Source organism: Sphingomonas edaphi, from assembly GCF_003583725.1.
Taxonomy (GTDB): domain Bacteria; phylum Pseudomonadota; class Alphaproteobacteria; order Sphingomonadales; family Sphingomonadaceae; genus Sphingomicrobium; species Sphingomicrobium edaphi.
In genome coordinates this window covers 501,976-614,486 of sequence record NZ_QXTF01000001.1, presented here as the reverse complement: position 1 = coordinate 614,486, position 112,511 = coordinate 501,976, and the positions used below count along the sequence as shown (strand labels likewise).

General features: G+C 62.2%; 114 protein-coding genes, 3 tRNA genes and 2 pseudogenes (2 of these 119 only partly in view). 67 read left to right on the top strand and 52 right to left on the bottom strand.

Going from position 1 to position 112,511, the window contains the following annotated elements; translation table 11 throughout:
* The 3 genes from D3M59_RS03160 to D3M59_RS03150 all read left to right on the top strand — a co-directional run.
* Positions 1–609: the 3' portion of a thymidylate synthase gene (locus D3M59_RS03160; RefSeq protein ID WP_119531509.1), read on the top strand. It extends 186 nt beyond the left edge of the window; the window shows 609 of its 795 coding nt (coding positions 187–795); the start codon falls outside the window, past its left edge; its stop codon occupies positions 607–609.
* Positions 610–683: 74 nt separating this feature from the next.
* Positions 684–809 carry an entericidin EcnA/B family protein gene (locus tag D3M59_RS03155; RefSeq protein WP_119531507.1) on the top strand — a complete coding sequence of 42 codons (126 nt, stop codon included), beginning with the start codon at positions 684–686 and terminating at the stop codon, positions 807–809.
* A gap of 46 nt (positions 810–855) precedes the next feature.
* On the top strand, positions 856–996 hold the full coding sequence (locus D3M59_RS03150) for an entericidin EcnA/B family protein (RefSeq protein WP_119531505.1): 141 nt from the start codon (positions 856–858) through the stop codon (positions 994–996).
* A gap of 97 nt (positions 997–1,093) precedes the next feature.
* Here D3M59_RS03150 and rpoC read toward each other — a convergent pair whose 3' ends face one another.
* Together rpoC and rpoB are read right to left on the bottom strand one after the other, a co-directional pair.
* Positions 1,094–5,359 (bottom strand): DNA-directed RNA polymerase subunit beta', encoded by a 4,266-nt coding sequence (rpoC, locus tag D3M59_RS03145; RefSeq protein WP_119532843.1) that lies wholly within the window; start codon positions 5,357–5,359, stop codon positions 1,094–1,096.
* Between the two features lie 56 nt (positions 5,360–5,415).
* Entirely contained in the window at positions 5,416–9,579 is a 4,164-nt protein-coding gene (rpoB, locus tag D3M59_RS03140; protein WP_119531503.1) for a DNA-directed RNA polymerase subunit beta, read from the bottom strand.
* A 285-nt stretch (positions 9,580–9,864) separates the two neighbouring features.
* Between rpoB and D3M59_RS03135 the strand changes: the two genes are divergently transcribed.
* Entirely contained in the window at positions 9,865–10,194 is a 330-nt protein-coding gene (locus D3M59_RS03135) for a DOPA 4,5-dioxygenase family protein (protein WP_119531501.1), read from the top strand.
* Here the strand turns inward: D3M59_RS03135 and D3M59_RS03130 are convergent.
* Positions 10,191–11,078, bottom strand: a complete 888-nt coding sequence (locus tag D3M59_RS03130) for a hypothetical protein (RefSeq protein ID WP_119531499.1) — start codon at positions 11,076–11,078, stop codon at positions 10,191–10,193. The two genes, D3M59_RS03135 and D3M59_RS03130, sit on opposite strands and share 4 nt — an antisense overlap.
* Here D3M59_RS03130 and D3M59_RS03125 point away from each other — a divergent pair.
* Both D3M59_RS03125 and D3M59_RS03120 read left to right on the top strand, forming a co-directional pair.
* The gene (locus D3M59_RS03125) at positions 11,064–12,374 is read left to right on the top strand and encodes an SLC13 family permease (protein ID WP_119531497.1); all 1,311 of its coding nucleotides are present in this window, start codon (positions 11,064–11,066) and stop codon (positions 12,372–12,374) included. The genes D3M59_RS03130 and D3M59_RS03125 overlap by 15 nt on opposite strands.
* 59 nt (positions 12,375–12,433) lie before the next feature.
* A complete protein-coding gene (locus tag D3M59_RS03120) occupies positions 12,434–13,255 on the top strand; it encodes a hypothetical protein (RefSeq protein ID WP_119531495.1) in 822 nt (273 codons plus the stop codon).
* On the opposite strand, the gene D3M59_RS03115 is transcribed toward D3M59_RS03120, so the two are convergent.
* The 4 genes from D3M59_RS03115 to D3M59_RS03100 all read right to left on the bottom strand — a co-directional run bounded on the left by D3M59_RS03115 (position 13,252) and on the right by D3M59_RS03100 (position 15,765).
* Positions 13,252–14,067, bottom strand: a complete 816-nt coding sequence (locus D3M59_RS03115; protein ID WP_119531493.1) for an acyl-CoA thioesterase — start codon at positions 14,065–14,067, stop codon at positions 13,252–13,254. The genes D3M59_RS03120 and D3M59_RS03115 overlap by 4 nt on opposite strands.
* A gap of 107 nt (positions 14,068–14,174) precedes the next feature.
* On the bottom strand, positions 14,175–14,546 hold the full coding sequence (gene rplL / locus D3M59_RS03110) for a 50S ribosomal protein L7/L12 (RefSeq protein WP_119531491.1): 372 nt from the start codon (positions 14,544–14,546) through the stop codon (positions 14,175–14,177).
* Positions 14,547–14,597: 51 nt separating this feature from the next.
* Positions 14,598–15,104 carry a 50S ribosomal protein L10 gene (gene rplJ, locus D3M59_RS03105; protein ID WP_119532842.1) on the bottom strand — a complete coding sequence of 169 codons (507 nt, stop codon included), beginning with the start codon at positions 15,102–15,104 and terminating at the stop codon, positions 14,598–14,600.
* A gap of 280 nt (positions 15,105–15,384) precedes the next feature.
* A complete protein-coding gene (locus D3M59_RS03100) occupies positions 15,385–15,765 on the bottom strand; it encodes a cupredoxin domain-containing protein (RefSeq protein WP_158581934.1) in 381 nt (126 codons plus the stop codon).
* 101 nt (positions 15,766–15,866) lie between these two features.
* On the opposite strand from D3M59_RS03100, the gene D3M59_RS03095 reads away from it, so the two are divergent.
* Together D3M59_RS03095 and D3M59_RS03090 are read left to right on the top strand one after the other, a co-directional pair.
* Positions 15,867–16,925, top strand: a complete 1,059-nt coding sequence (locus tag D3M59_RS03095; RefSeq protein WP_158581933.1) for a metallophosphoesterase — start codon at positions 15,867–15,869, stop codon at positions 16,923–16,925.
* 26 nt (positions 16,926–16,951) lie between these two features.
* Positions 16,952–17,983: a hypothetical protein gene (locus D3M59_RS03090; RefSeq protein ID WP_147416689.1), complete on the top strand. Its 1,032-nt coding sequence runs from the start codon at positions 16,952–16,954 to the stop codon at positions 17,981–17,983.
* Here D3M59_RS03090 and D3M59_RS03085 read toward each other — a convergent pair.
* The 5 genes from D3M59_RS03085 to D3M59_RS12155 all read right to left on the bottom strand — a co-directional run bounded on the left by D3M59_RS03085 (position 17,980) and on the right by D3M59_RS12155 (position 21,147).
* Entirely contained in the window at positions 17,980–18,684 is a 705-nt protein-coding gene (locus tag D3M59_RS03085; protein ID WP_119531485.1) for a DUF4956 domain-containing protein, read from the bottom strand. The genes D3M59_RS03090 and D3M59_RS03085 overlap by 4 nt on opposite strands.
* A gap of 71 nt (positions 18,685–18,755) precedes the next feature.
* Positions 18,756–19,544 carry a polyphosphate kinase 2 gene (gene ppk2 / locus D3M59_RS03080; protein WP_119531483.1) on the bottom strand — a complete coding sequence of 263 codons (789 nt, stop codon included), beginning with the start codon at positions 19,542–19,544 and terminating at the stop codon, positions 18,756–18,758.
* Between the two features lie 102 nt (positions 19,545–19,646).
* Positions 19,647–20,345: a 50S ribosomal protein L1 gene (gene rplA / locus D3M59_RS03075; protein WP_119531481.1), complete on the bottom strand. Its 699-nt coding sequence runs from the start codon at positions 20,343–20,345 to the stop codon at positions 19,647–19,649.
* Positions 20,346–20,349: 4 nt separating this feature from the next.
* Positions 20,350–20,781 carry a 50S ribosomal protein L11 gene (gene rplK / locus D3M59_RS03070; protein WP_119531479.1) on the bottom strand — a complete coding sequence of 144 codons (432 nt, stop codon included), beginning with the start codon at positions 20,779–20,781 and terminating at the stop codon, positions 20,350–20,352.
* 216 nt (positions 20,782–20,997) lie between these two features.
* A complete protein-coding gene (locus D3M59_RS12155) occupies positions 20,998–21,147 on the bottom strand; it encodes a hypothetical protein (protein ID WP_199662352.1) in 150 nt (49 codons plus the stop codon).
* An 11-nt stretch (positions 21,148–21,158) separates the two neighbouring features.
* On the opposite strand from D3M59_RS12155, the gene D3M59_RS03065 reads away from it, so the two are divergent.
* Positions 21,159–22,196, top strand: coding sequence for a PAS domain-containing protein (locus D3M59_RS03065; RefSeq protein ID WP_233543114.1), 1,038 nt, complete (start codon positions 21,159–21,161; stop codon positions 22,194–22,196).
* A gap of 7 nt (positions 22,197–22,203) precedes the next feature.
* Here D3M59_RS03065 and D3M59_RS03060 read toward each other — a convergent pair whose 3' ends face one another.
* The 6 genes from D3M59_RS03060 to D3M59_RS03035 all read right to left on the bottom strand — a co-directional run bounded on the left by D3M59_RS03060 (position 22,204) and on the right by D3M59_RS03035 (position 26,092).
* Positions 22,204–22,602: a response regulator gene (locus D3M59_RS03060; protein ID WP_119531475.1), complete on the bottom strand. Its 399-nt coding sequence runs from the start codon at positions 22,600–22,602 to the stop codon at positions 22,204–22,206.
* A gap of 52 nt (positions 22,603–22,654) precedes the next feature.
* Entirely contained in the window at positions 22,655–23,194 is a 540-nt protein-coding gene (nusG, locus tag D3M59_RS03055; RefSeq protein WP_119531472.1) for a transcription termination/antitermination protein NusG, read from the bottom strand.
* 18 nt (positions 23,195–23,212) lie between these two features.
* Positions 23,213–23,410 (bottom strand): preprotein translocase subunit SecE, encoded by a 198-nt coding sequence (secE, locus tag D3M59_RS03050; protein WP_119531470.1) that lies wholly within the window; start codon positions 23,408–23,410, stop codon positions 23,213–23,215.
* 286 nt (positions 23,411–23,696) lie between these two features.
* Positions 23,697–23,772: transfer RNA gene (locus D3M59_RS03045), tRNA-Trp, on the bottom strand.
* Between the two features lie 43 nt (positions 23,773–23,815).
* Positions 23,816–24,256: a two pore domain potassium channel family protein gene (locus D3M59_RS03040; RefSeq protein WP_119531468.1), complete on the bottom strand. Its 441-nt coding sequence runs from the start codon at positions 24,254–24,256 to the stop codon at positions 23,816–23,818.
* Positions 24,257–24,301: 45 nt separating this feature from the next.
* Positions 24,302–26,092 carry a fatty acyl-AMP ligase gene (locus D3M59_RS03035; protein WP_199662350.1) on the bottom strand — a complete coding sequence of 597 codons (1,791 nt, stop codon included), beginning with the start codon at positions 26,090–26,092 and terminating at the stop codon, positions 24,302–24,304.
* A 78-nt stretch (positions 26,093–26,170) separates the two neighbouring features.
* On the opposite strand from D3M59_RS03035, the gene D3M59_RS03030 reads away from it, so the two are divergent.
* The 5 genes and pseudogenes from D3M59_RS03030 to D3M59_RS03010 all read left to right on the top strand — a co-directional run.
* A complete protein-coding gene (locus D3M59_RS03030) occupies positions 26,171–26,725 on the top strand; it encodes a regulatory protein RecX (protein ID WP_233543113.1) in 555 nt (184 codons plus the stop codon).
* Between the two features lie 64 nt (positions 26,726–26,789).
* Complete coding sequence (locus D3M59_RS03025; RefSeq protein ID WP_119531466.1) at positions 26,790–27,386, top strand: cold-shock protein; 597 nt, start codon at positions 26,790–26,792, stop codon at positions 27,384–27,386.
* A 104-nt stretch (positions 27,387–27,490) separates the two neighbouring features.
* Complete coding sequence (locus tag D3M59_RS03020) at positions 27,491–27,844, top strand: DUF192 domain-containing protein (RefSeq protein WP_325048596.1); 354 nt, start codon at positions 27,491–27,493, stop codon at positions 27,842–27,844.
* A 46-nt stretch (positions 27,845–27,890) separates the two neighbouring features.
* The gene (locus D3M59_RS03015; RefSeq protein WP_119531464.1) at positions 27,891–28,280 is read left to right on the top strand and encodes an NADH:ubiquinone oxidoreductase subunit NDUFA12; all 390 of its coding nucleotides are present in this window, start codon (positions 27,891–27,893) and stop codon (positions 28,278–28,280) included.
* A 146-nt stretch (positions 28,281–28,426) separates the two neighbouring features.
* Positions 28,427–28,660, top strand: a pseudogene (locus D3M59_RS03010) (DUF2155 domain-containing protein); the annotation flags it as partial.
* Positions 28,661–28,695: 35 nt separating this feature from the next.
* On the opposite strand, the gene aat reads toward D3M59_RS03010, so the two are convergent.
* Positions 28,696–29,466 (bottom strand): leucyl/phenylalanyl-tRNA--protein transferase, encoded by a 771-nt coding sequence (gene aat, locus D3M59_RS03005; protein ID WP_119531462.1) that lies wholly within the window; start codon positions 29,464–29,466, stop codon positions 28,696–28,698.
* Between the two features lie 11 nt (positions 29,467–29,477).
* A complete protein-coding gene (gene arsC, locus D3M59_RS03000; RefSeq protein WP_325048595.1) occupies positions 29,478–29,840 on the bottom strand; it encodes an arsenate reductase (glutaredoxin) in 363 nt (120 codons plus the stop codon).
* Positions 29,841–30,033: 193 nt separating this feature from the next.
* Between arsC and D3M59_RS12150 the strand changes: the two genes are divergently transcribed.
* Together D3M59_RS12150 and D3M59_RS02990 are read left to right on the top strand one after the other, a co-directional pair.
* On the top strand, positions 30,034–30,591 hold the full coding sequence (locus D3M59_RS12150; RefSeq protein WP_199662348.1) for a glycine zipper domain-containing protein: 558 nt from the start codon (positions 30,034–30,036) through the stop codon (positions 30,589–30,591).
* The gene (locus tag D3M59_RS02990) at positions 30,591–31,928 is read left to right on the top strand and encodes a L,D-transpeptidase family protein (RefSeq protein WP_119531460.1); all 1,338 of its coding nucleotides are present in this window, start codon (positions 30,591–30,593) and stop codon (positions 31,926–31,928) included. Before D3M59_RS12150 ends, D3M59_RS02990 begins: the two co-directional genes overlap by 1 nt.
* A gap of 6 nt (positions 31,929–31,934) precedes the next feature.
* On the opposite strand, the gene D3M59_RS02985 is transcribed toward D3M59_RS02990, so the two are convergent.
* The 5 genes from D3M59_RS02985 to D3M59_RS02965 form a co-directional block, all read right to left on the bottom strand.
* Positions 31,935–32,540, bottom strand: coding sequence for a TonB family protein (locus D3M59_RS02985; protein WP_147416688.1), 606 nt, complete (start codon positions 32,538–32,540; stop codon positions 31,935–31,937).
* Positions 32,541–32,670: 130 nt separating this feature from the next.
* The gene (locus tag D3M59_RS02980; protein ID WP_158581932.1) at positions 32,671–33,045 is read right to left on the bottom strand and encodes an energy transducer TonB; all 375 of its coding nucleotides are present in this window, start codon (positions 33,043–33,045) and stop codon (positions 32,671–32,673) included.
* Positions 33,042–34,388, bottom strand: a complete 1,347-nt coding sequence (gene accC / locus D3M59_RS02975; RefSeq protein WP_119531454.1) for an acetyl-CoA carboxylase biotin carboxylase subunit — start codon at positions 34,386–34,388, stop codon at positions 33,042–33,044. Before accC ends, D3M59_RS02980 begins: the two co-directional genes overlap by 4 nt.
* Before the next feature lie 7 nt (positions 34,389–34,395).
* Positions 34,396–34,872 (bottom strand): acetyl-CoA carboxylase biotin carboxyl carrier protein, encoded by a 477-nt coding sequence (accB, locus tag D3M59_RS02970; RefSeq protein WP_119531452.1) that lies wholly within the window; start codon positions 34,870–34,872, stop codon positions 34,396–34,398.
* A gap of 37 nt (positions 34,873–34,909) precedes the next feature.
* Positions 34,910–35,350: a type II 3-dehydroquinate dehydratase gene (locus D3M59_RS02965; protein ID WP_119531450.1), complete on the bottom strand. Its 441-nt coding sequence runs from the start codon at positions 35,348–35,350 to the stop codon at positions 34,910–34,912.
* Positions 35,351–35,402: 52 nt separating this feature from the next.
* Between D3M59_RS02965 and thiS the strand changes: the two are divergent.
* Positions 35,403–36,393: pseudogene (gene thiS, locus D3M59_RS02955) on the top strand (sulfur carrier protein ThiS).
* 233 nt (positions 36,394–36,626) lie between these two features.
* Here the strand turns inward: thiS and D3M59_RS02950 are convergent.
* Both D3M59_RS02950 and D3M59_RS02945 read right to left on the bottom strand, forming a co-directional pair.
* Positions 36,627–38,279, bottom strand: a complete 1,653-nt coding sequence (locus D3M59_RS02950; protein WP_119531444.1) for a thiamine pyrophosphate-binding protein — start codon at positions 38,277–38,279, stop codon at positions 36,627–36,629.
* 84 nt (positions 38,280–38,363) lie between these two features.
* Positions 38,364–39,791 carry an NAD-dependent succinate-semialdehyde dehydrogenase gene (locus D3M59_RS02945; RefSeq protein WP_119531442.1) on the bottom strand — a complete coding sequence of 476 codons (1,428 nt, stop codon included), beginning with the start codon at positions 39,789–39,791 and terminating at the stop codon, positions 38,364–38,366.
* 72 nt (positions 39,792–39,863) lie between these two features.
* On the opposite strand from D3M59_RS02945, the gene D3M59_RS02940 reads away from it, so the two are divergent.
* The 15 genes from D3M59_RS02940 to nadA all read left to right on the top strand — a co-directional run bounded on the left by D3M59_RS02940 (position 39,864) and on the right by nadA (position 50,832).
* Positions 39,864–40,166, top strand: a complete 303-nt coding sequence (locus D3M59_RS02940; RefSeq protein WP_119531440.1) for an SCP2 sterol-binding domain-containing protein — start codon at positions 39,864–39,866, stop codon at positions 40,164–40,166.
* Positions 40,167–40,247: 81 nt separating this feature from the next.
* Positions 40,248–40,958, top strand: coding sequence for a CoA transferase subunit A (locus tag D3M59_RS02935; RefSeq protein ID WP_119531438.1), 711 nt, complete (start codon positions 40,248–40,250; stop codon positions 40,956–40,958).
* Complete coding sequence (locus tag D3M59_RS02930; protein ID WP_119531436.1) at positions 40,958–41,617, top strand: CoA transferase subunit B; 660 nt, start codon at positions 40,958–40,960, stop codon at positions 41,615–41,617. The genes D3M59_RS02935 and D3M59_RS02930 overlap by 1 nt, the downstream gene beginning before the upstream one ends.
* Entirely contained in the window at positions 41,614–41,895 is a 282-nt protein-coding gene (locus D3M59_RS02925; RefSeq protein WP_119531434.1) for a hypothetical protein, read from the top strand. Before D3M59_RS02930 ends, D3M59_RS02925 begins: the two co-directional genes overlap by 4 nt.
* 10 nt (positions 41,896–41,905) lie before the next feature.
* Positions 41,906–42,901, top strand: coding sequence for an NADPH:quinone oxidoreductase family protein (locus D3M59_RS02920; RefSeq protein ID WP_199662346.1), 996 nt, complete (start codon positions 41,906–41,908; stop codon positions 42,899–42,901).
* A gap of 97 nt (positions 42,902–42,998) precedes the next feature.
* On the top strand, positions 42,999–43,544 hold the full coding sequence (locus D3M59_RS02915; RefSeq protein ID WP_119531432.1) for a L,D-transpeptidase family protein: 546 nt from the start codon (positions 42,999–43,001) through the stop codon (positions 43,542–43,544).
* Positions 43,545–43,656: 112 nt separating this feature from the next.
* Entirely contained in the window at positions 43,657–43,983 is a 327-nt protein-coding gene (locus D3M59_RS02910) for a DUF1476 domain-containing protein (protein ID WP_119531430.1), read from the top strand.
* Positions 43,984–43,987: 4 nt separating this feature from the next.
* Positions 43,988–44,233: a BolA family protein gene (locus D3M59_RS02905; RefSeq protein WP_119531428.1), complete on the top strand. Its 246-nt coding sequence runs from the start codon at positions 43,988–43,990 to the stop codon at positions 44,231–44,233.
* Positions 44,230–44,544, top strand: a complete 315-nt coding sequence (grxD, locus tag D3M59_RS02900; protein WP_119531426.1) for a Grx4 family monothiol glutaredoxin — start codon at positions 44,230–44,232, stop codon at positions 44,542–44,544. The genes D3M59_RS02905 and grxD overlap by 4 nt, the downstream gene beginning before the upstream one ends.
* A gap of 326 nt (positions 44,545–44,870) precedes the next feature.
* Complete coding sequence (locus tag D3M59_RS02895) at positions 44,871–45,242, top strand: BlaI/MecI/CopY family transcriptional regulator (protein WP_119531424.1); 372 nt, start codon at positions 44,871–44,873, stop codon at positions 45,240–45,242.
* Entirely contained in the window at positions 45,239–46,789 is a 1,551-nt protein-coding gene (locus D3M59_RS02890) for a M56 family metallopeptidase (RefSeq protein ID WP_119531422.1), read from the top strand. The genes D3M59_RS02895 and D3M59_RS02890 overlap by 4 nt, the downstream gene beginning before the upstream one ends.
* A gap of 175 nt (positions 46,790–46,964) precedes the next feature.
* A complete protein-coding gene (locus tag D3M59_RS02885; protein ID WP_158581931.1) occupies positions 46,965–48,221 on the top strand; it encodes a glycosyltransferase in 1,257 nt (418 codons plus the stop codon).
* Positions 48,222–48,260: 39 nt separating this feature from the next.
* Positions 48,261–49,127: an MBL fold metallo-hydrolase gene (locus tag D3M59_RS02880; RefSeq protein ID WP_119531418.1), complete on the top strand. Its 867-nt coding sequence runs from the start codon at positions 48,261–48,263 to the stop codon at positions 49,125–49,127.
* Complete coding sequence (locus tag D3M59_RS02875; protein ID WP_119531416.1) at positions 49,100–49,819, top strand: DUF4230 domain-containing protein; 720 nt, start codon at positions 49,100–49,102, stop codon at positions 49,817–49,819. Before D3M59_RS02880 ends, D3M59_RS02875 begins: the two co-directional genes overlap by 28 nt.
* Positions 49,820–49,839: 20 nt before the next feature.
* Positions 49,840–50,832, top strand: a complete 993-nt coding sequence (gene nadA / locus D3M59_RS02870) for a quinolinate synthase NadA (RefSeq protein WP_119531414.1) — start codon at positions 49,840–49,842, stop codon at positions 50,830–50,832.
* Here nadA and D3M59_RS02865 read toward each other — a convergent pair.
* Together D3M59_RS02865 and D3M59_RS02860 are read right to left on the bottom strand one after the other, a co-directional pair.
* The gene (locus D3M59_RS02865) at positions 50,829–51,272 is read right to left on the bottom strand and encodes a DUF4112 domain-containing protein (protein ID WP_407695422.1); all 444 of its coding nucleotides are present in this window, start codon (positions 51,270–51,272) and stop codon (positions 50,829–50,831) included. The genes nadA and D3M59_RS02865 overlap by 4 nt on opposite strands.
* The gene (locus tag D3M59_RS02860; protein ID WP_158581930.1) at positions 51,269–52,768 is read right to left on the bottom strand and encodes an ABC transporter substrate-binding protein; all 1,500 of its coding nucleotides are present in this window, start codon (positions 52,766–52,768) and stop codon (positions 51,269–51,271) included. Before D3M59_RS02860 ends, D3M59_RS02865 begins: the two co-directional genes overlap by 4 nt.
* 121 nt (positions 52,769–52,889) lie before the next feature.
* Here D3M59_RS02860 and D3M59_RS02855 point away from each other — a divergent pair, with 121 nt between their 5' ends.
* Positions 52,890–54,905, top strand: a complete 2,016-nt coding sequence (locus tag D3M59_RS02855) for a transglycosylase domain-containing protein (protein WP_119531410.1) — start codon at positions 52,890–52,892, stop codon at positions 54,903–54,905.
* Positions 54,906–55,061: 156 nt separating this feature from the next.
* Positions 55,062–55,223 (top strand): Flp family type IVb pilin, encoded by a 162-nt coding sequence (locus D3M59_RS02850; RefSeq protein ID WP_119531408.1) that lies wholly within the window; start codon positions 55,062–55,064, stop codon positions 55,221–55,223.
* Between the two features lie 68 nt (positions 55,224–55,291).
* On the opposite strand, the gene D3M59_RS02845 is transcribed toward D3M59_RS02850, so the two are convergent.
* The 3 genes from D3M59_RS02845 to D3M59_RS02835 form a co-directional block, all read right to left on the bottom strand.
* Positions 55,292–56,167 (bottom strand): ROK family protein, encoded by an 876-nt coding sequence (locus D3M59_RS02845; RefSeq protein ID WP_119531406.1) that lies wholly within the window; start codon positions 56,165–56,167, stop codon positions 55,292–55,294.
* 206 nt (positions 56,168–56,373) lie between these two features.
* Positions 56,374–58,890 carry an AAA family ATPase gene (locus D3M59_RS02840; RefSeq protein WP_119531404.1) on the bottom strand — a complete coding sequence of 839 codons (2,517 nt, stop codon included), beginning with the start codon at positions 58,888–58,890 and terminating at the stop codon, positions 56,374–56,376.
* Positions 58,865–59,068, bottom strand: a complete 204-nt coding sequence (locus tag D3M59_RS02835) for a hypothetical protein (RefSeq protein ID WP_119531402.1) — start codon at positions 59,066–59,068, stop codon at positions 58,865–58,867. The genes D3M59_RS02840 and D3M59_RS02835 overlap by 26 nt, the downstream gene beginning before the upstream one ends.
* A gap of 990 nt (positions 59,069–60,058) precedes the next feature.
* Here D3M59_RS02835 and D3M59_RS02825 point away from each other — a divergent pair.
* Positions 60,059–60,718: a recombinase family protein gene (locus D3M59_RS02825; RefSeq protein ID WP_119531398.1), complete on the top strand. Its 660-nt coding sequence runs from the start codon at positions 60,059–60,061 to the stop codon at positions 60,716–60,718.
* A gap of 117 nt (positions 60,719–60,835) precedes the next feature.
* Here D3M59_RS02825 and D3M59_RS02820 read toward each other — a convergent pair whose 3' ends face one another.
* On the bottom strand, positions 60,836–61,933 hold the full coding sequence (locus D3M59_RS02820; protein WP_119531396.1) for a hypothetical protein: 1,098 nt from the start codon (positions 61,931–61,933) through the stop codon (positions 60,836–60,838).
* 129 nt (positions 61,934–62,062) lie between these two features.
* Here D3M59_RS02820 and D3M59_RS02815 point away from each other — a divergent pair, with 129 nt between their 5' ends.
* The 3 genes from D3M59_RS02815 (at position 62,063) to D3M59_RS02805 (ending at position 64,322) form a co-directional block, all read left to right on the top strand.
* The gene (locus tag D3M59_RS02815) at positions 62,063–62,767 is read left to right on the top strand and encodes an acyl carrier protein (protein WP_119531394.1); all 705 of its coding nucleotides are present in this window, start codon (positions 62,063–62,065) and stop codon (positions 62,765–62,767) included.
* Between the two features lie 419 nt (positions 62,768–63,186).
* Positions 63,187–63,669, top strand: coding sequence for a hypothetical protein (locus tag D3M59_RS02810; RefSeq protein WP_147416687.1), 483 nt, complete (start codon positions 63,187–63,189; stop codon positions 63,667–63,669).
* A 263-nt stretch (positions 63,670–63,932) separates the two neighbouring features.
* Positions 63,933–64,322 (top strand): hypothetical protein, encoded by a 390-nt coding sequence (locus D3M59_RS02805; RefSeq protein WP_147416686.1) that lies wholly within the window; start codon positions 63,933–63,935, stop codon positions 64,320–64,322.
* Here D3M59_RS02805 and D3M59_RS02800 read toward each other — a convergent pair.
* From D3M59_RS02800 to D3M59_RS02790, 3 genes are all read right to left on the bottom strand, one after another.
* Positions 64,287–65,831, bottom strand: a complete 1,545-nt coding sequence (locus D3M59_RS02800) for a DUF6538 domain-containing protein (RefSeq protein ID WP_119531388.1) — start codon at positions 65,829–65,831, stop codon at positions 64,287–64,289. The genes D3M59_RS02805 and D3M59_RS02800 overlap by 36 nt on opposite strands.
* A 92-nt stretch (positions 65,832–65,923) precedes the next feature.
* Positions 65,924–65,999: transfer RNA gene (locus D3M59_RS02795), tRNA-Ala, on the bottom strand.
* Between the two features lie 65 nt (positions 66,000–66,064).
* Positions 66,065–66,382, bottom strand: coding sequence for an FYDLN acid domain-containing protein (locus D3M59_RS02790; RefSeq protein ID WP_119531386.1), 318 nt, complete (start codon positions 66,380–66,382; stop codon positions 66,065–66,067).
* Between the two features lie 122 nt (positions 66,383–66,504).
* Here D3M59_RS02790 and D3M59_RS02785 point away from each other — a divergent pair, with 122 nt between their 5' ends.
* The 7 genes from D3M59_RS02785 (at position 66,505) to D3M59_RS12030 (ending at position 73,072) form a co-directional block, all read left to right on the top strand.
* Positions 66,505–67,143 carry a (d)CMP kinase gene (locus D3M59_RS02785; RefSeq protein ID WP_119532834.1) on the top strand — a complete coding sequence of 213 codons (639 nt, stop codon included), beginning with the start codon at positions 66,505–66,507 and terminating at the stop codon, positions 67,141–67,143.
* 304 nt (positions 67,144–67,447) lie between these two features.
* Complete coding sequence (rpsA, locus tag D3M59_RS02780; RefSeq protein ID WP_119531384.1) at positions 67,448–69,172, top strand: 30S ribosomal protein S1; 1,725 nt, start codon at positions 67,448–67,450, stop codon at positions 69,170–69,172.
* Positions 69,173–69,336: 164 nt separating this feature from the next.
* Positions 69,337–69,633: an integration host factor subunit beta gene (locus tag D3M59_RS02775; RefSeq protein ID WP_119531382.1), complete on the top strand. Its 297-nt coding sequence runs from the start codon at positions 69,337–69,339 to the stop codon at positions 69,631–69,633.
* Between the two features lie 41 nt (positions 69,634–69,674).
* Positions 69,675–69,760 (top strand) — tRNA-Leu (locus D3M59_RS02770).
* Between the two features lie 62 nt (positions 69,761–69,822).
* Positions 69,823–71,085, top strand: a complete 1,263-nt coding sequence (locus D3M59_RS02765) for a sugar-transfer associated ATP-grasp domain-containing protein (protein WP_233543112.1) — start codon at positions 69,823–69,825, stop codon at positions 71,083–71,085.
* A gap of 80 nt (positions 71,086–71,165) precedes the next feature.
* On the top strand, positions 71,166–72,794 hold the full coding sequence (locus tag D3M59_RS02760) for a putative bifunctional diguanylate cyclase/phosphodiesterase (RefSeq protein WP_147416685.1): 1,629 nt from the start codon (positions 71,166–71,168) through the stop codon (positions 72,792–72,794).
* 107 nt (positions 72,795–72,901) lie between these two features.
* On the top strand, positions 72,902–73,072 hold the full coding sequence (locus D3M59_RS12030; RefSeq protein WP_158581929.1) for a hypothetical protein: 171 nt from the start codon (positions 72,902–72,904) through the stop codon (positions 73,070–73,072).
* A 16-nt stretch (positions 73,073–73,088) separates the two neighbouring features.
* Here the strand turns inward: D3M59_RS12030 and D3M59_RS02755 are convergent, their stop codons facing one another.
* Positions 73,089–74,387, bottom strand: coding sequence for an MFS transporter (locus tag D3M59_RS02755; protein WP_119531376.1), 1,299 nt, complete (start codon positions 74,385–74,387; stop codon positions 73,089–73,091).
* A 98-nt stretch (positions 74,388–74,485) separates the two neighbouring features.
* Between D3M59_RS02755 and pgsA the strand changes: the two genes are divergently transcribed.
* From pgsA to D3M59_RS02740, 3 genes are all read left to right on the top strand, one after another.
* Positions 74,486–75,052 carry a CDP-diacylglycerol--glycerol-3-phosphate 3-phosphatidyltransferase gene (gene pgsA, locus D3M59_RS02750; protein WP_119532833.1) on the top strand — a complete coding sequence of 189 codons (567 nt, stop codon included), beginning with the start codon at positions 74,486–74,488 and terminating at the stop codon, positions 75,050–75,052.
* A 114-nt stretch (positions 75,053–75,166) separates the two neighbouring features.
* Entirely contained in the window at positions 75,167–77,422 is a 2,256-nt protein-coding gene (gene katG / locus D3M59_RS02745) for a catalase/peroxidase HPI (RefSeq protein ID WP_119531374.1), read from the top strand.
* Between the two features lie 65 nt (positions 77,423–77,487).
* Positions 77,488–77,772 carry a hypothetical protein gene (locus D3M59_RS02740; RefSeq protein ID WP_119531372.1) on the top strand — a complete coding sequence of 95 codons (285 nt, stop codon included), beginning with the start codon at positions 77,488–77,490 and terminating at the stop codon, positions 77,770–77,772.
* Here D3M59_RS02740 and D3M59_RS02735 read toward each other — a convergent pair.
* Entirely contained in the window at positions 77,747–78,673 is a 927-nt protein-coding gene (locus tag D3M59_RS02735) for a hydrogen peroxide-inducible genes activator (RefSeq protein WP_119531370.1), read from the bottom strand. The genes D3M59_RS02740 and D3M59_RS02735 overlap by 26 nt on opposite strands.
* A 104-nt stretch (positions 78,674–78,777) precedes the next feature.
* Between D3M59_RS02735 and D3M59_RS02730 the strand changes: the two genes are divergently transcribed.
* Together D3M59_RS02730 and D3M59_RS02725 are read left to right on the top strand one after the other, a co-directional pair.
* Positions 78,778–79,320: a peroxiredoxin gene (locus D3M59_RS02730; protein ID WP_119531368.1), complete on the top strand. Its 543-nt coding sequence runs from the start codon at positions 78,778–78,780 to the stop codon at positions 79,318–79,320.
* 137 nt (positions 79,321–79,457) lie between these two features.
* Complete coding sequence (locus tag D3M59_RS02725) at positions 79,458–79,979, top strand: carboxymuconolactone decarboxylase family protein (protein WP_119532832.1); 522 nt, start codon at positions 79,458–79,460, stop codon at positions 79,977–79,979.
* On the opposite strand, the gene D3M59_RS02720 is transcribed toward D3M59_RS02725, so the two are convergent.
* Positions 79,980–80,744 carry a sulfite exporter TauE/SafE family protein gene (locus tag D3M59_RS02720; protein WP_119531366.1) on the bottom strand — a complete coding sequence of 255 codons (765 nt, stop codon included), beginning with the start codon at positions 80,742–80,744 and terminating at the stop codon, positions 79,980–79,982.
* Positions 80,745–80,897: 153 nt separating this feature from the next.
* On the opposite strand from D3M59_RS02720, the gene cysE reads away from it, so the two are divergent.
* Both cysE and D3M59_RS02710 read left to right on the top strand, forming a co-directional pair.
* Positions 80,898–81,584, top strand: coding sequence for a serine O-acetyltransferase (cysE, locus tag D3M59_RS02715; RefSeq protein ID WP_119531364.1), 687 nt, complete (start codon positions 80,898–80,900; stop codon positions 81,582–81,584).
* Positions 81,581–81,925, top strand: a complete 345-nt coding sequence (locus D3M59_RS02710; RefSeq protein WP_119531362.1) for a DUF2794 domain-containing protein — start codon at positions 81,581–81,583, stop codon at positions 81,923–81,925. The genes cysE and D3M59_RS02710 overlap by 4 nt, the downstream gene beginning before the upstream one ends.
* Here the strand turns inward: D3M59_RS02710 and D3M59_RS02705 are convergent.
* Together D3M59_RS02705 and D3M59_RS02700 are read right to left on the bottom strand one after the other, a co-directional pair.
* Positions 81,903–83,009 (bottom strand): hypothetical protein, encoded by a 1,107-nt coding sequence (locus D3M59_RS02705; protein WP_119531360.1) that lies wholly within the window; start codon positions 83,007–83,009, stop codon positions 81,903–81,905. The genes D3M59_RS02710 and D3M59_RS02705 overlap by 23 nt on opposite strands.
* Positions 83,010–83,388: 379 nt before the next feature.
* Entirely contained in the window at positions 83,389–83,688 is a 300-nt protein-coding gene (locus D3M59_RS02700) for a glycine zipper 2TM domain-containing protein (RefSeq protein WP_119531358.1), read from the bottom strand.
* Positions 83,689–83,906: 218 nt separating this feature from the next.
* Between D3M59_RS02700 and D3M59_RS02695 the strand changes: the two genes are divergently transcribed.
* Positions 83,907–85,154 carry an SAM-dependent methyltransferase gene (locus D3M59_RS02695; RefSeq protein ID WP_119531356.1) on the top strand — a complete coding sequence of 416 codons (1,248 nt, stop codon included), beginning with the start codon at positions 83,907–83,909 and terminating at the stop codon, positions 85,152–85,154.
* Positions 85,151–86,539, top strand: coding sequence for an RNB domain-containing ribonuclease (locus D3M59_RS02690; protein WP_119531354.1), 1,389 nt, complete (start codon positions 85,151–85,153; stop codon positions 86,537–86,539). The genes D3M59_RS02695 and D3M59_RS02690 overlap by 4 nt, the downstream gene beginning before the upstream one ends.
* Here D3M59_RS02690 and map read toward each other — a convergent pair.
* The 3 genes from map to purF are packed head-to-tail and all read right to left on the bottom strand — an operon-like array spanning position 86,536 to position 89,469.
* Complete coding sequence (gene map, locus D3M59_RS02685) at positions 86,536–87,276, bottom strand: type I methionyl aminopeptidase (protein ID WP_267896938.1); 741 nt, start codon at positions 87,274–87,276, stop codon at positions 86,536–86,538. The two genes, D3M59_RS02690 and map, sit on opposite strands and share 4 nt — an antisense overlap.
* Before the next feature lie 17 nt (positions 87,277–87,293).
* Positions 87,294–88,010 (bottom strand): SDR family NAD(P)-dependent oxidoreductase, encoded by a 717-nt coding sequence (locus tag D3M59_RS02680; RefSeq protein WP_119531350.1) that lies wholly within the window; start codon positions 88,008–88,010, stop codon positions 87,294–87,296.
* A gap of 10 nt (positions 88,011–88,020) precedes the next feature.
* Positions 88,021–89,469 (bottom strand): amidophosphoribosyltransferase, encoded by a 1,449-nt coding sequence (purF, locus tag D3M59_RS02675; RefSeq protein ID WP_119532831.1) that lies wholly within the window; start codon positions 89,467–89,469, stop codon positions 88,021–88,023.
* Positions 89,470–89,561: 92 nt separating this feature from the next.
* Between purF and D3M59_RS02670 the strand changes: the two genes are divergently transcribed.
* The 3 genes from D3M59_RS02670 to D3M59_RS02660 are packed head-to-tail and all read left to right on the top strand — an operon-like array spanning position 89,562 to position 92,214.
* Positions 89,562–89,996, top strand: a complete 435-nt coding sequence (locus tag D3M59_RS02670) for a hypothetical protein (RefSeq protein ID WP_147416684.1) — start codon at positions 89,562–89,564, stop codon at positions 89,994–89,996.
* Between the two features lie 31 nt (positions 89,997–90,027).
* Entirely contained in the window at positions 90,028–90,411 is a 384-nt protein-coding gene (locus tag D3M59_RS02665; RefSeq protein ID WP_119531346.1) for a MerR family transcriptional regulator, read from the top strand.
* Positions 90,412–90,417: 6 nt separating this feature from the next.
* Complete coding sequence (locus D3M59_RS02660) at positions 90,418–92,214, top strand: acyl-CoA dehydrogenase C-terminal domain-containing protein (protein WP_119531344.1); 1,797 nt, start codon at positions 90,418–90,420, stop codon at positions 92,212–92,214.
* A gap of 4 nt (positions 92,215–92,218) precedes the next feature.
* On the opposite strand, the gene D3M59_RS02655 is transcribed toward D3M59_RS02660, so the two are convergent.
* The 4 genes from D3M59_RS02655 to D3M59_RS02640 all read right to left on the bottom strand — a co-directional run bounded on the left by D3M59_RS02655 (position 92,219) and on the right by D3M59_RS02640 (position 98,885).
* Entirely contained in the window at positions 92,219–94,909 is a 2,691-nt protein-coding gene (locus D3M59_RS02655) for an EAL domain-containing protein (protein WP_119531342.1), read from the bottom strand.
* A gap of 78 nt (positions 94,910–94,987) precedes the next feature.
* Entirely contained in the window at positions 94,988–95,917 is a 930-nt protein-coding gene (gene cysK, locus D3M59_RS02650) for a cysteine synthase A (protein ID WP_119531340.1), read from the bottom strand.
* 64 nt (positions 95,918–95,981) lie between these two features.
* On the bottom strand, positions 95,982–97,259 hold the full coding sequence (locus tag D3M59_RS02645; RefSeq protein ID WP_119531338.1) for an MFS transporter: 1,278 nt from the start codon (positions 97,257–97,259) through the stop codon (positions 95,982–95,984).
* A gap of 51 nt (positions 97,260–97,310) precedes the next feature.
* On the bottom strand, positions 97,311–98,885 hold the full coding sequence (locus D3M59_RS02640) for a toll/interleukin-1 receptor domain-containing protein (RefSeq protein ID WP_119531336.1): 1,575 nt from the start codon (positions 98,883–98,885) through the stop codon (positions 97,311–97,313).
* A 90-nt stretch (positions 98,886–98,975) separates the two neighbouring features.
* Here D3M59_RS02640 and radA point away from each other — a divergent pair, with 90 nt between their 5' ends.
* The 5 genes from radA to D3M59_RS02605 all read left to right on the top strand — a co-directional run bounded on the left by radA (position 98,976) and on the right by D3M59_RS02605 (position 105,227).
* A complete protein-coding gene (gene radA, locus D3M59_RS02635; protein ID WP_119531334.1) occupies positions 98,976–100,343 on the top strand; it encodes a DNA repair protein RadA in 1,368 nt (455 codons plus the stop codon).
* 855 nt (positions 100,344–101,198) lie between these two features.
* Positions 101,199–101,708 (top strand): CvpA family protein, encoded by a 510-nt coding sequence (locus D3M59_RS02620; protein ID WP_119531328.1) that lies wholly within the window; start codon positions 101,199–101,201, stop codon positions 101,706–101,708.
* Entirely contained in the window at positions 101,705–103,012 is a 1,308-nt protein-coding gene (gene cysS, locus D3M59_RS02615) for a cysteine--tRNA ligase (protein WP_119531326.1), read from the top strand. The genes D3M59_RS02620 and cysS overlap by 4 nt, the downstream gene beginning before the upstream one ends.
* A complete protein-coding gene (locus tag D3M59_RS02610) occupies positions 103,009–103,431 on the top strand; it encodes an iron-sulfur cluster assembly scaffold protein (protein ID WP_119531324.1) in 423 nt (140 codons plus the stop codon). The genes cysS and D3M59_RS02610 overlap by 4 nt, the downstream gene beginning before the upstream one ends.
* Entirely contained in the window at positions 103,428–105,227 is a 1,800-nt protein-coding gene (locus D3M59_RS02605; RefSeq protein ID WP_119531322.1) for a monovalent cation:proton antiporter-2 (CPA2) family protein, read from the top strand. The genes D3M59_RS02610 and D3M59_RS02605 overlap by 4 nt, the downstream gene beginning before the upstream one ends.
* Here D3M59_RS02605 and D3M59_RS02600 read toward each other — a convergent pair.
* Positions 105,224–106,300 carry a 3-dehydroquinate synthase family protein gene (locus D3M59_RS02600; RefSeq protein ID WP_119531320.1) on the bottom strand — a complete coding sequence of 359 codons (1,077 nt, stop codon included), beginning with the start codon at positions 106,298–106,300 and terminating at the stop codon, positions 105,224–105,226. The genes D3M59_RS02605 and D3M59_RS02600 overlap by 4 nt on opposite strands.
* A complete protein-coding gene (locus D3M59_RS02595; protein WP_233543109.1) occupies positions 106,297–106,839 on the bottom strand; it encodes a shikimate kinase in 543 nt (180 codons plus the stop codon). The genes D3M59_RS02600 and D3M59_RS02595 overlap by 4 nt, the downstream gene beginning before the upstream one ends.
* A 78-nt stretch (positions 106,840–106,917) precedes the next feature.
* On the opposite strand from D3M59_RS02595, the gene D3M59_RS12025 reads away from it, so the two are divergent.
* The 5 genes from D3M59_RS12025 to D3M59_RS02575 all read left to right on the top strand — a co-directional run bounded on the left by D3M59_RS12025 (position 106,918) and on the right by D3M59_RS02575 (position 112,234).
* Positions 106,918–107,055 (top strand): hypothetical protein, encoded by a 138-nt coding sequence (locus D3M59_RS12025; RefSeq protein WP_158581928.1) that lies wholly within the window; start codon positions 106,918–106,920, stop codon positions 107,053–107,055.
* Complete coding sequence (locus tag D3M59_RS02590) at positions 107,039–108,841, top strand: hypothetical protein (protein ID WP_119531318.1); 1,803 nt, start codon at positions 107,039–107,041, stop codon at positions 108,839–108,841. Before D3M59_RS12025 ends, D3M59_RS02590 begins: the two co-directional genes overlap by 17 nt.
* Positions 108,838–109,722 (top strand): tyrosine recombinase, encoded by an 885-nt coding sequence (locus D3M59_RS02585; protein WP_119531316.1) that lies wholly within the window; start codon positions 108,838–108,840, stop codon positions 109,720–109,722. Before D3M59_RS02590 ends, D3M59_RS02585 begins: the two co-directional genes overlap by 4 nt.
* A gap of 34 nt (positions 109,723–109,756) precedes the next feature.
* Positions 109,757–110,698, top strand: coding sequence for an acetyl-CoA carboxylase carboxyltransferase subunit alpha (locus D3M59_RS02580; protein WP_119531314.1), 942 nt, complete (start codon positions 109,757–109,759; stop codon positions 110,696–110,698).
* A 66-nt stretch (positions 110,699–110,764) separates the two neighbouring features.
* A complete protein-coding gene (locus tag D3M59_RS02575; RefSeq protein WP_119531312.1) occupies positions 110,765–112,234 on the top strand; it encodes a M48 family metalloprotease in 1,470 nt (489 codons plus the stop codon).
* Positions 112,235–112,237: 3 nt separating this feature from the next.
* On the opposite strand, the gene D3M59_RS02570 is transcribed toward D3M59_RS02575, so the two are convergent.
* Positions 112,238–112,420: a Flp family type IVb pilin gene (locus D3M59_RS02570; protein WP_119531310.1), complete on the bottom strand. Its 183-nt coding sequence runs from the start codon at positions 112,418–112,420 to the stop codon at positions 112,238–112,240.
* Positions 112,421–112,495: 75 nt separating this feature from the next.
* On the bottom strand, positions 112,496–112,511 hold the 3' end of the coding sequence (locus D3M59_RS02565; protein WP_119531308.1) for a class I SAM-dependent methyltransferase. It continues 776 nt past the right edge of the window; the window shows 16 of its 792 coding nt (coding positions 777–792); its start codon lies off the right edge, out of view; it ends in the stop codon at positions 112,496–112,498.

Here is a 112,511-nt window from a genome sequence, read left to right as displayed (position 1 = left end):
CTGCGCGGTGACACCAATGTGCGCTGGCTGCAGAACCGCAAGGTCAGCATCTGGGACGAGTGGGCCGACGCGAATGGTGATCTCGGCCCAATATACGGCAAGCAATGGCGGGACTGGGAGGCGGCGGATGGCCGTCACATCGACCAGATCCGCGAGCTCATCGATCTCATCAAGCGTGACCCTGGTTCGCGCCGTCAGATTGTCACCGCTTGGAATCCAGGAGAGATTGAACGAATGGCCTTGGCGCCGTGCCATTGCCTCTTTCAAACGCAGGTTGCCGCCGGAAAACTCAACCTGCAGCTTTACCAGCGCAGCGCGGACTTCTTCCTTGGCGTGCCATTCAACATCGCCTCTTATTCGTTGCTGACGCATATGCTGGCGCGGGAATGCGGGCTCGAACCGGGTACGTTCGTCTGGACAGGCGGGGACACGCATCTCTACTCCAACCATCTCGACCAAGCCCGTGAACAGCTCACGCGAGAACCTCGTTCGCTGCCCCGCTTGGTAATGAAGGATCGCGGACAGGGCATCGACGGCTACGAGCCGGATGACTTCGCGTTCGAAGCCTATGACCCGCACCCGTCCATCGCCGCGCCGATCGCCGTCTGAGAACATTTCGCCTGCGTGATGGCACCGAACGCGATTTGCCGCGTTCGTTCAGCCGCTAGACAGGAGAAAGTCTCATGCTTCGCAAGGTAATGACGATGGTTCTGATCGGTGGCAGCCTTGCCATCGCGGCTTGTAACACGGTTCGTGGTGCGGCCGCAGACGTGAACTCGGCGGCCAATGAGGTCGACAACGCGATGTGACTTCGTCCATGGTCGTTACGCTGTTTTTAAAGAGGGAGTTTCGACCATGGTTCGCAAGGTTACGACGATGCTGCTGATCGGCGGTGCGCTGGCGATTGCCGCCTGCAACACGGTTCGCGGTGCCGGTGAAGACCTCGGCTCCGCCGCCAATTGCACCGAGAACGCCATTAACGGCGGCCGCTGCTAGGTAGTAGTTCGCTAGCTGGTCAGCCAGCTAGTCGATCAAAAAAAGCCCCGCCGGATACTCTCCGGCGGGGCTATTTTTTTGTCCCAACCTAAGGCGATTAGTCGTTCAGATACTCGCCTGCGTCCGCATCGGTCCCGTTACCTGATGGCGTAACGCTTTCGAGCGGATCGCCATGGATCGCGGCCTCCGGGCCTTGGGCCAGTTCGGCGGCATGCTCCTCAGCCGCCGTTTCCGGCGCGATCAGCGCTTCCTGTAGCTTACGCTGCTGGGCGCGGAGCGCGGCGTCGCGGCTGGAGGCGGCAACCCGCATCCGGTTCATGCCCGCGCCGGTACCCGCCGGGATGAGGCGGCCGACAATGACATTTTCCTTCAGGCCGTTGAGCGTGTCGATTTTGCCCTGAACCGATGCCTCGGTGAGGACCCGGGTCGTTTCCTGGAAAGAGGCGGCCGAGATGAAGCTGCGGGTCTGCAGCGACGCCTTGGTGATGCCCAGCAGGACCGGCTTACCTTCAGCCTTCTTCTGCTTTTTGTCGAGCTTCGCGTTGATCTCGTCCATTTCCTCGCGGTCGACTTGTTCGCCGGCCAAGAGGGTGGTGTCGCCGCCATCAGTGATCTCGACTTTCTGAAGCATCTGGCGAACGATCACCTCGATGTGCTTGTCGTTAATCTTCACGCCCTGCAGTCGATAAACTTCCTGAATCTCGCTGACGAGATATTCGGCCAGCGCGACGACGCCGAGCACTTCCAGGATGTCATGCGGATCGGGCGAACCGCCGACGAGGTTGTCGCCGCGCTTGACGTAATCGCCCTCCTGCACGTCGATGACCTTCGACTTCGGCACCAGATATTCAACCGGATCCGAACCGTCGTCGGGCACGATCGCGATCTTGCGCTTCGCCTTATAGTCCTTCTTGAAGCTGACCTTGCCCGAGACCTTCGCGATAATCGCGTTTTCCTTGGGCTTTCGGGCTTCGAACAGTTCGGCGACGCGTGGTAGACCGCCGGTGATGTCGCGGGTCTTCGCGGCTTCGCGCGGCATACGTGCCAGCACTTCACCGGCTTCGACCGTCTGGTTGTCCTCGACCGAGATGACCGCGCCCGGAGCGAGGCGATATACGCCCGCTTCGGTGGCATCGGCGCCCATCAGCGTCAGGCGCGGACGCAGATCTTCCTTCTTAGACTTGGCGAGATCGTCGATCACTGCACGCTGCGAGATGCCGGTGGACTCGTCAGTTTGTTCAACCAGCGTCCGGTTCTCGATCAGGTCCTGGAACTTCACCGTACCGGCCCGCTCGGTAATGACCGGGCTGAACGACGGATCCCATTCGGCGATGCGGTCGCCGCGGCTGATGATGTGACCGCTGTCGACAAGCAGGTGCGCGCCGTACGGAATACGGTGCGTCGACAGTTCGCGGCCGTCCATGTCGAGGATCGCGATTTCACCCGAGCGTGACAGCGAGATGTGCCGGCCGCGCGGGTCGGTGATCGTCGGCATGTCACGAAGCTCGATCGTGCCGTCGACCGGCGCTTCGAGATTCGACTGCTCGTTTAGCTGCGCCGCGCCGCCAATGTGGAAGGTCCGCATCGTCAGCTGGGTACCCGGCTCACCGATCGACTGGGCGGCAATGACACCGACCGCTTCGCCGATGTTGACCGGCGTGCCGCGGGCGAGGTCACGGCCATAGCACTTGGCGCAGACGCCCTGCTTGCTGGTGCACACCAGTGGCGAGCGGATCTTGATGCCCTGCAGGCCCATTTCCTCAAGCGTGGCGACCATCGGTTCGTCAAGCAGCGTACCTTCAGCGATGACCGTGTCATTGGTCTTCGGATCGACGATGTCCTCGGCCGTGGTGCGGCCCAAGACGCGATCGGCGAGCGAAGCGATGACCGCGCCGCCCTGGACGATCGCGCGCATCTCCAGCGCGCGGTCGGTGCCGCAATCGTCTTCGATGATCACCGCGTCCTGCGACACGTCGACCAGGCGGCGTGTCAGGTAGCCCGAGTTTGCCGTCTTGAGCGCCGTATCGGCCAGGCCCTTGCGGGCGCCGTGGGTCGAGTTGAAGTACTCAAGGACGGTCAGACCTTCCTTGAAGTTCGAGATAATCGGCGTCTCGATGATCTCACCCGACGGCTTGGCCATCAGGCCGCGCATGCCCGCGAGCTGTTTGATCTGCGCCTGCGAGCCACGGGCACCGGAATGTGCCATCATATAGATCGAGTTGATGGGGACTTCGCGGCCGTCCTCGCCCTTTTTCACGGCCGAGATTTCCTTCATCATCTCGCTCGCAACGCGGTCGCCGCAGCGTGACCATGCATCGATCACCTTGTTATACTTTTCCTGCTGCGTGATCAGGCCGTCTTGATACTGCTGCTCGTAGTCCTTCACGAGGGCCTTGGTCTCTTCAACCAGGCCTTCCTTGGACGCTGGAATGACCATGTCATCCTTACCGAACGAAATGCCAGCCTTGAACGCGTGACGGAAGCCGAGGCCCATGATTGCGTCAGCGAACAGTACCGTCTCTTTCTGGCCGGTGTGGCGATAAACGGTGTCGATAACGTCGCCGATCTCCTTCTTGGTGAGCAGGCGATTGACGGTTTCGAACGGCACCTTGTGCGTCTTCGGCAGCGTCTCGCCGAGCAGCATGCGGCCCGGCGTGGTTTCGAAGCGCTTCATATACTCGTTGCCGTCCTCATCCGTCTGCGGGACGCGGCTGACGATCTTGGTGTGCAGCGTGACCGCACCGGCCGCCAAGGCCTGGTGGACTTCGGTCATGTCTGCCAGCAGCATGCCTTCGCCCGGCTCGCCTTCCTTCTCCATGGAGAGGTAGTAGAGGCCCAGCACCATGTCCTGCGACGGAACGATGATTGGCTTGCCGTTGGCAGGCGACAGGATGTTGTTGGTCGACATCATTAGGACGCGCGCTTCCAACTGAGCCTCGAGGCTCAGCGGGACGTGCACGGCCATCTGGTCGCCGTCAAAGTCGGCGTTGAAGGCGGAACAGACCAGTGGGTGAAGCTGGATCGCCTTGCCCTCGATCAGTACCGGCTCGAACGCCTGGATGCCGAGGCGGTGAAGCGTCGGTGCGCGGTTGAGGAGCACCGGATGCTCGCGGATCACCTCGTCCAGGATGTCCCAGACTTCCTTGCGTTCCTTCTCGACCCACTTCTTCGCCTGCTTGAGGGTCATCGACAGACCCTTGGCGTCAAGGCGAGAGTAGATGAACGGCTTGAACAGCTCGAGCGCCATCTTCTTCGGCAGGCCGCACTGGTGAAGCTTCAATTCCGGGCCGGTCACGATAACCGATCGGCCAGAATAGTCGACGCGCTTGCCGAGCAGGTTCTGGCGGAAGCGGCCCTGCTTGCCCTTGAGCATGTCGGACAGCGATTTCAACGGACGCTTGTTGGCGCCGGTGATGGTGCGGCCGCGGCGGCCGTTGTCGAACAGCGCATCCACGGCTTCCTGCAGCATGCGCTTCTCGTTGCGGACGATAATGTCCGGCGCGCGCAGCTCCATTAGGCGCTTCAGGCGGTTGTTACGGTTGATCACGCGCCGGTACAGGTCATTCAGGTCCGACGTCGCGAAGCGGCCGCCGTCGAGCGGCACCAGCGGGCGCAGCTCGGGCGGAATAACCGGAACGACGTCCAGGATCATCCATTCTGGACGGTTTCCGGAGTCGATGAAGCTCTCGACGACCTTCAGCCGCTTGATGATCTTCTTCGGCTTCAGTTCCGACTTGGTGACGGCCAGTTCCTCGAGGAGGTCCTTGCGTTCTCCCTCAAGGTCGAGGTCCATAAGCATGATCTTAACGGCCTCGGCGCCGATCCCGGCCGAGAAGGCGTCCTCGCCATACTCGTCCTGCGCGGCGAGCAGCTCGTCTTCCGACAACAGTTGGTACTTTTCGAGCGCGGTCAGACCCGGCTCGATGACCACATAGCTTTCGAAGTAGAGAATGCGCTCAAGCTGCTTCAGCTGCATGTCGAGGAGCAGGCCGATGCGGCTCGGCAGCGACTTCAGGAACCAAATATGGGCGACCGGAGCAGCCAATTCGATGTGGCCCATGCGCTCGCGGCGGACCTTCGAAACCGTTACTTCCACGCCGCACTTTTCGCAGACGATGCCCTTGTACTTCATGCGCTTGTATTTGCCGCAAAGGCATTCGTAGTCCTTGATCGGACCGAAGATTCGCGCGCAGAAAAGGCCGTCGCGTTCGGGCTTGAACGTACGGTAGTTAATCGTTTCCGGCTTCTTGATTTCGCCGAACGACCATGAGCGGATCTTGTCAGGCGACGCGATGCCAATCTTGATCTGGTCAAAGGTCTCCGGCTTGGCCACCGGGTTCGCGAAGTTGGTCAATTCGTTCATCATCTTTTCTCCAACCCCCTCCCGCCGCAGCGGGAGGGAAGGAATATCCAGGTGGCTTATTCGGCGGCGATCGCGGCGGGCTCGTCACCCTCGTCTTCGTGGCTGTCCAGCTCGACGTTGAGGCCGAGGCTGCGCATTTCCTTGACGAGAACGTTGAAGCTCTCGGGAATTCCGGCCTCGAACGTGTCGTCGCCTTTGACGATCGCTTCATAGACCTTGGTCCGACCAATGACGTCGTCCGACTTCACGGTCAGCATTTCCTGCAGCGTGTAGGCGGCGCCATAGGCCTGGAGCGCCCAGACCTCCATTTCGCCGAAGCGCTGGCCGCCGAACTGGGCCTTGCCGCCCAGCGGCTGCTGGGTAACGAGGCTGTACGGGCCGATGGAGCGGGCGTGGATCTTGTCGTCGACCAGGTGGTGCAGCTTGAGCATGTAGATGATGCCCAAAGTCACCTGCCGGTCGAACGGTTCGCCGGTGCGCCCGTCGTACAGGGTCGATTGGCCGGAACTGTCCAGCCCTGCCTTGACCAGCATGTCGGACACGTCGCTCTCGCGCGCACCGTCGAACACCGGGGTGCCCATGGGGATACCGCCGACCAAGTTCTGCGCCAGGTCCATGACCTGCTCGTCGCTCCGCTCGTCGATGTCCTTGGCATAAGCATCGCCGTAAACGTCCTTAAGCTTGGCGCGCACGTCCTTGATGTCCTTGCCGGCCAGTTCACCGCCCTTGGCGTGCATGCCTTCCAGCATTTCGCCGATCTGCTTGCCGAGACCGCGTGCGGCCCAGCCGAGGTGGGTCTCGAAGATCTGCCCGACGTTCATGCGCGACGGCACGCCCAGCGGGTTGAGCACGATGTCGGCGTGCGTCCCGTCTTCGAGGAACGGCATGTCCTCGATCGGCAGGATGCGGCTGATAACGCCCTTGTTGCCGTGACGGCCGGCCATCTTGTCGCCCGGCTGCAGCTTGCGCTTCACGGCAACGAAGACCTTGACCATCTTGAGCACGCCTGGAGCCAGCTCGTCGCCTGCTTCCACCTTCTGGACGCGGTCTTCGAACTTGCGGTTGATAATGCCAACCTGCTCATCATATTGCGCCTTGAGCGCCTCCAGGTCCGCCTGCGCAGCATCGTCCTTGACGGCGATCTTCCACCAGTCGTGCTTCTCGGTCGCGTCGAGCGCCGCCTCGTCGACGGTCGAACCCTTCTTAATGCTCTTCGGTGCCGCGGTCGCGACTTGGCCGAGAAGCATTTCCTTCAGACGGGAGAAGGTCGCGCGGTTGAGGATCCCCTTTTCGTCGTCGGCGTCCTTCTTCAACCGGTCCTTTTCTTCCGTCTGGATGGCGCGGGTACGGTCGTCGATGTCGATACCGTGACGGTTGAAGACGCGGACCTCGACCACCGTGCCAGCGACGCCCGGGGGCAGACGCAGCGAGGTGTCGCGGACGTCCGAAGCCTTTTCACCGAAGATGGCGCGGAGAAGTTTCTCTTCCGGCGTCATCGGGCTTTCGCCCTTCGGCGTGATCTTACCGCAGAGGATGTCGCCAGGCTCGACTTCGGCACCGATGTAGACGATGCCCGCCTCGTCGAGGTTACGCAGCGCTTCCTCGCCGACGTTCGGAATGTCGCGGGTGATGTCTTCAGGCCCAAGCTTGGTGTCGCGGGCCATGACCTCGAATTCCTCGATGTGGATCGAGGTGAAGACGTCGTCCTTCACGATGCGCTCTGAAATGAGGATCGAGTCCTCATAATTGTAGCCGTTCCAAGGCATGAACGCGACGAGCACGTTGCGGCCGAGCGCCAGTTCGCCGAACTGGGTCGAAGGGCCGTCGGCAATGATTTCACCGCCTTCCACCGTGTCACCCACCTTTACCAGCGGGCGCTGGTTGATGCAGGTGTTCTGGTTCGACCGCTGGAACTTCATCAGCGTGTAGATGTCGACGCCCGATTCGCCGGCCTTCAGTTCGCCGGTGGCGCGGACGACGATGCGGGTCGCGTCGACCTGGTCGACCACACCCGAACGGCGGGCGGCGATGGCGGCGCCGCTGTCACGGGCGACCGTTTCTTCCATGCCGGTACCGACCAGCGGCGCGTCGGCCTGCAGCAACGGTACGGCCTGGCGCTGCATGTTCGATCCCATAAGTGCGCGGTTCGCGTCGTCGTTCTCCAGGAACGGGATCAGCGAGGCCGCGACCGACACCAACTGCTTGGGACTGACGTCCATCAGGGTGATCGTGTCGCGCGGCGCCATGAGGAAGTCCCCGGCACGGCGGCTGGAAACGATCTCCTCGACGAAGTGGCCATTGCTGTCGATCTCGGCGTTCGCCTGCGCGATCGTGTGCTTGGCCTCTTCCATCGCCGACAGATAGACGACCTCGTTGGTCACCTTGTTGTCGACGACCTTGCGGTACGGCGTTTCGATGAACCCGTACTTATTGACGCGGCTGAACGACGCCAGGCTGTTGATCAGGCCGATGTTCGGGCCTTCCGGCGTTTCGATCGGGCAGATGCGGCCGTAGTGCGTCGGATGGACGTCGCGAACTTCGAAGCCCGCGCGCTCACGGGTAAGACCGCCCGGCCCGAGGGCCGAGACACGGCGCTTATGCGTCACTTCGGACAGAGGGTTGGTCTGGTCCATGAACTGCGACAGCTGCGATGAGCCGAAGAATTCGCGGACAGCGGCAACTGCTGGCTTGGCGTTGATAAGGTCGTTCGGCATGACGGTGGATACGTCGACGCTGCTCATGCGCTCCTTCACCGCGCGCTCCATGCGCAGCAAACCGACGCGATACTGGTTTTCCAACAGTTCGCCGACCGAGCGGACCCGGCGGTTGGCCAGGTTGTCGATGTCGTCGATCTCGCCCTTGCCGTCCTTCAGGTTCACCAGCTCCTGAACGACTGCCAGGATGTCCTCGCGGCGTAGCGTGGTGACCGTGTCCTCGGCGTCGAGGCCAAGGCGCATGTTCAGCTTGACGCGGCCCACTGCCGACAGGTCGTAGCGCTCCGGATCGAAAAACAGGCCGTAAAAAAGGGCATCGGCGGTTTCGCGAGTCGGCGGTTCGCCGGGGCGCATGACGCGGTAGATGTCGGCCAGCGCGCTATCCCCGTCTTCCGACTTGTCGGCCTTCAGGGTGTTACGGATCCAAGGGCCCGTGTTGACATAGTCGATGTCGAGCAGCTCGAGGCGGTCGATACCGGCCTTGTCCATGCTCTCGAGGTTTTCAGGCGAAATTTCGTCGCCGGCCTCGACGTAGATTTCACCCGTCTTCTCATTGATCAGGTCATAGGCCGAGAAGCGGCCGAATATTTCCTCAGTCGGGATGATGACGTTCTGCAGGCCGTCCTTGCCGGCAGCATTGGCCTTGCGCGGCGTGATCTTCTCGTGCGCCTTGAAGATAACTTCGCCGCTGTCGGCGTCGACCACATCGTGGTTCGGCTTCTGCCCGCGCCAGCTTTCGGCGGCGTAGGGGATCTGCCAGCCATTCTTGCCGCGGATGTAGGTCAGGCGGTTGTAGAAGGTGTTGAGGATTTCTTCGCTTGTTAGGCCCAGCGCGTGCAGCAACGCGGTGACCGGTAGTTTACGCTTGCGGTCGATTCGGACGTTGACGATGTCCTTGGCGTCGAATTCGAAGTCCAGCCACGAACCGCGGTACGGGATGACGCGGGCGGCAAACAGATACTTGCCAGATGCATGGGTCTTGCCGCGGTCATGGTCGAACAGGACGCCCGGCGACCGGTGCATCTGCGACACGATGACGCGCTCGGTGCCGTTGACAATGAACGTGCCGTTGCCCGTCATCAGGGGCATGTCGCCCATGTAGACGTCCTGCTCCTTGATATCGATGACCGACTTGGCCTCGGTGTCGGGATCGATCTCGAAGGAGGTGAGGCGCAGCGTCACACGCATCGGCGCCGCATACGTCAGGCCGCGCTGGCGGCATTCGTCGGTGTCGAACTTCGGCTCCTCCAGCTCGTAGCGGTCGAAGTCGAGGTGCGCGGTGCCGGCAAAATCCTGGATCGGGAAAACCGAGCGAAGGGTCTTTTCCAAGCCGGAGACATAGCCGGTCGACGGGTCGGAACGCAGGAACTGTTCATAGCTTTCGCGTTGGACCTCGATGAGGTTCGGCATATCGCTGATTTCGTGGATGTTTCCGAAGATCTTGCGGATACGTCGCGAATTGGTGTTGCGGGCCATGGTGGGCACGTCTTTTTGCTTGGTCGCCATCTTATTCCCTGCGCTCCGGGCATGCGTCGAGGCACGCGGCCCATTGAAGTCCGGCGCGGCTCCTGGAAATTCCCCACCATACGTTCAGGCCGTTGCGCTGGATCGGCCCGTGTCCCGGTGAGGACAGGAAAGGCCCCGGACGCACGAAGACGCGCGGCGGAGCCGTTAAATGTTGGATGAGGGCGATATACGCCTTTTCCATTTCCTTGCAAGGGGTGGGCACATAAGTGTTTCCTCTTGAATGACACATCCGGTGGCCCACTTCTCGGCTCGAGGAACTAGGCCATGACTGCGATCCGCGATTTCCATGCCCATATCTATTACGACGCCGGCGAGGTGGACCAGGCGAAGACACTTGCGGGTGAAGCGCAGCGGCGCTTCGGCTTGCCAGTCGGCCACTTCCATCTGCGTCCGGTTGGCCCCCATCCGCGTGGAAGCGTCCAGATGACCGTACCGGCCGAGCGGTTCGGCGAGGTCGCGACCTGGCTGTCCGTCAACCGCGCGGGCCTGACGATTTTCGCCCATGCGTCTACCGGCGACGATCGGCAGGATCATAGCCACAATGTCATCTGGTTCGGCCCCAGCGAGCCCCTCGATCTGTCGATCTTCGACTAGTCGCGCCACTCCGCAATGACCTCGTCGGTCGTTGGCCATATCACCGACGCCCGATCGAGGTGGACTGACGCAATGCAGGCTGGCGGGCGGAATCGGCCATCGCCGCGACAGCGAATGACGCGCCCGTCGGGCCAAGCCGTGAACCGGCCTTCCAGCAGAAGCGCCAAGCCGTCCGTCGGCAAGGCATCGTCCGCCCCGAGTTTTTCGACCGCCGAATAGGCCCGGCCGGACCGGCTCCGGACCCGCGAGTCTTCTACGGTGAAATATTCGGCGATACCCGCGACAGGCGGCATGGGCGTGACTTCTATCGCTTGAGCCGCCGGGCGCGGGCAGGTGTCGGCGCTGAGCCACGGGCGGGGAATCCAGAAACCTTCCACCGTCTCAATCGTCTCTTCGGACAAATCCATAAACATCGGGTCTTCGAGGGAGATATTGGGCGTGGCACGAACCTCGAACGATGAAGCATCCTTTCCCGCGCTCCATCGCAGGGCGTCCGTGCTTCCCGCTAGCGCCGGGCCATTGCAGCCGAACCGCACACGAATAGCGAACCGACGGCCCTGCAACCCGCTTTGGGCCGACTTGTTATCCACGCCAGCAACGTGCGCATTGGCTGCTTCGGCAATCGTCTTCAGAAACTCCGCTCGGTCCATCGCCGCCGCAGGCAAAGGAAGTGCTTCCGCAGTATTTGCCTCATTTTGCTCGACAGGAACGGTGGCGTTTTCGCTGGGAGCGGATTGGCGTTCGCAGGCACTGGCAGCCGCCAAGGCAGCGACGAGCAGGGCGATTTTTGACTTGCGCAACATCTGCCGCAACCTAGCAGACACTATGGCGATTGCGACCCCCATGCCTTCCAGGCCGGCCTTGATCGCATGACCGGCGATCAACTGATCACGCTGGCCGTACTGGCCGCCGTCGTTGCCGCGCTGGTATGGGACAAGGTGCGCGCCGATGTCGTCGCGTTGGTCGGCGCCGCCGTGCTGCTCATTAGCGGCGCGGTACGCCCGATCGAGGTACAGGGCGCCTTTGCAAGCCCGGCGATCATCGCGCTCGCCTCTCTTTTTGTCATCGCCTACGCGATGGAACTTTCCGGCTTGCTCGATGCCGCCATCCGGCGCGGCGTCGCCTTGTGCCAGCGGATCGGCGCGGCCGGCTTATGGCTCCTGATCGGTCTCTGCGGGGCGGCGTCGGCATTCCTCAATAACACGCCGATCGTCGTGATGAGCGCACCCGTTGTTCGCGACGTTGCCCAGCGGCTCGGACTGTCGCCCAAGCGCTACTTGATGCCGCTCTCCTACGTCGCGGTGCTCGGCGGCTGCATCACCCTGATCGGTACCTCGACCAACCTGCTGGTCAACGACATGGCCTCCGTAGCCGGCCAGCCACGCTTTGGCATTTTCGAGATCGCGCCAGTTGGGTTGGCCATCGCGTTGGCGGGTGCCGCCTACCTCTTTTTCTTGAGCGGTCCCCTCATCGCCAAGTCGGACCGCGAAGGGGCGGTCGATGCGGAGGCGCTCCATTCCCATGCCCCCGATGTTCACCACGCGCAACTCGGCTCGCCCGACCTGTTTTCGGAAGGCCATGCGCTGGTGCCGTGGAAGGCGGCGCTTTCCGTTACCGTCTTCGCCGCGGTAATCGCGTTAGCCGCATTCAGCGTGGCACCGATTGCCGCCGCGGCATTCGCAGGTGCGGTCTTGTTGATCATCCTGCGCGTGATCACCGCCGACCAGGCCTACCAGGGTCTTCGTCCGGAAATCCTGATGCTTATCGCTGGCATGGTCGTACTCGGCATCGCGCTCGAAGAAACCGGCCTCGCCGGGGATGCAACGCGAACCTTGGTCGGCTCGCTCGACGGGCTACAGCCGTTGTGGGCGCTGATCCTGCTCTATGGCGCGACGCTGTTGTTGACCGAACTATTATCCAACGCGACAGTGGCCGTGCTGGTTACGCCGATGGCCGTTGCCTTGGCCGAAGCGCTCGGGGTCAGTCCGCGTCCGTTTATCGTTGCCGTCATGATGGCCGGAAGCGCTGCCTTCGCGACGCCGTTCGGCTACCAGACCAACGTCCTCGTCTACCAGATTGGCGGTTACAGCTACATGGACTTCATCCGCGTCGGCCTTCCACTGAACCTAGTGACTTGGGCGACCGCGGTCATCGCTATTCCCTATTTCTTCCCCTTCTGACCACGTCTTCACCGCAAATTTAAACTGCGTTATGCTTGTCGCACTGGGGGAGGTTCGGTATGCCATATCGTCACGCGCATTGGTGGGTTCTCGGTTTGTTTCCGCTCGCCGGACTGGCCTTCTGGCCGAACTATATCTCCGTTATTTCCAGCAGTCCGCTTTCCTACCATCTCCACGGCGTCACCGCCTCTCTGTGGCTGCTGCTGCTCGCCATGCAAAGCTGGTCGATCCATCATGGCCGCCGCGCCTTCCACCGGACCAATGGGCTGGTCAGCCTCGCGCTCTTTCCGCTGTTCCTGGCCGGTGGAGCAAGCATCTTCGTCGGGATGGCGCAGCGCTATGCCGAAGGAGCGACTCCATTCTACCAGCTTTGGCCGCCTCATCTCGCTTGGCTCGACATTTACGCCGTCGCCGGCATGGCCTTCTTCTATTTCCAAGCGCTGAAGCATCGCCGGCAGATTGGAAAACACGCCTCCTATTTGCTCGCAACCACCATTTTCCTATTGCCGCCGGTCTTCGGCCGCCTCGCTCCGATTCCGCTCGGCATCGACTTCTCACTGCCCGGCGCATTCGAGCGTCTCGGCACTGCCTTCCATCTTGGTCAGATCGCCGCAGCGTGCGTCGCCTTCACTATCGCGATGTCGGCCCGCCACACCGGCAAGCCCTTCATCATCGCTGGCCTGCTGTCGCTGCTAGGTTCGCTATTGTTCGAAGTCCCTGGCGGCACCGACTTCTGGAAGCAACTCTATCTGAACGTTGCGGTCGTTCCGACAATACCCTTCGCCATGGCCGCCGCCGTGGCAGGCGCCGCGATTGGCTGGGCGGGATGGATTGCGGGCAAGCGCCCGGCAGCCACCGGGCCTGAAGCGCTCCCTGCCTAGGCGGGGTCGCGGAAATAGACGAGTTGGTGGCTGGTTGCGAGCAGGCGCCCGTCGGTACCCCACAGTTCGGCGGTCTGATCGTGATAGCCCCGGTCGAAGACGCGGGCGTCGGCCTTACCCAGCACCGGCGCAAACCCCTGCATCGCCAAGTCGGTTTCGGTCGCGTGAAAGTAGGCCGTCATGCTCACCGTCCCGAACGGAACCATGCGCTGCCGGACATGGATGATCCGGCCAAAAAAGATGTCGCACAGCGCGGCGAGTCCTACAAAATCGAGCGCGCGGGGTGGGTCGCTGGCTATCCAAAGTAGTGATTGCGCGCTCGCCGGCGCATGACTGGGCCGGTCCCAGGCCGGTGGGCCGTCGGCAAACCGCATGTCAAAGCGTTCGATCCATCCTGGTCCCGGTGGAGGAAGGCGTTTAAGGTTGGCAAAGGCGGTCGCTTCAGGCATCGCCAGCGGCCGATGCTCGAAGGTTGCCGGACGGGTCCCGAACATCGCCGTCGCGGTCGCAACGCATTCGCCGCCTTGCCGCATTTCCATTGTCCAATGTTGGGTCGACCGGTTCGTCCTTGCCGGCCTGGCGACAATTTCCATCACGCCCTTGGCGACCGCTGCGCAGAAATTCACGGTCAGCGACAGTGGTTCGCCCTGTCGGCGGGCATCGGCATGAGCCGCCTTGAACAAGACGGCAGCGACGAGACCACCGAATGGCCCGACCATGTTCCAGTAGGCGTCGCTGGTCTGCGCCTTTAACCGCCCTTCGCCGCAGGCATCCAGCAACGTTGCATGATCGAAGGGGTGGAGGCTGCTCATGCCGACTAGCTATGAGAACGGGCATGATGAAAGCAACGGCCATGCAAAAAGGGCGGCCCATGGGGCCGCCCTTTCTGTTCGATTCGACCGAAAGTCGAAGCGGAAGCTTACTTGAGCTCGACGGTGCCGCCGGCTTCTTCGATCTGCTTCTTGATCTTTTCGGCTTCGTCCTTGTTGACGCCTTCCTTGAGCGCCTTCGGAGCGCCTTCGACCAGCGCCTTGGCTTCGCCAAGTCCCAGGCCGGTGATCGCGCGGACTTCCTTGATGACGTTGATCTTCTTGCCACCGTCGCCGGTGAGGATCACGTCGAACTCGGTCTGCTCTTCAGCAGCCGGGGCAGCGGCAGCGGCCGGGCCGGCAACGGCAACGGCAGCGGCGGCGGAAACGCCCCACTTTTCTTCGAGCATCTTCGAAAGCTCGGCGGCTTCGAGGACGGTCAGAGCCGACAGGTCGTCGACGATCTTGTTGAGGTCAGCCATTTTAGTCTCCTAGTGGGCCATTGGCCCGAGTGTCGTGCGTTGATGAAAAACTTAAGCTGCGGCCTTGGCGGCGAGAACGCGTGCCAGTTGGCCACCCGGCTCCTTGGCGATCCGGGCGATCTTGGTCGCCGGTGCCTGGATGAGGCCAATGAGGGTTCCACGAAGCTCGTCGAGCGAGGGGAGCTGGGCCAGGGCCTTGATCCCATCAATATCGAGCAGCGTATTTCCCATCGCGCCACCGACGATCTCGAGACGATCGTTGGTCTTGGCGAACTCCACGGCCACCTTGGCGGCGGCCACGGGGTCGATCGAGGTGGCGAGCGCAGTCGGGCCGGTCAGCATATCGCCGATCAGTCCGTACGTCGTGCCCTCGAGCGCGATCTTGGCAAGCCGGTTCTTCGCAACTTTGAACTGGGCACCGGCGTCGCGCATCTTCAGGCGCAGGTCCGTCGACTGAGCGACAGACAAGCCGAGATTGCGGGTGATGACCACCACGCTGGTCTCGTTGAAGACGTTCTTCAGCTCGGCAACCAGATCGGCTTTTTGCGAACGATCCATGCCATACTCCTTATCGACCAGGGCAATGCCCGGGCCGAGGTTCAAACGACCTCGCCGCCGACTGGCGACGAAGCAATTGTCCGTGGGGGCTTGGATCAAGGCGAGGGCCTATGCCATCGCACGACCGGAGCGCGATGCGTCCCGTTTGAATTCCTGTCCCCGTCTAGGCCGCAAATTAAGGGGCAAGCCCCAGCGACTGTCTCGGACGAGTAGCGATCCTCTAAAGGACCGCGACGGAGGCGCTCATAGCGGTAGGCTTCGAAAAGTCAAATCGCCGCACCTAGCGAACTACAATTTTTCCTTTCATCCCGAACGCCTTGTGAAAAGCGTGCGAGCATTTCAGCGGAAAGGTTCCAGATGCGGGGGCCGACAGCCGCACCTCCCGGACTTGACCCGGAGGGACTTCGATCTTTCCGTCGGTGACCCGCGACCGCTCGTCCGAGGTCATGGCGCTTGCCGCGAAAAAATCCCGAGCCGTGAAATCATGTCCATTGCTCGCATTGTTAACCAGTCGCAAAACGTAGGTCCGCCCATGATCGAGCATGACCGGGTTGGGCGCAAACCGGAAATTCGTCAGGTGGATTTCGACAACGGCAGGTTGCTGGGCGCTCGCGGGCGCTATGGATGCCGCGACAACGGCGGCCCACAAAAAGGCACGCATTGTAACTGCTCCCTTTCTGAAGCGGATCATCTTAGCACCAATTGACTCGAGGGCCCCACAATCTTGACAAATCGGCATGGGCGGTGCCCTTTCGCGCCTTATTGCCGGGGGTTCCGATGCTGCGGCTGTGGGTCTGGCCTTTTCTAGCGTTGCTGATGGCCTTGCTGGGTCCATCCCAACTTGGCCGAACGGCGACTCCGCCGCGTATCGTTGCGGTCGGCGACCTGCATGGCGATCGAGCCGTATGGCTGGCGATTGCCCGGGCTGCGGGCATCATCGACAGCAAAGGAAAGTGGGCGGGCGGAAACACGATCTTCGTCCAACTGGGCGATGTCGCCGACAGGGGACCCGATACCCGGCAAATCGTTGAGCATTTGAAGCGCCTCCAAAAAGAGGCCGCACATCGGGGTGGTCAGGTCGTTGCGCTGGTGGGCAACCACGAAGCGATGAATATGACTGACGATCTGCGATACGTGGATCCGGGCGAGTTCGAAGCATTCGTGACCGGTAGCAGCAAGCAGGTTCGTGAGCGCGTCTACAGCGCCAACCGCCCTGCGATTGACGCCGCCTATCGCGCGTCAAATCCGCAGCTCTCATCGGAAGTGATCAAGGCATTGTGGTTCCAGGCAACTCCGCTGGGGAAGATCGAACATCAAATCGCCTGGAAGCCGACGGGCGAAATCGGGCGCTGGGTCGTGTCGAATCCCGCGGTTACCAAAATCGGCGACACCTTATTCGTCCACGGCGGGATAAGCGCAGCCTATTCGACCATGCCGCTCGGAGAGATAAACCGGCGCGTCGCGGAGGCGCTAAAGGCGCAGGATAGGCGGCCCGAAGCGATCATCAACGATCCGCGCGGTCCACTCTGGTATCGCGGCCTGGTAACCCGCGAACCGCTCGACGAGACGACCGCTACGTCGGCTGCCAATCCGGCCGCGCCACTGCTCACGATCGACCAAGAGATTGGGCTAGTCCTAAATGCCTATGGCGTGAAGCGGATCGTTGTCGGCCACACGCCGTCGCTGAAAGGCATCGTCTCAATTTTCGGCGGTAAATTATGGCGTACCGACAGCGGGAACAGTCGCGCCTATGGCGGCGTCCCGTCCTACCTTGAGATCTCCGGTGACCGCGTCGTGGCGCACCCGGTGCCGCGTCCATAAGGAGACTGGACAAAGAGGAGAGGGTCTTGAGAAGATCGATTGCCATGCTTCTGGCGGCGGCTGGCCTTCCGACGGCGGTGCTTGCCCAGCAGGCCACCCCCTTGTTCGCAAGTGAAGCGCCCATACAGATCACCATCCGCGGGCCGATCAACTCAATTGCGCGAAGCTCCGAACGGTCGACCGCAGCGCAGCCAGCCACCATGTTGCTAGCAGGCACCGATGAAAGCTACGCGATCCAACTCTCGCCAAGGGGGATTTCCCGCCGCCGCAAGGAAGTCTGCCAGTTTCCGCCATTGCGTGTCGATCTCACTGCGCCGCCGGCGGCTACATCACTATTTGCCGGGCAACGGCGGCTGAAGCTCGTCACTCATTGTCGTTCGAGCCAGGGATTCCAGCAGCACACAATGCTTGAATATCTGTCGTATCGCCTGTTTAACTTGGTCACCCCGATGAGCTTTCGTGCCCGGCTGGCGACCGTCAACTATCTCGAGCCAGATGGTCGCATCGTGACGACCCGGACAGGATTTTTCATCGAAGATATCGACGATGTCGCAGGCCGCAACGGCAGTTCGCGGGCACGGGTCGGCGACCGCATCGCTTCGGCGCAGCTCGATCCAAAGCAGGCGGCGAGAGTAGCGCTGTTCCAGTATATGATCGGCAATCTCGACTGGTCGATGCGGGCCGGACCACAGGGGGCGGGATGCTGCCACAATAGCCGGCTGCTCACGCGCGCTGGAAGTGCGTTCATGCCGGTGCCATACGACTTCGATCACAGTGGCCTGGTCGATGCCCCTTACGCCACACCGCCCGAGATCTTTCGCATAAACAGCGTCCGGACGCGGGTTTATCAAGGCTATTGCCGGCACAATGACGCTGCACTTGCTGCAGCGGTAGAGTTCCGATCGCTGCGACCGGCGATTGAAGGCGAGGTCGCTCGCTTGCCCGGACTGGATGATCGAACGCGCCGAAAGGCGCAGGCCTATCTTGCCGGATTCTTCGCGGAGGTCGCTACGGACCAGACGCTGCAGTCGCGTGTCCTGAAGAAGTGTATGGGCTAGCCGATGGACGGGGGTGTCGGCCCGGGCGCTGGCGGCGGCGGCGCGGATCCGGCGGCGGTGGGGGTAACGACGGAACCCGTTGTCGCATCGTCGAAATCCAACATATAGCGCTTCATGCCTTCGCGCTCACCAAATTCGGTGACCCAAAGCAACACGAAGCAAAGGTTGAACCCGATCGACATCACCAGCGCCAGTTCCACGGCGCCGATTCCAGATGCCAAACCGATGCCGACCGAAAGCAGGATATAGAGAGCGTCCCCGGAACTTTTGAGGCTATTCTTGAAGCGGACTGCGCCCGCGATTCCGCCAAGGGCGAAGGCCAGCGCAAGGCTGTGCTGAACTACGATGACGATTGACGTCACGACGACCGGCAGGATGATGATCGAACTGATCAGCGACTGGTCATATTCTTCGGCGGTCCGCGTCGACATATAGACCCAGCTGACGGGAAGTGCCGTCAGCAGGGCACCGAGAATTGCGGTTGCGAGCCAGCCAATGCTCTGACCGAGGGTTCGGACACTGTTCGTTTCAACCACCGCTTGCAGTGAATTGGTCTTGCCCGACGGATTGATCAGTTGCTCCGCGCCGCCAATCGGCAGATATTCGCGGAACTGCGGAAAGTTGCTGAGGATGACCCAGCCGGCCGCGAAAACGACGATGTAGTAAATTAGCAGTAGACTGCCGAGCCGAACCGCCCTCATCGTTACCGTCCCCCTGCCATTGCCCGGCTGGGAGCCTAATTCAGATCAAGCTCAGACGCAAAACAGCGGTGTTACCCTGCCTTGAACGATTCAATCGGCTGTAGGACGCGATAGCTTTCCTTGCGAGGCGGTCCGGCAAGGTCTGGCCAATGGATGTCTGCCACCGGAAGTTTCGTGTCCGGTAGCCTGTCGAGGAAATCGCGCAGCAGCGTCAGGCGCCCGATCGGCTGGTCATTGAAGTCAACCAGAGTCCACGGCGCCCAATCAGTGTGCGTCGCCTCCAGCATCCGCTCGCGCGCCTCGGTGTATTCGTCATAACGCGTTCGGGATTCGATATCGATGGGCGAAAGTTTCCAGCGCCGCCGCGGGTTCATCAACCGGTTGGTGAAGCGCTCTTCCTGCTTGTCCTGATCGACGCAGAGCCAATATTTGAACAGGAAAATTCCGTCCTCGACGAGGTGCCGCTCGAATTCCGGCGCAGCTTTCAGGAAAGCGTCGGTGTCGGCGTCGCTGCAATAACCCATAACCTTTTCGACGCCTGCCCGGTTGTACCAGCTACGGTCGAACAATGTGAGTTCACCCTTGGTCGGCAGATGCTCCATGTAACGCTGGAAATACCATTGCCCGCGCTCGCGCTCGGACGGCGAGGCGAGGGCGATGACCTTGCATTGCCTAGGGTTGAGCGTCCGCGAGAAGACGTCGATCGAACCGCCCTTGCCTGCCGTATCGCGGCCTTCGAACACGATGACCACGCGCTGCTGCGTTTCTTGGATCCAGCGAGCCGCGTCGCTTAGCTCCTTGGTCAGCGGCTTCAACAGCGCTTCATACTGGTCCCAGCTCAGTGCCGACGATCCACTCATGCGCGCCCTCCCGACCGGCAGAGTGGCATTGGAACCGCCGACAAACAAGAAGGGCCGGGGCGTCACCGCCCCGGCCCTCACATGTTCAAGCGGTCGGGGCGCTTAGGCGCCGGCCACTTCCGTCAGGTCGAGTTTGACGCCCGGGCCCATCGATGAACTCATCGATGCCTTGCGAACATACTTGCCCTTCGCGCCGGTCGGCTTCGCCTTGACGATCGCGTCAACGAAGGCGTCGAAGTTCGCCTTGAGGTCAGCGTCCGGGAAGCTCGCCTTGCCGATACCAGCATGGATGATTCCGGCCTTTTCGACGCGGAATTCGACTTGGCCGGACTTGGCATCCTTGACGGCTTGGCCAACGTTCGGCGTGACGCTGCCCAACTTCGGGTTCGGCATTAGGCCCTTGGGGCCCAGCACCTTACCGAGACGGCCGACGATGCCCATCATGTCCGGCGTCGCGATAACGCGGTCATAATTGGTGTCGCCACCCTGCATGGCTTCCATCAGGTCTTCGGCACCGACCACTTCGGCGCCAGCCTTCTTCGCTTCCTCGGCCTTGTCGCCGCGGGCGAACACGGCGACGCGGACGTCCTTGCCGGTACCCTTGGGGAGGTTGACGACGCCGCGTACCATCTGGTCGGCGTGGCGCGGGTCCACACCCAGGTTGATGGCAACTTCGACGGTTTCGTCGAACTTGGACGTCGCGAGCGACTTCACCAGACCAATCGCTTCGTCAACGGCGTAGAGCTTCATCGGCTCGACCTTGCCCTCAAGGCCCTTCTGCTTTTTCGTGAGCTTTGCCATGGGATTAGCCCTCCACAACCTGGAGGCCCATCGCGCGGGCGGAGCCTTCAATGATCTTTGTCGCCGACTCGATGTCGTTCGCGTTGAGGTCCTTCATCTTGACCTCGGCGATTTCCGCGAGCTGCGAGCGCTTAATGGTTCCCGCGGAAACCTTGCCCGGCTCCTTGGAACCCGACTTCAGCTTCGCGGCCTTCTTCAGCAGGAAGCTTGCAGGCGGCGTCTTCGTAGTGAAGGAGAAGCTGCGGTCCGCATAAACGGTGATGACCGTCGGGATCGGGGCCTGCTTTTCAAGGTCCTGCGTCGCGGCATTGAACGCCTTGCAGAATTCCATGATGTTCACGCCGCGCTGACCGAGTGCGGGGCCGATCGGCGGAGACGGATTGGCGGTGCCGGCCGGCACCTGGAGCTTGATGTAGCCCGTGATTTTCTTAGCCATTTTTCTCACTCTGTAGTGGAAGACGAGCCTTCCAGTTCAAGTTTAGCGGTCCAGGCGGCGTGCCGGGGCACCCCTCCCGCATGTTTCCAGCGCAATGCATTGGAAGCGCGCGCCTTTAGCAGAAATGGGCCACGACGCAAGGTGGGTCGTTCGCCAAGGCTGGCCGAAGTTGTCTCGCTGCGGCGGGAAGGGGAGCCATAAACCACGCAAACTTCGTTACCCGAAGAAGAGCAGCCAGCGACCGTGAAATTCGCCTTGCACGAAGGTGTCGTGCAGGACAGGAGAAAAAAAGACGAAGCGCCCGCCGGAGCAAATGTCGGCTTCCGGTCGTTGTGCCTGGACGCCGTCCAGCCCGCTGGTCGCCACCAGGAGCCGTTGTGACGGAATATAAGGAAACTACGGAAGCCGAACTGTTCACTGCGCGCAACGCGCTGAGGGAAAGCGATTTGCGGTTCCAGACGCTGGCGGATTCCTTTCCGCACATGGTCTGGTCCACGCTGCCCGACGGTTTCCATGATTATTATAATGCGCGCTGGTATGAGTTTACCGGCGTACCGAGCGGTTCAACCGATGGTGAGGCTTGGAATGGCATGTTCCATCCGGACGACCAGGAACGGGCATGGTCGAAGTGGCGCCACAGCTTGGAAACCGGCGAGCCTTATGAGATCGAATATCGCCTGCGCCACCATAGCGGGGAATATCGGTGGACGTTGGGCCGGGCGATGCCGATGCGCGATGCAAAGGGCCGGATCGTACGATGGATGGGTACCTGCACCGATATCGACGAGCAGAAAAAGCAGGCGGAACAGAACGAAATCCTGAGCCGTGAGCTGAGCCACCGGATCAAGAACATATTCGCCGTGGTGAGCGGCCTTATCGGGTTGTCTGCGCGACAGAAGCCCGACCACCGCGAATTTGCGCAGGACCTGCAGCATCGTGTTGCCGCGCTTGGCCGCGCTCACGAATTCGTGCGCCCGCATAGCGAACATTCGCAGCCAAGCGACTTCCCCGAAAGCCTGCACGGTATCATCAGGGAAATCCTTTCGCCCTATCCTGCCCTTACGGAGGGGCGGGTCCGCATTTCCGGCACTGACCTGCGCGTCGATGACCGCGGCGCGACGCCGATCGCGCTGTTGTTTCATGAGCTGGCGACCAATGCTTCAAAATATGGCGCTTTCGCGAGTCCCGATGGAATCGTGGAAATTTCTTCTCGCTGCGACGGCGACGACATTACGATCGACTGGGTGGAGCAGGGCGGCCCAAGGATCAGCAGGACGCCCGAAAGGCAGGGCTTCGGAACAAGGCTCGCCGAGCTCAGCATAGCCGGGCAATTGGGAGGCAGTATCGATCGCGAGTGGCGCCCCCAAGGCCTCGCGGCGACGATCAAGGTTAATTCGAAACGGCTGTGCCGCTAGCGGCAATTCAGCCGAACAGATTGAGCCTTGACGGCGGGGTAACCTGCCGCCCGGCACGAACTCCCAACGCATATTCCACCGCCGCTTCCAGCGTAGCCTGATCGGTTGGCTTGGTGATGACGCCGACCGTTCCGGCGATACCGTCGCCCAGCAGGCGCGGATTGGCCGTGACGAAGAGCACCGTAACACCACGCGATCCAAGCATCCGACCAATTTCGGGACCGGTCAGCCCGTCGCGAAGGTTGAGGTCGACGAGCGCAAGGTCAATCGGCACGTCGAAATATTCTTCGGCCGAACTTAGGTCCGGCGCGATGCCCAAAGGCTGGTGACCGATGTCCTGGAGGATTGCCTCCATTTCCATCGCCACCAGCATTTCGTCTTCAACAATGAGGATTCGAGCAGTCATGGTCGGCAGAAGAACTCGAATTCGCTTGTCGGGTTCCCGACAATTACACGCCTTACTTGACGCGTTCGACCTGTTCGAATTCCAGCTCGACCGGCGTGGCGCGACCGAAAATCGACACGCTGACCTTTACGCGGGCGCGGTCGAAGTCCAACTCTTCCACGACACCGTTAAAGCTAGCGAACGGACCATCCAACACCTTGACCGCGTCGCCGATCTCATAATCGACCTTGACCTTTGCCTTGGGCGCGGCAGCGGCGGTTTCATCCTTAGTGTCGAGCATCCGCGCGGCCTGCGCATCGGGGATCGCCTGCGGCTTGCCGTTGGGTCCGAGGAAGCCAGTGACCTTCGGAGTGTTCTTCACCAGGTGAAAGACGTCGTCGGTCATGGCGAGCTTGGCCAGCACATAGCCGGGCATGAACTTACGTTCGCTCTGCACCTTCTTGCCGCGCTTAATCTCAGTCACCGTTTCGGTGGGGACTTCGACCGCCTCAACCAATTGCTCGAGGCCGAGCCGCTTAGCTTCGGCGAGGATCGCGTCGCGAACCTTGTTCTCGAAACCGGAGTAGGCGTGGATAATGTACCAGCGGGACATGGTGATCCTTGAAATATCTTAGCCGAGGAGGCCGAGCAGGAATTTGACGATCGCGCTGAATGCCGAATCGACGCCGAAGAAGAAAATCGCGAGCAACGTGGTCATGATGAGCACCATGATCGCGGTTGTGCGCGTTTCCTTCATCGTCGGCCAGACGACCTTGCGGCCTTCGGCGCGCACCTGGTTGACGAACTCGCCGGGAGAAACCTTTGCCACCTGCGTCTAGTCCTGTTCAGCACGTTGGGCGGTTGGAGATAGGCCCCTTACCCCGCTCCGGCCGGGCCGGGAGGGGAAGGCTTCACTGCCATGTCCGCATGGTGCCGCGACTTAGCGAGGGGGCGGTGGGTTTGCAAGATTACAAAAATCTTCGCGCTGGCCGTCACGAAAGTAAATGCCGCGCCGTCAGTCGCTGCTTCGCGCGCTCGCCCAGCTTTTCCGTCTGTCATCGCGCTGCACCGGCAACGATTCGCGCCGACGTCGATCGCTCCGGGAGTTCAGGACATGGCAGGGGCAGAGGGACTCGAACCCACGACCCTCGGTTTTGGAGACCGATGCTCTACCAACTGAGCTATACCCCTAGGCCGGCGGGCGAAGTAGCGGCGGGACGCCCAGTGCGCAAGGTCATTCGCGAAGCCGGTTCATTGTACCGACCATGAACGCGGTCGACCAGCCGATGAGGATGAAGCCAATCAGCCCTTCGAACGCTCCAATCAGCCGCCATTCCTCCGGGAAGCTGCCGAACGACAGGCCGAGGGTCGAATAGGCCGCTGCCGAGTAGAAAATGGCGGATTCGAACCGGTCGACCGCCCCGACGACCACGTAAAAGATGGCGAACAGCAGAATTTCGAGGAAGTGAAGCACGAATAGCAGTGTCCCGAGAGTCGACATGGTGATCATCGCGCGCATGTCGAGCGAGCGGCGCTTCAGGACTTCCGGTTCGAGGTGCAGCAGTTTGCTGACCCCGATGAGACCCAGACTATGCGTCAGCGTTAGCGCAAGCATGAGCCCGCCCGAGATGAGCAGCTGAACGCTTAGCGCAATTGCTGTTTCGCTTTCATTCACTCCGCGCCCAACCCATGCGGAGCGCCGCCGTTCCCGATCCGAGCGTCAGGCGGCGATGTCGTAGGGCTGGATTTCGCCGCTGAGGTAAAGGTTGCGCGCCTTGGTCCGTGACAGCTTGCCCGACGAGGTGCGAGGAAGTGTGCGCGGCGGAATCAGCTCGACGACCGGCGAGATGCCGGTGATCGCGCGGACCCGTTCCTTGATGTCGTCGCGCAGGCGCCCGCGCTCCGCCGGATCGCTGACCCGGCAATGGACCAGCACGGCCGGCGTTTCCTCACCGCTGGGTCCAGTAATCGCGAAGGCGGCAATGTCGCCCGACTTGAAGCCGGGCAGCTGTTCGACTGCCCATTCGATGTCCTGCGGCCAATGGTTGCGGCCGTTGATGATGATCATGTCCTTGGCGCGGCCGACGATGAAGATGTAGCCGTTCGACAAATAGCCCATGTCGCCGGTGTCCAGCCAGCCCCCGACCATGCAGGCCGCGGTCGATTCCGGATCGCGGAAATAACCTTCCATGACGCTAGAGCCGCGCACCCAGACCTTGCCGATCGAGCGGTCGGCGAGCACCGTCCCGTCCGCACCGCGGATTTCAATCTCCATGCCCTCCACCGCGCGGCCGCAGTTCACGATCGCGCGATAGCGGCGGGGACGTTCCTGCGCCGGCGTTCCGACGCCTGACAGTTCGCTTTCCTCGACGAGTTCAAGGCGGATGCCTTCGCCAGGCGGCATGATCGACACGGCGAGCGTCGCCTCGGCCAAGCCGTAGCTGGGACAAAAGCTGGCCGCTTTAAAACCGGCGTCGGCGAAGCTGTCGACGAACGCTTGCATGACATCCGGACGGATCATGTCGGCTCCGTTGCCCGCGATGCGCCATCGCGAGAGGTCGAAGCGGTCGGCAGCCTTGGTCTGCGAGCTCATGCGGCGCGAGCAGATGTCGTAGCCGAAGGTCGGCGAATAGGAGAGGGTGGTGCCCGGATTGCGGCTGACGAGGTCGAGCCAGGCGAGGGGACGTCGCGCGAAATCCTCGGTCTTCAGATAATCGACGCTGATCTGGTTCGCGAGCGGCGATAGCATGCAGCCGACGAGACCCATGTCGTGATACCAAGGGAGCCAGCTAACCACGCGGTCGCTATCCTGTACCTGTACGCCGAGACCGTGGGCGCGAAGATTGTCGAGCAGAGCGCGGTGGGTCACCGCGACGCCATGCGGGAAGCGGGTCGAGCCGCTGCTGTACTGGAGATAGCCGATTTCGTCGGTATCCGACGGCGGCAGGTCTGCGATGGACGGTTCGACGTCGGTGAGGCTGTCCCAGTCGCGGGCGGCGACGCCGCGCTTTTCGGCGGCGGCGGTTGCATAGTCGGCCAGTTCGGGTGGGTAGAGGAACAGCTGCGGATCGGAGCTTGTCAGCATGATGACCAGCTGGTCGACATAGGCGTCGCGCCCGCCAAAGCTGGTCGGAAGGGGCAGCGGCACTGGCCATAAACCGGCATAGACGGCGCCGAAGAAGCTGGCGGCGAATTCGGGCCCGGTTTCGGCGATGATCGCGACGCGATCTCCCTTTGCCAGGCCCAGCGTCATGAAGCGGCGGGCATTGGTCAGCGCATCCTCGCGCAGTTCCGAATAGGGGTAGGAGCGCAGCAACGTCCCGCGAGCATCGTGGAAGTTCATGCCCCGCGAACCGCGAGCGGCATAATCCAGCGCTTCGCCCAGCGTCGGGAAGTCCGCGACACGGCGCGGCAAGCTGTCGAGCGTCGGCGTGTAGCCGTCCACGGCCAGCCGATTGTCGATCGAAACGTTGCTGTCGAGCACGCGGGAAATTCCTGTCCGTTGGTCCATTGCGCAAAGCCTTGCGACCCGACGGCCGGTAACGGTTTCGGGCTGTTTTGCGTGATGGTGGGGGACTGTGGCACAAACATGGCCATGCCCGCCCCGCGCAGCCGCAAATCACCGCCTCCCCTGACGCAAGCCAAGCTGGAAGAAATGGCGCTGGCCTATGTCGGGCGTTTCGCGACCAGCCGGTCGAAGCTCGTCGCCTACCTTGCGCGCAAGGTCCGTGAACGCGGATGGGAAGGCGATGCGGCGCCCGACCCAGCGGCGCTAGCCGGCAGGCTCGCGGGACTCGGCTATATCGATGACCGAGCGTTTGCTCTGTCGAAAGCTCGGTCTCTGACCGCGCGCGGATATGGCCAGCGGCGGGTTGGCCAAGCGCTGTCGATGGCGGGCATCGGCGAGGAGGATGGCGCAGAGGCGAGGGTCCATGCGGAGGAGTCCTGCGTAGAGGCCGCGCTCCGCTACGCCCGCAGGCGGTCAATCGGGCCATTTGCGAAGTCGACCCCGGATCAGGTGGCTCGCGCCAAGGCGCTGGCGGCGATGGTCAGGGCGGGTCACGGCTTTGGCCTGTCGAGGGCGATCGTGAATCTGGAGCCCGGCACCGAGCCGGATATATCTTCGCTCGAAGAAACCTGTTAAATTGGCATTAACCGCTTGCTTAATGTCGGTTTCACGACACAAGCGTCCGTGATAAGGAGCGGATGTGCAGCGTTTGAGTGCCGAAACGACGACGCAGGAGGGATTGCTGAACGGGCCCATCATCGAGGCCGGCGAGCCCCTTCCTGAAGGTCAGCATTGCACGGGCCGGGTCAAATGGTTTGACGCGACCCGCGGCTTCGGATTCCTCGTATCCGACGATTGCGAAGGCGACATCCTCATCCATTTCAGCGTTTTGAAAGAACATGGGCGTCGGTCCCTCCCTGAGGGCGCGACAATAGAATGCATTGCCGCGCATGAGGACCGCGGCTTCCAGGCGCGCAAAATCCTGTCGATCGACCTGTCCACGGCCTTGCCCATGCCGGCCCGTCCGGTCCATGCTGTCGGCGAGCGCGCGGATCGCAAGGCTTTGGCCGACACCGCGGGCGAGTATGAGCCGGTGGAGGTCAAATGGTTCAACCGCGTCAAGGGCTATGGCTTTCTCAACCGAGCGGGCGAGGGAGAAGATGGGGAAGATATCTTCGTCCACATGGAAACGGTGCGCCAGTCGCAGATCGTCGACCTGCAGCCGGGACAGCAGTTGCACGCCCGAATCGCGGAAGGTCGCAAGGGCCTAACCGCGGTCGAACTGCGCGAAATCTGATCTTTGCGCTGGCTGCGCTGGGCGCGGGTGCGTCGCTTCCAGCCTGCCAGCCATCGACGTTCAGTGCCGCGGAGGTTGGCCGTTCTGCCGCAGGCCTCGAGCAATTGCCGCTGACAATCAGCGCAGGCGGGGCCACGCACCAGTTCACCGTCGAGGTAGCGCGAACGGAGGAAGAGCAGGCGTACGGCCTGATGAACCGCAACGAACTGGCGCCCAACCGGGGCATGATCTTCCCCTTTGCGCAGGTGAGGCAGGCTAGCTTCTGGATGAAGGACACGCTTATCCCCCTGGACATCATCTTTATCCGAGCGGACGGAATCATCGCCAATATCGAAAATGCAGTCCCGCTTTCGCTGGAGCCGGTGACGTCGATGGGACCGGTTGCTGCCGTCTTGGAAATTCCGGGCGGACGGTCGGCCGAGCTGGGCATCAAGCCGGGCCACAAGGTGACTTGGTAGCCGCTGACGGCTTGCGCGGAACGCGGCAAAACGGCAAAGGCGCGCGATGGGAATTTTCGCAAATGCGTTCACCTGGTGGAACGGCGCCTCCTGGGGCACCAGTATCGTTTCGCGCCGCCACGGTGAGGAGGTCGGTCGCGACGAGGCCGGAAATGTCTATTTCCGGCACCGCAAGGATCCGACCCGCCGTTGGGTAATCTACAAAGGCGCTAACGACAGCAGCCGGGTTCCGCCGGGCTGGAATGCATGGCTGCGCGGCACGATCGAAGAGCTTCCCGAACAGGGATTGCCGCCCCGGCGCGCGTTCGAGCAGGATCCGGAGCCGAACCTTACGGGCACACTGTCGGCCTATCGCCCCGCGGGATCCTTGTCGGGCAGCGGCGTCCGGGCCGCGGCGACTGGCGACTATGAGGCGTGGAAGCCCGACCAGGCGTGAAGCTTCGTACCGCCCTGCCGATCCTGACCGCTGCGCTTGCTGTCGCTGGCTGCGACCGCTCGGACCAAGGCAATGAGATTGAAGGCAATGAGGCGGTTACGCTCGACGTGCCGCGCGCCTCGGGCGATCTCGCCGGCGTCACGCCGATGGCGGAACGCGTCGCGGTGATCGGCCTGCTCAACAAGCGCAATGGCATCGTGCGCGACCTGACGCTGAAGCCTGGGCAGGCGATGCGGGTGAAGGACGTCACAGTACGCCTGCGTGCCTGCGAAACGACCGCCCCATGGGAGGCCGAAAAGCTAACGGGTGCCTTCATCCAAATGGACGTCAAGCGGTCTGACGGACAGTGGATCCGCCGTTTTTCCGGCTGGCTATACAAGGAAAGCCCGTCCCTGAACGTGGTCGAGGACCCCGTTTACGATGTCTGGCCCAAGAGCTGCGCGATGAGCTGGCCCGAAGCGCCGGGATTGCCCGCGACGCCTTCGTCTTCAAGTAATCGGTCGAGCGTCCCAAAATCAGGCGGTGGCTCATCGGCTGCCGCGAACGACGGTGCGGCGTCGAGTTCGGCCCCGGCGACGACCGAACCTTCCGAAACACCGGCCGAACCGATCGTGCCGGTCGGTGACAACGCGGCTGCCAACAACCCCGCATAACGGTCCCGGCTGACGGTCTTCGCGCCCAGCGAGGCTAGATGGCTGGTCATGAATTGGCAGTCGAGCAGGCTGAAATTTCCCGCGCGAAGGCGAGCGACGAGCCACGCAAGCGCGACCTTCGAAGCATCGGCGGTCCGACTGAACATCGACTCGCCGAAAAAGGCGCGTCCGAGCTTCACGCCATAAAGGCCGCCGACAAGCTCTTCACCAAGCCAGCATTCGATCGAATGGGCGTGGCCGACGGCATGCAGGCCCAGCGTCGCCCGCTCGATGACATCGTTGATCCATGTTTCGTCGCGGTCTGCGCAGGCGAGCATGACCTGGTGGAACGCTGCGTCACGCGTCACCCTGAATTTTCCTGACCGCACCCGCTTGGCTAGCGAGTGGGACAAGTGAAATCCCTCCAGTGGGATCACAGCGCGGTTACGCGGCTCGACCCAGAAAATGTCGCCGGCATCTCTGCTGTCGGCCATCGGGAAGATTCCGGCCGCATAGCCTCTCAATAGCATTCTGGGGTCGAGCCCGGCGCTCATCGTTGTCGATCCTAGAGAATGTCCCGAACTTCGTCCTGCGGGCGGCAAAGCTTTGCACCCTTTTCGGTTTCAACCAGCGGGCGCTGAATCAGGATCGGATGCTGCATCATGGCGTCGAGGATTTGCTCGTCCGTGACACCCGGTTCGCTAAGGCCGAGCTCGTGGGCGAGCGATTCCTTGGCGCGAAGGCCCTCTCTTGGCGTCATTCCGGCGCGATCGTACAGGCGCAGCAGTTCTGCGCGGCTAGGGGGCGCCTTCAGATACTCGACGACGGTAACGTCGAGGCCCTCATTCCTTAGGATTTCCAGCGTCTTGCGCGACGTACCGCACATCGGATTATGGTAGATCGTAGCCTTCATTGCCGCTCCGTTCATTTGCTGTTGTCTAGCTTGCCACACAGGGCGCCGCGACAACAGCGGTATCGACCGGGCGGGGTGGCTGATCGTTGAGCCGCCGGAACCTCCTGCCGCGACCGTCGTTAGGCGAGTCGTGATTGTGCACCGCTGCCGGGGGCATCGGGTCCTGGGGCACGGTCCGTCCGAAGAAAAGCAAAAAGGGAGTCAGATTATGCGTAAGTCGATGGTGGCGATTTTACTCGCCGGAACCATTTCGCTCAGCGCCTGCGCGACGAACAGCGAGACCGCGGGTGACATCGCCCAGGGTGCGGCAGTCGGCGCAGCCGGCGGCGCCGCGATCGGTGCGGTCGTTCCGGGCGTCAACGTGATTGAAGGCGCCGCGATCGGCGCGGCGGTTGGCGGTCTCGCCGGCGCGGTTTGGGCCGACAACAATGGCGACGGCTATGCTGACGGCTATGTCCAGAACGGCAATTACTATTCGGGCACGCCGCAGGGCTATGACCCGACACTTCGCCGGGTGGCGACGGGCGCTCTCGGCGGTGCGGCGCTTGGCGCGGCTGCCGGTGCAGTGATCCCCGGCCTCGGCATCATCGAGGGCGCGGTTGTCGGCGCCGCGATCGGCGGCCTGGCCGGCGCGGTATGGGCCGACAACGACCGTGACGGTCGTGCGGACGGTTATGTCTACAACGGCCAGTACTATCAGGGTTCGCCACAGGGCTACACGCCCAGCAACACCATGGCCCCGCCGGCCACTGGTGAGCGCGGCTAATGCTGACCCGGACCGTCTTCGGATGGTCCAGCATGCCCGCCGGACGCCCTGTGCGCCCGGCGGGTTTTGCGCTTGCTGCCCTGGCTGTTCTGGCCACGGCACAGCCGGCCCATGCGGCCCCTGCCGCGATTGGCGCTTCAGCCGCCCTTGCGGCCCCTAACGATGCCGCGAAGCCGGACTGGTTCGCGCAAGGCGACACCCGCGCTGCCGAGGCCCTGATCGATCTGCTTGAAACCTCCGCTCTCGACGGGCTCAATCCTTCCAAATTTTCCACCGGACACCTGACGCGCGCCATGCGCCGCGCCGAGTCCGGCGACGTCGACAATATTCGTTTGGCCAACCGCAAATTCAACGAAGCATTCGCCCGGTATGTCACCGGCCTGCGCGCAAATGCGGCAGAAGGCTGGCTGCTGGTTGACGGCCAGCTGGCGCCCCGCACTGGGGCCGGGATGATCTTGGCTGGTGCAGCACGGGCCGGCGACCTCGCGGCCTATGTGCGCGACATGGGGTATATGCATTCCTCCTATGCCGGCCTGAGGCAGCATTTGCGGAACGCGATCGACAGCGGCGACCGGCAAACCGAGGCGCTCGTACGGCTTAATATGCAGCGGGTGCGGATGCTGCCCGCTTCCGGCCGCTACATCCTCGTCAATGCCGCTGCCCAGCGCCTGCAGATGGTGGACGATGGCCGCGTGGTCGGCGAAATGAAGGTCGTCGTCGGCAAGCAGAAATATCCGACACCGGTCATGGCAGCCTACATCCGTTACGCCGCGCTTAATCCTTATTGGGAGGTCCCGAGCGACCTAGCCGCTGAGCGCATCGCGCCGAATGTGGTCAGCGAGGGGCTGGGCTACCTCAAGAAGCATGGCTATGTGCTCTTGTCCGACTGGGGCGCGAATGCCGCTGTCGTCGATCCGTCAACCATCGACTGGCAGGCCGTTGCGGACGGGAAGATTCAGGTTCGGCTGCGCCAGAATCCTGGCCCCGGGAATTCAATGGGCCGGATGAAGTTCATGTTCCCCAACACCCAGGGCGTCTACCTCCACGATACGCCAGACAAGAAATTGTTGAAGGAGGATGCGCGGCTGTTCAGCGGAGGCTGCGTGCGGCTTGAGGATGCCCCGCGCCTGAGTAAGTGGATGTTCGGCAAAACGCTGAATCCGAAGGGCGCGGAACCCGACCAGCGCGTCGATTTGCCGGAACCCGTACCGGTCTACATCGCCTATCTCACTGCCCTGCCGGATGGCGAACGGCTTGCCCTTTATGAGGATATTTACGGGCGCGACGAGGCCGCCTTGGTCGAGATGCAAGGCGTGGGCAAGTTGGCCGCTTTCTAGTCGCGCTCAAAGCCGCCATGTCGCGACATATTCAAGCGAATAGGGGATTGGCCGAGCGAAGTTATCGGTCGCGGGTTGGAAGCGAAGGCGGCGGGCGAGCAGGGGGCAAAGGCCTCCATCAACGGTAGGATCACCGCTCGATCGCACGACCCGGCAATTGGTAGCGCGGCCGGCGGTATCGACGCGAAGCGAGACCATCGCCGCGCCGCTCGACAAGCGGCCGGCGGTCAGCGCTCGGTAATCGCTACGACGCACGTTTTCGATCAGGCGCGCGGGCGTGTATCCTTCAAAGCCGCCGCCCGAGCCGCCGCCGCCGCGACCGCTGCCCGATCCGCCAGCGCCCGTGCCGCTGCCTGCAGTCGATGCGCCGGCATTCGGCGATGAGCCTGTCCCCGGTACCGGCGCTGCGGCAACGGTCGGTTTGACTGGAACCGGAATGACCGGCCTAGGTGCGACGACCGGTGTTGGCTCGGCCTTCTTCCCGGCGGCACCTTCCTCCTCGCGAGCGCGTCCGGGCTCGCTGCGCGGCGGTGGAGGCGGCGGCGGGGGGTTTATGTCCAGCAGTACAGGTGGGGATGGCTTTTCCGCCGCCGGGGGCGCTGCGGGTCTCATTAGCAAAAGCGTCCCGATGGCAATATGTACGGCGATGACGGCTCCAATAGCCTTGGCCCGGTCTGATTGCGAATGGTGGAAACGGTACGCCACGGGCCGATAACGAATGACGGACCATGCGGTTCGCGGCTTATTGGGCGATCAGCCAGCGGATGGGGAGGATGGCGTAAGTCTCGGTCGGCTGTCCATCGACGTCGATGGCGGGCGAAAAGCGCGTGCGGGTCGTCACGACCCAGCAGGCCCGCCGGTCGAGATCGGAATGGCCGCTGGATTGCACCACCTGGCAGTCAAGGGCGGTGCCGTCCGGCCGGATGATGAAGCGGATCCGAGTAACCCCCTGAGCTCCGCGCCGAAGCGCGGCAGGTGGATAATCGCGATGCTCGATATATCCCTCAATGATCCGGGGCTGGATCGCGATCGACTTTTTCCGGGCGGGTTTGATGGTTGCTGGCGGCGACGCCGGTGCGGGTGCACTGAGCGCGATTGCCGCCAACGCCAGAATCACTCCTTTTCCGCCAGCCAGCTTTCCAGCCACTTGATCGTATAGTCGCCACTTTTGAATGCGTCGGTTTCGATGATCTGCTGGTGAAGGGGCACGGTGGTCTTCATCCCGTCGACGACGAACTCCTCCAGAGCACGCTTCAGACGGCGGATGCAGTTTTCGCGGTTCGTGCCATAGACGATCAGCTTGCCGATCATGCTGTCGTAATAGGGCGGCACCCGATAGCCGGCGTAGAGCCCACTATCGACGCGGACGTGCATGCCACCCGGCGCTACATAGTTCTTCACCACGCCTGGCGACGGCGCGAAGGTTTGCGGATCCTCGGCATTGATCCGGCATTCGATGGCATGGCCGTGAAGCCTGATGTCTTCCTGCTTCACGCCGAGGCCGTCTCCCTGCGCAACACGAATCTGCTCGCGGACGAGGTCGATGCCACTGATCATCTCGGTAACCGGATGCTCCACCTGGAGGCGGGTGTTCATCTCGATGAAGTAGAATTCGCCATTCTCGTACAGGAACTCGATAGTCCCTGCGCCCCGATAGCCCATGTCGGCCATCGCCTTGGCGACGATGCCGCCCATCTCTGCGCGCTGGTCCGGCGAGATGACGGGCGAGGGGGCCTCCTCGATCACCTTCTGGTGGCGGCGCTGGATTGAGCAATCGCGCTCGCCGATGTGCACCGCGGCGCCCTTGCCATCACCGAATACCTGATATTCGATGTGCCGGGGGTCGCCGAGATATTTTTCCATGTAGACGGTGGCATCGCCGAATGCGGCCTTCGCCTCCGACGAGGCTTGGCCCATGAGGCTTTCCAGCTGGTCTTCAGACGGAACGACTTTCATGCCCCGTCCGCCGCCGCCCGATGCGGCCTTGATTAGCACGGGATAGCCGATTTCCGCTGCAATCGCCTTAGCCTCGCTAAAGCTCGAGAGGGGGCCGGGCGAGCCCGGAACCAACGGCAGGCCGAGTTTTGCTGCGGTGCGCTTTGCCTCCACCTTGTCGCCCATGATGCGGATATGCTCAGGTTTCGGGCCGACCCAGATGAGGTTGTGGCTTTCGACGATCTCCGCGAACTGCGCGTTTTCGCTGAGAAACCCGTAGCCGGGATGGACCGCGTCGGCGTGGGTGATTTCAGCGGCCGAAATGATGTTGGCGATGTTGAGGTAGCTGTCCTTGGCCGGCGGTGGGCCTATGCAGACGGCTTCGTCGGCCAGCCGGACATGCATCGCGTCGGCGTCGGCGGTCGAATGGACGGCGACGGTCTTGATACCCATTTCATGGCAGGCGCGGTGGATGCGCAGGGCGATCTCGCCGCGATTGGCGATCAGGAGTTTCTGGATAGCCACGCCGCGCCTACTCGATGACGACGAGTGGCTGGTCGAACTCGACCGGCTGGGCATCGCCGATGAGGATCTGCGCGACCTTGCCGCCCTTGGGTGCGGTGATCGGATTCATCACCTTCATCGCTTCGATGATGAGCAGTGTGTCGCCGGCCTTCACCGATTGGCCCGGCGCGACGAATGGCTTGGCACCAGGCTCGGGTGACAGATAGGCGGTGCCGACCATCGGCGATTTGATGGCATCTATCGGCGCCGCAACGGCGGCCGGCTCGGCCGAAGCAACAGGCGCCGCCGCCAGGGCAGATGGTGCGGCATGGGCGGACGCGGGTGCATAGGCCATGACGGGAGCGCCTTCGCGCTTCACCTTGATCTTGCGGTCACCGTCCTCGACCTCAATCTCGGTCAATTCATTGGCGGACAGCAGCTCGGCGAGCTCCTTCACGAGCGCCGTGTCGACGCGCATCGGCTGCTGTTCCTTTTGATCGGCCATGCTCAAAAACCCTTAATTGACGTAGCGGCGCTCCCTGTCAGAGCCGGGCCGCCGCGTCCAGTGCTGACAAATATCCTTTAGCGCCTTGGCCCTTGATTACGTGCGAGGCAGCTAATGCGACCAGGTCAGTGTGACGAAAGCTCTCCCGCCGTTCCGGATCGCTCAGATGCACTTCGATCACCGGCGTCGAGATCGATTTGACCGCATCGTGCAGGGCGACCGAAGTGTGGCTGTAGCCGCCGGGGTTGATGATGACGGCCTTCGCCCCGCGCGCCTGCGCTTCATGAAGCCAGTCAATGAGGTGACCTTCATGGTTGGACTGGCGAATATCGAGCTCGACCCCGAGCCTGTCTGCCTGCTCGACCATCCGCGCACTAATTTCGTCGAGCGTGTCGCTGCCGTAGATTTCCGGTTCCCGAGTGCCGAGGAGATTGAGGTTCGGGCCGTTCAAAACGAAGATCAGCGGTGGCGTCGCCATAGAGAGCCCCTATATGGGCCCCAAGTTCATCCGTGAAGCGAAAGCATGAGCCATGAGCCTAGACGGCACTGCAGGCGTCACCATCAACGGCGAACAGCGTCGCGTGCAGCATGGCACGACGCTGGCCCAGCTGATCGCCGAGGTCGGGCTCGACCCGCTGCGCGTCGCGGTTGAGCGCAATCTGGAAATCGTCCCGCGGTCGACCTTCGCGCAGGTTATCGTCGAGGACGGCGACAGTTTCGAAATCGTTCATTTCGTAGGCGGGGGTTGAGTTGACCGACAGTTGGACCGTGGCTGGCCGCACCTTCACGTCGCGGCTGATCGTCGGCACGGGGAAATATAAGAATTTCGAGCAGAACGCGGCCGCCGTCGAGGCGTCGGGCGCCGAGATCGTCACTGTTGCGGTGAGGCGGGTGAATATCTCTGATCCCTCGCAGCCCGTTCTGATGGATTACATCGACCCGAGAAGGGTGACCTATCTTCCCAACACGGCGGGTTGTTTTACGGCTGAGGATGCGATCCGCACACTCCGGCTCGCACGCGAGGCTGGCGGCTGGGACCTGGTGAAGCTGGAAGTCCTCGGCGAAGCGAAAACGCTTTACCCCAACATGAAGGAAACCCTCCGCGCCACCGAAGTGCTGGCCAATGAGGGGTTCCTGCCGATGGTATACTGCACCGACGATCCCATTGCGTCGAAGCAGCTCGAAGATGCGGGCGCCGTCGCAATCATGCCCCTCGGCGCGCCTATCGGATCCGGTCTGGGACTGCAGAACCAAGTTACCATCCGGCTGATCGTCGAGGGTGCGAAGGTTCCGGTGCTGGTCGATGCCGGCGTTGGCACGGCAAGCGATGCGGCGGTTGCAATGGAATTGGGCTGCGACGGCGTCCTGATGAACACGGCGATCGCAGAAGCGAAGGATCCGGTGATGATGGCGCGCGCGATGAAGCTGGCGGTCGAAAGCGGCCGCCTGGCCTACCTCGCCGGACGAATGCAGAAGCGGCGCTATGCCGACCCGTCCAGCCCGCTGGCAGGCCTGATCTAGGCCAGAACTTGGTCCGTTTTGGACGGGCGGGAAGCAAATCGCTGCCGCCGTTCGTTCCCTATCCATGTCAAACGACAGGAAATCGGACGCCGGCACGTCGGAAGGAAAGGGCCGCTTTACCGACGCGCCCGACCTCCTACACCCGCTGTTTTCAGACCCCTGCGGGCGCGGTGACGGGCGCTGGCGCGAGGTATTCGGCTATGATCGCCCCCGCCCCAAAAAAAGCGGGCCGCTTATCTTGCGTGAAGGGCGGAAATCGTCGTCTGGTTCGTGATGACTTCGACATCCGTGACGCAGTGGAGCAGGCGAACCCCCTTGCGCTGCATGGCCGCATCTAACGCAGGCGCGAATTCAGCGGTGAAATCGACCCGACTGGCCCAGCCGCCGAATGCTTCCGCTAGCTTCACGAAGTCCGGATTGGCTAGGCCGGTTCCGCTCACGCGCTGCGGGTAGTCGCGTTCCTGGTGCATGCGGATTGTGCCGTAAGCGCCATTGTCGACGATGATGACGAGCAAGTCTGCGCCTTGCTGTACTGCAGTTGCCAGTTCCTGGCCGTTCATCAGGAAATCGCCGTCGCCGGCAACGCAGACGACGGGACGATCTTTGAATCTAAGCGCCGCGGCAACGGCAGCTGGCAAGCCGTAGCCCATGGTGCCGGACGTAGGCGCCAACTGGGTCGGCATTACGCCATAGTGCCAGTAGCGGTGCCACCAGCCCGAAAAGTTGCCAGCGCCGTTGCAGATTATGGTGTTGGCAGGAAGGGCATCGCGCATCGCCTTGACGCATGGTCCTAGGTCAAGGTCGACGCCATCGCGCGCCTTGGGCTCGCTCCACTCAAGCCACTCGCGGTGCGCTTCTTCGCCGGCCTTGAACGGCAACAACTCGGGGTCGTGCCAGTCAGCCGCGATCTCTGCGAATTCGTCCATTTCCGCACAGATCGGCAGATCCGCCTTGAAAACCCGGCCAAGTTCGTTGGGGTCGGGATGGATGTGTACCAGCAGCTGGTCGGGGTGGTCCGGCGTGATGAGCTTGTAGCCGTCGGTCGTCGACTCGCCTAGGCGCGCGCCGACGACGAGCAGCAGGTCCGCCTCTCGGATGCGCTGCTGCAGTTTCGGATTGGGGCCGTAGCCTAACTGTCCCGCATAGACGCGGCAGCTATTGTCGATGGCGTCCTGCCGGCGGAACGCGGCGGCGACGGGAACGCCGTAACGCGCCGCGAAAGTTTCGAAATGATGCGCCGCAGCCGGATTCCAGCCAGCACCCCCGATAATTGCCACCGGATTTGTCGCTTCCTTCAGCAGGCCGAACATCGCCTCCATCGCACCTGCACAGGGCGGCTGATTGATCGGCGGAATCGGGGGGCGATCTACCGCCTCGACCTCGTCACGCAGCATGTCCTCGGGAATGGCGACAACTACCGGCCCGGGCCGTCCCGATGTCGCGACCCGCCAAGCGCGCGCGACATATTCGGGAATGCGGCGCGCATCGTCGATCCGGGCCGCCCATTTCGCGATCGGTCCGAAGAAGGCCGCCATGTCGATTTCCTGAAACCCCTCGCGGTCGCGATCGGCGCGATCAAGATCCCCGACGAACATGATCATCGGCGTCGAATCTTGGAAGGCGACGTGGACTCCCGCCGAGGCGTTCGTCGCGCCGGGACCGCGGGTGACGAAGGCGACGCCGGGCCGACCCGTCATCTTCCCGTCGGCATCGGCCATGTAGCTGACGCCGCCCTCTTGCCGGCAAACAACCAAGTCGATTTCCGGCGCGTCATGAAGCGCGTCGAGTACGGCAAGGAAGCTTTCGCCTGGAACGGTGAAAATGCGGTCGCAGCCCTGGATCTTGAGCTGGTCGACAAGGATTTGGCCGCCGGTTCGTGTCGTCATGAAACAGCGCTCTACCCGCGCTGTGTTGCGCCGTCACCCCGCCTTTTGGGAGGGGCGCTCCTCATCGCACAGGACGTCGCTAGTTCAAGCCTGGTGGATGGCCTTCACCACCTGATAGCTTTCCAGCCCTTCCTTCCCGCCTTCGCTTCCGAAGCCACTGTCCTTCACGCCGCCGAATGGCGCATCGGCCACCGAAATGGCAAAGGTGTTGATGCCGACCATGCCGCTTTCAACCAAGTCACCGATCAAGTTGGCCCGGCGGCCATTTTCGGTAAAGGCGAAGGCGGCGAGGCCGAAGGGTAGGCGGTTGGCCTGCTCGATCACCTCATCGAAGCTCGCAAAGGAACGGGTCACGGCGACCGGTCCGAACGGCTCCTCGTTCATGATTTTCGCTTCGTTGGTGACGTCGGCCAGCAGTGTCGGCTCGAAAAAAAAGCCTTGGTTGCCGCGATGTCCACCGGCCAGCACGCGCGCGCCCTTTGCCGCTGCATCTTCAATCAAAGCGCCGATCGCTTCGGGACGGCGCTCATTGGCGAGCGGCCCCATCTTCGTGTCGGCTTCCAAGCCGTTACCGACCTTCACCTTGGCGGTACGTTCGGCGAACCCCTTGAGGAATGGCTGGTAAATGGACTCCTGCACGTAGAACCGCGTCGGCGAAACGCAGACCTGACCGGCGTTCCGGAATTTCTGCGGCACCACCATGTCCAACGTCTTTTCGAGGTCGCAATCGTCGAAGATGAGCACCGGCGCATGGCCGCCAAGTTCCATTGTGATCCGGGTCATGGAATCGGCGGCAAGGCGCATCAGGTGTTTTCCGACTGGGGTCGAGCCAGTGAAGCTGACCTTGCGAATTTCCTGCGAGCCGATCAGCGTCCGACTAATAAGGTCCGCATCCCCATGGACGAGCTGAGCGACGCCTTTTGGAATGCCGGCGTCGGCGAGCGCGCGGAACATCTCGGTTGCGCAACCCGGAGTTTCATGCGGCGGCCGGGAAATGACGGGGCAGCCGGCGGCAAGGGCCGCTGCGACCTTTTTGGCGAGCAGGTAAATCGGGAAGTTCCACGGCGTGAAGGTCGCGACCGGTCCGACGGGCTGGCGGATGACCCGCGACAGCTGGCCCGCCGGGCGCACCAGCGTCCGGCCATAGTCACGCTTGATCTCCTCCGCATACCAGTCGAACAGCTGAGCGGATCCGGCGACTTCGGCCTTGGCCTCGGCCAGGATCTTGCCTTGCTCTTGCGTCAGGATGGCACCGATATGTTCGGAACGCTCGCGCAGAAGCGACGCGACCTTGTGCAGGGTCGCGCTGCGCTTTTCGACATCAGTGGAGCGCCATACCGGCCATGCTCGCTGGGCGGCCGCGAGAGCCTCTTCGAGGTCGCTTTGGCTCGCGTAGGGCACTTCGGCAATGCCGCTGGCGGTGACCGGGTTGACAACCGTATGCGCGTCGCGACCTTCGCCGCTTTTCCACACGCCGTCGATGAATAGCTGGAGGTCGGTGTCGTAGCTCATGGTGGAGCAGATAGGCCTCCCTTGATGCGCCCGCAACTGGCCGCTAGGCCATCGACGAAGAGGAGAAATGCCATGACGAAGTCGGAACTGGTCGCGAAGATGCAGGATGCGGGAGCCTGGCTTCCGGGCAAGAGTGTCAAGATCGATTTCGGCGGCGACGAGGGCGCGATCCTACTGGACGGCACCAACAGCCTGGTCAGCGAGAGTGGCGGAGCGGCCGATACCACAATCAAGGTCAGCTGGGACGATTGGCAGGCGCTTTCTAGCGGCCAGCTGGACGGCATGACTGCGTTTATGACCGGCAAGCTGAAGGTCGAGGGCGATATGTCCAACGCGATGCAGCTGCAGAGCGTGCTGAGCAAGCTACGCTCCTGAGTCGCCGCGCCGCGCCGCGTGAAAAGCCGGCGAAGTTGAAAGTTGGTTCAACTTTACCTACGCGGCGCTCGAGGAGAGGATATGGCCAAGAAAATCTATCCCGATGCGGCAAGCGCGCTTGAAGGCCTGCTGTTCGATGGAATGACGATATCTGCGGGCGGGTTCGGCCTTTGCGGCATCCCAGAGCGGCTGATCGACGCAATCCAGGCAAGCGGGGTCAAGAATTTGACCATCGCGTCCAACAACGCCGGGATCGACAATGAGGGTCTGGGCAAGCTGCTGCGCACTCGGCAGGTCAAGAAGATGATCTCGTCCTACGTGGGCGAGAATAAGGAATTTGAACGCCAATATCTGGCCGGCGAGTTGGAGGTCGAATTCTGCCCGCAGGGCACCTTGGCGGAACGCATGCGCGCGGGCGGTGCTGGAATTCCGGGTTTCTACACCAAAACCGGTGTCGGTACGCAGGTGGCCGAGGGCAAAGAAGTGAAAAGCTTTGACGGAGAAGACTATATTTTGGAGCGCGGAATCCGCGCCGACCTCGCAATTATCAAGGGCTGGAAAGCCGACGAAAGCGGCAACCTCATCTTCCGAAAGACTGCCCGCAACTTCAACCAGCCGGCGGCAACCAGCGGCAAGATCTGTGTCGCGGAGGTCGAGGAGATCGTTCCGGTCGGAAGCCTCGATCCCGACTGCATCCATTTGCCGTCGATTTATGTGAAGCGCCTGACCTGCGGCGCGCCGTACGATAAGAAGATCGAGTTCGTGACGACCCGCGAAAGGGAATCCGCCTGATGACCGCCCACGATCATTTGACCAACGGCTGGGACCGTAACCAAATGGCGGCGCGCGCGGCGAGGGAGCTTCGCGACGGCTATTACGTCAACCTGGGCATCGGCATTCCGACGCTTGTCGCCAACAACGTGCCCGCGGGCATGACTGTCACGCTTCAGAGCGAAAACGGGATGCTGGGCATCGGCCCGTTCCCCTATGCCGACGAAGTAGATCCCGACCTGATCAACGCCGGCAAGCAGACGATTAGCCAGTTGCCGCAGACCAGCTATTTCAGCTCCGCCGACAGCTTTGCGATGATCCGCGGCGGTCATATCGACCTGGCTGTGCTCGGCGGGATGGAAGTCAGTGAAAAGGGCGACCTGGCGAACTGGATGGTGCCGGGCAAGATGATCAAGGGCATGGGCGGCGCGATGGACCTCGTCGCCGGCGTCAAGCGGATCATTGTCGTTATGGAGCATGTCTCCAAGAACGGCGATCCTAAATTCATCCCGGAGTGCACCCTGCCGCTGACCGGCAAGAACGTTGTCGACATGATCATCACCGACTTGGCGGTGTTCGAGCGGCCCGATCATAACTCGCCATTCAAGCTGGTCGAGATGGCACCGGGCGTATCGGCCGAAGAAGTTCGTTCCAAGACGTCGGCGCAATACGTCGAATGATACGAGGGGCGGTTTTGCTGATCGCCGCGGCGCTGGCCGCCTGTCAGCAGTCGCCCACAATCATCGACGGTTCGAGTCCGGAATCCTTTGCGGCAACGACCGAAAAGGCACGTCGCGACCTGTCCATTAAGGACCGGCTGACGTTCGACGCCGCGCTTCGCACGGTGGGCGGCCGGCGCTTTGCCGACCGGGATCCCGAGGAGACCGCGCGAAACCTGTACCATGGCCTGACTGCGGCGGATGTCGTCGCTGACGCGCATGCCCGGGGTATAAGATGAGGAGTGGTGGATGAAGGCGCTGCTGTCGCATGAACCTGGCGGGCCGGAAATGCTCCGCCTAGCCGACATCCCTGACCCCGTGGCAGGGCCGGGCGAGCTTCTGGTGCGCGTGCGGGCGGCCGCGATCAATTATCCCGATGTGTTGATCATCGAGGATAAATATCAGTTCAAGCCGACGCGACCCTTCGCGCCTGGCGGCGAGGTCGCGGGCGAAGTCGAGGCGGTCGGCGAGGGCGTCACTGGCTGGAAGGCGGGCGACCGGCTGATTGCAGTGCCCGGTCATGGCGGACTTGCCGAAAAGACCGTCATTCCGGCCAAGATGGCAATTCGCCTGCCCAGCGATCGGAGCTTCACGGACGGGGCGGCACTACTGTTAACCTATGCCACGTCGATCCACGCGCTGTACGACCGGGGGAGGCTTAAGGCCGGAGATACGCTGCTGGTACTCGGCGCGGCGGGCGGCGTTGGCCTGGCCGCGGTCGAACTGGGCAAGGCCAAAGGCGCCCGGGTTGTCGCGGCCGTATCTTCGGATGCTAAGGCGGGCGCGGCCAGGGCGGCCGGAGCGGACGCCGCGATCGTCTACCCGCGAGGGCCATTCGACCGCGATGGGCAGAAGGCGCTAGCGCAAATGTTCAAGGACGCCGTCGGACCTGAAGGTGCGAATGTCATCTACGATCCCGTCGGCGGGGACTATGCGGAGCCCGCACTTCGAAGCATTGCCTGGGAAGGGCGCTACCTTGTGGTCGGCTTCCCGGCGGGCATCCCCAAGCTGCCTCTCAACCTGACATTGCTGAAAAGCTGTGATGTCTGCGGAGTTTTTTGGGGCGCTTTCGCGGCTCGCGATCCCAAAGCCAATGCCGCCCATGTCGCCGAACTTTTCCGGCTGTGGGGCGAAGGTAAAATCGGTCCTAAAGTCAGTGCTACCTATCCGCTGGAACGGGGCGGCGAGGCTATCGCTGCGATGGCGGCAAGGCAGGTCATCGGCAAAGTTGTCGTCACCATCTGATTGAGAAAATCACGAATCCTATTCGATGAGTCGTGGAACTTCCGTGGCTGCGAATGCATTGTTTTCGTGAAAGTCAATTAGAAAAAAGAGACGAAAAATGAAAAAGCTGGCCTTCGTGCTGGCGACGGGCGCGCTCGCTCTGGCGATGCCGGCTGCCCCCGCCCTTGCGACTATCGAAACTCCCGAAGCCCGGGCCGAAGCGACCGACGCCGCCTATATGGCGCGCGCGGACATGTACGACGCGTTCGGCGACAAGCAGTTGAAGCCGGGCCAGTATCTGTGGCGTGACGTCAAGGCGTCAGGTGAGGCGCGTGTTATCGTGAGCCTCGGCGACCAGATGGCGTACGTCTATCGCGGCGACACCCTCGTTGGAGTTGCGACGGTTTCAAGCGGTAAGGAAGGCAAGGATACGCCGACGGGCATCTTCCCGATCCTCGAAAAAAAGCGGATGCACCACAGCCGCAAGTACGACAATGCGCCCATGCCGTTTATGCAGCGCCTCGATAAATATGGGATCGCGCTCCACGCTGGGCACAATCCGGGCCGTCCGGCTTCGCATGGTTGTATCCGGTTGCCGTCCCAGTTTGCTGCCAAGTTGTTTAAAACCACGTCAATTGGCAGCACGGTAATGATCGGCGCCTGACCTGAACCACCAGTTCTCCCCGGCGGGACCCTTGGCGACAGCCTCGGGTCCCGCATTGCTTGTGGGGTGCGGGACGACTATCTGCGCTGTATCAGCCAGCTAAGGAAGACCCATGACCCAATTCGACGATCGCGAACGCGCTTTCGAGGCCAAGTTCGCTCGTGACGAGGAAATGCAGTTTCGCATCATTGCCCGTCGCAACCGATTGCTGGGCGAATGGGCAGCCCGTCTGATGAACCTGTCTGAGGTCGAAACGGAGGCCTATGCTAAGGACGTCGTTCGCGCGGACTTCGAAGAAGCGGGGGACGAGGACGTCATCCGCAAGGTTCTGGGCGACCTGACGGCTGCGGGCGTGGACGCTGACGAAGCGAAGATCCGCGAGACGCTGGGGCACAAGCAGGTCGAGGCACGCCGCCAGCTAATTGAGTCGCTGGACTAATCCGATGGCGATGGCCGCCAACGATATCGAGGCGATGATCCGCGCCGCCATTCCGGATGCCGTGGTGGAAATCCGGGACTTGGCTGGCGACGGCGACCATTATGCCGCCCGTGTCATCTCCCCGAGTTTCGCCGGGATGAGCAGAGTGAGGCAGCACCAAATGGTATACAAGTCGCTCGGTGGGCGAATGGGTGAAGAATTACATGCGCTGCAGCTTGAGACTGCGGTGCCAAGCGGAGACCATGAATGACTGACGTAAAGCAGCGCATCGAGGCGCTCGTGAAAGGCCATGAGGTCGTCTTGTTCATGAAGGGCAGCGCGCTGTTCCCGCAGTGCGGCTTTTCCAGCCGCGCGGTGGCGATCCTCGACCACCTTGGCGTGCCGTTCGAAACGGTCGACGTGCTGCAGGACCAGGAAATACGCAGCAGCATCAAGGAATATTCCGACTGGCCGACGATCCCGCAGCTTTACGTGAAAGGCGAATTCGTAGGCGGCTCGGACATTATGATGGAGATGTTCGAAAGCGGCGAGCTTCAGCAACTGGTGGCGGCGGACGCCTGACGCTTCGGGGGTCAGCTATCGACTTGATAGTGACTGAGAAGCGACCCAGCCCCGCACGAGTCTGCAAACTAAAAGGGGACGGCGACGCGGGACCAGAAAACCGCTGTCGCCGTCCCCTTTGTTTTGGCGTGGAACCAAGTGGACACCATCGTTATTGCAGCCCATGTGCCAATTTGAAAAAACGTCCAAAAACTAGCGAAAATTCACGCTTCGCTATTCCGCCAACGCAGCGAAACGTAAAATATTCCGACAATGTCAGCGTCCCCGATTTTCAATGTTTACAACTGTAGTCGTTACGCTTACAGTTGTAATCGAAAGGTTGGCTCATGGATAAGCGCATCAGCGACGGCGAACTCGACGTGATGGAAGCGTTGTGGGAAGCGGATGATCCGCTGACCGCTGCTGACGTGTTCGAACGGATCGGAGCAATGCGCGACTGGTCGCTGGCAACCGTCAAGACGATGTTGTCCCGGCTCGTCACCAAGGGCGCCGTCTCGCACAGCGAGGAGGGGCGCCGTTTCCTTTATTCGCCCGCGATCGAACGTGAGGCCTATGTCGGCCATGAATCCAAGCGGTTCGTCGAACGGCTGTTCGGGGGCCGTCTATCGCCGCTAGTCGCTCGGTTGGCGGAAGAAGATGGCCTCGATGACGCGGATATCGCCGAAATAGAGGCGCTCTTGAGGGAGCTGAAATCATGATCGACTGGGCACTTGGGACGTTCCTGGCGACGTCCGCGCTGATTATCCTGGTCCTTTTGCTTCGTGAGCCGGTGCGGCAACGCTTCGGAGCGCGCGTGGCCTACGCACTGTGGCTTATTCCGGCGGCGCGCCTGCTGATGCCGACGATTACGACGACGATCGAGCGTCCCGTGATCGAGACGTCGCCCATCCAGCCGTTCGTCCCGGAAGTGCTTGCTGAGCCGAGGTTACTGGCAGCGGTCGCGGCCGAACCAGGCCTGATCGAGCAGCTTGGCGGCTGGACGACGATCGTCCTGACCGTGTGGTTCGGTGTCTCTCTGGGCCTGTTTCTTCGCGGGTTATGGTCGTTCCATCGCCAGCGTGCGGTCATTCTCGACCGCAGCACCGAGCGGGCGCGGATCGGGTCTATCAGGCTTGTCTCGTCGGCCGATGTCAGCGGGCCGCTAGCGTTTGGCATCGCCGACCGCGTGATCGCGGTCCCCGTCGACTTCGACCAGCGCTTTGGGGAACGCGAGCAGCACCTCGCTCTGGCGCACGAAATTTCTCACCACCGTTCCGGCGACCTTATCGCCAACTTCTTCGCTTTTGTCCTCCTCTGCCTCCAGTGGTTCAATCCGCTCGCTTGGGTCGCCCACGCCGCTTTCCGCTTCGACCAGGAAGCCGCGTGCGACGCCCGGGTGCTGGACAAGGCCAGTGCCGACGACCGTGCCGCCTACGGCCGCGCGATCGCCAAGGCCGCTTCGGGAAGGGCGCTGCTGTTCGCGGCCGCGCTCGATCATCGAAACACCCTCAAAAGGAGGCTACATTCCATGCTTACCCATCCCACCGCCGGACGTCGGCTGGCCGGGCGCCTGATGGTGCTCGTCGGCGTTGCCGTCGCACTGCCGCTCACCGCAACTCGCGCCGTCGAATATGTCGACATTGCCGCCCGGACCGCACCCAAGGCTCTCGATTCTCCGGTCGCAACGGTAGCCCCCGTCGCCGCTGCCGCCTCCGTCTCCGCCGCCGCACCGGTTGCGCCCGTCGCAGCGGTCGCCGCTGTCGAGGCGTCGCGCCCGCTCAACATTGAGGATGGTACGTTCATGATGGACGGAAAGCGGAGGAAATTCAGCGAGCTGACCCCGGCCGAAAAGGCGGAAGTCCGCCGTTCGATCGCCGAGGCGCGCCAAAGCTTATCGCGCGTCCAGATCGATCGCGCCCAGATCGAGCGCGATGTTCGCGAAGCAATCCGCGGCGCACAACTCGACAAGGCAGAACTGCGCCGCGACCTCGCTCGGTCCCGGGCCGAGGTGGCCCGGGCCATGGCCGAGATCGATCGCAATTCCACCGAGATTCGCCGCGGGGGACAAGACCCCGAGCAAATTAAGGCGACCGTCCGGGCTGCCATGCGCTCCGTTGAGGCCATCGATGTCGAACGCATCACGCGGGAGGCGCTGGCATCCCTCGACGAGAAGCAAATTGCAGCCGGCATCGCGGCGGCCGAGCAGGGTGTCCGCTCTGCGGAAGCCGAACTCGACCGGATCGAAGCGCTGAGCCAGGACGACTAAAGCTCGAAGCGGCAATGGCTCTTGCCTCCGGGCGAAGCCTTGTTGCGGGGCGCCGCGGGCTAGGAGGCTGCCCGCGGCGCCCCATTTCATGGGCGGAAAAGAACGGCGCACCTCAAACGGAAATTGACAGGCCGATGCCTCGGCACCAATGCGCGCTCCGGGGGTTGGAGGCGGCATGTCACGGCACGACCCTTTTCTTGGTCCAGAAGATGGGCGGCTTTACGCCGACCTGACGCAAAGCTGGTCGGACGTTGGCGGCGGCGTCGGGACCTACCTGCGCCACAAGCGCCGGCACATCCTTGACCGAACCCGTCACCGCCACCTGATGATCGTACCCGGATCGCGGGACATGGTGCAGGTCGAACATGGCGGTCGGGCAATCACTTGCTTTGTCGCTTCGCCGAAGGTGCCGGGAAGTCCGCACTACCGGCTCTTGCTTCGCAACCGCGCGGTCCGGTCGCTGCTGGGCGAGCATCGGCCCGACCTGATCGAATGCCAGGATGCCTATAATTTGCCTTGGGCCGCCATAGGTCATTCGCGGCACTACCCGCGCACGGCGCTGGTCGCGGCCTATTGCACCGACTTCCCGACAGTCTATGTCCGCCGCCCTTTCTCGCGCTGGCTGGGTAAGGCGACGGGCGAGGCGGCCTCGCGCCTTTGCTATAACTATTGCGGCAAGCTGTACCGCCGGTTCGATTCCGTGTTCGCAATGAGCGAGAATGGCGGTGCAACCAAGCTTCGCGCATTGGGCGTGCCTGATGTGGATGTCGTCCCGCTGGGTGTGGAGCTCGGCCAGTTTTCACCGGACAAGCGCGATCTGCGCCTTCGACGCCGGCTAAATCTGGGCGATGGCCAGCCGTTGCTGATTTACGCCGGTCGGCTGGACGGCGAGAAGCGCCCGGATGTTGTGGTGGATGCTTTCAAGCGCCTTCCAGATTCACTGGGAGCAGCGCTGCTGTTGCTGGGTGACGGGCCGTATCGCGAACAATTCGCGGGCCGGGAGCAGGAACGGATCTACGCGCCGGGATATTGCGACGACCGAAGTGACCTTGCGGCGTGGCTGGCAAGTGCGGATCTCTATGTATCGGGCATGGCAGACGAGACATTCGGTATTTCCATCATTGAAGCGCAAGCGTCTGGCCTGCCCGTGGTCGGGGTTGCGGCGGGCGCGATGATCGATCGCGTGCCAGAAGGCCTCGGGCTGGTCGGCAAGGTTGGTGACGGCGAGATCATGGCAGCTAACATTCTTTCGGTACTTGGCGGCGACATGCGTAGGATGGGCGAGCAGGCGCGGGCTCATGCGCTTCAATTCAGCTGGGACCAGAGCATGGAGCGCTTGTTCGGGCACGTCTATTCGAAGGCGGCGCTACGCGCCGCCGAGCGCGCGGTCGCAGGTGCAGCTGTCGGATCGGGCGCCTTCGCGCGCACCTAAGCCTTTGCCCATTGGGAAGGGGCATGGCAGGAGGCGCGCGTGATTGACGCGCCATACGCCTTCGCGGAGCAGCTGGAGCCGGGCATCGCCCGGCTGCTCGCGCGCAATCCGTCGCCGTTCACCTATTTCGGTACGCAAACCTATTTCCTCGGGGAGCGCGAGCTGGTTGTAGTCGACCCGGGTCCCGCGTTGCCGGAGCACGTCGATGCGATCATTGCTGCGCTCGACGGGCGGCCCGTCGCGGCAATCGCCTGCACTCATACGCATCGCGATCATTCGCCGGCGAGCCGAGCGCTGAAGGATCGGACGGGCGCTCCGATCATTGGTTGCGCGCCGCTGGCGCTTGAAGGCATCGGGCCGCGAGCCGATGCTAGTTTCGACAGGGAATATTCGGCCGACGTCGTGCTGCAGGACAGGCAATCGATCGACTTCGACGATGGCAAGTCGCTGGTCGCGGTGGCGACGCCCGGACATACCAGCAATCACCTTTGCTTTGCATTTGGCGATGCCTTGCTGACGGGCGACCATGTGATGGCCTGGTCAACAACGGTGGTCGTGCCGCCTGACGGGGACATGGCTGCCTACATGCAGAGCCTCAACCTGCTTCGTGAGCGCAGCGACCGCATCTTCTATCCCGCTCATGGGCCAGCGGTGACTAAGCCTGCCCAACTGGTTCGAGGCATGATTGGCCATCGCATGCAGCGAGAGCGGCAGATACTCCGGCTGTTGGGAGAGAAGCCGCGCGACGTCCCGGATATCGTCGCTAACGCCTATCCTGGCCTGGACCAGCGGCTTGTGCCGGCCGCCGGCGGATCGGTTCTTGCGCACCTGGTGGACCTACAGCGGCGCGGAGTCGTTGACGAAGGGGAGGGTGAAATATGGATGATGCTGCCCCGTCACGACTGAACCGGCCGCTGGCCCTTGCAGCGATCGCTATTGCGCTCATTCTCGGCCTGTTCGTCGGCGGAGCTCTGGACATCGGTAAGCGTTTGTTCGGGGGACCTGATCCGGAAACCGTGGCTTCGTCAGCGCTGCAATCCATGCGCGCCCAGAACCGCCTGGTCCCGTTTGTCGCCCGCTATGTGTCGGTAGTGAGCAGCCGGCGGGAGCGCTTCGGCGGCTTGGTCAGTGCAGAACGGACGCTGATTTTGCCCGGAGACGTTCGCTACGAACTCGACCTTGCAAAACTAGGCCCCGACGATGTGGCCTGGAATGCCACGAGCAATACTCTGAGCGTGACCCTGCCCGAGATTGAGATCGCCGGGCCGGAAGTCGATCTGACGGCCGCACGCGAATACGGCGAGGCGGGCGTATTGTCGGCGGTGACAGACGCCGACCAAGCGCTTGACCGCAACAACCGAGCTCGCGCTGTTGCCGACCTCCGCAAGCAGGCCGGCGCCGCGGTGCCGATGCGACTGGCGCGGGAAGCCGGGCGGCAGGCCGTGGAACGCAGCTTCGTGCTGCCACTGCAGGCGGCGGGATTCGAGAAAGCAAAGGTGGTCGCCCGCTATCGCACCGAAGGATCGGCGGTTACCGAACCCCTTGACCACAGCCGCGCCTATAACGATGTGCTCGATGAGGCGGCGACGCGCCGCTGACGCTTAAGGGATATCCGATCATGACCGCCCCGACCCAAAGCCTGAAGGGCCTCGACCTTCTTGGCGAAATCCAGCGCCTGAAGAAGGAGCGGAATGCGGTCATCCTGGCCCATTACTATCAGAAGCCCGAAATCCAGGACCTGGCTGACTTCGTCGGCGACAGCCTGGACTTGTCGCGGAAAGCAGCAGCGACGGATGCGGACGTCATCGCCTTTTGTGGCGTGCGTTTCATGGCTGAAACGGCAAAAATCCTGTCGCCGCAGAAGATCGTCGTACTCCCTGACATGGATGCAGGGTGCAGCCTGGAAGACAGCTGCCCGCCCGACCAGTTCAAGGCTTTTCGCGAAGCGCACCCCGACCACATCGCGCTGACATACATCAACTGTTCCGCGGCGGTAAAAGCGCTGAGCGATATCATCGTAACTTCATCGAGCGCCGACATTATCCTGAGCCAGATCCCGAAAGAGCAGAAAATCATATTCGGCCCGGACCGCCATCTCGGCGGCTACCTCGCGAGGCGTACCGGGCGCGAGATGTTGCTTTGGCCGGGCATCTGCATCGTCCACCAGGCATTTTCCGAAACCGAACTACTGAAGTTGAAGGCGCAATATCCGGACGCGCCGGTTGCGGCGCATCCCGAATGTCCGCCGCATATCATCGACCATGCCGACCATGTCGGCAGCACCAAGTCGATCCTGGATTTTGCGATCCATTCGCCCAGCAACACGATCCTCGTCGCGACTGAACCGCACATCATCCACCAGATGGAAAAGGCCGCGCCGGACAAGACGTTCATCGGCGTTCCCGGGGGTGACGGGAACTGCAACTGCAACATGTGCCCCTACATGGCGCTGAACACACTGGAGAAGCTCTACCTCGCTCTTCGGGACCTCAAGCCGCGGATCGAGCTGGACGACGAGACAATGGCAAAGGCTCGCATCCCCCTTGAGCGAATGCTGGAGATGGCCGGTCGCACCGTCGGACAAGGCGACGTTGGCAAGCCAAGATATTAGGGGACTGAGCGCGGAGGGGCGTCGATCATCTTCGTATGAGGGTGATGCTTGTCCAAGTGGCGCTTGATGATCCGCAGGTTGCGCGTGTTGGACCGGAAAAATAAGTCTGGCACCGCACCTATCCACGGTATGGCACCTAGCAGCATGTCGAACCCAATGTTGCCGCCCATCCGCACCATCTGCCACTTGGACATGCCGAGGTTGCGGGCTTCCCAAGCGATGTAGCTGCCCAGCGCGGCTGCGGAGATCGTACCGACGCCGGGGATCAGGTCGAGCAGCACGTCCAGGCCGACCGGTTTGTTGATGCCCGGAATGACGAACATGCGCTCAAGGATTTTTTCCATCCCTTCGATCCGCTGGCGAACGGCGGCCGCGTCGCTCGACAGGCTGGGAAACTCCCGGCGCATTTTCGGAGTGGGCGTTTCGAGTGTGTCGGTCATGGTGTGCCCGCGTTAATTTTCGTGTTTGCGAGGCCCACCAACGTGTGACGGGCAAAGGGGTTCTCGGCAAAGCCCGGGACGCGCCCTGAAACGAGATTCCAGCGAACGGGTGCGGCTATCGGGATAAAGAGTTGCGCCTTGTCCATCAGTCGCGCTGCTTCGAGCAGCAAGCCATTGCGCAGCACAGCAGATGGCGCGGTCCGGGCACCGGCAAGGACCGCTTCTGCCTCTTCCACGCAGATCGGCGCGACGTCGCACCGGAAGCGGCGCAGAAACCATGCAGGCGACGAAGATGGCGCGACCTCGTCGACCCAGACGAGGTCGGCCGACGCAGCGCTCGGCGCGCGCTCGACCTTGATGCCTAGCGGAGCCCAATCGAAACGCAGTCGCGCGAGCAAATATTCCCCTCCGTCGCCTTCGGGCAGAAATAGGCGAAGCGTCGGGCGGTCTGTGTCGCCGAACTGGCGATTGGCTTCCGCGACGAGGCCGACCCGGCGATCTTCCATGGGTACCGCCAGCCAGGCTGGCTGTTGCGGTGTGCCAATTCCCAGCAGCCCCGGTTGAAGCAGCGTTGCCCGAGGCGCGAGCCCGTCGACATTTAGTCCCGCTACCAAGGCCGTGCGGTCTATTGCCCGGCTGAGTAACTGCCGCACGTCCTCGTCCTGAAGAACCTCGCTCCGCCTGGTAGGAGCGAGACCGAAAAGGCCTGCCACGGGATCGAACCGCAGCGCCCCGCGAGGAACCTTCGCCCGCATCGCAATCGGAAGGTCGCCCACCGTGCCACCGAGGACTAGGTCAATCGTTCCGGCGGCAAAGCCGGCGACCAGCGCCTTGGCGTCACCTCCGATGATGTGTGCACGCTCGATCGGATCCTTTGCGTCGGCCAACCGGATCCGGTGGGTGATGAACATGCCGCCTTCGATCTCCTCCGGCCTCGCGGACGCGACCTGTTCGGCGGTGGCAGGAATAAAGGGGCCAGTACCCACGCCGGCACGGACCAGGCCGAATTCGGGCTGGGCCAGAAGCTGGAGGAGGTTGGGGCGAGGGGCGGCAAGGCGCATCTCGATTACGCGATCAGTCATTGCAACGACCTCGGTCACCGCGCCCATCGTATCCTTCAGCGGGTTGGTGCTGACCTGACGAAGCTGGCGACTCAGAATTCGGGCAATCTCGTTGGCCTTGATTTTGCGATCGTCAGGCCACTTCGAGTTCTGCAGCCGGAAGATATAGCTCAGTCCATCGTCGCTGACATTCCAGCGTTCGGCCAGGCCCGGCACAATCTGCCCGCGCTCGTCGAAGCGAACGAGGCCTTGCGCCAGGTTGGAACGGACCAGCGCGTCGCCCGCGGTCAGTGGCGACGTGACCGTCTCGACCAGCTTGGGGTCCGGTCCGATGACTCCGACCTGCGTGACCCCGTCGTCATCTCGCCCGCATGCGGCGCAGGTCAAAAGCGCAGCTAGCGAAACGAAAAGCGGCAGGCGTCGGGAAAATCGCATGACCATCGGCCGCGGTTCTAAACTTAAACCGGGGTTCATCAACCACTGGATATTGGTGGCTAACTGTTTTACCTGACTAAGGCAGTGTGGCCGCGTGAGGATGCAGCCGCGAAGGGGAACGATGGCGGACGATCACGGCCACTCATTCGATGGTAACCATGGCATTTGGCAGCGTGGGGGCCTGGATGTCGAGAACCTGCCCGATCCGTTTGGAACCTCGCAGACCGGTGGGACGGTCCCGCCCGTTGAGCCCCCCGCAAAGCCGCGTCGGCGGTGGTTGCGCTGGGGCTTTAACGCTTTCGCGGCCCTGCTACTCGCCACCCTCATCTGGCTGATCGTCACGGCGCCGCTCGGACGTGCCCTTGAGCCGCTGGACGACCCGGCGATGTTGCTGGTGAGCGAGGAAGGGCGCCCGATAGCCCGGCGCGGCGCGGTCAAGGACGAGCCGGTCGAAGCGGTAAAGCTGGATCCCATGACCCCTGCCGCCTTCGTCGCGATCGAGGATCGCCGGTTCCGGAGCCACTGGGGTATCGATCCGCGCGCGATCGGCCGAGCAATGGTCGCGAACGTCCGGGCCGGGGGAGTCCGTCAAGGGGGCTCAACGTTAACCCAGCAACTCGCAAAAACCAGCTTTCTGTCGTCGGACCGTTCGATGAAGCGGAAAGCGCAGGAGGTCATCATCGCCTTCTGGCTGGAAGCCTGGCTCACCAAGGACGAGATCTTGTCGCGCTATCTTTCCAGCGTTTATTTCGGGGATGGCGTCTATGGCCTTCGTGCCGCGTCGCGTCATTACTTCGACCGTGAGCCGGAGCGGTTGACGCTCGCTCAGTCGGCGATGCTGGCCGGGATGGTACAGGCGCCGTCGCGGCTGGCGCCGACGCGGAATTTGGCGCTCGCCCAGAAGCGTAGCCGCCTAGTGCTCCAGGCAATGGCTGACACCGGCGTGATTTCGCTCCAGCGCGCCAAGGCAACTAAATCAGCGCGCCCCACCGGCGTCAGCAGTAGCGTACCGACCGGTACCTATTTCGCCGACTGGGTCGCGCCGCAGGCCGCGCAAGCCTTCGACGCCGATTATGGTGAGGTAAGGGTCGAAACGACGCTGGACGCAGACCTGCAGCGGCTCGCCGTCCGCGCCGTTGCCAATGCCAATATTGGCGATGCGCAGGCTGCGCTCGTGGCGCTGCGCCCCGACGGGCGTGTAGTCGCGATGGTCGGCGGGCGTAACTATGGGAAGAGCCCGTTCAATCGCGCCACGCAGGCCCGTCGCCAACCCGGAAGCGCCTTCAAGCTGTTCGTTTACCTTGCCGCGCTCCGCGCCGGCTATACGCCCGACAGCATGATCGAGGACCGGCCGATCACGGTCGAGGGCTGGTCGCCGGGCAACAACGACGGCGTCTATCGCGGGACGATCACGCTTCGCGAAGCCTTTCTCCGATCGAGCAATGCCGCGACGGTCCGGCTTGCCGAGCAGGTCGGTCGCCAGAACGTGATTCGCGCCGCGCGCGACCTGGGCATCGATTCACCTTTGACCGATCGGCCGAGCCTTTCGTTGGGTACGTCGGGGCTGAGCCTGCTTGAACTGACCTCTGCCTACGCAGCGATCGCGGGCGGGCGCTATCCGGTCGAGCCGCGGGGACTGCCGCTTGAAACTGAGGCGGATCGCGGAACCCTGGCATCCTTTTTCGCGCGGGGCGGGCAGATGGACGACCGGCGTGACCGCGCGCCGATGCTCAACTTGCTGTGGGCGGCTGCCAATGAAGGCACGGGCCGGCGGGCCGCCTTATCGACGCCGACCTTCGGCAAGACGGGCACGACACAGAACAACCGTGACGCGCTGTTCATCGGTTTTGCCGGCAATTTGGTGGTCGGCGTCTGGGTTGGCCGCGACGACAATGGTTCGCTCGGCAAGATCACCGGGGGGAGCGCTCCGGCGGAAATCTGGCGCCGGTTCATGTCGCCTGCGATTGCGATCGACGGCCGCCGCGGGCCACCGCTTCCCTCGCAGTTCCGTGTGCCGCAGCGGCGCGAAGCACCGGTCCGTGAGCGGGAAAGCCCGCTGCCTGACGACTGGAGCGAAGGCGGGGAGGCGATCCGCGAAATCATCGATCTGGTCGAGCAGTTGATCGAAAAAAATTGAGACCCCGTCAAAAAAATCGAGGTTAATGTTTCGAAACCGGTGGCTTTAAACCTTTTTCAACCCTTCGGGCCGTAATCCTGTCCTCAACCGACGCGCCGTAAATCGCGAAGGTGGGGAAATGTGGATCCCCTTTGTGGAGCCTGAAGGAGACCAGAGATGGCGAAGTTTCTGAAGCTGATCAAGAACAACAAGGGTGCGACCGCGATCGAGTACGGCCTGATTGCCGCCCTCATTGCCGTTGCCGCGATTGCCGCGATGGGCAACATCGGTAACAACCTCGGCAGCACCTTCAACGAAGTCGGCAGCCAGCTCGACTAATCGTTGGACGATTAGCCAAAAGGAGCGGCGGCGTCGAAAGGCGCCGCCGCTTTCTTTTTGCATGATGGTCAGCCGAGCAAGGCTTCGGCGATGAGCAAGGCGCCGCGCGGGCCTGCATTGTCGCCCAGCTTGGCTGCGAACAAAGGCGCGCGGTCAGTCACGAACGGCAGGTAGCTTGCCAGCTTGCAGGCACAGCGTTCGGCGGCCGCATCGACCAGCCAGTGCCGCCGGTTGATGACGCCGCCTCCCAGCACGATCTTCTCGCACGCCAGAGTCATCAGAAATGTCGCGCACGCCTCGGCGAGCGAATCGACCACTTCTGTCCAAATGGGATCATCGTCGCGCAGGCTTTCGCCGCCTCGCCCTGTTCGGGCTGCAATGGCCGTTCCCGAAATCAGGCCCTCCAGGCAGTCTCCATGAAATGGGCAACTTCCGGCGAAATCATCTCCCCACCGCCGCCTGATGCCGATGTGCCCGCCCTCGGGGTGTAGCACGCCGGTCAGCGGCCGTCCGCCCGCGACGATCCCGACGCCGACCCCCGTGCCGACGGTCATGTATGCATGGTCGCTGCAGCCGCGCGCCGCGCCCCATCGACCTTCCGCCAAAGCAGCAGCGGTCACATCGGTCTGGACCGAGGAAGGGCCATCGATGAGCGGCGCCAACTTTCCTAGCAGGTCGGCGCCATCCCATCCTGGCTTGGGTGTCCGAATGATGCGGCCATAGGTTGGGAGATCGAGGCGAGTGCCCACGGGCCCGAAGCTGGCAATACCGAGCGCATCGAGCGGCCCCGATTGCCGCCACGTCTCAAGCTGGCCTTCGACGAGTGCTAGCGTTTCGTCCGGCGTTGTCACCGCGAAGCGGACACGGTCAACGATACTGGTTCCGTGTCCAAGGACGACGACGGCATTGGTGCCGCCAAGCTCCAGTCCGGCCAATCTGCTCATCGCCTCACCGTCAGGGCTTCGCCGCGCGCTGGCAACAAAAAAGGCGCCGTGAAGGCGCCTTTATCGACCGGATGGTGGAGCCGAGGGGGATCGAACTAGCCTCGCCCAACCATTGGAAAACAAAGACATTTTTCCAAGCGGTTGTTACCGATGGAACACCCACATGTAACAGTTCGGGGTATTGGGCAATCGTTTCCGCACGCGACTTAGGGGAGATAGTCCTTTTTCAGTTTCCTAATGTCGCCACTGGCATGGACTAGTTGTGCCAACGAAGGTGGCACATCGTCGTGGGGACCGGAGGTAACGTTTGCATAAGCGGCAGTGAGTTTGCCGGGGTCCGCTGGGTCTTTGCTGAGCAAGCTGTGAGCCTGCGCACTGTACGTGCCGAAGTCCTTGCCGTCATAGTCAGTGATCGACGCATTGCTGTCACCGCGACTAACTCTATCCCTCACAATAAGCTCTTTGCTGAAGCGTTCTATCGCCTGCCTCAACATCATGGCCCCTTCTTTGCGCTGATCAGGCTCTTGCGACCTAATCAGTGGCTGCGCCTTTCCGAGCATCGTTGCCAATGTGTCGCTTGCGCTACGTAGCTCTGACCCAATGCGTGGGTCGCTGCGCAAAATCTGTAGCTGAACCGCGCCACGATGCGACCATCGATGGCCAATGTCCTTCCAACTCTTATGGTCTTGGGTGAGGATGATCACTTGGATGCCCTGAGCAATAAGGGCTTCAATCACGCTGCTATTGAAGTTGGGTCTAAAGTCATCGTCACTTGAAAGGACGGGGTCGTCGAGAACAAGAAAGGTCGAACCCTCCTTTACGGCTCTCGCAAGAAACAAGGCCAAACCTAAACAGTGAAGTTGGGACTGACTTAATACCGCTACGGCGTTTCTCGGTTTGGCCTCCGTTCGATCCTCATTGGGCGAAAGCGCAACTCGTAGATCGATAGTACGGCGTGCGGTGGGACTGCGGCGCTGTACGCCTTCAAAGTAGGTGCTTTCCTCAGGGCGCAACCTTTCCCACCACTCAACAACTTGAGAACTAAGGTCCGACAGTTTCTCGTCCTGAACCTTGCCGTTGGCTGCATCGATTTCCTTCAACGCCTTTTCCAAATCCTTACGCCTGGCTTCAAGGCGGCGAGCCGTATCTAAGTCGGCCACAAGTGATCGCGGGTTGGTGCAACAATCGATTAGAGCGCTCCAGCCTGTGGTGATGGTGCTTTGGTCGACGACTTTCTTAATCGGCTCATAGACTGCTTGGGTCGGACCGGCGTACTCGGCAGCCTCTTCTTGAAGTGCGGCACACAATCGTCGTGCCTCGCGCAGCAAAGCGGATAGAGGTTCCGCGCCTTGCCATTTCTCAATGTCATCTAGGAGCGACTGCACCATCGCCTTGGCGGACCGGACCACACGCAACAGAGCATAGGCTACCCGACAGAGTTTGAGCAGCGCACGGGTCCACGCCTCAACTAAGGAGCGATTGCCTGACAACTCGACCAGTCTGGCTGTCGTAAATCCCGCAGACCTTCTTTCTGATGGGCCAGCCGAGACTAACTTGGGCAACGCAGCCACGACATTCGTTGATAGCAACTCAAGAGCATGATCAATCGAACCCAAAAGCGACCGTAGATTGGCTTCAGCCAACTGGTACGTTTCAGCCTTTTGCAGTTCTGTCTTGAGCGCATCCCTTCGCGCCTCGGTAAACGCATGGGGCGTGAGACAAAGGGGGCAGTCTGCGTCACCCTCCTGAGAAGCGACTTCAGGCAAAGATAGCGCAGCACTATAGAGGCCAACCAACCGCCTAGCCTCTAGCTCGATTGCGGACTTTTCGGTTTCGAACTGTTGGATGACATCCTTTGCATTGGGAGGGAGGTCTACCCATGCAACGTCCGCCTTCCGTCCAAACAGCGCTAGCGGAAACGTTTTGGACTGTATGACCTCAAGTGACTGTTCAAGTTGATTGGCGCGGTTAGCAAGCGGCCCTTCAGGGGTGACGGAAATCGAAGCTAACAGTTCACTGACCGTGTCCCCTAGAGCAGTCGATGCGCTTTCTAACGTCTCGGAGCGTCGGATAAGCGCAGCGGATGGAAGGTCCGACGTGATACCCTCAACCGCCGCGAGATTGCGCAGCCCCTCTAGCTCTGGCGTCGATAGTAGTGGACTAAGGCTCGCCACGGCTTGACGAAAATCTTCAAGGTCTTGTGTGTCGAGAACAGCGCGAAAGTAGGTTGCTCGATCGTTCGGCGGGGTGGAGAAAACGTACCCTAAAGTATGCTGCGCTAAGACGGGCGCTTGCAGAGGACGCTGCGAAAGCTTGATGCCCAAAACTGATTGGAGGTCTGGCTCCGCCGCTGGCTTTCCGTCGATTTCGAGCTTGCTTGTGCAGGCTGTAGTGGACTTGTTGTAGTCCCCAACCAACGTGCGAGTTAGCTTCCTCGTTATGCCATCCGCGCACGCAATGTCGGCAGCGACCTGGACCAAGGCGGTGCTTGCTAGATGTGCATTACGAAGGGCGTCTGAGAACTCATCTTTTGAACTTCCTTGCATGTCGCGGCGGATAATCTGGCCAGTGAGCAGGAACTCAAATGCCTCGGCAAGGCTGGTCTTGCCTTGGCTATTCCCGCCCCAAAACGCCGATACTGTGTCCGATAGGTCGACTGATTGACGACCGCTGCCGAAGCTTCTGAAGCCTTGGACTTCAACCCTCTTGATGTTGGGCCGCAACGTCGGGTTCCTTGCTGTCGTAAAATGCTTCGAGGTCGGAGAGGAGTTCCTCGGCGGACTTCGTACGGTCTGCGAGCCAGCCGTCTAAGAGGTGGCAAGCCAGACCTTCCGCCGACAGGTGCGCTCGCAGCCGATCGAAGTTGCTGGGGTTGGCATCTACAATGCTATCGGTTGTCACGGACGCGCATCCTCCAGCAATCAACAAGCAACCGAGCGATGGTAGACTAAATACAACTTCCCTTGAGTGACAAGTCATTAGACGGCATGTCAAAGGCGTGCGGCGTTACACAAAAGATCCACGGCTTCGCGCTTTTCAGGCTGAGATTAGGGCGGAGGTCGACAGAATAGGCAGCCTCGCAGAGGGCCAGGGTCACGTCATCTACGCCATTCATGACCCTTCGCTGCAAGATCATCGAGGGCGATTTAAGTATGGGCCGCCGGTCTATGTCGGCGAAAGCAAGCAGGTTCGGGTTCGCGCCGATAATCACATGCGTGACGCTGGCGGAGGTTCGACAGACAGCGGCATCAAGACGGGCCGGCTCAAGAAGATCATGGCCAAATGGGTCGTTCCTCGATTTGAGATAATCGACACCGCGCCCAGTTGTCTCACTGCCCTAATCGCTGAAACCGTTTGGGCGCGACGGTATGTATGGCTCGGTTACGAGCTAGCAAATCAATGGTCAGAACATCGAACAAGGGAGCCGCCCAACGGTCTAGCATCGGTGCCGATTGATCGGCTTTGGGATTTTACAGTTGCCGAAGCACTTGAGGACGAAATCCAACTCAGTCTGCAATGCGATAGGTGCGGTTACATGGCCCCAGTGCCATTAGAGGGCAGGGAACCGCAGACGAAACTGTCCACCGTAAGGACATTGAGACTTAGGTGCGAAACGTGTGGCGTTCCATTGCTTCGAGTTGCCTTACCGGACCCGGACACTTGGAGATGGGCCGAGTACCGACCACGGAAGATGAATAGGGACAGCTAGCTCTCGGCGTCTCGTCGGCACTTAACGACCTATGTCCGGCGCGCTTACGCAAAAGGCCAACTCACAACAATCAGGCGGCGAGTTCCCCCCATGCCCCCCTAAGGACACGGAATGCACGGGGTTCATCAGGCCTTTACATTACAGTCAACGACCGTAGACTGTAACGTGAAAGGGGACAGTCAATGGCCAAGTTTGTTGCGTATGTCCGCGTATCGACTGCCAAGCAGGGAAGCTCGGGGCTAGGGTTAGAGGCGCAAGAGGCTGCTATCCAACAGTATCTAAGGCCCGACGATCAACTGCTAGCTACGTTCGTTGAGATTGAGAGCGGAGCGGATAGCGACCGGCCGGAACTGGCCAAGGCATTACGGCATGTCGAGCTTACGGGCGCAACGCTACTGGTTGCCAAGCTAGACCGCCTGTCCCGTGCGGTGTCGTTCATTGCCCAGCTAATGGATAGCAAGGTGGACTTTGTGGCCTGCGACCAGCCAAGCGCCAGCCGCCTGACTGTCCACATTTACGCGGCCATGGCTGAGCATGAGCGGAACATGATTTCCGAGCGCACCAAGGCAGCATTGCAGGCGGCGAAGGCGAGAGGTGCCAGGCTCGGCGGGTTTCGCGGAGTTAAGGTCAACCCCGCATTGGGTACCGCAGCAAAGCGGAAGCAAGCGCAGTCGTTCAATACTCGCGTGGGGGAGGCTATCGCCGATCTTCAACGGCAAGGTGTGACCGGCCTTTCCGAACTGGCGCGGCATCTCAATGCGAATGGCGTCCGCACTAGCCGAGGGGGCAAATGGAAGGCCACGCAAGTTGCGCGGGTGATCGCCAGTTCGGGAGCCTCATAAACGGCCTTGGAACGCCATCCAGCACGTTCTCAGCTGCCCGCGCTACGCGAACTGGCCAAGGTGCGCTGTCGGCACTCCACGGCCTCGAAAATCGGCTGTTCCGAAACGCAGGAAAGTCTAGCGGACGGCCATGATCGGTACTGACCCGCTCATTGATAGGCGCTGGTTCACATCAGTCATGACAAGAGCAACCCCAGGCACGTCAAAGCTGACCCAGTAGCCGCCCTTATTCTCAAACTTCGGAAGGGGCTGGAACGTAGGGGACTGTTTGCCATCAAATCGATAGAGGCCATCAAGACCAACCGCCCAAAGGCTACTTGGCGCACCTTGCAGTCCGAAGAAGGCCACGGTGCTGGCCGGCTCTCCGTCGTCTAGCCTGTTGTTAGGGGGCTGGGGGTCGAGAGCCTTGAAATAGAGCCGCCTAACGTCGTTACCGCAGACTTCAACGAGCCGCCCATGCGACATCATGTGGACAAGGCCGATAGAGGCAACCACGCAAGATCTGTCCCATGGCGCGGAAACAATGCCAGTCACAGGGTCGCACTCGGTGTTTAGCGGACCGCCACAGAGTTCCCCCGACCTGTTGCGGGCAACGGCCTGAACCTGCCCGCCACTGCGAGCAATGCGCTTTAGCCCGCCTCCCCACTCGCCAACATTGAACCCCAACCAAACTGCATCCGACGTGGCCAGAGCAATGCCATTAGCGAACGGGGGCTTAAGTTCCTGCTTGAGTTTGAGAGTACGAACGGTGTCCCCTGCTACATCAAGCACTCGCTTGTTTGTTACAACGGTAACGACATTGGCGGAGCCATCGCAGCCAATCGCCGCAATGCTATCGCCCTCAGTTGGCAGCTTGGCCCTTACAACCCAACCAGCACTTTGTTGTTGTTCGACCGTCCATGCGTTTGCACCTGAGGCGACAGCGACCAACGAGCCACCCAGCTTGCAGATTTCGATCAGCTTGCCCGGTGCAGTGACCTTTTCGGGTTTGGCATCGCTCGGGCCTAGTGAAACCAGCGAGCCATCATCATGCAGCAGCCAAAGACGGTCGTTGACGTAGACCGCGCTCTTTATGGGCTGCATTTCACTTTCTTCGGTATCGTCGCTTGAGGCTGACTGGCTGCTACAGGCATAAACGGTAGCAGCGGCAGTTGCGGCAATAATGGCGGCACTCACGAAGATGAGGCGACGCTTTGCAGGACTAGTCCAGTTCATGGCTGGAATGATGCCTGACGGGCGCTGGTCGTCAATGCCTGCCGGTTGAACTGTCGCTCCAGCCCACTCAACGACCTGTCGTCTAGCAGTCGAGTTGCGACCGGATGTACTTGGGCGCATTATCAGAGCATGGCCAACTCACTAGACCTCGACCCGGAATGGGGTGCGATCGATCTGCTCGAAGAGGTCGAAGCTACTTTCGGCATTAAGATTGCGAATGAAGAAGCCGAGCAATGCGCCACGGTTGGTGGCTTGTACGACGTGGTGTGCAGCCACTCGCCCGATTGGAATGGCCAGGACGGTAGCTGCGGCTCATCCATGGTGTTCTACCGGATGCGGCGTTCGCTTTCCCCGGACGACAAGCGCGGTATCACGCCCGACACGGCGCTGGCCGCCAGCGGGATGCAGCCTAGCCGCATGTTCAAGAAGCTGGCCGATGAAACGGGCCTTAGGCTTCCGTCTTACGAACTAACATGGCTCGGCATGATGGGTGGCGGCCTGTTGGTCGGAGGCATAATCGCGGCAATCGTCGCCCTGCTCACGGGCCACTGGATTGTAAGCAGCATCTTCGGCCTGATCGCGCTTGCGGGCCTGCCGTTGCTCCGACTTGACCCGGGCCGCTTTCCGGCTGGGTTTGTCACCGTGGCAGACTTGGTGCGGAGAACCGTTCCGCTGAACTCGAATAGCTTGAGGGATGCCGGTGGGCGACCTGCCGACCGTTGGTCGGTCCTTGCCGCTCTGGCTGCCGAGCATGGCACGCTTCCACCCGACCAGATTGGGCCTGATACCTTCCTGCATCGCCGGAGCTTGGAAGAGGCTCTCAAACAAGCGTAGGGCGTAAAAATCCTCATCTTTCAGATAGTTATAGCGGTGTCCTATGAGGTTTGACTATTCCGTCATAACTCACTGGAAAATCAGGGCATTTAAATCGGTACCATCAAGCACAGGAAACCATTTTCTGGCGCGGTCGGGGACGACTTGAAACATCATGACGCTTGGGAGAGGCCGCTTCGCGGTTTGGCGTCACCGGCTGCTCACAGACCACTCAGCGACCCGACGGTTCATGACATTCCGGCATCACCCTCTGTATCTATTTCAGGTAACCCCATGGGTAATCCCATTGTACCAATGATAGATCATGGGGGGAGAGCCGACTAACTCCATCCCACTAGGCCCCTCTGGTTCATATAGATTGTACGAATGAATGGGTCCCAATAGGAGCCATTGAAGCTCCTATGGATGACAGACTGATAATGAGTGACCTGAGTGACAAGGTGATCGGAGTATCGAAGTTCCTGGGCATCCCCATGGACGCCCTAACGGGTAAGCCACCAGAGGCTGCAAAGACCAGAGACGAACTGAAGCAGCGGCTGGGTTCTATGGGAGAGGCAGCGATTGAGCGGGCCGAATGGTCAGCAGTGGTAGGCTGGCTAACGATCAGGCCAGAGGCAAAGCTGGACCCGGCACTGACTAAGCGGCTCAAGGAGGAAGTCGAGTTCTACATGATTGCTCGGGCTGCTCTGGCTGGCTTGCCTGACCCCGATGGCAACCCACTGGAAGCACCATACGTGGCCTTCCACCGAAGTCGGCAGAGCCGGATTAAAAAGAGGGCCATGCAGCTACGGGAGCAATGGCGGGAAGCTGGCGAGCAGTGCATCACATCCTCGATCGGCTACGTGTGCGGCTACTTGGAAAGGGCCAAGAGCAAGGCCGCTCGGAAAACCGCCCAAGCGTAAAGCCGAAGGCCATCTGTCTCGTTTGGGCGTACTCTACGGCCCAATGTCGCAGTGATCGCCGTGGACCCATTGCGAACACGAGTTCAACACCGCATCATCGGGCAATGCGTTTGCGAGACTACTTTGTGGGTCAGCCCGTCCGCTTAACGTCTCGCCACTCTCCACGAGACGTTGCCGAGCGGATTAATGAAGCGGCAGGGTCTCGCTTCTGGCCCTTTCACACGGATGCCGTGGTTGGGGGAGTGTGGTTAGGCAGACTAAGGTTGCGGTACGTCAGTTCACCCTTTGAGTATAACGCTAAGCCCTTGCTCGCCGGTGGGCTTCACGAACACCGTTCCGGTTCGATGCTGGAACTTCGCTATCGCGCACCGTCTTGGGTCTACATCTTTGACCTCTTTTGGGTTTGTGCCTTGGGTATGGTCACTATGGCGATGCTCGGCTTGGTGGGCGAACGGAACCCGGACCTAACCAACAGCGACTTCGTGTTTATCTGGACCATTCTCTTGGCCCTGTTGGCTGCGCCGTTGGCGCTTCATTACTTTGGAACGAGGAACTCTGACGAGGAACTCAGCTATCTCCTCGACTTCCTCGCCGAGCGCATTGAAGCGAAGCCTGACCTAGCTGGAACCTTGGGGAGCGGCAGTCAGGTCTAGCCCTGGCACCCTGTATCTTTTCATGGCTTCCACTAGCTGATGGTCCCAGTGGCCGCTGCCATAGTCATCTGCCACATCCCTAGCACTATGCCCCATTAGCTGGCGCTGGATGCCTTCTTCAATGCCGGCCAGCCGAGTGTAGTCCTTGAAGGTATGGCGGAAGGAATGGAACACCATTCGGCGGTCGGACACGCCGCAAACCGTCCGGCGATAGATGCTCCAGTTTTCACCCCACTTGGCAGTTAGGCTGCCGTACTTGTCGGGTCGAAGCAGTGGGAAGAGCCGTTGCTGATTGGCTGCTTTCGCCGCAGACACAAACAACAAGAAGCCCAGCCTGACGAGTTCCCCGTGGACTGGAATGTGGCGGGCGCTTTCCGCAGTCTTGAGCTTCAGCCCGTCCTCCGCATCCTCACGAATGTGGATGAACCAAGCGGACCGCTGTTGTCCGTCGCTGTCGGCGTAAGTCCGCTCGGCTACATCCTTGGGCCGAAGCTGCCCAAGCTCCTCCAGTCGCGCGCCAGTGAATAGCGCGAGCAGGGGAAGCCAATAGCCCGCCTCGCCACGCAGCCTTACTGGCCGCTCGCCTTGCGTGAACACGGGACTGGAGAAGATGGCGGTTAGCGACGAAAGGTCGAATGGCAGCCGCTTGTTCTTCGCTGCCTGCGCATCCTTGATCGTCACCCCCGCTGCCGGATTGCTGTCAGCGTAGCCGTTGTCGAACGCCCACTGCATGAGCGTCCGCAGACGGGACAGCTTTTGCTTGATGTTCGCTGGGGATTGGCCCTCATCGACCAGCTTGGCCTTGAAAGCGAGGAAGTCGGCTCTCGCTAGTTGATCGACTGGCTTGCTGCCAATGCGATCATACAGCCAGCGGGCTACCGACCTATGGGCGTCGATACCCTTCTGCCTTGGCTTCTTCTCGGCGGCCCAAAGGTCCACGATGGTCGTGTCCAGCATGGCTCCAGCATTGGTCTCGGAAGCCTCGGGAATGGCGAGCGGGGAGGATGCGCTTGCCCCTTCCAGCTTCTTCTCCAGTTCCCGTTTCTCAACCCGAGAGACCAACAACTGGTCAGAGAGAAGGTCATTGTCGAACTGGCGACCCTCTAGGATGTATCGGAACGCCCGAAGTTCTCGCGGCATTTCACGGGTTGAACCTTTGAGCCGGTCCTCAAGGAAGGCGATGTACTCGGCTAGCTCCTCGCGGCGCTCCTCCTTTTCTAGCACTTCCTGGAGTTCAGCCTGCTCCATCGCCAACTGCTCCTCCGAGACCTCCATACAGGCCGCTGGAGGGACCGCAGGGCGCGCGGGGGGTGACAGGCTGGCCCATGCCTCCCCAATCAATCGATCGGTCCGTACGGCGTGCGCAGAGCGAAGTCGCTTGGCCTCGTCCTTTTCCTTCGTGTTCAGCGAGAACATGAACTCCCGCTTCCCCAAAATCGGACGAAGCTCCGGGGGAACGATGCGGCGGAAGTAGTAGGTGGAGTTACGCTTGGTGAGGTACAGGCACATAGGTCTTACATCCCCTACAGATGTAACACCCGCTTGGGAAAAGTGCTGGGTTTTCCGGGATTTCCTAGGGTCTACATGACCTTAAGGACGGATGGTGGAGCCGAGGGGGATCGAACCCCTGACCTTCGCAATGCCATTGCGACGCTCTCCCAGCTGAGCTACGGCCCCGTCCGGAGGCGCCCTTTAGGGGCTAGTTTCCCATTTCGCAAATGGGAAATGCCCCCTCGGGCTGATTAATTTTCGTCGTCTTCGTCGCCCTTGGCAACGCCCAGGTCGTCGTCACCGGTCGACAGGTCGACTTCGTCGTCCGCGCTCGGCTCTTCGTCCTCGTCGGGAACCAGGTCCTCCGCGCCCAGATCCTCGTCCGCTTCCTTCGCCTTTTCGGGCGCGGCGGCTTCGAACGGCAGCGGCTGCTTCGACTTCAGCACAGGCTCCGGCACGAAATCGGTGCCGCAGCTGATGCAAGTCACCGGCTCGTCATTGCCGAGATCATAAAAGCGGGTCGAGCACTTGGGGCAAGTGCGCTTGGTGCCCCATTCGGGTTTGACCATTGGGTCATGTCTCCAGGTAGTGGCGGGCACCGAAAAAGGCCCGTCCGTCAATCGGCGCGCGCCTTGCCATAGGGGCGGGCGGCTGTCAAAGCGAGGCTTCCATGACCGACACCTGGAATCCCATCATAATCGCTGTCGACGGCCCCGCCGCCAGCGGAAAAGGCACCATCGCGCGCGCGCTCGCCGGCCACTTCGGACTACCACACATGGATACCGGAATGCTCTACAGGGCTGTGGCGCTAACCATGTTCCGCTTTGGCGGGGATCCGTCGAGCGAATTTGAGGCGGTTCGCGCGTGTGAGGGCGTCGCGCAGGTAGATCCCACTGACCCCGACCTTCGAAGCGAAATCGTCGGATCTATCGCCAGCCGCATTTCCGCCTACTCCGGCGTTCGCGCTGCCCTGTTGGAGCGCCAGCGAGCTTTCGCCGCCCAATCATCTGGCGCGGTTTTAGATGGTCGGGATATTGGGACGGTGATTGCGCCGAACGCTTCGGCCAAGCTGTTTGTAACGGCCACTCCCGAAGTCCGTGCTCGGAGACGCGTCGCCGAATTGCTGTCGCGCGGCATGCCCGGGCATTTCGACGATGTGCTGATCGACATTCGCGCCCGCGATGAGCGCGATTCGGGCCGTGATGCAGCACCGCTGGCGCAGGCGGCTGATGCCGACCTTCTCGATACCAGTGGGCTGACCGTGGACGAGGCCATCGCAGTGGCCATCGCGCTCGTCGAAGACCGTATCAAGATGGCGACCGGCGCCTGACCGGGCGTGCCCCGCCTATAACTTGCTGAAATTGACCCTTTCCGTTAAGGCGCGCGCGTCCATCAGGCTCGGCTCCTGCGGACGGCCCGTCATCAGGCGAGCGCGACAGGTTGGAAGGGAAGCTGCTTTCCCGGACCACGCCGCGCTTTTTGCATGAGGCGCCGTTCGCACGCCGGTCATCTGGATGCTTCACCGGGATGGGCCCGGCGGGGCGGCAAGGGTTTCTCCAAGCCCGCCAGAAGGAAAGCCGACCATGGTGGTCCGGCTGGCGGCCGAAACGCTTATTTGAAAGACTATTGATTTTATGGCCACTACGGCATTCCCGAGCCGCGACGATTTCGCGGCGCTTCTCAACGAAACGCTCGGCGGCGAAAACGAGGCCTTCGAAGGGCGCGTCGTCAAGGGCACTGTTACCGGTATCGAAAACGACTTGGCCGTCATCGACGTCGGCCTGAAGAGCGAAGGCCGCGTGCCGCTGCGCGAATTCGCAGCGCCGGGCCAGAAAGCGGAGATCAAGGTCGGTGACGAAGTCGAAGTCTATGTCGACCGAGTTGAGAACGCCAATGGCGAAGCGATGCTCAGCCGCGACCGCGCCCGCCGCGAGGCCGCCTGGGACAAGCTGGAGAAGGAATTCGAAAAGGCCGAACGCGTCGACGGCGTGATCTTCGGACGCGTCAAGGGCGGCTTTACCGTCGACCTCGGCGGTGCGGTAGCCTTCCTGCCGGGCAGCCAGGTGGACATCCGCCCGGTTCGCGACGTGCAGCCGCTGATGGACCTGCCGCAGCCGTTCGTTATCCTGAAGATGGACCGCCGCCGCGGCAACATCGTGGTGTCGCGTCGCGCCATCCTCGAAGAAACCCGGGCTGAGCAGCGTTCGGGGCTGATCCAGTCGCTCACCGAAGGACAAATCATCGAGGGCGTCGTCAAGAACATCACCGACTACGGTGCGTTCGTCGACCTGGGCGGCATCGACGGCCTGCTCCACGTCACCGACATTAGCTACAAGCGCGTCGGTCACCCAAGCGAGGTTTTGAACATCGGCGACACGGTCAAGGTTCAGATCATCCGCATCAACCGCGACACGCAGCGCATCAGCCTTGGAATGAAGCAGCTCGAAAGCGATCCTTGGGAAGGCGCCGCTGCCAAGTACCCGATTGAAGGTACCTTCACCGGTCGCGTGACCAACATCACCGAATATGGTGCGTTCGTCGAACTGGAGCCGGGCATCGAAGGCCTGGTCCACGTCAGCGAAATGAGCTGGACCAAGAAGAACGTCCATCCCGGCAAGATCGTCAGCACTTCCCAGGAAGTCGAAGTGAAGATCCTCGAAGTCGACGAAGAAAAGCGCCGCATCAGCCTCGGCCTCAAGCAGGCCCAGTCGAACCCGTGGAGCGACTTCGCCGAGAAGCACCCGGTCGGATCGACTGTCGAAGGCGAAGTCAAGAACTCGACAGAATTCGGCCTTTTCATCGGCCTCGATGGTGACGTCGACGGCATGGTGCACATGTCGGACATCGCGTGGGGCGTTTCGGGCGAGGAAGCTCTTGGGCTCCATCACAAGGGCGAGACTGTCAAGGCCGTCGTGCTCGACGTCGATGTCGAGAAAGAACGTATCTCGCTCGGCATGAAGCAGCTTGAACGCGGCGGCGTGTCGGCGGCTGCCGCCAGCGGCGGTGGCGTCAATAAGGGTGAGACCGTCACGGTCACCGTCCTCGAAGTCCGCGATGGCGGCCTCGAGGTGCAGGTTGGCGACGATGGCGCGACCGGCTTCATTAAGCGCACCGACCTTGGCCGCGACCGCGACGAACAGCGTCCAGAGCGCTTCCAGGTCGGTCAGAAGTTCGACGCGCTGGTCACCGGCTTCGACCGGTCGAAGAAGCCGAACTTCTCGATCAAGGCCCTTCAGATTGCCGAAGAAAAGCAGGCGGTTGCGCAGTACGGCTCGTCCGATGCCGGCGCTTCGTTGGGCGATATCCTCGGCGCAGCGCTGAAGGAAAAGGCCGAGACCAAGACCAAGTCGAAGAAGTAACGGATTGCAGTTGCCGGAAGCGGCGACTGTCCCGTCACGAAACGATAGGGAAGGGCGTGGATGCGGTTAACGCATTTGCGCCCTTTTCCTTTGGCAAACAGGCTGATACGCAATGCGCCAACGCCGGGGGGCGCCATGACAATTGAATTCATGCGGGGACCTAAATGATCCGTTCCGAGCTTGTGCAGAAACTGTGCAGCGATTTTCCCGACCTCAGCCAGCGCGAGGTTGAAAATGTGGTCTCTGCTCTATTCGATTCCATTACGGACCAGCTCGCGAAAGGCGGGCGTGTCGAGCTTCGCGGCTTTGGCGCATTTTCAACCCGGCAGCGGGATGCGCGGACCGGGCGCAACCCGCGCACGGGCGAGGCGGTCGATGTCGACGCCAAGCGCGTCCCTTATTTCAAGCCGGGCAAGGAAATGCGCGAGCGGCTGAACCTCGGTGAAGCCGCCGCCGAATAGTTGCGTCCGCCAGTGGGTGGAGGCATTTGTTGGCGGCATTAGCGGACGTGGCGGAATGGTAGACGCTGCCGACTTAAAATCGGCTTCCCTTGCTGGAGTGCGGGTTCGAGTCCCGCCGTCCGCACCAGCCCAGCCCGCGGCCAGTCCGTGGGACTGGCGATGCCGGGGTATTGGAGCTCGTTTGCCGCTGTGACCAAGGCGATTCAGAAATTCGCCTATCGCGTAGCAGGCATTCCGGTCGTCGTCCGAAAGGCGTTCGCTCCGTCTGCATCGGATGCAATCGGTGCCATCCGCGATATCTATGCCCGCCAATACTTCATTACTCACGGTCGCAAGGACCGGAGCCGGATCATCCGTGCATGGCTGACGTGGCCAATCGTCCTTATAGAGGAAATGGCCCGTTTCACTTGGCGGAACGGGCGGATCATCCAGCAGCGCTATGATCGTCTGGTAGTTATGCAGCTTGCCGACCAGTTGCAGCTTTACTTTCGTTTCGGGATACTTCCCCGCTGGTATTATATTTTCTCATTGTACGAGCAGGACGTGCGCGGACAGGCACGCAACTTCCTGAATCGGTTTGAGACCAAGCTTGCACTGTTCAGGCTGTTAAATTGGCCGGGCAATTCCCCGCTCAATGACAAGGACGCATTTGCATCGCATTGCCGGGCCCATGGGATCGATGCTGTCGATGTGCTGGTGATCGCGCGCGATGGCGGTCTTCACTGGACGGGCGAACCTGTGCTTCCTGCCCGGGATTTGTTCATTAAGCCGACCAATGCCAGGGGTGGCAAGGGTGCGGAGCGCTGGGATATCCAGGCGGACGGCCGGTACCGTAACCCGGAAGGATTACTCCTGACGGCTGACGATCTGCTTGCCAGGCTGGCTCGGGAGTCTTCGGGCGTCCCAAGGCTGATACAGCTCCGCCGCATCAATCATCCCGCAATTGCGGACCTATCCAATGGCGCGCTCTGTACCGCGCGCATTATGACCTGCCTTGACGAGAAGGGCCACGGCGAGGTCATCGCGGCGGTCTTTCGGATGGCAATCGGGCGTAATGTCGTCGTCGACAATATCCACGCGGGCGGGATCGCCGCCGAGGTTGACATTGCCAGCGGCCGGTTGGGTCAGGCCAGCAACCTGGGTGACGACGTCCGTCTGGGGTGGCTGGACCGTCACCCCGACACGGATGCAGCAATCACGGGCCGGACGCTTCCTCTCTGGGCCGAGGCGAAGAAACTGGCCGTCCGCGCCCATGCCGCATTTGCGGACCGAACCGTCATCGGCTGGGATATCGCATTGACGCCGGACGGGCCGTGTCTCGTCGAAGGCAATAGCGGTCCGGACGTAGACCTCCTGCAACGGCCCATGCGCCGCGGGCTTGGCGGTGGCCGGCTGCCCGAACTGATGGCTTTCCACCTTGCCAAGCGTGGTTGGGTCGCGGATCGGCAATAGGCTTTCCCAAAAACAGCAAGACCGGAATAATCCTCCCAAGTGGAGGAAAATATTAAGCACTGCGCATTAAGTAACGCTTCGTGCGCAGTTTTTCGTTTCTGAAGTCCGCGTCGCGGGACAGCAACATGTCGCTCGCCAATGCACGGCGGGACATGCTGGTGCTTGGTATCCTCATCGCCGCCGTGATGATGCTAATCTGGAACGGCAGCGAATTCTTCCAGAGGCTGGCATTTGCCGACCGCGATCTCGGGCCGGGGCTCAAGGTCGCCTCCGTCGCGCTGACGCTCAATGTCGCGCTGATCCTCTTCGGCTGGCGCCGCTATGTCGACCTGCAGCATGAAAGCGAGGCTCGCCGAGAAGGCGAGGCGCGTGCCGCTCTAATTGCGTCGACTGACGGGATGACGGGCCTCCTGAACCGCAAGGGCTTCGCCGACCGCGGCGAGGAGCTTCGTCGCGGCGCGGCCGAAGCCGGACAGCCGGTCGTCATCTTCTCGCTGCAACTGAACCGATTCAAGGCGATCAACGACCGCCACGGCTATGATGTCGGCGACAAGGTTTTGCGCATGATCGCCAGCGCTCTGGAGCAGGCTGTGCAGCCCGGCCACCTTGTTGCTCGCCTCGCCGGAGATGAATTCGCCGTGGCAATGGCGGCGGACAAGGATCAGCCGGCCATTGTAGAACAACTTGGCGAACGGCTACTTCGCTCGGTCACCCGCCCGTTCGAGGTCGATGGGCGTCTTGTTCAGATTGGCGCATTCCTCGGCATTGCGTCGTCCGCCCCCGCGGACGGCCAGATCCCGGATTTCCTCCGCCGTGCCGACATCGCGCTGGACCGTGCGAAGAACGCCCGCTCCGCACGCCCGGTCTGGTTCGACGAGGGCATGGAACGCGCACTGATCATGCATAGCGAGATCGAGCAGGGAATCCGCTACGGTCTGGACCACGGCCAGTTCATCCCCTTCTTTGAACCGCAGGTTGACCTGCTGACGGGCGACATCATCGGCTTCGAGGTGCTGGCCCGCTGGGAACATCCGCTGAGCGGCCTGGTCGAACCGGACCGCTTCATTCCGGTCGCGGAAGAGCATGGCCTAATCGGCCGCTTGTCCGAACAGGTGATCTTGGCCGCGCTGACTCAGGCTGCGGCGTGGGACCCGTCGATCAAGATTTCGGTCAACATCTCGCCGACGCAGTTGGCGGACAGTTGGCTCGCCCAGCGTATCGTCCGGCTGCTGGCCGAAGCCGGCTTCCCAGCCGAACGGCTCGTGGTTGAAATCACCGAAAGCTCGCTATTCGCCGACCTCGACCTTGCGCGGACAATCGTGACCAGCCTGAAGAACCAAGGCGTCCGCCTGGCGCTCGATGACTTTGGCACCGGCTTCTCGTCGCTCGCGCACCTGCGCTCCCTGCCGTTCGACGTCATCAAGATCGATCGCAGCTTCGTCTCGACGATTGTCAACGACCGCGAAAGCGCCGCGATCGTTCGCGCCGTTTCGACGCTTGCGGACGCGATCGGCGTACCGGTCACTGTCGAAGGTATTGAGGACGCCGCCACCCATGCTGCGCTTGCCGGCTACGGCTGTGCCGTCGGCCAGGGTTGGTACTTCGGCAAGCCGATGAGCGGAGACCAGGCTGCTGCGCTGCTGCGCTCCCGTCGGGAAAAGCCCGGCGATGCCCCGCCGAAATCGCGGGAATCGCGCCGCACGGCGTGATCGACAATAGAGAAGGGAAAGGCCGTCGTCCCATCATGGGACGGAGGGATCGGCGCGCGCATCAAGGACGTTGAAGGCTTGGTAAAAAAGTCGTTAAGAAAGCCTTCATGCGGATGTTTCGCCGACCGACAAATCAGTTTCGGAGCCGGATACTCGGACGGGCACGTCCCGCCGCCGTCGCGGTCGCGGAGGTGTCCTCCTCCACCGCTGACGACATCCGAATCTTCGCGCTGACCTTCGTTGGCGGCTTCTTATTTATGACGGTCTACCTGATCTGACCGTCGCCATCTCGGCCTAGTCGCAGGCCAGGTGCAGTTTCCATCCCAGCCACGCCGCCAGTACGCTTGAGAGTGCTACGATCAGCAGGCTGTCGGCAACCGTCACTCCCATCTGCACAGCCACGGTCAAGATCAGCGTGGCCGCGACCATGAAACCCGAATTGACAATGTTGTTGGCAGCAATCGTCCGCGCCGTTTCGGCCTTGGCTACCGTCGTCGTCAGGAAGGCGTAGAGCGGAACAACGAACATGCCGCCGGCGATAGCGACGCCCAAGAGGTCGAGCACGACCATCCAACCGTTGGGCATTCCGAGGAAGGTGGTCAGGTCGCGCAATTCGTCCGTGGGCGCGGGCCAGCCCTTTACCCGCCGGAACAGGTCGAGCACGAACAGGCCCATGAAAATCGCAGACGCTGGCGAATAGCGCGCCGAGACCTTGCCACCCAGCAAGCGGTTCACGGCGACTGAGCCGATCGCGACCCCAACCGAAAATGTTGCCAGGAACAGCGTCGCGACCGTCTGGTCGGCGCCGAATGCATTCTTCACCAGCGGGGGGAATTGGGCGGCCAGTACCGCGCCCATCGCCCAGAAGAAACTGATTGCGACTATGGCCAAGAACAGACGCGGGATATGAAGGGTGCCGCTGACGAGACGGATCGATGCGCGGACGATGTGCCAGTCCATCCGGAACGTCGGCGCGGAGGCTTCCGGCGGGGCCGGCGGCACGAATTGCCCCGCGATCCGGCCGACAAGCGCCACGCCTAGCACGGCGAGCGCCGCCCATTCTGCATGGAAACTTCCGTCCGGCCGCTGCAGGACGAGCACGCCGCCGAGCAAGGTCCCCCCCAGAATGCCAATGTAGGTCCCAGCCTCCACCAAGCCGGTCCCGGCGAGAACTTCGTCGTCGCGTAGGTGCTGAGGCAAGATGGCGTATTTGATGGGCCCGAAGAAGGTCGAATGGACGCCCATGGCGCACAGGGCTAGCAGCAGCAGCGGAACATTGTGCCACAGCAGGCCCGCCGCTCCAGCAATCATGATCAGGATCTCCGCCGTCTTTACGATGCGGACGATGCGCGCCTTGTCGCCGGCATCGGCCAACTGCCCCGCGAGTGCCGAAAGCAGGAAGAAGGGGAGAATGAAGAGTGCGCCAGCGATGGCGCTAAACGTCGCTTCCTGCGTGGCGTCGCGGTAAATGCCGTAGATAACAAGCATTACCATCGAGGTGCGGAACAGATTATCGTTGAAGGCGCCCAGAAACTGGGTCACGAAAATCGGCAGAAAGCGCCGGGTACGGAGAAGGTGAGCGCTGTCTTGCATCGGCTTCGCACCGGCGGTGATAGCGGGTTAGCAGGCTCGCGCAACGGTCCATTTTTGGGTCTGGGCAAGCGTCGCGGCTTCGCCTAGCGATGCAGACCATGCTGACGCTTCCCAACCTGCTGACGCTGTCACGCATCCTTGCGGTGCCGATCCTCGTCTTTCTCCTGTGGAAGCCGACGCCGATCGATTACGCGATCACCTTCGTCCTCTACTGCGTCGTGGGCATCACCGATTATTTCGACGGCTACCTCGCTCGCGCGCAAGGGCAGATTTCTCGCCTCGGCCAGTTCCTCGATCCGATTGCTGACAAGATCATGGTTGCGGCGGTCATCGTCCTGCTGGTGTCGCAGCGCAATCACAGCGGCGAGCCGGTCATCCACAGCTTCCACATCATCCCTGCGCTCGTTATCCTGCTTCGCGAAATCATCGTGTCGGGGCTGCGCGAATTTCTCGCACCGCTCAACGTGTCGATGCCGGTTAGCTCACTTGCCAAGTGGAAGACGACCTTCCAGCTCGTATCGCTCGGCGCCCTCATCCTCGGCGGCGCCTTTCCGGCGCAGCCGTGGATTCATCAGGTTGGTCTTGGCACTCTATGGGCAGCCGCAGCACTAACACTGGTCACCGGCTATGATTATTTACGGATTGGTCTTCGCCACATGGACTGATGCGGCACCCGCTTAATCGATTTTCCAATTATCACTGACCAACTTTGTTCGTTTCTTTCGTTGAATGGTGAGGCCTAGTCATTTGGCCAAACCTCAACCTGGGAGAGCGAAGTCATGGATGCGAAAACCGGTGAATCGATGGGTTGCCCGATGAAAGGGCAGGCTGCTGCCCGTTCCCTCCTTGGCCGCACGAACCGCGACTGGTGGCCCGAAGCGCTCCCCTTGGACATCCTGAGCCAAGGCGGCAACTCGCCCGACCCGATGGGGGTCGATTTCGACTATGCCGAGGCCTTCTCGAAGCTCGACTATGAAGCGCTTAAAAAAGACCTGACGGCACTGATGACCGACAGCAAGCCGTGGTGGCCTGCCGACTATGGCCATTACGGACCGTTCATGATCCGCATGGCTTGGCACGCGGCCGGCACCTACCGCACCGCCGACGGGCGTGGCGGCGCCAATAGCGGGCAACAGCGCTTTGCCCCGCTCAATAGCTGGCCGGACAATGGCAATCTCGACAAGGCCCGGCGCCTTCTCTGGCCGATCAAGCAGAAATACGGGCAGTCGATCAGCTGGGCTGACCTGTTCATCCTCGCCGGCAATGTCGCCATCGAATCCATGGGCGGGCCGGTGTTCGGCTTCGGCGGCGGCCGCAAGGACGTTTATGAGGCAGAGCGCGACATTTATTGGGGCGCCGAAGAAAAATGGGTGAGCGAAGGCGCTGAAACCCGCATCCAGCCGGACCGGGAGTTGGAGCTGGAACATCCGCTCGCTGCCATTCAGATGGGGCTGATCTACGTCAATCCGGAAGGTCCGGGAGGGAATCCCGATCCGCTTCAGTCTGCGCGCGATATCAAGATCACGTTCGAACGCATGGCCATGAACCATGAGGAAACCGTCGCGCTGACTGCTGGTGGTCATACGTTCGGCAAGGCGCACGGGGCAGGAGACCCGGGCCTGGTCGACGTTGCGCCGGAAGCGGCGGACATCGCAATGCAGGGCCTCGGCTGGTCGAGCGGGTTCGAAACCGGCATGGGTGAGCACACGATCACCAGCGGCATCGAAGGGTCATGGGTGAACACGCCGACGCAATGGTCGGAGAATTATTTCCGGCTGCTACTCGACTATGAATATGAGTTGGTGAAGAGCCCTGCCGGAGCACAGCAGTGGCAGCCGATCAACCAGAAGCCTGAGGATATGGCTCCTGCGGCGCACGACCCGTCTAAGCGCGTCCCGACGATGATGACGACGGCCGACATGGCGCTGAAGATGGATCCGGAATTCCGCAAGATCTCGGAAAAATTCCGCGACGACCATGAGGCTTTCAAGGATGCCTTTGCCCGCGCCTGGTTCAAGCTGACTCACCGCGACATGGGCCCCAAGGTTCGTTACCTGGGGCCGGAGGTGCCTTCAGAAGACCTGATCTGGCAGGATCCGGTTCCGGCGGGACGCAAGCCCTCGGATCAAGACGTCTCTTCCTTCCAGAGGGCGATCCTCGACAGCGGGCTGACTATTAGCCAGCTGATAAAGGCGGCCTGGGCTTCAGCTTCGACCTATCGCAAGTCGGACCACCGCGGCGGCGCCAACGGCGCTCGCATCGCGCTGGAGCCCCAGAAGGGCTGGGCGGTCAACGATCCGGAGGAATTGGCGACGGTCTTGACCAAGATCGGCGAGTTGCGCGGCAACCTGTCACTTGCCGATGCGATCGTCGCCGCTGGCAGCGCAGCCGTTGCGAAGGCTGCCCGCGACGCTGGCTATTCGATCGATGTTCCCTTCACCGGCGGGCGCGGCGATGCGACGCAGGACTGGACCGACGTCGACAGCTTCGCTGTGATGGAACCGGCAGCCGACGGCTTCCGGAACTATTTGAAGACCAAGCACAGCGTCCGCACTGAAGAGCTGCTGCTCGACCGCGCGTCGTTGCTCGGCTTGTCCGTCCCGGAAATGGCGGTGCTTGTCGGCGGCCTGCGCGTCCTTGGCGCGAACCAGGGAGATCGTGCGCATGGCGTGCTCACGAAGCGCAAGGGCCAGTTGACGAACGACTTCTTCGTCAACCTGCTCGACATGGACACGGTATGGGAGCTCGAAGACCCGGACAATGACGAGGAGTTCGTCGGATACGACCGCGGCGGCCGCGTTGAAAAGTGGAAGGCAACGCGAACTGACCTCATTTTCGGGTCCAACTCGCAGCTGCGCGCCACGGCCGAAGTCTATGCGGAAAAAGGCCATGAGGAGAAGTTCGTGAAGGACTTCGTCAAGGCTTGGACGAAAGTGATGAACGCGGACCGCTTCGACCTGTCGGCCAAGTCATCGGGCTGGACTGAACAGAATACCGGTGCGGGCAGCGTTGCCGCTCCCGTGACGGCGGACTAGCGTATCGGGCGGCGGGCCGTTTCGCGTCCGCCGCCAAATCGTCGGCATTGGGAAGGGAGAGCCCAATGGAACGTTCGGACGTCGACCTGCTCGACGCGCGGCAACCGCACTGGGTGGCGGCGGTCGAAGCGCCTTGCCGCAACTGGGCCGCCGCGCCGGGCTGTCGAAGCCATGCCCGGTACCTTGTCGATAAGGACATGATGCCCTCGGTCAGCCGGTTCGAGCGGTTCGATAGCCGGGGTGACTGCCTGCAATGGATCATGGCGCATCGCGTCCAACTCACCGCGCAACTGCCTGGCGCGACCGTTCGCCCGGTGCCCCTCGCTAACTGGCTGCTTGGTCTCGTCTGACCTGGCCAGCGATCGTGCGAAGCGCATCACAGAGCAGCCGGAACTCTTCCTCGCGTGGACTAGACCGGCGCCAGGCGAGCGCGATCCGCCTTGCGCCGTGCTCCGCTTCCAGCGGCCGCGCTTCGACCCTTGTGCCTTCCAACAGGCCGGCATCCACAGCCATCTGCGGGATAAACGTCACGCCCAGGCCATTGTCGACCATCTGGACTAGGGTGTGGAGTGACGTACCCATCATCGTCGCGCCGGCGCGCAGTTCCGGACGATTGCAGGCTGCGAGCGCATGATCCTTCAGGCAATGCCCGTCTTCCAGCAGCAGCAGCCGATCTTCATCGATCGCGCTCGCCTCGACTGCCGCGCATGTAGGAGCCTCACCCGCAGGATAGGCGATCAGCAAACGGTCGTCGAACAACTCGGCATAATCGACGTCGCCGCAGGCAAAGGGCATTGCCAGCAAGACGCAATCCAGCTGCCCGCGGTGCAGCGCGTCGCAGGCCGACTGGCTAGTGTCTTCACGCAGGAAGAGCTTCAGCTTTGGGAACAGTCGCCGGACGCGGGGCAGCATCGCCGGCAGCAGAAAGGGGGCAATGGTCGGGATAACGCCCATGCGAAGGTCACCGGTCAGCGGCTGGCTCTCCGCCCGCGCAAGGTCCGCCAACTCTTCTCCCTCACGCAGGACGCGAACTGCCTTGTCGGCGATCCTCGTGCCTAGCGGCGTGAAGCGAACAACGCGCCGCGTACGCTCGACCAGGACGGTGCCCAGTAACGTCTCGAGTTCGCGAATGCCTGCCGAAAGAGTCGATTGCGTAACGAAGCACGCTTCTGCCGCCTTGCCGAAATGGCCATGCGTGCGAAGCGCGACGAGGTACTGCAACTGCTTTAGCGTGGGTAAGTGAACGATCATCGCGAAATCCGATTAGTCCAATCGATATAATCGCCTTGAACGATAAATTCCATCGCCTACATGGCCCTCGTAATCCCGTTTTAATCCCGCACTGAGGAGTGTTCATGCTTACCGTTGGTGACAAGTTTCCTGCGCTTACCGTTCCCGTTCAGCAGGGCACGTCGGCCCTTCCCGCCGGTGAGACGATCGATCTCGGCCAATCCAATGGCAAGTGGAAGATTCTGTTCTACTGGCCAAAGGACTTCACCTTCGTTTGCCCGACCGAAATCGTCGGCTATGGCGATCTTAAGGGTGACTTCGCCGACCGTGATGCCGAGTTGATCGGCGCATCGACCGACACCAGCCATGTCCACTTCGCCTGGCGCAAGTCGGACGAACAGCTCGCCGCCGCCCATTTCCCTTGGATCGCGGACAATTCGAAGAAGCTGGCCGAAGCACTCGGAATCCTTCACCCGGAGGAGGGCGTCGCCTACCGCGCTACTTTCATCGTCGATCCCGACAACATCATCCAGCACGTTACCGTCAACGGCCTCAACGTCGGCCGTAACCCGGCGGAAACGCTGCGCGTTCTCGATGCGCTTCAGACTGACGAGCTGTGCCCTTGCAATTGGTCCGAAGGCCAGGACGTGCTGAAGCCGGCCGCCTAAGCGAGCCGCACCCTTAACTGCTGCCCTTACGCGACGCGAGCAGCAGCTGACGGCGGGGATGCGCTGCCCCCTTCATCCCCGCCGTCTTCCCCTTTTGATCAAATCTTTTTTTGATCCAGCCTGCTGGAGGATATGCCGTGGACAGCCTCAAGGAATTCGCCAACACATTGCCCGACTATGCGAAAGATCTTCGCCTCAACCTCAGCTCGATCCTGTCGGACCAGCTTTTAGGCGATCGCCGCAAGTATGCGCTGTTGCTTGCGTGCGCGCATGGTGCTGGATATGGCCCGCTGATCGCCGCAGCGGAGGCTGACGTCGTGGACAAGCTGGACCCGCAAGTCGCCAATGCAGCGCGCGGCGCAGCGGCCATGATGGCAATGAATAACGTCTATTACCGCTTCGTCCACCTCGCCTCGAACCCGGAGTATGGCACGCTTCCCGCAAAGCTCCGGATGAATTTCATTGGCTCCCACGGCATCGAGAAGGACGATTTCGAACTGATGAGCCTTGCGGTGTCCGCCATGAACGGCTGCGGCATGTGCATCGACAGCCATGAGCGCGTGCTGCAGCAGCATGGTGTGAAGGCGGAAACAATCCAGTCCGCGGCTCGCATCGCCGCCGTCTTGAAGGCCATCGCAACCGTCCACGCGACCTTATAATCAGCCCAACAGACGGTACAGCGCGAAGCCGCTGGTTAGCGTCACCAGCCCGCCAACGAAAGTCAGCAGCAGGTCCGGGTTCACCCGTTTGGCGATCCAGCCGCCAAACGGCGCGGCCATGACTCCGCCGATCAGCAGGCCGACCGTGGCGATCGTGAACGCTTCCCAGCCGATGGTCGCAATGAAGGTCGCGGAGATAGTCACAGTCAGGAAGAATTCGGCGGTGTTCACCGTGCCTATCGTCTTTCTGGGGTTGCTGCCTTGGACCAGCAGGTTCGACGTGACGATCGCGCCCCATCCGCCGCCGCCCGATGCGTCGAGGAAGCCGCCCACCAATCCCAACGGCGCGACTACCTTCGGCTGCCGCTCACTGTGGCGATGCATGATTCCGCGATAGAAGAGGTACAGTCCCAGTGCGGTGAGGTAACTCAATACTAGCGGCCGCGCCGCGTCGGCGCTGATCCGGGTGAGCACATAGGCGCCTGCAACGCCGCCGATCACGCCAGGTATGACGATCCGGAAAAAAAGGCCCCAGTCGACGTTGCGATGGGCGACGTGGCTGATACCGGACACGGCTGTTGTGAATGTCTCTGCTGTGTGAACCCCGGCCGACGCCGCGGCCGGCGGCACTCCGAAGCTGACGAGCAGGGTGCTGGAAATCTGGCCGAATGCCATGCCGAGCGCGCCGTCCACCATCTGCGCGGCAAATCCGATCAGGATGAACAGCAGCAGGGCGGACTGGGGGTCAGCCAGAAAGTCGGCCAGAATATCGTGTCTCCACCCTGTTACCGGCCATTAATTGCCGAAGATGCTGCAACGCGGCAAGCCGGTCCGGCGTTGCAAAAGGGCCATTCGCCTTTTCATTACGCCCCCGAACGCTTAAATTGGGGGTCAACAGTTTTTGAGGAAGACCAACGCTTGGCTTCAACTCTGATCACCTACCTAGACTCGGTTAAGGCGCGCGACCCGGCTGCACGCTCCCGCTGGGAGATTCTGCTCTATCCAGGGGTGCTTGCGCTCGGCCTACACCGCGTCGCCCATTGGCTTTACGGCGGGAAGCTCTATTTCCTAGCGCGCTTTGTGAATCATTTCTCCCGCCTGCTGACGGCGATCGACATCCATCCCGGCGCGAAGATCGGGGAGCGCTTTTTCATCGACCACGGCTTCACAGTCATTGGCGAGACGGCGGAGATCGGCAACGACGTCACGATCTATCAGAATGTCACGCTTGGTGGGACGAATCCCTCAACGGGCGTTGGCGGCAAGCGCCATCCTACCCTGAAGGATGGTGTCGTGATCGGCTCGGGCGCGCAGGTGCTCGGCCCCATCGAGGTCGGCGAGAACGCGAAGGTCGGGGCCAATGCCGTTGTCACCAAAGACGTCGAGCCCGGCGCCACGATGGTCGGCATACCGGCCAAACCCGTACCGGTCGACGCCGTCCACTACAGCCCAGGCTTCGTGCCTTACGGCACGCCCTGCGGCGAGGATTGCGACCCGGCTCGCGCGCGGTTGGTAGAGCTCGAGGACGAGATTGCCGAGCTTCGCCGCGAGGTTGCCGAACTTCGCGCCCGTCGCCAGCCCCAACCGAAGGTCAAAAGCGCTTGAGCGTGGTTACGCCGTTTCCGCATCCGCGGGACCGGCGTGCTGTCGCGACGTTCAACCGACTGGAGCTTCAGCGAATCCTCGACCTCTATGGTCGGATGGTCGCGGCGGGCCACTGGCGAGATTACGGCATGTGGTTTGATGCGGATGTCGCCGTTTTCGCGGCCTTCCGCCGGACCATCGAGCGCCCTGAAATCCGCATCGAAAAACGCCCCCGGCTGCAGGGGAAGCAGGGGGCATTTGCATTGATTGGCGAACATGGCGCGGTGCTGAAGCGGGGCCATGAACTCCCGGGAGTCCTCGCCCCGCTTGAGCGCCGGCTTATGCGGCTGGTTCGGGAATAGCAGCCACCCGATTAAGGTTGGGCAGCTTGGTCCGCAGGTTGGCAGGCAAGCGCTCGACGACCATCGACCGCGCCTGGTGCCAGAACGCCGACAGCAACAGCAAGGCCGAGCCGATGACCAGCGCCGTGAGCGCAATGTTGAGTTCGACTGCACCCACCTGTTTCAACAGTTCGCTTAGCGCATAGAGCACATAGGCAAGCGCTGATACGAGCAGCGCGCGGCGGTCGATTGCGAGCGCGGTGATACCCAGAACGACGTAGAGCAGGATGACGACAAGCCCTTCGCTGACGGTCGCCGTACCATCGTTAAGGCGCAGCAGCGTGAAAACCGGATGCACGATCATCGGCGCCGCCAGAAGGTGCAGCCAGAAGGCGACGTCGCTGCGGCGGGTAACGCGCGCCGGATCCGAGGAGTCCCAGCGCATGGCGAACAGGAACACGCCAATGCCCAGCAACAGGACGAATCCCAAGACATAGTCTTTAAGGTTCGGGATATCGCCCAGGGCAGCGACGAGCAGCCCTACGACGATCGCGGCGACAGCTGCAGCCCCGGCCGCGACAGTGATCGGAACTCGGAAACGCTTCCAGTGCAGCCAAGCCGCAGCGGCGGCGACGGCGCCCGCAGCGGCGCCGACGATACCCGCGACCAGCGCCTGCTGCGCCTGTGGTGGCTCGCCCACCATCATAGCTAGCAGGATGCCCGTGCCGGCAAACACGGCGCCGACGAACGCCAGCAGAAGGAGGATAGAGGGCAGGGCCATTCGGCGCCGCGCGGTGAAGAACAGCGCCAGGCACCAAGCCGTTGCCGCGACGAACAGTGGCGCCAGCGGACTTGGCCCGTCGCCGCCAACCATGAAATTCAGCGACTGACCGAGCGACTGGCCGATCCACGCGACCGCGAACAGCAGGATCGCGCTGGCAATGGATACGAAGATGTCGTTGAAGCCCGTAATCAATCGAAAATGTTCTTCGTCAACGCCGGGCAAGGACCGCTGCGTTTCGACGAAACCGCGAAACGCGTTGGCCGTCTCGGCGCTGATTGCGCCTGCGGCAACCGCCTCGTCGAGGTCGTTCTGGCTGTACATTGGCAATAACCTCCCTGTCCGCAGCAGGGTTGCACAGGTGTATTATTGTGTCAATACAGCAGGTCGCGGCTCACTGAGCGCTGCGGAGCAATCAGGCACTGCAGAGAAATCGGCGCAGAAATCGCGAGGGGCGCGAAGACCTGGTGATGGGCGGATGCCTTCCAGTTTTAAAGAGGCGTCATTGCCGTCACGGTAATCAATCCCGCGACGTCAGTCGGGTCGGCTTCGCCGGCCCGTCGGCCAATCCGAAAGGTCTAAGATTAAAAAAAACGGCTGATCGCTTGCGCAATCATGCCGTTTATTTTCGGGTGTCGTGCAGGAGGGTGGCCGGCGCCTGATCAGGGGGTGGGAGGTGGCGCCGGCCGAACTTTTAAACTCTTTAGCGGCAGCGCACTCGGCTGCGCTCGACCTGACGGCCGATTAGCGCGCCCGCAGCGGCGCCGAGGATGGTGCCGGTTGCGCGTTCACCGCGCGTGTCGATGGCGCGGCCGATCAATGCGCCGCCAGCGGCTCCGACGATCAGGCCAGTCGTCCCGTTCGGGCGCTTGCAACGCAGGCGGCCGTGAGAATCGCGCCATGTCTTCCCATGATAATAGCCCGAGTTGTGGGCGACGGCGGCACTCGGAAGCGCCGGGACAGTGAGGGTGGCGGCGGCAAGCGCCAGCATCGTCCTCCGCATGAAACTAACTCCTTATCGTTGGTTGCGAACAGTGCAACGCGACGGTTCTGGGACTTGTTTCATGAACGCTGCACAACATGCCAAGGGGCGTTAACGCTGTTTCGGTCCGTTAACGATGAACGGTTGGGCGCAATGGGGCGGAATACCGCCTATTATGCGCAAACTTTACCCCGCTTGCCGCTTGCAAAGCGTCACTTGCGGGGGAATAGCGCTGGACCATGGCTTCGCGCGGTGCGCATCTAGTGCGATCCGGTTCGCTTTTCATAAACGGCAGCGGCCTTGTCGGACGGCTGTTTGCGCGCGGCATGGCGAGCCTGCTCGACCAGATTGACGAACGCTTGGAGATCGGCGGAATCGATGCGGTCCTTCCCGACGGAAGCCGACGGCACATCGGCTACCGCGCTAAAGGGCCGGAAGCGATCGTCCACCTGCGCAGCTGGTACGCGCTCGTCAGGCTGGCGACATCGGGATCAATTGGCTGGTACCGGGCTTGGGCAAAGGGTGAATGGGCGTCGCCCGATCCCGTCCCGCTGTTCGCCCTGTTCATGGCCAATGCTTTCTCGCTTGGGGATCTCGGCAGGGCGAAAGGGTCGGCGCGGCGGTTCAATCGCGTTCGGCACTGGTGGAAGGACAATGACCTCGTAGGCGCGCGCGAAAATATCGCCGCCCACTATGACCTCGGCAATGATTTCTACCGCGAGTGGCTCGACTCCACGATGAGCTATTCGGCAGCAATTTTCGAAGCGGGCGACGATCTTGAGGCCGCTCAGCGCCGCAAGGTGTCGCGCCTGCTCGACCGGCTAGACCTGAAACCTGGCGACCGGCTGCTAGAAATCGGCTGTGGCTGGGGCAGCCTGGCGATCGAGGCTGCTCGCCGCGGCGCCAATGTTGTGGGACTGACCTTGTCTGCGGAACAGAAAAGTTGGGCCGACGCAAAAATTGCAGAGGCCGAGTTATCGGATCGGATCGACATCAGGCTCCAAGATTATCGGCAGATTTCCGAGCAATTTGACGCCATCGCATCGGTCGAGATGGTTGAGGCGGTGGGGGAGCGCTGGTGGCCTGCCTATATGGATGCCATTGCCCGCAACCTGAAGCCCGGTGGCCGGGCGGCCCTGCAATTCATAAGCATCGACCACAGGCTGTTCGAAAGCTATTCGCGCAACCCCGACTTCATCCAGGCCTACATCTTTCCCGGCGGGATGTTGATCGACGAACCGCGGTTCGAAGCGCTGGCGCGGGAACGGAAGCTGAGTTGGGAAAGCCGCGAGGGCTTCGGCCTGGATTATGCCTTCACGCTAAAAATTTGGCGCGACCGTTTTGACGCCGCGGTCGCTTCCGGCCGATTGGAAGAGTTCGGCGAACCGTTTCACGACATGTGGCGTTACTACCTCATGTATTGCGAGGGTGGTTTCCGCGGACGCGGAATTGACGTGGCGCAAGTCACGATGGCGCTGCCCGCTTGAAGGCTATCCGCGACCGGCATGGCGCGCTCGTTGCCGGGTTGGCCGCTATTCGGGAGCAATATCAGCTTCCGATGGCCTTTCCGGAAGAAGTCGAGCGGGCAGCGGTGGAAGCCACAAGGCGGCCACTGTCCGATCACGTCGATCGACGCGACCTGCCCTTCGTCACATTGGACCCGGCCAGTTCGACCGACCTCGATCAGGCATTCGTTATCGAGCCTGCGGGCGGCGACCTGCTGCTGCGCTATGCGATCGCGGACGTGGGTTGGTTCGTTCGAAGCGGCGACCCGATCGATGCCGAGGCCTGGGCGCGTGGTGAGACAATCTACCTGCCCGACGGCAAGGTGCCGCTGCATCCTACGGCGCTTAGCGAGGGCGCCGCGAGCCTGCTGCCCGACGTCGACCGGCCTGCCATCATCTTCGCTGTCCGCGTGTCACCGGACGGATCCGTCCTGCTGGACGGCGCGGAGAGGGCTATCGTCCGAAGCCGCGTCAAATTGGCCTACGCCAATGTCGACCGCGTTGAGCTTCCGGCCGATTTCGCCGAACTCTCCCGCCGGATCGTTGCTGCAGAGGTGTCGCGGGGCGGTGCACGGGTTGATCCGCCGCAACAGGAAGTAGAGGCAGTCCCGGCCGGAGGCTACGCGATCGGCTTCCGCCCCATGCGCGGCGTCGAGCGCGACAATGCAAGCCTGTCGCTCGCGGCAAACATGGCGATCGCCACAGCGCTGCTCGGTGCTCGCACCGGTATATTCCGGACAATGCCCGAACCCGGCAAGCGGGCACGAAGGCGGCTCCGCGAAACTGCCCTTGCCTTCGGTCTCGACTGGCCCAGCCATCTATCGTTACAGGATTTCGAACGTGGTCTCGATCCCAACGACACTCGGCAGGCGGCGATGATGCTGGCGATCCGCCGCGCCGGCGAACGTGCCGGATATGCACCGTGGCAAGAGGGGGAGAGGCCGTGGCATTCGGCGATGGCGGCCAGCTATACCCACGCGACCGCACCGCTTCGCCGGCTGACTGACCGCTACACCACACAGGCAGCGCTGGCCGTCGCCAACGGGCGACCGGTTCCTGACGACATCGCAGCCGCCTTCGCCCGTCTGCCCGAGGTCATGGACAAGGCCGACAGCAAGGCCGCGCAGGTGGATAGCGCCGTGATCGAACTAGCCGAGGCAGTGACCATGCAGGACCGCATCGGCGAGACGTTCGAGGCGCGCGTCACCGACGTCGATGAACGCGGTGCCCGGGCGCAGCTTTGTACCGAGCCGGTGGTCACACGTGTTGCTCAGGACGGGCTAGTGCCGGGCGATCTGCTTCGCCTCCGGTTGGTGGAAGCCAGTCCTATCCAGCGGCGCGCCCGGTTCGAACCAGCAGCTACCTAGGCCAACGTCAGGACCAGCGGTCCGCGCCGGGTCGCGACTAGCGTATGCTCATACTGGACCGTCGGCTGGTGCAGCGGCGGTCGCAACGTCCAGCCGTCGTCCTGCTCCTCAACCCAGTCGGCGCCGAGCGAAAGGAAAGGCTCGATAGTGAAGACCAGACCTTCCGGGATTTTCCGCCGGTCGCGCGGTTCGTACCAAGTCGGGATTTCGCCCGGCTCATCGTGCAGCGACTGACCGACGCCGTGGCTCGCCAGGTTGCGGACCAGGCTATAGCCCCTCTTTTTCGCGAATGCCTCGATCGACCGGCCGATGTCATTCAGCCGTCCGCCTGACTTGACCGCACGAATGCCCGCCCACATGGCTTGCCGCCCGTCGTGGCACAACTGCTCGATCTGCGACTTCACCGGTGGAACGGCGAAGCTGGCGCCCGTATCGCCGAAATAGCCGTCAAGCTCCGCCGACACATCGATATTGATCAGGTCGCCCGCCTTGACCGGTCGGTCGTCAGGAATGCCGTGCGCACAGTCTGGACCGACCGAAATGCAGGTTGCCCCCGGGAAGTTGTAAGTCAGTTCAGGGGCCGAACGAGCGCCCTCCTTCTCCAGCATTTTCCGACCCAGCGAATCCAGTTCGCGAGTGGTGATCCCCGGCTCCAGAGCTTCACCCATGGCGCGTAGCGTTTGCGCCACTAATCTGCCGATGGCGCGCAGCTTTTCCAGTTGGTCGTCATGCTCGATAGTGATGGCGCTGCCTCCTAACCTTCGACCCGCATTCGAGTGCCTGTCGCGGCATTTCCAGTCAGCGCACCGATGATTGCTTCTGCCACCACCGCGGGCTGCTTGAGGCTCGACGGCTCCTCACCGGGGAAGGCCAGTTGGCGCATGCGGGTGGCGGTGGCGCCGGGGTCGACGATCTGCACGCGCAGCTTTCCCGCATGGGCCGTTTCGTCAGCATAGGCGCCCAGCATGATTTCCAGCGCCGCCTTTGACGCGCCATAGCCGCCCCAGAAAGCGCGCGGCTCGGCACCGACCGACGAAGTGATGCCGACGATCTCTGCCTTTTCCGACCGGCGGAGCATCGGGTCGAACGCGGCAATGATCGCTTGGTTGGCCAGCACGTTGAGCTTGAAGATTCGCTCGAGTTCCTTCGGGTCGAGATGTTCGACCGGCGACAGGCTGCCCAGCGTCGCTGCGTTGAGAATCATGATATCGAGGCTGCCCCAACGCTCCGCCACGGCCTGCGCCAATTTCCTGATATTGTCGCTGTCGGACAGGTCCATTGGAGCGATTGTCGCGCTTCCGCCCGCTTGATGGATCCGTTCTTCAACCTGCTCGAGTGACTGCGCGGTGCGGGCGGTCAGGATGACATGGGCACCCGCTGCGGCAAGTGCTTCCGCCGTAGCCGCGCCAATGCCCCGGCTGGCGCCGGTGACGAGCGCGAGCTTGCCGTCGAACGGCTTCGTATCGTTCATTTGTTTCCTCTTATCGGCTGGCGACAAGCGACAGCGGTCGCGGCTTTCCGTCAGCGTCGCAGTCGGTCAATGTGGTCGGATACTCGCCCGTAAAGCAGGCGTCGCAGCGTTGTGGATTGGCACCGTCCCGCTTGTCACCGAGTGCGCGATATAACCCGTCGATCGAGATGAAGGCGAGGCTGTCAGCGTTGATGTAGCGGGCCATCTTTTCAACACTCATCTGGCTTGCGATCAGCTTGGAGCGCTCGGGAGTGTTGACCCCGTAGAAGCAGCTGTGGCGCGTCGGCGGTGAAGCGATGCGCATATGCACTTCCTTCGCACCGGCGTCTCGCATCATCTGAACAATCTTCACAGATGTCGTGCCGCGAACGATGCTGTCGTCGATGAGTACGATGCGTTTGCCCTGGATCAGCGCGCTGTTGGCATTGTGCTTCAGCTTGACGCCAAGGTGACGCACTTCCTGCGTCGGCTGGATGAAAGTGCGGCCCACATAGTGCGACCGGATGATACCCAGTTCGAACGGGATCCCGCTTTCCTGGCTGAAGCCGATGGCAGCCGGGACGCCGGAATCCGGCACCGGGACGACGTAGTCGGCCTCGATCGGCGCCTCGCGGGCGAGTTCTGCGCCGATGTTCTTGCGGACCTCGTATACCGAGGTGCCGTCGACGATGCTGTCGGGGCGCGAAAAATAGACATGTTCAAAAATGCAGGGGCGGGGCTTGGCCGGTGCGAACGGACGGAAGCTGCGGATGCCGGCCTCATTGACGATGACCATCTCGCCAGGTTCGATGTCGCGAAGGTAGGTCGCGCCGATCACGTCCAAGGCGACGCTTTCCGACGCGAAGATTGTCGCTTCGCCGAGCTTTCCCATCACCAGCGGGCGAATGCCGAGCGGATCGCGGCAGGCGACCAGTCCATCGGGCGTCAGGCACAGTAGGGAATAGGCACCCTCGACCTGGCCGAGCGCGTCGGTCAGGCGGTCGAGCGTCGTCGAGTAGCTGGATGTGGCGACGAGGTGGATAATGACTTCGGTGTCGCTGGTCGACTGAAAGATCGACCCGCGCCGGTTGAGCGCGGCGCGCAGGGTCATGGCGTTGGACAAGTTGCCATTGTGGGCGACCGCGAAACCGCCCTCGGACAGCTCGGCAAACAAAGGCTGGACGTTGCGCATCGCGGTCTCGCCAGTTGTCGAATAGCGTACGTGGCCGATACCCACCTTCCCCGACAGCTTTCGCATGATGTCGTCGCGGTCGAAGTTGCCGGCGACATGACCCATCGCGCGGTGCGCGTGATAATTATGCCCGTCGAAGCTGACGATGCCGGCGGCTTCCTGTCCGCGATGCTGGAGTGCATGAAGGCCGAGGGCAACGAAACTGGCGGCGTTGTCGGCGCCCCAAATTCCGAAAATACCGCATTCTTCCCGAAGCTTGTCGTCGTCGAACGGGTTCGTGGTCAGCATGATGGCGCGCGAATCCTTGGGAGGGTTGGGCGCCATATAGTGGCGCGCCGCGCATTTGTCGCCTTTCGCCTTGCTGCAAGCTGAAGCATGGTGTGGCGATGCGCTTCATCCTTTGCTCCGCCGTCTTCCTGGCCGCCTGCTCTCAGGAGCCCGCTCCGTCCGGCCTGTCGGCAGGTATTTTTGCCGGGGAAGGGCGCGACGCACTGTGCATCGCCGGCGATCCGGGAGTGCAGCGCGCCGGTTTCATCACTTATGGACGCGGCGATGCCAATTGTTCCGCGCGGGGCCGCATTGTCGCCGAGGGGGGAGGATTTGCGCTGCTTCCCATGGGGGAAGGTGAATGCCGGATTCCGTTTGCCCAGGATGAAGCCGGCGTCAAGATTGGCCCGTTGCCAGCAGCTTGCTCCTATTATTGCGGGCCCGACGTCAAGGCTGACGGCAAGTCGTTCCGGCGCGTGAGCTCGGGTGATTCCGCCTCCGCCTCCAGCAATCCGATGGTCGACCTGGGGGGTGATCCGCTCTGTTGACCTTTACGGAAACGTAAAGTACCGAGAGAGCATGCTCCAGCAGAAAACGCACTATTCGATCGGCGAGCTTTGCGACGAATTCAGCGTTACTGCGCGCGCGCTCCGCTTTTACGAAGACGAGGCCTTGATCGCGCCGGAGCGCCGCGGAACCCAGCGGCTTTATACGGACCGCGATCGGGCCCGGCTGGCCTGGATCCTGCGCGGTAAGCGAGTGGGACTGAGCCTCGCCGACATCAAGGAGCTGCTGGACCTCTACGACGTAGGTGACGGGCGCGAAACGCAGCGGGTCAAGACGATCGAGCGCTGCCAGGAGCAAGTCGACAAGCTGCAGCGACAGCGCGTCGATATTGACGCCACCATTACCGAACTCGATGAATTTATTGCCCTTTTGAAGGGCGAGACCAAGGAAGGCTAATCGCTCATGCCAGTCTATGCTGCCCCGGTTCGCGACACGAAATATGTGCTCGATCACATCGTGGGACTAGGGAAGTACGACAACCTTCCCGCGTTCGCAAACGCGTCGCCCGACGTCGTCGAGGCAATCCTGGAGGAAGGGGGGCGCTTTGCCGCGGAAGTGCTGGCGCCGCTCAACCGCGTAGGCGATGAGGAAGGCTGCACCCGTCACGACGACGGATCAGTGACGACTCCTAAGGGCTTCAAGGACGCATATCGTCAGTTCTGCGAGGGGGGCTGGACGACGCTTTCGGCGCCAGAGGAATATGGCGGCCAAGCGCTCCCACAGGTCCTGGCGACGGCGATCAGCGAATATGTACTGTCCGCCAATCAGTCGTTCGAAATGTACCATGGGCTCACCGCTGGCGCGATTGCGTCCCTGCTCGTGAAAGGATCGGACGAGCAGAAGGCGACTTACGTGCCGAAGATGGTTGCCGGGACGTGGACAGGAACCATGAACCTGACAGAGCCGCATTGCGGAACCGACCTTGGTCTGATCAAGACAAAGGCTGACCCGAACCCCGACGGCAGCTACTCGATTAGTGGGACCAAGATCTTCATCTCCTCGGGCGAACATGACCTGAGTGAGAACATTATCCACCTGGTGCTGGCGAAGATCGCCGGCGCGCCGGACAATGTGAAGGGTATCTCGCTGTTCGTCGTGCCCAAGTTCATCGTCAACGATGATGGTTCGCTTGGTGACCGCAACGGGGTTAGCTGCGGGTCGATCGAACATAAGATGGGCATCCACGGAAATTCGACCTGCGTCATGAACTATGACGGCGCGAAGGGCTGGCTGGTAGGCGAGCCGGAGAAGGGGCTAGCCGCGATGTTCATCATGATGAATGCCGCCCGCCTCGGTGTCGGCCTTCAGGGCCTGGCCCAAGGTGAAGTCGCCTACCAGAATGCGGTCGCCTATGCGAAGGACCGACGGCAGGGCCGGGCACTCAAGCCCGAAAACCGCGACTCCGATGCGAAAGCCGATACCCTGTTCGTCCACCCCGACGTCCGCCGGATGCTGATGGAAGCCAAGGCCTTCAACGAGGCGGCGCGCGCGCTCGTCCTGTGGGGCGCGTTGCAGGTCGATTTGAGCAGGAAGGCGCAAACCGACGAGGAACGGCAGGCGGCTGACGACCTAATTTCGCTGCTGACGCCCGTTATCAAGGGATATCTGACCGACAAGGGCTTCGAAGCCGCGGTTAATGCTCAGCAAGTGTTCGGCGGGCATGGTTATATCCGCGAATGGGGGATGGAGCAGTTCGTCCGCGATGCCCGAATCGCCCAGATTTACGAAGGCACGAACGGCATCCAAGCGATGGATCTTGTGGGCCGCAAGCTTGGCAAGGAAGGCGGCCGCGCGGTGCGTGCGTTCTTCGAGGACGTGAGCCGCGATATCGCTGAGACGCGATCGGCGGGCGATCCGGCGGGGATCGCGGGACCGCTGGAAAAGGCGCTGGGCGACCTTCAGGCGGCAACGATCTGGCTGGCGCAAAATGGCATGGCCGACCCGGACAATGCCGGCGCCGGTGCCTACGCCTATATGAACCTCATGGGCCTGGTCAGCCTTGGCTGGATGTGGGCCAGGATGGCGACGGTTTCGGCTGCCCTAAAGGACCAGAGCGGCGAGGATCACGCGTTCCATGAAGCGAAGCTCGTCACGGCGCGTTTCTTTGCGGATCGCCAACTGGTGGAGTCCAGCTCGTTCCGACGCAAGGTCGAAGCTGGCGCGGCCAGCGTTATGGCGCTGCCCGTCGAAGCTTTTTAAGCGCTCAGCTCGCAGCCTTGGTGGGCTGCGACACGTACCAGGGCTGAAGCATTGTGACGTCGTTGGCGCGGGCTTGCTTCGCGGCAAGCCGACCAAGGTCGAAATTCTCGGTGAACTGCACGCCGAACTTGCCGGACTGTGCCCAGCGAACCGTGCCGACGACGGGGCCTACCCCCACGATATCGATGGTCATGGTCATTCCCGGCGCAACATTCTGGTCGCATTCGACGAGTGCACCCATCGCCGAAATATTGCGCAAACGAATTTCGGTCGTGACGCCATTCACGGCCGCGATGGCGCGGCGCATCAAGCGATGGCGCGGTTCGCGAATGCACTGATAACCTTCAGCCTCGACACGGCTGCTGTTGGCCTTTTCGCGGGCCTCGGGACCTTTCATCGGCTTTCCAAAAATATATCCCTGGACCTGGCTGACGCCGAGCTCCCGGATCAGCCACAGGTCGTCGTGGGTCTCGACGCCTTCTGCCGTGGTGTCCATGCCGAGGCTATCGGCCAGCGTGACTATCGCACGAATGATCGCGCCGTTGCGCTTGGTGGTTGAGGCGGCGCCTCGAACGAAGCTCTGGTCGATCTTGATCTTGTCGAACGGCGCTTTCTTTAAATAGCCGAGAGACGAATAGCCTGTGCCGAAATCGTCGAGCGCGAGGCGAACGCCCAGCGACTTCAGCCTCGCAAAGGTGCTGTCGGTCATGTCGCTGTCGGCCAGGAACACACCTTCGGTGATCTCCAGTTCGAGACGTGCGGCGTTGAGTCCGTAATCGGACAGAACGGCGGCAACTGTATCGACGATATGCGGATCGTTGAACTGGATCGGCGACAGGTTGACGGCGATCCGGACAGTGTCCGGCCAGCGGGCCGCTTCGGCTACCGCGGTGCGCAGGACAAACTCGCCGATCTTGCCGATCATCCCGCATTCCTCTGCAAGGGAGATGAACTTGTCCGGCGAGATTGGACCGCGCAGCGGATGGTTCCACCGCACCAATGCTTCGAAGCCGGAGATCTCCTCGCCCGCCGCGCGGACGATTGGCTGGTAGGCGACCCATAGCTCGTTGCGGTCAAGGGCCTGGCGAAGGTCGTTCTCCAAAACCTGCCGGTCGGTTGCTTCGCTGTGCATTGACGGCTCGTAGAAGCAGTGTTTGCCTCGCCCCGCTGCCTTGGCCGCATAAAGCGCAAGGTCGGCGTCGCGAATCAAGCTGTCGGCGCTGCTCCGCCCAGGGTCGCCGATGGCGATGCCGACGGATGCGCCGATGACCACCCGGTGGCCCTCGATCATATATGGGCGCGACACTTGTTCAATGAGCGTGCGGGCGAGGCTTTCCAACAGGCCGGTCTCGACCGTCCCAGGCAACACCGCCTTGAACTCGTCGCCGCCAAGTCGGCCGATCTGGCCATGGTCGCCCATCACCAATTTCAAACGATCAGCGACTTGCCGGAGGAGTGCGTCGCCAACCGGATGGCCGAGCGTATCGTTTACGTTCTTGAACCGGTCGAGGTCGATCAGGAACAGTGTGCATCCCTTGCGCCGATTGGTTGCATTGCGCAGCGCTTCATCCAGCGTCTGGCGCATCAATGCGCGGTTAGGCAGACCAGTGAGCGAGTCGAAGCGCGCCAAGCGGCTGATTTCCTGTTCCGAGCGGCGTTGTTCGGTCAGGTCGGTGCCGATGCCCCGAAAACCCAGGAAGCGTCCGCGCTCGTCGAAGATCGGGTTGCCCGACAGTGACCAGTGAATGTCCTCATCACTCGCTGCGCGGACAATCACGTCGCTGAAGGGGAAGCGCGCGGATAGGTGGAACCCCAGCGTCCGCTCCTCGCGAAGGCTGTCCGTCGATCCGACGTCCACGGAGAGGAGGTCGGTAAATTGGCGGCCGAGCAATTCCTCTGGCCGGACCTTGAAGTCGTCCGCGAGCTGCTGCGACACATAGGACAAGGTACCAAGATTGTTGGTTTCCCAGAACCAGCCTCGGCCGCTGTTCTCGAATTCATCGACGAAATGAAGCGCCTTGCGCGCCTGCGCCTCAAGCCGGAGCCGTGCGCGGGCATTGGTCAGCACCGCCCGCGCGCCAGCGACGCTGTAGGCAATGTTGATGATAGCGAGGAAGCCGATTCCGGCCATAAGCTCGGGGCCGGTCGAGACGGCCGCCGCGCCGACGAGGGCGACAAGGGCGTTGATGACCGCGATTGGCGGGGACGAAATCGAAACGATGGTTGCAGCGCCAAGCCCAGCGCCGAAACCGAGCGCTACGAAGCCTGTGCTAGTGACGTGATGACTGGATTCGAGGGCAAGGCCATAGGCCAGCCAAAGCGCGCCGCTCGCGCCGATATAGGCGCAGAGGCCTCGGGTGACCGCACTTGTCGAAAGGCCCAGCCGATCGCGAAACCAGAGAGCAGCGAAGGCTAGCGCATCGAGGATCAGGACAATGGAAACCGGCAACAGGGGATTCGATGCCAGCGATTCGCTTGCCACGACGGGATGGAGGAAGACGCAGGCCAAGCCCCAAACGAGATGGGTCGCTCCCAGCAGGGCGGGTGCGAGTTCAAACATTGCGATTCGCTGGCGCGCGAGAGCTTCGTCGTCCGCGGTGTCGGGCGCTCGCAGGTCGAAAGTCAGCGCGTCGTTCACGGACGCGCGTTCCTGAATTCCCTCCCCGTCGGAAACGGCAAACCTTGCCCTACGCATGAATCCCAATACCCCTTCAGGTATCGGATTAACCCGAAAGGATTAACACAGGCTCAAACGGAGAGGGTTTGCTCCGTTTTAAGCATCTTCCTGAGGAAGAAAGTCCGGAACGGACAAATATCGCTCACCGGTATCGTAGTTGAAAGTCAGGATCCGCGGGTTTGGGCGCAACTCTGGCAGAACATGCTCGACGGCGGCTAGCGATGCGCCGGACGAAATGCCGACCAGCATTCCCTCCTCGCGCGCGGCGCGGCGAGCCATCTCCTTAGCAGCGTCGGCGTCGACATCGATCACTGCATCGAGCAGGTCCCGCTCAAGGATCGATGGAATGAAGTTGGCACCAATGCCCTGGATCGGGTGAGGTCCGGGCGGCCCGCCGTTGAGGAGCGGTGACAGTGCAGGCTCGACGGCAAACACCTTGAAGTCGGGCCACGCTTTTTTCAGCACTTTGGCAACGCCAGTGATGTGGCCCCCGGTGCCGATGCCCGTGACGAGAGCGTCCAGCGGATCGTCGCGGAAATCGGCCAGAATCTCCTGCGCCGTCGTTCGGACGTGAACGGCGACATTGGCCGGATTATCGAATTGTTGCGGCATCCAGCTGCCGGGAATGTTCGCAACTAGCTCCTCGGCGCGCTGTATGGCGCCAGTCATTCCCTTTGCGCGGTCGGTCAGGTCGAATTTTGCGCCATATGCCAGCATGAGGCGCCGCCGCTCGACGCTCATGCTATCGGGCATGACGAGGATAAGGCGGTAGCCCTTCACGGCGGCAACCATCGCCAAGCCGATGCCCGTATTGCCGCTCGTCGGCTCGATGATCGTGCCGCCGGGCTGGAGCCGGCCCGAAGCTTCGGCGTCCTCGACCATTGCGAGTGCGATGCGATCCTTGATCGAGGCGCCCGGATTGGACCGCTCCGACTTTACCCACACTTCTGCGCGGTCACCAAAAAGCCTGTTCAGGCGGATGTGCGGCGTATTGCCGATCGTCTCCAGGATATTGGCGGCTTTCATGCGCTGTCTCCCTGATCTTGAAGCCCGGCACCATCGGGCAGCGCCCCGCCGCTGGCAAGTCGGGTCAGGCGCCCGCCGAAACCACCGTCGCTTCCTCGGGTGGCGGGTCGGTGACCTCGAAACTCTTCGCTTTCCGAAGCTCCGGAAAAATGACCGCCCAAGTGATGGTTACGACCATAGCGGCGATCCCGCCTATGGCAGTTGCGGCAACAGGACCGAGTAACGCCGCCGAGAATCCGCTGCGCGTTTCGCCCAGCTCGTTCGATGCAGAGATGGCGAGGGTCGAAGCCGCCGAGACCCGCCCGCGCATTTCATCGGGCGTATGAAGCTGGATCAATGACTGGCGAATGTAGACCGAGAACATGTCTGCGGCGCCCAGCAAGGCCAGCATTGCGATTGACAGATAGTAGGAGGTCGAAATGCCAAAGATCGCCGTCGCTGCGCCGAACACGACAACCGCCGCCAGCATCTTTGCCCCGACATTCGTACGCAGTGGCCGGATCGAGAAGAAGATGGCGGTCATGGTCGCGCCGAGTGCCGGCGCGGCGCGCAGGGGTCCGAGGCCGTCCGCGCCAACCTGCAAAATGTCGCGGGCGTACACGGGTAGCATCGCCGTCACGCCACCTAGCAGCACCGCGAACAGGTCCAGCGTGATCGCCCCGAGTACCATTCGGTTGCGACGGACATAGGCCAGCCCGTCGATCATTTGCCGCCACGGCGATCCGGGTTTGAGCGGCGTCCTTGCCAGCGGCGGAATCAGGAACAGGCACATCGCCGAAACACCGAACAGGACGCTGCTGAGCGCATAGGGAAGATGCGGAGTCACGTCGTACAAAATTCCGCCAAGCGCGGGACCGGCGATCGCGCCGGTCTGCCATGCGGTCGAACTCAGTGCGATCGCATTGGGCAATATCTCCCGCGGTACGAGGTTCGGCGCCATCGCGCCAAGCGCCGGTCCGGCGAAAGCCCGAGCAACGCCCAGCAGGGCGGCGACGCCGAACAGGATGGGGATGCTGATGAAGCCGCCCCAGGTGGCAGCGAACAGGATCAGCGCGCACAGCATTTCCAGAAGAATCACCGCCCGGGCGATGAAGCGACGGTCGAGCCGGTCGGCTGCCCAGCCGCTGATCGGCGTCAGGACGAACAAGGGCACAAATTGCACCAGCCCGATCAGACCGAGCTGGAATGCAGCCTCCCGGATCCCCATGGTCGATCGCGAAATGTCGTAGACCTGCCAGCCGATGACGATGACCATCGCCATCTGCGCGATCGTCGTTGCCAGCCGCGCCACCCAGAAGGCGCGAAACGCGGGAATACGAAGCGGAGCGGGAAAGATCGACATGAATCGCCGGTAGCTGTGACGGTCAATTGTCGCAACGCGCTGAGCGGTTTTTCACTGCTGCATATAGTCTGGGCGGGATCCCGATTGCCGCCAATAGGCAGCAAGGCCGATGCGGCGCATCAGCGCTGCGAAACGGTCTGTTGTCCATAAGTCGCGCATTGGAGGGTGAAACAACGGGCTGGTCTGCCGGTCCTGGTCACCGCCTGCAGGGGCAAGGGAAGCCCATTCGCCCTCCGCGAAGTAATATCCGTCGAGCAAGTCGAACGCGCCCGCAGACTCACCCAATGCCGTGCATGCCTGCGCGACCGCAAGCGTTGCTCCGGGGTCCTCCTTGAGAAACGCCAAATTTGTGCGGATCGCATCCTCTCTGCGGAGGGATCCCGCCAGTGCGCGAGCCGTTTCAATGGCGGCCCCGACCATGCCCTGTACAGCTTCCAAGGGGCGCTGCTGAGGATCGTTGAGCACGACAAGCGCCTCGGTCGGACGGCCGCTATAGAGAAGGTAGGCAACTTGCGTTCGCCAGATTTGCCGCTGCTTGGGCCACCGTTCTACGGCTGCCTTGATGGCTTCGTCGGCGCCTTGCAAGTCACCGGCCGACCACAGGTTGATGATCGCCTTGCGCTCTGCGCCCGGCAGGAGGAATTTCGTGCGGTCCAGGCGATTGGACAGGGCGGTAGCGTCGCGCCAGCGGCCCACGCTTCCTAGCACGTCTGAAAGCACGAAAAGGAGGATCGGGAAATTCGGGTTCCGCGACAGTGCTCGACGTGCCTCACGTTCTGCGCTCATCCAGTTGCGGTAAACCGGCGACATGATCCGCAAGGCTGCTAGCGACCTTGGCTCGCTCGCATTAAGGCCAAGAGCGGTCCGGGCGGCGGTCCGCCCCCGGGCTTCCAGTCCTGGCCGCTGATCGACCGGCGCGCTTCGCCGGCGGGCGGCATAGGCCAACGCAAGCCCGCCCCAAGCCTGCTCCGAATTTGGCGCGAGGCGGGTCGCATCGGTCAGCAAGGCGATCGCTTGGGCTGTCGACCCCTCATCTTCCGCATCCAACGCGTCATTGGCTTGCAGCGCATCCATACCCTTTTGCAAAAGTAATTCCGCCTCCGGCGACATCGACGGCTGCCTCCCACGCCAGATTGCGAATCCTCCTACGCCCATCATGACCGCTGCGCTTGCTCCGACTAGTATGCCACGCCGGTCAGGGCGCCTTACAACGGTGCCGCTGATGTAAGGGCGGGGATTGCCGGTTAGAGCGGCAACGCTTGCCGCGATCGTTTTCCAGCCAGCCGCCGCGCAATTGCCCCGCCAGTTCTGCAAATCCGCACACTGGATTTGGTCGAACGGCATTGGCAGGCGACTGGCGTCGAGCCGCAGCTGGACCAGCCGTCCGGATTCCCTTGCCCGATTGGCTTCGGAGCGAACCCATTGGGATTGAGCCGCTTCCGCCGACCAAAGCACCACCACCGCTGAAGCCGCATCGAGTTGTTCGGCTATCACGTCGCTATAGGCGCGGTGGGCAGGTAAACTTTCGTCGTACCAGACGGAATAGCCGGCCGAGCGTAGGCAATCGGCGATGCGCATCGCGTCATCCATCCGGGGCCTTGCATAGGACAGAAACACGTCGGGCATACGGACCCTCCGCCACGCTTTTAGCGCTTGCGCGGCCGCGTGACGAGATTGCCACTTGCGTTCCTGCTTCGTTCCAGTAGCCTCGCGGATATGGCAAAGCTGAAAATGCGATATGTGTGCCAGGCCTGCGGGTCGGAATCGAACCGGTGGCAGGGGCAGTGCACCGACTGCTCGGAATGGAATACTTTGGTCCAGGAGGCGGCGGCGAACGTCACCGTCTTTGCCGCCAAGCATAATTTGCAGGGGGGTGGGCGGCCAATTGCGCTGGTCGGGCTGGACGCCGCGGTCGCGCTGCCCGAGCGGATGCGTACCGGCATCGAGGAATTCGACCGGGCGGTTGGCGGTGGGATCGTCCCGGGTTCGGCGATGCTCTTGGGCGGCGATCCGGGCATCGGCAAGTCAACCTTGCTGCTCCAGATCGCGGCCAGTCTCGCCTCGGCGGGCAAGGAGATCGTCTATGTTTCCGGCGAGGAAGCGGCGGACCAAGTGAGGCTGCGCGCTATCCGGCTGGGGCTGGGCGGGGCGCCGGTGCGGTTGGCGGCGGCGACGTCGGTGCGGGACATTCTGACGACCGTAGGACAGGGCGCGCCGCCCGCGCTACTTATTATCGACAGCATCCAGACGATGCACAGTGACCTCATCGAAGGTGCGCCCGGCACGGTTAGCCAGGTGAGGGCATCGGCGCAGGAGCTGGTGCGCTTCGCCAAGGAACGCGGGACCGCCGTCGTGCTGGTCGGCCATGTCACTAAGGACGGGACCATCGCGGGTCCCCGCGTCTTGGAGCATATGGTGGACACGGTGTTGGGCTTCGAGGGCGAGCGCAGCCACCAATACCGCATCCTTCGCGCCGCCAAGAACCGATTCGGCGGCACCGACGAAATCGGCGTATTCGCAATGGAAGGCGCCGGTCTGGCCGAAGTGCCCAACCCGTCGGCCCTTTTCCTGACCCAGCGCGGCGAGCCGGTCAGCGGGACCAGCGTCTTTCCGGCGCTGGAAGGAACCCGGCCGGTGCTGGTTGAAATCCAGGCACTGGTGGTTCGGCTGGCGAGCGGTGCGACGCCGCGCCGCTCAGCGGTTGGCTGGGACAGCGGGCGGCTGGCGATGATTCTGGCAGTGCTGGAAGCGCGCTGCGGGCTCAGTTTTGCTACGGCAGAAGTCTATCTAAACGTCGCGGGCGGTTATAAACTGATTGATCCCGCGGCGGACCTGGCGGTGGCAGCGGCGCTGGTGTCGGCTCTGTCTGAAAGGCCGGTTCCGCAGGACGCGGTGGTGATGGGCGAAATTGCCCTTTCCGGCGAGGTTCGCCCGGTGGGCCATGCCGCGTTGCGCCTGAAAGAATCGGCCAAGCTGGGCTTCGAGCGTGGCTGGGCACCCAAGGGTACCGAAGCGCCGAAGGGCCTCGTGCTGTCGAGCTTCGGCAAGCTCAGGGACCTAGTCGATCAGGTTTTGGCGCAATAGGCTTCGTGGCAAGCCTTGGCGCCGAGGCACGAACTGTTTGCAAATATCTTCGTGTTACCGAACTCGATGAGGCAACCCAGGTTAACTGATGCCGCCCGCCGTCCTGCCGCTCGAACCCCTTGCCACCTTCACTCACAGCTATGCGTCGCAATCAGCGCTTCGCTCTTGGCCGCCAGTCGCCGCTGATAATCTGCATCAGGGTGAGATGCTCGCGATCAAGACGTTCGGCGCGCTTCTCCAAGATATTCGATCGCCGCGACACATCTACTTTGCTTCATGAGATCCCGATCCAGCGTCCTTCCCAGCGACCGAACAAAGCAAACCCCCGACGGCCATTCTCTTCGTCGGTCAGTTTGGCGTCGCTCCTTATGAAATATCATCCTCGCTCATCGAAACAGCCGAGATGTTCAACCGCCTAGACCGGGCACAGTTGCGGCTGGACCTCGTTCGAGGAGACGACGGCTCCTTTCGTCTCGATGCACTTTTAGTGGAAATTAACGACCCTTTGTCTCCGAAAGGTCGCCAGTTTCGCTCCTGTTGGAATGGTTCGGAGATCAGGGGCTTGGACGTTTCGCTGCAGTTTGACGCTCCCGCTACCCGCCGCGACCCGTTCCGCTTCCACATTCATGTAAGGCTCCCCCGCCGTTACAACTATGGAGCAGCGGTCGAGCAGGAGCATGTCGAGTTCACCTCGTCCGGGGGCGCCATGCCTCTTCCCCGTTGGGTAAACTATTGAGAAGCCAAGTCAGTTTTCCATACCTGAATTGACTGGAAAGCCGGCGAGGGCGTCCCGTTTCCTAAATCCACCGCTTGCCCACTTCCCCCGTCGCGCTGCCTCGGCTAGCCGGTTCCGTAATGACTGCACTTGATATCTTCGTCATCCTCCTACTTGGCGGGGCAGCCCTGGTCGGGTTCGTGCGGGGCTTTACGCACGAGGTGTTGTCGCTACTCGCCTGGGTGGCTGGGATTGCGGCGCTGAAGTTGTTCCACACGCCGCTTTCGGAGCGGCTGGTGGACAGTGTCGGGACTGAGGCGGCGGCGAGCGTGCTGGCATTCGCGCTGCTGTTCCTGCCAGCCTACATAGCGGTGAAGCTGTTCGCCCGCGCTGTTGGCGGGCGCGCGCGGCGGTCGGTGCTGGGGCCGGTTGACCGGTTACTGGGCGGCGGGTTCGGCATATTGAAGGGCCTAATCGGCGCGACCTTGTTTTTCCTGCTGGCCAACCTTGCAACCGACTTGGTCTATGGCGGCGAGGCCGCCCGACCGGAATGGATGACTGAGAGTCGCACCTATCCGCTGCTCAATGCGACGGGCCGAGCGGTGGTCGATTGGGTCGAGCTGCGCCGCCACGAAGGAAATGAGAATTGATCCGCCTGCATGACACGATGGCGCGAGAAAAGCGCGAGTTCGTCCCTGCCGACCCAAGGCGAGTGACGATGTATGTCTGCGGGCCGACGGTCTATGGCCGCGCCCACATCGGTAATGCCCGCCCTGCGGTGGTGTTCGACACCTTGGCCCGGCTCATTCGCCATCATTACGGCGAGGAAAGCCTAATCTATGCCCGCAACGTCACCGACGTCGACGACAAGATTATAGCGTCGGCCCGCGACGAGGGCGTGGACACGTCCGTGGTTACCGACCGCTATGAGCAATTCTACCTAGAGGACATGGGCGCGCTGGGCGTCAGCCCGCCGACTATCGCGCCGCACGCGACGCAGGAAATCGGGCCGATGATCGCCATGATCGCGGAGCTCATCGACAAGGGCCACGCCTACAAGGCGCAAGGCCATGTCCTTTTCGATGTGTCGAGCGATCCCCATTATGGCGCGTTGAGCCGCCGCGACCGTGACGCGATGATTGCCGGAGCGCGCGTCGAGGTTGCACCCTACAAGCGCGACCCAGCTGATTTCGTTCTATGGAAGCCGAGCGACCCGGGCGTTGTCGGCTGGGATAGCCCGTGGGGGCGGGGCCGCCCAGGCTGGCACATCGAATGTTCGGCGATGATCCGTGCGCATTTGGGCGAGACGATCGACATCCATGGCGGCGGGCTGGACCTCATCTTCCCGCACCATGAGAATGAGATTGCGCAAAGTCGCTGCGCGCATGGCGGGGCGCCGCTGGCGCGATACTGGGTGCACAATGGCTTCGTCGACATGGGCGCGGAGAAAATGTCCAAGTCGCTGGGCAACGTCGTGACCCCCGAGCAATTGCTGAAGAGGCACAAGGGCGAAACGCTGCGCCTTGCGTTGTTGTCGGCGCATTATCGCCAGCCGCTACCATGGACCGAAAGCCTCATCGCGCAGGCGAAGGCGACGCTCGACGGCCTGTATCGCCGCGCGGGCCATGCGGAGCCCGGCGAGGTCGACGCGGGCGTTGTGGACGCAATGTCCGACGACCTGAACACGCCGCTAGCCCTGTCGCGACTGGCCGCGATCGACAATCCGGCCACGCTGGTAGCGTCGGCGCGGCTGATGGGCCTCCTTAGCTCAAGCGCCGACGAATGGTTCCGCGGCGATGGCGACAGCGGGAATATCGAGGAGCGAATTGCCGCGCGGTCCGAGGCCAAGGCGCGTCGCGACTTCGCCGAAGCCGATCGCATCCGCAACGAGCTCCAGGCCGAGGGCGTGCTGTTGGAGGATGGGCCGGGCGGCACGACCTGGCGACGGGCGTGAGCGAGCCGCTTTACACGCGTGACATCCTTCGCCTCGCGGCGTCCATTCCAAAAATGGTCCGTTTTGCCGAACTCGAGGCGGCGACCGAGCGACGCTCCCCAACCTGCGGTAGCCGCGCACGGGTCGCAGTCGAGCTTAACGGGGACGGACGAATCATCGGCTTGCGGCAGGCGGTGGAGGCTTGCGCATTCGGGCAGGCGGCGGCGGCGCTGATGGGCCGTTCGGCCGCCGGCCGGAGCCGCGGCGAGGTCGCGGTCGCCGTCGCAGGAATCGAAAACTGGCTTGCGGGCGACGATGGGTCGGTCGATGCATGGCCAGGGCTGGAGGTTCTGGCACCGGCGCGCGCCCGGCGGGCACGTCACGGTGCAATCCTGCTGCCTTTCCGAACGCTGCTGGCGGCGATGGAGGAGGGACGATGAGCGTCGAGACTCACGCGGTCGCGGAGACAACCAAGGCGCTGCTCGAAGGCGGCGCGATCATGCTCGGCACCGCGCTGATCTTCGTTACTCTGTTCCGCAAGCTGAGGCTTGGCGCGACGCTTGGATATATTGTCGGCGGCGTACTGATCGGGCCGCAGTTGTTGTCGCTGGTCGACGATCCGGAGGACCTATCAAGCATTTCCGAAATCGGCATTGCGCTACTGTTATTCATCGTCGGCCTGGAGCTGAACCCCGGCCGGCTCTGGCGGCTTAGGAAGGACATATTCGGCCTCGGTCTTTCCCAAGTCGTCCTGTGCGGCGTGGCGCTGAGTGTTTTCATCCACCTGGCGCTCGGCGTGACGCCGGAAGCAGCGCTGGCGATCGGGCTGCCGCTGGCGCTTTCTTCGACCGCGCAGGTGCTGCCGATGCTGCGGTCGGACGGCGACCTCAACACGCCGGCGGGGGAGCGGACCTTCTCGATCCTGCTGTTCCAGGACCTGGCGATCGTGCCCATGATCACGATCATCGCTGCCATGTCGCGGGTCCCGCCGGACCCGAGCGCCCCGGGTGGCTGGACGCTTGCGCTCTATACCGTCGGGGCGATCGTCGGACTGGTGCTTGCGGGGCGCCTGATCCTTAACCCCATGTTCCGGCTGATCGGGCGGCTGGGCGAGCGCGAGTTGTTCATCGTCGCTGGGTTGTTCACAGTCATTGCGTCGGCGGCTTTAATGCACGCGCTGGGGCTGTCGGTCGCGCTGGGCGCATTTATTGCCGGCGTAATGCTCGCGGAAAGTCCCTACCGGCACGAATTGGAGAGCGACGTCGAGCCATTCCGGTCGATCCTTCTGGGGCTATTTTTTCTATCGGTCGGGATGCTGCTCGATCTTAGCGCGATTGCCAGCCGGCCGCTGTTCGTCGTCGGCATTACGCTGGCGGTGATCGTCATTAAATGCCTGATCATCGCGGGCTTGGCGCGGGCGTTCGGCAACGGTTGGCCGCGCAGCATTCGATTGGGACTGCTGCTCAGCCAGGCGGGCGAATTCGGCTTCGTCCTGTTCGCCCAGGCCGATGGGGCGCAACTGATCCTGCCCGAGGCGGCATCATTGTTCAGCGCGGTCGTGGTGCTGTCGATGGCGACGACCCCGTTCCTGATGCGCCTGACCGACTGGATGGAGCGCCGCGAGGAAGCGAGCGGCCGCGGACTCGAGGGACCGGAGATGTCCCCGGATTCGAGTGTCATCGTCGTCGGTTACGGCCGCTTCGGGCAGACGGTCGCGCAGATGCTGATGGCCAAGCGCATCGGAGTCACGCTGATCGACAAGAAGCCGACGATGATCGAGCGTGCGGGCGAGTTCGGCACTAAGGTCTATTATGGCGACGGGATGCGCATCGACCTGCTGCGCACGGCTGGGGCGGAGACGGCCAAGGCCATTCTGTTCTGCAACGACAATCTGGAAGGCGAACTAACCCGGTCTGCGCTGATGCAGGTGCTGGAGGCCTTTCCACAGGCGGCGGTGATGGTGCGGGCATTCGACCGGGTACACCTGATGTCGCTCGACGGGCTGGACCTGGCTTTTGCCCAGCGGGAGCTGTTCGACAGCGCGGTCGTGATGGGGCGCGCGGCGCTGAAGGCGGTTGGCGTCGAACCGGCCGAGGCGGAACGCGTCGAGCGTGAATATCGATTGCGCGATTGCCAGCGGCTTGAACGGCAAAGCGCGACGGGTGATCTGCACGCGGGCGAGGAGCGTTCGTTTGGGCCAAGGCGCTCGCTCCCCGACGAGGAAATGCCAGGCTAAGTCGAGCGGTTCAGGAAGTCGGCTAGGTGGCGCGGATCGACGCTGTCGTCGATGAACGCGCGGCCGATGCCGCGAGCGAGGACGAGGACCTGGCTCGAGCCGGTGTTTTTCTTGTCGCGGCCGATGCGCTCGGTGAGGATTGCACCTCGATTTGCCAATCCGACCTCCGCGAGCCGCGTTGGCAAGCCGACCGAAGCGAAGTGAGCTGCCACCCGTTCCGCGTCGCTGGCGGGAGCGATGCCGGTCTCCGCCGACAGGCGATAGGCAAGGGTTAGCCCCAGCGCGACCGCTTCGCCGTGAAGCAGCGAGCCAATGCCCGCTTCCGCCTCGATCGCATGGGCGAAGCTGTGGCCGAGGTTAAGAAGCGCCCGCTGGCCAGACCGATCGCTGATGTCGCCTTCGACCAGCCGGGCCTTCGAACGGATTGCGGTGGTGATGGCGTGTAGCCGGAGGTCCGGATGACCCGCGAGCAGGCCGCGTCCGTTTGCCTCGCACCAGGCGAAGAAGGTGGGGTCGCCGATCAGGCCGTATTTAACGATCTCGGCGTATCCGGAGCGAACCTGGCGCTGGTCGAGCGTATCCAGCATGGCCGGGTCTGCGACGACGAGGGCGGGCTGGTGGAAGGTGCCGACGAGGTTTTTCTCGCCAAAGACGTCGATCGCGGTCTTGCCACCGATCGCGCTGTCAGCTTGGGACAATAGGGTCGTCGGGACATGAATGATTGGACAGCCGCGCTTGAACAGCGAAGCGGCCAAGCCAGCGAGATCGCCCACGCTTCCGCCGCCCAAGGCTACGACCGGCGTGCGGCGACCCACGTTCAGCCTTGCGAACTGCTCGAGCAGTTCGTGGAGCTGGTCCCAGTCCTTCGCCGCCTCGCCGGACGGGACGAAAAGCGGATCTGCGCCAAGCGCGCTGACGATCGCGGCGCCGTGGAGCGCGAAGACCCTCGGCTCGGTTACCAGTACCGGCGTAGTACCGGCGGCTAGGTCGCGGATCCGATCAATGCCCGCTTCGACGGGACCGACCAGAACGTCGTAGCCGGCATGGCTACTACCGACCCGGATAACAGTCATGACGCGAGGTATTTGAAAAGCGCGTCGACGATCGCGTCGACAACATTGCCATGCGCCCCGGTGCCTGTGCTGCGCACATGGATCTTGGCCTCGGAATAATAGGATTGCCGCTCTTCCATCAGACGCGAGAGAATTTCAGCGGGATTGCCCTTGTGCAGCAAAGGCCGGTTGTTCCTTCGCGCCGTGCGTTCGGCAAGCACGTCTACCGGCGCATCTAGCCATACGGTGATCGCCCGATCGTTCAGCAATTGTCGGGTGCGGGGATCGTTGAACGCGCCGCCGCCAGTCGCGATGACCCGGACATCGCCTTCGACCAGGCGGGCAACCAGCCGGCGCTCCCCGTCGCGGAAATCATGTTCGCCAAAGCGTTCGAACAGTTCGGCGGTCTTGGAACCGGAGGCTTCTTCGATGGCGACGTCGCTGTCCACGAAAGGAAGACCGAGGCGGCGTGCAAGGCGTCGCCCGACGGTGGACTTTCCGGCGCCCATCATGCCCACGAGTACAATCGGGCGGTCGAGGAGGTCGGTCAGCTTTTGCACTGGCTGGGGCTATACATAGCGGGGCAAGGTCGGGCAAAAGCCTTTCTTGCAACTTCACGTCCCCTTAGCGGAGCACCCATGCCTCGAGGCCTGATTTTCCTGATCGTCATCGTCATCCTGCTCGTTGGCGGCCTCTATTTCCTGTCTCGCAGCGTCGAAGAAGTACCGACCCAGACCATCGAGGCCGATGTCACTGCCAATGCACCGTCGAACTAAGCAGCTGTTCGCTGGATCTGCCGCGCTCGCGGCGGCTCTGGCGTTGCCCGCCATTGCGCAGGATCGGCCGGAATCGATCCTGCCGCCCGGATTCGGCGAGCCCGCGACGCCCGCGCCCCAACCGACCGTCCCAAGTCCGCAACCGTCCGCCTCATCGCCGCGGCCGGAGGCAAGCGGCCCGTCCGAGAGCGCCGGGGTCGAGATCGTTGACTCGCTATCGCCACTGGAGGCGGTTGCAGTCGCGCCGGCGCCTCAGGTCGAATTTCCGGCAACTGCCCGCCGCGATCCGCGCTTCGCGGGAACGCTGGACCCGGTCGATGTCGGCCTCGGCGCATCAGCCTGGGGTTCGATGAGCGGCAAGTCGCTGCAAATCGTCATGCGCCGGATGGACACGCCACTGGCGTCGCGCTGGGCTCATATCGGCCTGCGTAATGCGCTGTTGGCAAAGGCGGCATCGCCGTTCGGGGTCAACCCTTACGACTGGGCGGCCGAGCGTGCCTGGCTGTTGCTGCGCATGGGGGAAGCCGATGCCGCGAGATTGCTGGTCGCCAGCGTCGACAGCGACCGCTTCACCCCCAAGATGAAACAAGTGGCGCTGCAGTCTGCGTTGGCCAGCAGCGACCCGTCCGCGATGTGCGCATTGGAAGACAGCCTGTCCAAGGTTGAGCCGCGCGTGAGCTCGCTGGTGTCGGCTATCTGTGCCTCGCTGTCAGGCGAGGCCGAGCGTGCCGCTGCCGACATTGAAGCGGCGAGACGCCGGGGCCGCGTCGGAGCAATCGACCTGGCGCTTGCCGACAAGGTAGTCGGGGCCGGTGCGGAAACCGCGCGTGCCGTAACCATCGAGTGGGAGCCGGTCGATAGGTTGAATAGCTGGCGATACGGCTTGGCGACAGCAACGGCGATGATGCCGCCGGAGCGACTGGTCAATGCGTCCAGCCTGCAAATGCGGGCGTGGCTCGCGAGGGCGCCAATGTTTCCCGCTAGCCAGCGCATACCGCATGCCCGGACCGCGGCCGCGCTTGGAGTCTTTTCTAGCCAGGCGCTGATCGACGTTTATTCGAGCGCATATGACGCGACGGATCCGGACGAACTGGGCAGCACCGATGCCTGGCAGCTCAGGCTGGCGTTCATCGGCAAAGACCAGGATGCGCGCCTCGATGCGATGCGCAAGCTGTGGGGCAATTCGCAAGGATCGTTCGACCGGATGGCGGCGCACGTCCTGCTCTCCCGCGCAGCGCGCCGGATCGCGCCAACTGCGGACCTTGAATCGGACTCAGTCGATATCGTCGCTTCCTTGTTGGCCGGCGGGTTCGATCGCGAGGCAGCGCGCTGGGCGGGGACGATTGGCGACCTGGACGACCAGCAGGCGGATGCCGTCTGGGCGATGCTTGCACTTGGCGCGCCGGCAGGAACCGCCATCACCATCGACGCCGGCCGGATCGACGATTTCGCCGACCGCGACCAGAGCGAGGGCAAGCAGCGCACGGCCTTGCTGATTGCCGGACTGGCGGGCCTTGGGCGCATTGATCCAGCAACAGCCGGACGACTCAACCGCGAATACAGCCTTGGCCTGGGGGCCGAAACAAGCTGGACGCGCCTGATCGACGGGGCAATGCGGCGGCGGCAGTCGGGCACTGCGATGGTGCTGGCGGCGAGCGCGCTGCAGGGCCGTGAATTCGACGAGGTCGGCCCCATGTATCTTTTTCACGCCGTGAACGCGCTTCGGCGAACGGGGCAGGACTATCTTGCCCGAATGATCGCGGCGGAGGCGCTGGCCCGCGCGTGACGCCGGACGACCGGGCCCTGGTCGACCGGTTCTGCGACATGATGGCCGCCGAAGCTGGCGCTTCGCGTAATACGCTGCTTGCCTATCGCAGTGACCTTGCGTCGGCAGTCGACGCCGTCGGGTCGCTGGAAAAAGCGGGGGCGACCGAGCTAGGTCGGCTCGGCGAGGCATGGGCGAAGCTTTCGGCCTCGACCGTTGCGCGCCGATCGGCAGCGTTGCGCCGCTTCTACGGCTTCCTGTTCGATGAAGGCTTTCGGGCGGACGATCCATCTGCTGCGCTGCCACGGCCGCGGCTGCAGCGACCATTGCCGAAGGTGCTGGACAGCGAAGAAGTCGAGTGCATGTTCGCGGTCGTCGAGGAACGGGCTTCGAGCAACGAGCCTTTGGCGCTTCGTAACCTCGCGCTTCTCGAGTTACTGTACGGCTCGGGATTGCGGGCAACCGAGCTGGTATCCTTGCCACGGCGAGCGGTGCGCGCCGGACAGCCGTTCCTGATGCTGCGTGGAAAGGGGGAGAAGGAGCGATTGGTGCCCGTCTCTGAGCGGGCGGCGGCGGCTGTGCAGAAATGGCTGCCCCATGCCGACGGAGGCAGCAGCTGGCTGTTCCCCAGCGGCAAGTCCCACCTCAGTCGCGTTCGCCTGTTCCAGCTTGTCCGGTCGATGGCTGCGCTCGCGGGCATTGCGCCTGATCGCGTCAGCCCGCACGTTCTTCGCCACGCCTTCGCGACGCACCTCCTCGCGGGTGGAGCGGACCTTCGCGTCCTGCAGTCACTGCTGGGTCATGCCGACATCGCGACGACGCAAATCTATACCCATGTCGATTCCGCGCGTCTCGTGGAATTGGTCAATAGCCGCCACCCTCTGGCGACCGATCCTCGTTGACGCGCCCGCGCCCGCCGCTTACCCCGCGCAGCCGATGCAGACCTATCTGGAATTTGAAAAGCCGATTGCGGCGCTCGACTCGAAAATCGACGAGCTGCGCGAAACCGCGAGCGCGGGCTCGATCGACATCGACCCGGAAGTCGCCAAGCTGGAGGCTAAGGCCGCCAAGCTGCTGAAAGACACTTACGCCAAGCTGACGCCGTGGCAGAAGACGATGGTGGCCCGCCATCCAGAGCGGCCACACTTCAAACATTATGTTGCGGGCCTGGCCGACGACTTCATGCCGCTGGCAGGCGACCGCGCATTTGCTGACGATCCGGCGATTATCGGCGGTCTTGCCCGAATCGAGGGCCGCCGGGTGATGCTGATCGGCCATGAGAAGGGCGACGATACAGCGAGCCGGCTGAAGCATAATTTCGGCATGGCCAAACCGGAAGGATATCGGAAGGCGATCCGCCTGATGCAGCTTGCCGACCGCTTCGGCCTGCCCGTCGTCAGCTTGGTCGATACGTCGGGCGCTTTCCCGGGCGTGCAGGCCGAGGAACGCGGACAGGCGGAAGCCATCGCCCGCTCCACGGAACAGTGCCTGGCGCTTGGCGTCCCGCTCGTCGCGGTGGTCGTCGGCGAGGGCGGGTCCGGTGGGGCCGTCGCCATCGCTGCTGCGAACCGCGTCTTGATGTTCGAACATGCGGTCTATTCGGTAATTTCGCCCGAGGGCTGTGCATCCATCCTGTGGCGGACCGCGGATAAGGCCGCCGATGCGGCCGAAGCGATGCGCGTCACAGCCACTGACCTGCAGGCACTTGGCGTGGTCGATCGGGTTGTTCCTGAACCGCTAGGCGGCGCTCACCGCGCGCCGGGGGAAGCGATCGCTAATCTCAAGGCCGCCGTAATCGAGGAAATCGACGGGCTGGCGAAACTGGACCGGGGCCAGCTCCTGGAACAGCGGCGGTCGAAGTTCCTGGCCATCGGCTAGGCGGAACCGGAAGCGCATTCACGCCGTTCACCGCACCGAAATCCGTGATCGGTGATGGAGTAGACGATGCGTATTGCCCTGGCCCTGCTTGCTGCGACTGCTGTCGGGATCGTCCCGGCGGCCACGCAGGCGCAACAGCAATATCTGAACCAGCGCGACGTTCAGGAAGCCGCGCGCCAACATCCGGAGATGGTAGCAGAATTCGGCGGTGCGGAAACGGGTCCGCGCGCGGCATACGTCCAGAGCGTCGGTCGCCGGATCGCGGCCTTTTCCGGTACGGCCAACGCCGGGCAAGTCTATCGTTTCACAACGTTAAATAGCGCAGTGGAAAATGCCTTCGCGGTGCCGGGCGGCTACGTCTACATTACCCGACAGTTGATGGGTATTATGAACGACGAGGCCGAGCTGGCCTTCGTCGTCGGGCACGAGACGGGCCATATCGCCGCCAATCATGCGCAGGCTCGGAAATCAGCGTCGCAGAATAATTCGATCCTCGGCGTGCTTGGCGCCGTCCTGGGAGCTGTTGTCGGCAACAATGTGTTCGGCAACCTCATTTCCCAGAGCGCGCAGCAATTTTCGAAGATGCGCTTGTTGAGCTTCTCGCGCGATCAGGAATATCAGGCCGACGTGCTTGGCATTCGATACCTCGCTGCGGCAGGGTACGACCCCAATGCAAGTGCGTCGATGCTGTCGCAGTTGGTGCGGTCGTCGGCGCTGGAGTCCCGCATCCAGGGCGACGCAAACCGGTCGACCCCGGAATGGGCTAGTACTCACCCCCTTAGCCAGAACCGAGTTGCGCAAGCGTCCCAGGCGGCTCGCCGGACTGGCAAGTCGGGACAGGGCATGCGCAACCGGAACGCATTCCTCAACCAGCTTGAAGGCGTCACGGTCGACGACGATCCGGCGCAGGGCATCATTGAAGGCCGCAGCTTCACTCACCCCGACCTACGCATGCAGTTCACCGTTCCCACGGGTTACCTGATGCAGAACGGAACGCGGGCCGTAACCATCCAGGGTTCCGGCGGGCAGGCACAATTTTCCGGCGGCCGCTTTGCCGGCAGCATGGACAGCTATATCGGGCAGGTGCTGCGGCAGTTGACCGGCGGGCGTACGCAAATCGCGCTAGGACCAATGCAGCGGACGACCGTCAACAGCATGCCCGCGACCTATGTCGTCGGCCGGGCAAATACGTCGTCCGGGGCGGTTGATGTCGGCGTCTTTGCCTATCAATGGGATCGGGACACCGTCTATCATTTCGTCACATTGACGCAGGCCGGGCAGGGGCTGGCTCCATTCGCATCGATGTTCAATTCACTGCGTCGGATTAGCGCCAGCGAAGCGGCGGCGATCCGCCCCCGCGTGATTGACGTAGTAACGGTCGGGCGCGGCGATACCCTAAGCTCGCTGGCCGGCCGGATGGCCTACCGCGATTTCCAGATGGATCGCTTCCTCACTCTCAACGGTTTGACAGCCAATAGCCGCCTGACGCCCGGCCAGAAAGTGAAGCTGGTCGTTTACGGCCTACGCAGGAGCTAAAGCTTACATCACCTCTTCGACTTTATTGTCGAGCTTTCCCCACATACCGTTAGCGCCACCGCCGAGCGCTTTCATGGCGCCCATGATGGCGATGATGATCAGAGCCGCAATGAGCCCATATTCGATGACGGTCGCGCCGCGTTTGTCCGAACGCAGCTTGCGACCGAATATACGGATAGCGAGCACGCCACCCTCCTCTGGTCTTGGTCCACAGTGCAGGTTTAGACCCGAAACGATTAAGATTTGATTGGGGGAAATCGGTTAATTTACTGGTTGC

Coding starts and splice junctions, on each gene's coding strand:
- D3M59_RS02575 (WP_119531312.1), top strand. CDS start 110,765: ATGCGTATTGCCCTGGCCCTGCTTGCTGCGACTGCTGTCGGGATCGTC.
- grxD (WP_119531426.1), top strand. CDS start 44,230: ATGACTGACGTAAAGCAGCGCATCGAGGCGCTCGTGAAAGGCCATGAG.
- D3M59_RS02655 (WP_119531342.1), bottom strand. CDS start 94,909: ATGCGTAGGGCAAGGTTTGCCGTTTCCGACGGGGAGGGAATTCAGGAA.
- D3M59_RS03030 (WP_233543113.1), top strand. CDS start 26,171: ATGGCCATGCCCGCCCCGCGCAGCCGCAAATCACCGCCTCCCCTGACG.
- D3M59_RS02600 (WP_119531320.1), bottom strand. CDS start 106,300: ATGACTGTTATCCGGGTCGGTAGTAGCCATGCCGGCTACGACGTTCTG.
- D3M59_RS02775 (WP_119531382.1), top strand. CDS start 69,337: ATGATCCGTTCCGAGCTTGTGCAGAAACTGTGCAGCGATTTTCCCGAC.
- D3M59_RS03100 (WP_158581934.1), bottom strand. CDS start 15,765: ATGCGTGCCTTTTTGTGGGCCGCCGTTGTCGCGGCATCCATAGCGCCC.
- D3M59_RS02800 (WP_119531388.1), bottom strand. CDS start 65,831: ATGTGCCTGTACCTCACCAAGCGTAACTCCACCTACTACTTCCGCCGC.
- D3M59_RS02945 (WP_119531442.1), bottom strand. CDS start 39,791: ATGAGCTACGACACCGACCTCCAGCTATTCATCGACGGCGTGTGGAAA.
- rplJ (WP_119532842.1), bottom strand. CDS start 15,104: ATGGATCGTTCGCAAAAAGCCGATCTGGTTGCCGAGCTGAAGAACGTC.
- D3M59_RS02895 (WP_119531424.1), top strand. CDS start 44,871: ATGGATAAGCGCATCAGCGACGGCGAACTCGACGTGATGGAAGCGTTG.
- D3M59_RS02865 (WP_407695422.1), bottom strand. CDS start 51,272: ATGACCGACACACTCGAAACGCCCACTCCGAAAATGCGCCGGGAGTTT.
- D3M59_RS12150 (WP_199662348.1), top strand. CDS start 30,034: ATGCGTAAGTCGATGGTGGCGATTTTACTCGCCGGAACCATTTCGCTC.
- D3M59_RS03155 (WP_119531507.1), top strand. CDS start 684: ATGCTTCGCAAGGTAATGACGATGGTTCTGATCGGTGGCAGCCTTGCC.
- D3M59_RS02920 (WP_199662346.1), top strand. CDS start 41,906: ATGAAGGCGCTGCTGTCGCATGAACCTGGCGGGCCGGAAATGCTCCGC.
- rplA (WP_119531481.1), bottom strand. CDS start 20,345: ATGGCAAAGCTCACGAAAAAGCAGAAGGGCCTTGAGGGCAAGGTCGAG.
- purF (WP_119532831.1), bottom strand. CDS start 89,469: ATGCTGACCACGAACCCGTTCGACGACGACAAGCTTCGGGAAGAATGC.
- D3M59_RS02590 (WP_119531318.1), top strand. CDS start 107,039: ATGCACCGTCGAACTAAGCAGCTGTTCGCTGGATCTGCCGCGCTCGCG.
- D3M59_RS02860 (WP_158581930.1), bottom strand. CDS start 52,768: ATGCGATTTTCCCGACGCCTGCCGCTTTTCGTTTCGCTAGCTGCGCTT.
- rpsA (WP_119531384.1), top strand. CDS start 67,448: ATGGCCACTACGGCATTCCCGAGCCGCGACGATTTCGCGGCGCTTCTC.
- D3M59_RS02825 (WP_119531398.1), top strand. CDS start 60,059: ATGGCCAAGTTTGTTGCGTATGTCCGCGTATCGACTGCCAAGCAGGGA.
- D3M59_RS02660 (WP_119531344.1), top strand. CDS start 90,418: ATGCCAGTCTATGCTGCCCCGGTTCGCGACACGAAATATGTGCTCGAT.
- D3M59_RS02605 (WP_119531322.1), top strand. CDS start 103,428: ATGAGCGTCGAGACTCACGCGGTCGCGGAGACAACCAAGGCGCTGCTC.
- D3M59_RS02665 (WP_119531346.1), top strand. CDS start 90,028: ATGCTCCAGCAGAAAACGCACTATTCGATCGGCGAGCTTTGCGACGAA.
- aat (WP_119531462.1), bottom strand. CDS start 29,466: ATGAGCGCCGGGCTCGACCCCAGAATGCTATTGAGAGGCTATGCGGCC.
- D3M59_RS02940 (WP_119531440.1), top strand. CDS start 39,864: ATGACGAAGTCGGAACTGGTCGCGAAGATGCAGGATGCGGGAGCCTGG.
- D3M59_RS02950 (WP_119531444.1), bottom strand. CDS start 38,279: ATGACGACACGAACCGGCGGCCAAATCCTTGTCGACCAGCTCAAGATC.
- D3M59_RS02755 (WP_119531376.1), bottom strand. CDS start 74,387: ATGCAAGACAGCGCTCACCTTCTCCGTACCCGGCGCTTTCTGCCGATT.
- D3M59_RS02985 (WP_147416688.1), bottom strand. CDS start 32,540: ATGAGACCCGCAGCGCCCCCGGCGGCGGAAAAGCCATCCCCACCTGTA.
- D3M59_RS02915 (WP_119531432.1), top strand. CDS start 42,999: ATGAAAAAGCTGGCCTTCGTGCTGGCGACGGGCGCGCTCGCTCTGGCG.
- D3M59_RS03150 (WP_119531505.1), top strand. CDS start 856: ATGGTTCGCAAGGTTACGACGATGCTGCTGATCGGCGGTGCGCTGGCG.
- rplK (WP_119531479.1), bottom strand. CDS start 20,781: ATGGCTAAGAAAATCACGGGCTACATCAAGCTCCAGGTGCCGGCCGGC.
- pgsA (WP_119532833.1), top strand. CDS start 74,486: ATGCTGACGCTTCCCAACCTGCTGACGCTGTCACGCATCCTTGCGGTG.
- D3M59_RS03060 (WP_119531475.1), bottom strand. CDS start 22,602: ATGACTGCTCGAATCCTCATTGTTGAAGACGAAATGCTGGTGGCGATG.
- D3M59_RS03135 (WP_119531501.1), top strand. CDS start 9,865: ATGACTGCGATCCGCGATTTCCATGCCCATATCTATTACGACGCCGGC.
- D3M59_RS03125 (WP_119531497.1), top strand. CDS start 11,064: ATGACCGGCGATCAACTGATCACGCTGGCCGTACTGGCCGCCGTCGTT.
- D3M59_RS02850 (WP_119531408.1), top strand. CDS start 55,062: ATGGCGAAGTTTCTGAAGCTGATCAAGAACAACAAGGGTGCGACCGCG.
- D3M59_RS02820 (WP_119531396.1), bottom strand. CDS start 61,933: ATGAACTGGACTAGTCCTGCAAAGCGTCGCCTCATCTTCGTGAGTGCC.
- D3M59_RS02885 (WP_158581931.1), top strand. CDS start 46,965: ATGTCACGGCACGACCCTTTTCTTGGTCCAGAAGATGGGCGGCTTTAC.
- D3M59_RS02875 (WP_119531416.1), top strand. CDS start 49,100: ATGGATGATGCTGCCCCGTCACGACTGAACCGGCCGCTGGCCCTTGCA.
- D3M59_RS02695 (WP_119531356.1), top strand. CDS start 83,907: ATGGCTTCGCGCGGTGCGCATCTAGTGCGATCCGGTTCGCTTTTCATA.
- D3M59_RS02620 (WP_119531328.1), top strand. CDS start 101,199: ATGACTGCACTTGATATCTTCGTCATCCTCCTACTTGGCGGGGCAGCC.
- accB (WP_119531452.1), bottom strand. CDS start 34,872: ATGGCCGATCAAAAGGAACAGCAGCCGATGCGCGTCGACACGGCGCTC.
- D3M59_RS02965 (WP_119531450.1), bottom strand. CDS start 35,350: ATGGCGACGCCACCGCTGATCTTCGTTTTGAACGGCCCGAACCTCAAT.
- D3M59_RS02815 (WP_119531394.1), top strand. CDS start 62,063: ATGGCCAACTCACTAGACCTCGACCCGGAATGGGGTGCGATCGATCTG.
- D3M59_RS02790 (WP_119531386.1), bottom strand. CDS start 66,382: ATGGTCAAACCCGAATGGGGCACCAAGCGCACTTGCCCCAAGTGCTCG.
- nusG (WP_119531472.1), bottom strand. CDS start 23,194: ATGTCCCGCTGGTACATTATCCACGCCTACTCCGGTTTCGAGAACAAG.
- D3M59_RS02705 (WP_119531360.1), bottom strand. CDS start 83,009: ATGTACAGCCAGAACGACCTCGACGAGGCGGTTGCCGCAGGCGCAATC.
- D3M59_RS02845 (WP_119531406.1), bottom strand. CDS start 56,167: ATGAGCAGATTGGCCGGACTGGAGCTTGGCGGCACCAATGCCGTCGTC.
- ppk2 (WP_119531483.1), bottom strand. CDS start 19,544: ATGAGTGGATCGTCGGCACTGAGCTGGGACCAGTATGAAGCGCTGTTG.
- katG (WP_119531374.1), top strand. CDS start 75,167: ATGGATGCGAAAACCGGTGAATCGATGGGTTGCCCGATGAAAGGGCAG.
- cysK (WP_119531340.1), bottom strand. CDS start 95,917: ATGAAAGCCGCCAATATCCTGGAGACGATCGGCAATACGCCGCACATC.
- D3M59_RS02640 (WP_119531336.1), bottom strand. CDS start 98,885: ATGCCCGACGTGTTTCTGTCCTATGCAAGGCCCCGGATGGATGACGCG.
- D3M59_RS02645 (WP_119531338.1), bottom strand. CDS start 97,259: ATGTCGATCTTTCCCGCTCCGCTTCGTATTCCCGCGTTTCGCGCCTTC.
- nadA (WP_119531414.1), top strand. CDS start 49,840: ATGACCGCCCCGACCCAAAGCCTGAAGGGCCTCGACCTTCTTGGCGAA.
- D3M59_RS02925 (WP_119531434.1), top strand. CDS start 41,614: ATGATACGAGGGGCGGTTTTGCTGATCGCCGCGGCGCTGGCCGCCTGT.
- D3M59_RS02680 (WP_119531350.1), bottom strand. CDS start 88,010: ATGAACGATACGAAGCCGTTCGACGGCAAGCTCGCGCTCGTCACCGGC.
- D3M59_RS02890 (WP_119531422.1), top strand. CDS start 45,239: ATGATCGACTGGGCACTTGGGACGTTCCTGGCGACGTCCGCGCTGATT.
- D3M59_RS02930 (WP_119531436.1), top strand. CDS start 40,958: ATGACCGCCCACGATCATTTGACCAACGGCTGGGACCGTAACCAAATG.
- radA (WP_119531334.1), top strand. CDS start 98,976: ATGGCAAAGCTGAAAATGCGATATGTGTGCCAGGCCTGCGGGTCGGAA.
- arsC (WP_325048595.1), bottom strand. CDS start 29,840: ATGAACGGAGCGGCAATGAAGGCTACGATCTACCATAATCCGATGTGC.
- rpoC (WP_119532843.1), bottom strand. CDS start 5,359: ATGAACGAATTGACCAACTTCGCGAACCCGGTGGCCAAGCCGGAGACC.
- D3M59_RS02935 (WP_119531438.1), top strand. CDS start 40,248: ATGGCCAAGAAAATCTATCCCGATGCGGCAAGCGCGCTTGAAGGCCTG.
- rpoB (WP_119531503.1), bottom strand. CDS start 9,579: ATGGCGACCAAGCAAAAAGACGTGCCCACCATGGCCCGCAACACCAAT.
- D3M59_RS03120 (WP_119531495.1), top strand. CDS start 12,434: ATGCCATATCGTCACGCGCATTGGTGGGTTCTCGGTTTGTTTCCGCTC.
- D3M59_RS02580 (WP_119531314.1), top strand. CDS start 109,757: ATGCAGACCTATCTGGAATTTGAAAAGCCGATTGCGGCGCTCGACTCG.
- D3M59_RS02700 (WP_119531358.1), bottom strand. CDS start 83,688: ATGCGGAGGACGATGCTGGCGCTTGCCGCCGCCACCCTCACTGTCCCG.
- D3M59_RS02910 (WP_119531430.1), top strand. CDS start 43,657: ATGACCCAATTCGACGATCGCGAACGCGCTTTCGAGGCCAAGTTCGCT.
- D3M59_RS03015 (WP_119531464.1), top strand. CDS start 27,891: ATGGGAATTTTCGCAAATGCGTTCACCTGGTGGAACGGCGCCTCCTGG.
- D3M59_RS02990 (WP_119531460.1), top strand. CDS start 30,591: ATGCTGACCCGGACCGTCTTCGGATGGTCCAGCATGCCCGCCGGACGC.
- D3M59_RS03035 (WP_199662350.1), bottom strand. CDS start 26,092: ATGGACCAACGGACAGGAATTTCCCGCGTGCTCGACAGCAACGTTTCG.
- D3M59_RS02905 (WP_119531428.1), top strand. CDS start 43,988: ATGGCGATGGCCGCCAACGATATCGAGGCGATGATCCGCGCCGCCATT.
- D3M59_RS12030 (WP_158581929.1), top strand. CDS start 72,902: ATGCGGATGTTTCGCCGACCGACAAATCAGTTTCGGAGCCGGATACTC.
- D3M59_RS02810 (WP_147416687.1), top strand. CDS start 63,187: ATGAGTGACCTGAGTGACAAGGTGATCGGAGTATCGAAGTTCCTGGGC.
- D3M59_RS03085 (WP_119531485.1), bottom strand. CDS start 18,684: ATGAGGGCGGTTCGGCTCGGCAGTCTACTGCTAATTTACTACATCGTC.
- D3M59_RS02735 (WP_119531370.1), bottom strand. CDS start 78,673: ATGATCGTTCACTTACCCACGCTAAAGCAGTTGCAGTACCTCGTCGCG.
- D3M59_RS12025 (WP_158581928.1), top strand. CDS start 106,918: ATGCCTCGAGGCCTGATTTTCCTGATCGTCATCGTCATCCTGCTCGTT.
- D3M59_RS02730 (WP_119531368.1), top strand. CDS start 78,778: ATGCTTACCGTTGGTGACAAGTTTCCTGCGCTTACCGTTCCCGTTCAG.
- D3M59_RS03115 (WP_119531493.1), bottom strand. CDS start 14,067: ATGAGCAGCCTCCACCCCTTCGATCATGCAACGTTGCTGGATGCCTGC.
- D3M59_RS02740 (WP_119531372.1), top strand. CDS start 77,488: ATGGAACGTTCGGACGTCGACCTGCTCGACGCGCGGCAACCGCACTGG.
- rplL (WP_119531491.1), bottom strand. CDS start 14,546: ATGGCTGACCTCAACAAGATCGTCGACGACCTGTCGGCTCTGACCGTC.
- D3M59_RS02855 (WP_119531410.1), top strand. CDS start 52,890: ATGGCGGACGATCACGGCCACTCATTCGATGGTAACCATGGCATTTGG.